Source organism: Acinetobacter sp. ANC 4636, assembly GCF_054454555.1.
In genome coordinates, this window is record NZ_JBTKVD010000010.1 from 1 (window position 1) to 112,704 (window position 112,704).

General features: G+C 40.0%; 122 protein-coding genes, 1 tRNA gene and 2 pseudogenes (1 of these 125 only partly in view). 84 read left to right on the forward strand and 41 right to left on the reverse strand.

Going from position 1 to position 112,704, the window contains the following annotated elements; genetic code table 11:
* Positions 1–253: 253 nt before the first annotated feature.
* Positions 254–475, forward strand: a complete 222-nt coding sequence (locus tag ACX1N5_RS11195) for a hypothetical protein (RefSeq protein ID WP_131380608.1) — start codon at positions 254–256, stop codon at positions 473–475.
* A gap of 227 nt (positions 476–702) precedes the next feature.
* On the opposite strand, the gene ACX1N5_RS11200 is transcribed toward ACX1N5_RS11195, so the two are convergent.
* Positions 703–1,980, reverse strand: coding sequence for a sigma-54 interaction domain-containing protein (locus ACX1N5_RS11200; protein ID WP_458802437.1), 1,278 nt, complete (start codon positions 1,978–1,980; stop codon positions 703–705).
* Between the two features lie 182 nt (positions 1,981–2,162).
* Between ACX1N5_RS11200 and ACX1N5_RS11205 the strand changes: the two genes are divergently transcribed.
* The 6 genes and pseudogenes from ACX1N5_RS11205 (at position 2,163) to ACX1N5_RS11230 (ending at position 6,242) form a co-directional block, all read left to right on the forward strand.
* Complete coding sequence (locus ACX1N5_RS11205; protein WP_116726240.1) at positions 2,163–2,864, forward strand: MBL fold metallo-hydrolase; 702 nt, start codon at positions 2,163–2,165, stop codon at positions 2,862–2,864.
* A gap of 55 nt (positions 2,865–2,919) precedes the next feature.
* Positions 2,920–4,140 (forward strand): annotated as a pseudogene (locus ACX1N5_RS11210) (NAD(P)/FAD-dependent oxidoreductase); the annotation flags it as partial.
* Positions 4,141–4,165: 25 nt separating this feature from the next.
* On the forward strand, positions 4,166–4,960 hold the full coding sequence (locus ACX1N5_RS11215; RefSeq protein ID WP_458802434.1) for a sulfite exporter TauE/SafE family protein: 795 nt from the start codon (positions 4,166–4,168) through the stop codon (positions 4,958–4,960).
* A 12-nt stretch (positions 4,961–4,972) separates the two neighbouring features.
* Positions 4,973–5,386 (forward strand): YeeE/YedE family protein, encoded by a 414-nt coding sequence (locus ACX1N5_RS11220; protein WP_458802432.1) that lies wholly within the window; start codon positions 4,973–4,975, stop codon positions 5,384–5,386.
* A gap of 1 nt (position 5,387) precedes the next feature.
* Positions 5,388–5,804, forward strand: coding sequence for a DUF6691 family protein (locus ACX1N5_RS11225; protein ID WP_458802430.1), 417 nt, complete (start codon positions 5,388–5,390; stop codon positions 5,802–5,804).
* Between the two features lie 204 nt (positions 5,805–6,008).
* The gene (locus ACX1N5_RS11230; RefSeq protein ID WP_004901165.1) at positions 6,009–6,242 is read left to right on the forward strand and encodes a hypothetical protein; all 234 of its coding nucleotides are present in this window, start codon (positions 6,009–6,011) and stop codon (positions 6,240–6,242) included.
* A 278-nt stretch (positions 6,243–6,520) separates the two neighbouring features.
* On the opposite strand, the gene ACX1N5_RS11235 is transcribed toward ACX1N5_RS11230, so the two are convergent.
* Positions 6,521–6,596: transfer RNA gene (locus ACX1N5_RS11235), tRNA-Asn, on the reverse strand.
* A gap of 230 nt (positions 6,597–6,826) precedes the next feature.
* On the opposite strand from ACX1N5_RS11235, the gene ACX1N5_RS11240 reads away from it, so the two are divergent.
* Positions 6,827–7,258, forward strand: a complete 432-nt coding sequence (locus tag ACX1N5_RS11240; RefSeq protein ID WP_458802428.1) for a hypothetical protein — start codon at positions 6,827–6,829, stop codon at positions 7,256–7,258.
* Between the two features lie 86 nt (positions 7,259–7,344).
* Here the strand turns inward: ACX1N5_RS11240 and ACX1N5_RS11245 are convergent, their stop codons facing one another.
* Entirely contained in the window at positions 7,345–8,577 is a 1,233-nt protein-coding gene (locus ACX1N5_RS11245) for a pyridoxal phosphate-dependent aminotransferase (protein WP_131389710.1), read from the reverse strand.
* Positions 8,578–8,786: 209 nt separating this feature from the next.
* On the opposite strand from ACX1N5_RS11245, the gene ACX1N5_RS11250 reads away from it, so the two are divergent.
* Positions 8,787–8,951, forward strand: coding sequence for a hypothetical protein (locus ACX1N5_RS11250; RefSeq protein WP_004752776.1), 165 nt, complete (start codon positions 8,787–8,789; stop codon positions 8,949–8,951).
* A gap of 53 nt (positions 8,952–9,004) precedes the next feature.
* Here ACX1N5_RS11250 and ACX1N5_RS11255 read toward each other — a convergent pair whose 3' ends face one another.
* The 3 genes from ACX1N5_RS11255 to ACX1N5_RS11265 all read right to left on the reverse strand — a co-directional run bounded on the left by ACX1N5_RS11255 (position 9,005) and on the right by ACX1N5_RS11265 (position 12,794).
* Complete coding sequence (locus tag ACX1N5_RS11255; protein ID WP_458802424.1) at positions 9,005–10,393, reverse strand: FAD-binding oxidoreductase; 1,389 nt, start codon at positions 10,391–10,393, stop codon at positions 9,005–9,007.
* Between the two features lie 127 nt (positions 10,394–10,520).
* Positions 10,521–11,960, reverse strand: a complete 1,440-nt coding sequence (locus ACX1N5_RS11260) for a sensor domain-containing diguanylate cyclase (protein ID WP_458802422.1) — start codon at positions 11,958–11,960, stop codon at positions 10,521–10,523.
* Positions 11,961–12,011: 51 nt separating this feature from the next.
* Positions 12,012–12,794 carry an A1S_2505 family phage non-structural protein gene (locus tag ACX1N5_RS11265; RefSeq protein ID WP_004752773.1) on the reverse strand — a complete coding sequence of 261 codons (783 nt, stop codon included), beginning with the start codon at positions 12,792–12,794 and terminating at the stop codon, positions 12,012–12,014.
* A gap of 131 nt (positions 12,795–12,925) precedes the next feature.
* On the opposite strand from ACX1N5_RS11265, the gene uvrB reads away from it, so the two are divergent.
* From uvrB to ACX1N5_RS11285, 4 genes are all read left to right on the forward strand, one after another.
* Positions 12,926–14,941 carry an excinuclease ABC subunit UvrB gene (gene uvrB / locus ACX1N5_RS11270; RefSeq protein ID WP_004752772.1) on the forward strand — a complete coding sequence of 672 codons (2,016 nt, stop codon included), beginning with the start codon at positions 12,926–12,928 and terminating at the stop codon, positions 14,939–14,941.
* A gap of 95 nt (positions 14,942–15,036) precedes the next feature.
* Positions 15,037–15,618, forward strand: a complete 582-nt coding sequence (locus tag ACX1N5_RS11275) for a lipocalin family protein (protein WP_458802418.1) — start codon at positions 15,037–15,039, stop codon at positions 15,616–15,618.
* A 166-nt stretch (positions 15,619–15,784) separates the two neighbouring features.
* Positions 15,785–16,729 (forward strand): EamA family transporter RarD, encoded by a 945-nt coding sequence (rarD, locus tag ACX1N5_RS11280; protein ID WP_458802416.1) that lies wholly within the window; start codon positions 15,785–15,787, stop codon positions 16,727–16,729.
* A gap of 183 nt (positions 16,730–16,912) precedes the next feature.
* Complete coding sequence (locus tag ACX1N5_RS11285) at positions 16,913–18,370, forward strand: glyceraldehyde-3-phosphate dehydrogenase (RefSeq protein ID WP_458802414.1); 1,458 nt, start codon at positions 16,913–16,915, stop codon at positions 18,368–18,370.
* Positions 18,371–18,428: 58 nt separating this feature from the next.
* Here the strand turns inward: ACX1N5_RS11285 and ACX1N5_RS11290 are convergent, their stop codons facing one another.
* Positions 18,429–19,286, reverse strand: a complete 858-nt coding sequence (locus ACX1N5_RS11290) for an SDR family oxidoreductase (RefSeq protein ID WP_458802412.1) — start codon at positions 19,284–19,286, stop codon at positions 18,429–18,431.
* Between the two features lie 129 nt (positions 19,287–19,415).
* On the opposite strand from ACX1N5_RS11290, the gene ACX1N5_RS11295 reads away from it, so the two are divergent.
* The 4 genes from ACX1N5_RS11295 (at position 19,416) to ACX1N5_RS11310 (ending at position 23,104) form a co-directional block, all read left to right on the forward strand.
* Complete coding sequence (locus tag ACX1N5_RS11295; protein WP_131380583.1) at positions 19,416–19,778, forward strand: winged helix-turn-helix transcriptional regulator; 363 nt, start codon at positions 19,416–19,418, stop codon at positions 19,776–19,778.
* 100 nt (positions 19,779–19,878) lie between these two features.
* Positions 19,879–21,087 carry an Obg family GTPase CgtA gene (gene cgtA / locus ACX1N5_RS11300; RefSeq protein ID WP_131380581.1) on the forward strand — a complete coding sequence of 403 codons (1,209 nt, stop codon included), beginning with the start codon at positions 19,879–19,881 and terminating at the stop codon, positions 21,085–21,087.
* A 17-nt stretch (positions 21,088–21,104) separates the two neighbouring features.
* Positions 21,105–22,238 (forward strand): glutamate 5-kinase, encoded by a 1,134-nt coding sequence (gene proB / locus ACX1N5_RS11305; protein ID WP_131380579.1) that lies wholly within the window; start codon positions 21,105–21,107, stop codon positions 22,236–22,238.
* A 656-nt stretch (positions 22,239–22,894) separates the two neighbouring features.
* Positions 22,895–23,104 carry a hypothetical protein gene (locus tag ACX1N5_RS11310; RefSeq protein ID WP_458802409.1) on the forward strand — a complete coding sequence of 70 codons (210 nt, stop codon included), beginning with the start codon at positions 22,895–22,897 and terminating at the stop codon, positions 23,102–23,104.
* A 60-nt stretch (positions 23,105–23,164) separates the two neighbouring features.
* Here ACX1N5_RS11310 and bioB read toward each other — a convergent pair whose 3' ends face one another.
* Together bioB and queG are read right to left on the reverse strand one after the other, a co-directional pair.
* Positions 23,165–24,160: a biotin synthase BioB gene (gene bioB, locus ACX1N5_RS11315; RefSeq protein WP_004752765.1), complete on the reverse strand. Its 996-nt coding sequence runs from the start codon at positions 24,158–24,160 to the stop codon at positions 23,165–23,167.
* A gap of 231 nt (positions 24,161–24,391) precedes the next feature.
* On the reverse strand, positions 24,392–25,492 hold the full coding sequence (queG, locus tag ACX1N5_RS11320) for a tRNA epoxyqueuosine(34) reductase QueG (protein ID WP_458802441.1): 1,101 nt from the start codon (positions 25,490–25,492) through the stop codon (positions 24,392–24,394).
* A gap of 19 nt (positions 25,493–25,511) precedes the next feature.
* On the opposite strand from queG, the gene ACX1N5_RS11325 reads away from it, so the two are divergent.
* Positions 25,512–26,987, forward strand: coding sequence for an NAD(P)H-hydrate dehydratase (locus ACX1N5_RS11325; protein ID WP_458802407.1), 1,476 nt, complete (start codon positions 25,512–25,514; stop codon positions 26,985–26,987).
* An 11-nt stretch (positions 26,988–26,998) separates the two neighbouring features.
* On the opposite strand, the gene ruvC is transcribed toward ACX1N5_RS11325, so the two are convergent.
* Complete coding sequence (ruvC, locus tag ACX1N5_RS11330; protein ID WP_004752762.1) at positions 26,999–27,544, reverse strand: crossover junction endodeoxyribonuclease RuvC; 546 nt, start codon at positions 27,542–27,544, stop codon at positions 26,999–27,001.
* 190 nt (positions 27,545–27,734) lie between these two features.
* On the opposite strand from ruvC, the gene ACX1N5_RS11335 reads away from it, so the two are divergent.
* Both ACX1N5_RS11335 and ACX1N5_RS11340 read left to right on the forward strand, forming a co-directional pair.
* Positions 27,735–27,911, forward strand: a complete 177-nt coding sequence (locus ACX1N5_RS11335) for a hypothetical protein (RefSeq protein ID WP_458802406.1) — start codon at positions 27,735–27,737, stop codon at positions 27,909–27,911.
* 257 nt (positions 27,912–28,168) lie between these two features.
* Positions 28,169–28,711 (forward strand): FxsA family protein, encoded by a 543-nt coding sequence (locus ACX1N5_RS11340; protein ID WP_458802404.1) that lies wholly within the window; start codon positions 28,169–28,171, stop codon positions 28,709–28,711.
* Between the two features lie 48 nt (positions 28,712–28,759).
* Here ACX1N5_RS11340 and ACX1N5_RS11345 read toward each other — a convergent pair whose 3' ends face one another.
* Positions 28,760–28,942 carry a hypothetical protein gene (locus ACX1N5_RS11345; RefSeq protein WP_458802402.1) on the reverse strand — a complete coding sequence of 61 codons (183 nt, stop codon included), beginning with the start codon at positions 28,940–28,942 and terminating at the stop codon, positions 28,760–28,762.
* Positions 28,943–29,133: 191 nt separating this feature from the next.
* Here ACX1N5_RS11345 and ACX1N5_RS11350 point away from each other — a divergent pair, with 191 nt between their 5' ends.
* Positions 29,134–29,376 carry a hypothetical protein gene (locus ACX1N5_RS11350; RefSeq protein ID WP_458802400.1) on the forward strand — a complete coding sequence of 81 codons (243 nt, stop codon included), beginning with the start codon at positions 29,134–29,136 and terminating at the stop codon, positions 29,374–29,376.
* Positions 29,377–29,441: 65 nt separating this feature from the next.
* Here ACX1N5_RS11350 and metK read toward each other — a convergent pair whose 3' ends face one another.
* On the reverse strand, positions 29,442–30,608 hold the full coding sequence (metK, locus tag ACX1N5_RS11355; protein ID WP_458802398.1) for a methionine adenosyltransferase: 1,167 nt from the start codon (positions 30,606–30,608) through the stop codon (positions 29,442–29,444).
* Between the two features lie 390 nt (positions 30,609–30,998).
* Here metK and tkt point away from each other — a divergent pair, with 390 nt between their 5' ends.
* Entirely contained in the window at positions 30,999–32,987 is a 1,989-nt protein-coding gene (gene tkt, locus ACX1N5_RS11360; protein WP_131380565.1) for a transketolase, read from the forward strand.
* A 151-nt stretch (positions 32,988–33,138) separates the two neighbouring features.
* On the forward strand, positions 33,139–34,371 hold the full coding sequence (locus ACX1N5_RS11365; RefSeq protein ID WP_458802396.1) for a chloride channel protein: 1,233 nt from the start codon (positions 33,139–33,141) through the stop codon (positions 34,369–34,371).
* A gap of 174 nt (positions 34,372–34,545) precedes the next feature.
* On the opposite strand, the gene metE is transcribed toward ACX1N5_RS11365, so the two are convergent.
* Positions 34,546–36,834, reverse strand: coding sequence for a 5-methyltetrahydropteroyltriglutamate--homocysteine S-methyltransferase (gene metE, locus ACX1N5_RS11370; protein ID WP_458802395.1), 2,289 nt, complete (start codon positions 36,832–36,834; stop codon positions 34,546–34,548).
* A gap of 127 nt (positions 36,835–36,961) precedes the next feature.
* Here metE and ACX1N5_RS11375 point away from each other — a divergent pair, with 127 nt between their 5' ends.
* The gene (locus tag ACX1N5_RS11375; RefSeq protein ID WP_004752747.1) at positions 36,962–37,882 is read left to right on the forward strand and encodes a LysR family transcriptional regulator; all 921 of its coding nucleotides are present in this window, start codon (positions 36,962–36,964) and stop codon (positions 37,880–37,882) included.
* A 61-nt stretch (positions 37,883–37,943) separates the two neighbouring features.
* Here ACX1N5_RS11375 and ACX1N5_RS11380 read toward each other — a convergent pair whose 3' ends face one another.
* Positions 37,944–38,399 carry a DUF441 domain-containing protein gene (locus ACX1N5_RS11380; RefSeq protein ID WP_045793584.1) on the reverse strand — a complete coding sequence of 152 codons (456 nt, stop codon included), beginning with the start codon at positions 38,397–38,399 and terminating at the stop codon, positions 37,944–37,946.
* A 124-nt stretch (positions 38,400–38,523) separates the two neighbouring features.
* Between ACX1N5_RS11380 and ACX1N5_RS11385 the strand changes: the two genes are divergently transcribed.
* Entirely contained in the window at positions 38,524–39,237 is a 714-nt protein-coding gene (locus ACX1N5_RS11385; protein WP_458802392.1) for a pseudouridine synthase, read from the forward strand.
* Between the two features lies 1 nt (position 39,238).
* Here ACX1N5_RS11385 and ACX1N5_RS11390 read toward each other — a convergent pair whose 3' ends face one another.
* The 3 genes from ACX1N5_RS11390 to ACX1N5_RS11400 form a co-directional block, all read right to left on the reverse strand.
* A complete protein-coding gene (locus tag ACX1N5_RS11390) occupies positions 39,239–39,682 on the reverse strand; it encodes a GNAT family N-acetyltransferase (protein ID WP_045793582.1) in 444 nt (147 codons plus the stop codon).
* A 93-nt stretch (positions 39,683–39,775) separates the two neighbouring features.
* Positions 39,776–40,075: a type II toxin-antitoxin system RelB/DinJ family antitoxin gene (locus ACX1N5_RS11395; RefSeq protein ID WP_458802390.1), complete on the reverse strand. Its 300-nt coding sequence runs from the start codon at positions 40,073–40,075 to the stop codon at positions 39,776–39,778.
* 83 nt (positions 40,076–40,158) lie between these two features.
* A complete protein-coding gene (locus ACX1N5_RS11400) occupies positions 40,159–41,061 on the reverse strand; it encodes an RluA family pseudouridine synthase (protein WP_458802389.1) in 903 nt (300 codons plus the stop codon).
* Between the two features lie 86 nt (positions 41,062–41,147).
* Between ACX1N5_RS11400 and tsaE the strand changes: the two genes are divergently transcribed.
* From tsaE to hfq, 4 genes are all read left to right on the forward strand, one after another.
* Positions 41,148–41,630, forward strand: a complete 483-nt coding sequence (tsaE, locus tag ACX1N5_RS11405; protein WP_131380551.1) for a tRNA (adenosine(37)-N6)-threonylcarbamoyltransferase complex ATPase subunit type 1 TsaE — start codon at positions 41,148–41,150, stop codon at positions 41,628–41,630.
* A complete protein-coding gene (gene mutL / locus ACX1N5_RS11410) occupies positions 41,617–43,536 on the forward strand; it encodes a DNA mismatch repair endonuclease MutL (RefSeq protein ID WP_458802386.1) in 1,920 nt (639 codons plus the stop codon). The genes tsaE and mutL overlap by 14 nt, the downstream gene beginning before the upstream one ends.
* 6 nt (positions 43,537–43,542) lie before the next feature.
* Positions 43,543–44,487 (forward strand): tRNA (adenosine(37)-N6)-dimethylallyltransferase MiaA, encoded by a 945-nt coding sequence (gene miaA / locus ACX1N5_RS11415; RefSeq protein ID WP_131380547.1) that lies wholly within the window; start codon positions 43,543–43,545, stop codon positions 44,485–44,487.
* Between the two features lie 92 nt (positions 44,488–44,579).
* Positions 44,580–45,098 carry an RNA chaperone Hfq gene (gene hfq, locus ACX1N5_RS11420; protein ID WP_458802384.1) on the forward strand — a complete coding sequence of 173 codons (519 nt, stop codon included), beginning with the start codon at positions 44,580–44,582 and terminating at the stop codon, positions 45,096–45,098.
* Between the two features lie 91 nt (positions 45,099–45,189).
* Here the strand turns inward: hfq and ACX1N5_RS11425 are convergent, their stop codons facing one another.
* The gene (locus tag ACX1N5_RS11425; protein WP_458802382.1) at positions 45,190–46,512 is read right to left on the reverse strand and encodes a peptidylprolyl isomerase; all 1,323 of its coding nucleotides are present in this window, start codon (positions 46,510–46,512) and stop codon (positions 45,190–45,192) included.
* Positions 46,509–48,929, reverse strand: coding sequence for an LPS-assembly protein LptD (locus ACX1N5_RS11430; RefSeq protein WP_458802380.1), 2,421 nt, complete (start codon positions 48,927–48,929; stop codon positions 46,509–46,511). Before ACX1N5_RS11430 ends, ACX1N5_RS11425 begins: the two co-directional genes overlap by 4 nt.
* A gap of 120 nt (positions 48,930–49,049) precedes the next feature.
* Here ACX1N5_RS11430 and ACX1N5_RS11435 point away from each other — a divergent pair, with 120 nt between their 5' ends.
* The 27 genes from ACX1N5_RS11435 to ACX1N5_RS11565 all read left to right on the forward strand — a co-directional run bounded on the left by ACX1N5_RS11435 (position 49,050) and on the right by ACX1N5_RS11565 (position 73,679).
* Positions 49,050–50,066, forward strand: coding sequence for an aminoglycoside phosphotransferase family protein (locus tag ACX1N5_RS11435; RefSeq protein ID WP_458802378.1), 1,017 nt, complete (start codon positions 49,050–49,052; stop codon positions 50,064–50,066).
* A complete protein-coding gene (murU, locus tag ACX1N5_RS11440; protein WP_458802376.1) occupies positions 50,063–50,752 on the forward strand; it encodes an N-acetylmuramate alpha-1-phosphate uridylyltransferase MurU in 690 nt (229 codons plus the stop codon). The genes ACX1N5_RS11435 and murU overlap by 4 nt, the downstream gene beginning before the upstream one ends.
* Positions 50,753–50,835: 83 nt before the next feature.
* On the forward strand, positions 50,836–51,468 hold the full coding sequence (gene rsmG, locus ACX1N5_RS11445; RefSeq protein WP_004752622.1) for a 16S rRNA (guanine(527)-N(7))-methyltransferase RsmG: 633 nt from the start codon (positions 50,836–50,838) through the stop codon (positions 51,466–51,468).
* 20 nt (positions 51,469–51,488) lie between these two features.
* Positions 51,489–52,274: a ParA family protein gene (locus tag ACX1N5_RS11450; RefSeq protein ID WP_004752619.1), complete on the forward strand. Its 786-nt coding sequence runs from the start codon at positions 51,489–51,491 to the stop codon at positions 52,272–52,274.
* The gene (locus ACX1N5_RS11455; protein ID WP_116726149.1) at positions 52,271–53,161 is read left to right on the forward strand and encodes a ParB/RepB/Spo0J family partition protein; all 891 of its coding nucleotides are present in this window, start codon (positions 52,271–52,273) and stop codon (positions 53,159–53,161) included. The genes ACX1N5_RS11450 and ACX1N5_RS11455 overlap by 4 nt, the downstream gene beginning before the upstream one ends.
* Positions 53,162–53,177: 16 nt before the next feature.
* Positions 53,178–53,822, forward strand: coding sequence for a MotA/TolQ/ExbB proton channel family protein (locus tag ACX1N5_RS11460; RefSeq protein ID WP_131381601.1), 645 nt, complete (start codon positions 53,178–53,180; stop codon positions 53,820–53,822).
* Complete coding sequence (locus tag ACX1N5_RS11465) at positions 53,819–54,247, forward strand: ExbD/TolR family protein (protein ID WP_004752614.1); 429 nt, start codon at positions 53,819–53,821, stop codon at positions 54,245–54,247. Before ACX1N5_RS11460 ends, ACX1N5_RS11465 begins: the two co-directional genes overlap by 4 nt.
* Positions 54,244–55,968 carry a lipid A export permease/ATP-binding protein MsbA gene (gene msbA, locus ACX1N5_RS11470; protein WP_458802372.1) on the forward strand — a complete coding sequence of 575 codons (1,725 nt, stop codon included), beginning with the start codon at positions 54,244–54,246 and terminating at the stop codon, positions 55,966–55,968. Before ACX1N5_RS11465 ends, msbA begins: the two co-directional genes overlap by 4 nt.
* Before the next feature lie 3 nt (positions 55,969–55,971).
* Positions 55,972–56,991 (forward strand): tetraacyldisaccharide 4'-kinase, encoded by a 1,020-nt coding sequence (lpxK, locus tag ACX1N5_RS11475; RefSeq protein ID WP_458802370.1) that lies wholly within the window; start codon positions 55,972–55,974, stop codon positions 56,989–56,991.
* 2 nt (positions 56,992–56,993) lie between these two features.
* On the forward strand, positions 56,994–57,755 hold the full coding sequence (gene kdsB / locus ACX1N5_RS11480; RefSeq protein ID WP_458802368.1) for a 3-deoxy-manno-octulosonate cytidylyltransferase: 762 nt from the start codon (positions 56,994–56,996) through the stop codon (positions 57,753–57,755).
* Complete coding sequence (locus ACX1N5_RS11485) at positions 57,752–58,765, forward strand: DNA polymerase III subunit delta' (RefSeq protein WP_458802366.1); 1,014 nt, start codon at positions 57,752–57,754, stop codon at positions 58,763–58,765. The genes kdsB and ACX1N5_RS11485 overlap by 4 nt, the downstream gene beginning before the upstream one ends.
* Positions 58,766–58,778: 13 nt before the next feature.
* Positions 58,779–59,123: a PilZ domain-containing protein gene (locus ACX1N5_RS11490; RefSeq protein WP_004901282.1), complete on the forward strand. Its 345-nt coding sequence runs from the start codon at positions 58,779–58,781 to the stop codon at positions 59,121–59,123.
* Between the two features lie 13 nt (positions 59,124–59,136).
* Positions 59,137–59,910, forward strand: a complete 774-nt coding sequence (locus tag ACX1N5_RS11495; RefSeq protein WP_131381596.1) for a TatD family hydrolase — start codon at positions 59,137–59,139, stop codon at positions 59,908–59,910.
* 24 nt (positions 59,911–59,934) lie between these two features.
* Positions 59,935–60,552 carry a TetR/AcrR family transcriptional regulator gene (locus ACX1N5_RS11500; protein WP_131381595.1) on the forward strand — a complete coding sequence of 206 codons (618 nt, stop codon included), beginning with the start codon at positions 59,935–59,937 and terminating at the stop codon, positions 60,550–60,552.
* A 104-nt stretch (positions 60,553–60,656) separates the two neighbouring features.
* Complete coding sequence (locus ACX1N5_RS11505; protein ID WP_458802364.1) at positions 60,657–61,256, forward strand: 6-pyruvoyl trahydropterin synthase family protein; 600 nt, start codon at positions 60,657–60,659, stop codon at positions 61,254–61,256.
* Between the two features lie 25 nt (positions 61,257–61,281).
* The gene (ung, locus tag ACX1N5_RS11510) at positions 61,282–61,995 is read left to right on the forward strand and encodes a uracil-DNA glycosylase (protein ID WP_004752598.1); all 714 of its coding nucleotides are present in this window, start codon (positions 61,282–61,284) and stop codon (positions 61,993–61,995) included.
* Positions 61,992–63,113: an enoyl-CoA hydratase/isomerase family protein gene (locus ACX1N5_RS11515; protein ID WP_004752596.1), complete on the forward strand. Its 1,122-nt coding sequence runs from the start codon at positions 61,992–61,994 to the stop codon at positions 63,111–63,113. The genes ung and ACX1N5_RS11515 overlap by 4 nt, the downstream gene beginning before the upstream one ends.
* Entirely contained in the window at positions 63,103–63,606 is a 504-nt protein-coding gene (tadA, locus tag ACX1N5_RS11520; protein WP_131381594.1) for a tRNA adenosine(34) deaminase TadA, read from the forward strand. Before ACX1N5_RS11515 ends, tadA begins: the two co-directional genes overlap by 11 nt.
* 178 nt (positions 63,607–63,784) lie before the next feature.
* The gene (locus ACX1N5_RS11525; protein ID WP_004752592.1) at positions 63,785–64,678 is read left to right on the forward strand and encodes an amino acid ABC transporter substrate-binding protein; all 894 of its coding nucleotides are present in this window, start codon (positions 63,785–63,787) and stop codon (positions 64,676–64,678) included.
* A 251-nt stretch (positions 64,679–64,929) separates the two neighbouring features.
* Entirely contained in the window at positions 64,930–65,622 is a 693-nt protein-coding gene (gene cmk, locus ACX1N5_RS11530) for a (d)CMP kinase (RefSeq protein WP_131381593.1), read from the forward strand.
* 95 nt (positions 65,623–65,717) lie between these two features.
* Complete coding sequence (rpsA, locus tag ACX1N5_RS11535) at positions 65,718–67,394, forward strand: 30S ribosomal protein S1 (RefSeq protein ID WP_004752588.1); 1,677 nt, start codon at positions 65,718–65,720, stop codon at positions 67,392–67,394.
* Positions 67,395–67,551: 157 nt separating this feature from the next.
* Positions 67,552–67,860 carry an integration host factor subunit beta gene (locus tag ACX1N5_RS11540; RefSeq protein WP_004752586.1) on the forward strand — a complete coding sequence of 103 codons (309 nt, stop codon included), beginning with the start codon at positions 67,552–67,554 and terminating at the stop codon, positions 67,858–67,860.
* Between the two features lie 34 nt (positions 67,861–67,894).
* A complete protein-coding gene (locus ACX1N5_RS11545; protein ID WP_004752584.1) occupies positions 67,895–68,254 on the forward strand; it encodes a lipopolysaccharide assembly protein LapA domain-containing protein in 360 nt (119 codons plus the stop codon).
* Between the two features lie 30 nt (positions 68,255–68,284).
* The gene (pyrF, locus tag ACX1N5_RS11550; protein ID WP_131381592.1) at positions 68,285–68,965 is read left to right on the forward strand and encodes an orotidine-5'-phosphate decarboxylase; all 681 of its coding nucleotides are present in this window, start codon (positions 68,285–68,287) and stop codon (positions 68,963–68,965) included.
* A 282-nt stretch (positions 68,966–69,247) separates the two neighbouring features.
* Positions 69,248–70,402 carry a cell division protein ZapE gene (gene zapE, locus ACX1N5_RS11555; RefSeq protein WP_458802359.1) on the forward strand — a complete coding sequence of 385 codons (1,155 nt, stop codon included), beginning with the start codon at positions 69,248–69,250 and terminating at the stop codon, positions 70,400–70,402.
* Between the two features lie 315 nt (positions 70,403–70,717).
* The gene (locus ACX1N5_RS11560; protein WP_458802357.1) at positions 70,718–72,889 is read left to right on the forward strand and encodes a malate synthase G; all 2,172 of its coding nucleotides are present in this window, start codon (positions 70,718–70,720) and stop codon (positions 72,887–72,889) included.
* A gap of 130 nt (positions 72,890–73,019) precedes the next feature.
* Entirely contained in the window at positions 73,020–73,679 is a 660-nt protein-coding gene (locus ACX1N5_RS11565; RefSeq protein WP_458802944.1) for an SOS response-associated peptidase family protein, read from the forward strand.
* Between the two features lie 52 nt (positions 73,680–73,731).
* Here ACX1N5_RS11565 and ACX1N5_RS11570 read toward each other — a convergent pair whose 3' ends face one another.
* From ACX1N5_RS11570 to ACX1N5_RS11580, 3 genes are all read right to left on the reverse strand, one after another.
* Positions 73,732–74,214: an RcnB family protein gene (locus tag ACX1N5_RS11570; protein ID WP_131381589.1), complete on the reverse strand. Its 483-nt coding sequence runs from the start codon at positions 74,212–74,214 to the stop codon at positions 73,732–73,734.
* Between the two features lie 319 nt (positions 74,215–74,533).
* Positions 74,534–75,451: a LysR family transcriptional regulator gene (locus tag ACX1N5_RS11575; RefSeq protein WP_004752573.1), complete on the reverse strand. Its 918-nt coding sequence runs from the start codon at positions 75,449–75,451 to the stop codon at positions 74,534–74,536.
* 63 nt (positions 75,452–75,514) lie between these two features.
* Positions 75,515–75,940 carry an HD domain-containing protein gene (locus ACX1N5_RS11580; protein WP_131381588.1) on the reverse strand — a complete coding sequence of 142 codons (426 nt, stop codon included), beginning with the start codon at positions 75,938–75,940 and terminating at the stop codon, positions 75,515–75,517.
* A gap of 119 nt (positions 75,941–76,059) precedes the next feature.
* Between ACX1N5_RS11580 and ACX1N5_RS11585 the strand changes: the two genes are divergently transcribed.
* The 8 genes from ACX1N5_RS11585 to ACX1N5_RS11620 all read left to right on the forward strand — a co-directional run bounded on the left by ACX1N5_RS11585 (position 76,060) and on the right by ACX1N5_RS11620 (position 81,342).
* Positions 76,060–76,380, forward strand: coding sequence for a hypothetical protein (locus ACX1N5_RS11585; RefSeq protein ID WP_458802941.1), 321 nt, complete (start codon positions 76,060–76,062; stop codon positions 76,378–76,380).
* Between the two features lie 2 nt (positions 76,381–76,382).
* Positions 76,383–77,012, forward strand: a complete 630-nt coding sequence (locus ACX1N5_RS11590) for a 2'-5' RNA ligase family protein (RefSeq protein ID WP_458802939.1) — start codon at positions 76,383–76,385, stop codon at positions 77,010–77,012.
* 8 nt (positions 77,013–77,020) lie between these two features.
* Complete coding sequence (cobU, locus tag ACX1N5_RS11595; RefSeq protein WP_458802937.1) at positions 77,021–77,542, forward strand: bifunctional adenosylcobinamide kinase/adenosylcobinamide-phosphate guanylyltransferase; 522 nt, start codon at positions 77,021–77,023, stop codon at positions 77,540–77,542.
* Positions 77,539–78,591, forward strand: a complete 1,053-nt coding sequence (gene cobT / locus ACX1N5_RS11600) for a nicotinate-nucleotide--dimethylbenzimidazole phosphoribosyltransferase (RefSeq protein WP_458802936.1) — start codon at positions 77,539–77,541, stop codon at positions 78,589–78,591. Before cobU ends, cobT begins: the two co-directional genes overlap by 4 nt.
* A 1-nt stretch (position 78,592) precedes the next feature.
* Positions 78,593–79,201, forward strand: coding sequence for a histidine phosphatase family protein (locus ACX1N5_RS11605; RefSeq protein ID WP_458802934.1), 609 nt, complete (start codon positions 78,593–78,595; stop codon positions 79,199–79,201).
* A complete protein-coding gene (locus tag ACX1N5_RS11610; protein WP_458802932.1) occupies positions 79,198–79,950 on the forward strand; it encodes an adenosylcobinamide-GDP ribazoletransferase in 753 nt (250 codons plus the stop codon). Before ACX1N5_RS11605 ends, ACX1N5_RS11610 begins: the two co-directional genes overlap by 4 nt.
* A gap of 131 nt (positions 79,951–80,081) precedes the next feature.
* A complete protein-coding gene (locus ACX1N5_RS11615) occupies positions 80,082–80,300 on the forward strand; it encodes a hypothetical protein (RefSeq protein WP_131381582.1) in 219 nt (72 codons plus the stop codon).
* 706 nt (positions 80,301–81,006) lie between these two features.
* On the forward strand, positions 81,007–81,342 hold the full coding sequence (locus tag ACX1N5_RS11620) for a DMT family transporter (protein ID WP_458802930.1): 336 nt from the start codon (positions 81,007–81,009) through the stop codon (positions 81,340–81,342).
* Between the two features lies 1 nt (position 81,343).
* On the opposite strand, the gene leuE is transcribed toward ACX1N5_RS11620, so the two are convergent.
* The 3 genes from leuE to aceR all read right to left on the reverse strand — a co-directional run bounded on the left by leuE (position 81,344) and on the right by aceR (position 84,021).
* A complete protein-coding gene (gene leuE, locus ACX1N5_RS11625) occupies positions 81,344–82,006 on the reverse strand; it encodes a leucine efflux protein LeuE (RefSeq protein ID WP_458802928.1) in 663 nt (220 codons plus the stop codon).
* A gap of 70 nt (positions 82,007–82,076) precedes the next feature.
* Positions 82,077–83,057, reverse strand: a complete 981-nt coding sequence (gene tal / locus ACX1N5_RS11630; RefSeq protein WP_458802926.1) for a transaldolase — start codon at positions 83,055–83,057, stop codon at positions 82,077–82,079.
* 70 nt (positions 83,058–83,127) lie between these two features.
* A complete protein-coding gene (aceR, locus tag ACX1N5_RS11635) occupies positions 83,128–84,021 on the reverse strand; it encodes an HTH-type transcriptional regulator AceR (RefSeq protein ID WP_458802924.1) in 894 nt (297 codons plus the stop codon).
* 100 nt (positions 84,022–84,121) lie between these two features.
* Between aceR and aceI the strand changes: the two genes are divergently transcribed.
* From aceI to ACX1N5_RS11660, 5 genes are all read left to right on the forward strand, one after another.
* On the forward strand, positions 84,122–84,541 hold the full coding sequence (gene aceI, locus ACX1N5_RS11640; protein WP_458802922.1) for a chlorhexidine efflux PACE transporter AceI: 420 nt from the start codon (positions 84,122–84,124) through the stop codon (positions 84,539–84,541).
* Positions 84,542–85,160: 619 nt separating this feature from the next.
* Positions 85,161–85,877 carry a FadR/GntR family transcriptional regulator gene (locus tag ACX1N5_RS11645; protein ID WP_458802920.1) on the forward strand — a complete coding sequence of 239 codons (717 nt, stop codon included), beginning with the start codon at positions 85,161–85,163 and terminating at the stop codon, positions 85,875–85,877.
* A 66-nt stretch (positions 85,878–85,943) separates the two neighbouring features.
* A complete protein-coding gene (locus ACX1N5_RS11650) occupies positions 85,944–86,672 on the forward strand; it encodes a PDC sensor domain-containing protein (RefSeq protein WP_458802918.1) in 729 nt (242 codons plus the stop codon).
* Between the two features lie 9 nt (positions 86,673–86,681).
* Positions 86,682–87,071 (forward strand): MerR family transcriptional regulator, encoded by a 390-nt coding sequence (locus ACX1N5_RS11655; RefSeq protein ID WP_131381575.1) that lies wholly within the window; start codon positions 86,682–86,684, stop codon positions 87,069–87,071.
* Between the two features lie 71 nt (positions 87,072–87,142).
* Positions 87,143–87,946, forward strand: a complete 804-nt coding sequence (locus tag ACX1N5_RS11660) for an SDR family NAD(P)-dependent oxidoreductase (protein WP_458802916.1) — start codon at positions 87,143–87,145, stop codon at positions 87,944–87,946.
* 55 nt (positions 87,947–88,001) lie between these two features.
* Here the strand turns inward: ACX1N5_RS11660 and ahpC are convergent, their stop codons facing one another.
* Positions 88,002–88,565, reverse strand: coding sequence for an alkyl hydroperoxide reductase subunit C (ahpC, locus tag ACX1N5_RS11665; protein ID WP_004752537.1), 564 nt, complete (start codon positions 88,563–88,565; stop codon positions 88,002–88,004).
* Between the two features lie 339 nt (positions 88,566–88,904).
* On the opposite strand from ahpC, the gene hrpA reads away from it, so the two are divergent.
* Together hrpA and ACX1N5_RS11675 are read left to right on the forward strand one after the other, a co-directional pair.
* Complete coding sequence (hrpA, locus tag ACX1N5_RS11670) at positions 88,905–92,756, forward strand: ATP-dependent RNA helicase HrpA (protein ID WP_458802914.1); 3,852 nt, start codon at positions 88,905–88,907, stop codon at positions 92,754–92,756.
* A gap of 25 nt (positions 92,757–92,781) precedes the next feature.
* A complete protein-coding gene (locus ACX1N5_RS11675) occupies positions 92,782–93,885 on the forward strand; it encodes a beta-ketoacyl-ACP synthase III (RefSeq protein ID WP_458802912.1) in 1,104 nt (367 codons plus the stop codon).
* 57 nt (positions 93,886–93,942) lie between these two features.
* Here the strand turns inward: ACX1N5_RS11675 and proP are convergent, their stop codons facing one another.
* The 12 genes and pseudogenes from proP to ACX1N5_RS11735 all read right to left on the reverse strand — a co-directional run bounded on the left by proP (position 93,943) and on the right by ACX1N5_RS11735 (position 103,160).
* Positions 93,943–95,421 (reverse strand): glycine betaine/L-proline transporter ProP, encoded by a 1,479-nt coding sequence (gene proP, locus ACX1N5_RS11680; RefSeq protein ID WP_458802910.1) that lies wholly within the window; start codon positions 95,419–95,421, stop codon positions 93,943–93,945.
* Positions 95,422–96,310: 889 nt separating this feature from the next.
* Positions 96,311–96,595 (reverse strand): pyocin activator PrtN family protein, encoded by a 285-nt coding sequence (locus ACX1N5_RS11685; RefSeq protein ID WP_458802908.1) that lies wholly within the window; start codon positions 96,593–96,595, stop codon positions 96,311–96,313.
* Positions 96,596–96,644: 49 nt separating this feature from the next.
* Positions 96,645–96,794 carry a hypothetical protein gene (locus tag ACX1N5_RS11690; RefSeq protein WP_458802906.1) on the reverse strand — a complete coding sequence of 50 codons (150 nt, stop codon included), beginning with the start codon at positions 96,792–96,794 and terminating at the stop codon, positions 96,645–96,647.
* 49 nt (positions 96,795–96,843) lie between these two features.
* A complete protein-coding gene (locus ACX1N5_RS11695) occupies positions 96,844–97,788 on the reverse strand; it encodes a hypothetical protein (protein ID WP_458802904.1) in 945 nt (314 codons plus the stop codon).
* 16 nt (positions 97,789–97,804) lie between these two features.
* Positions 97,805–98,530 carry a hypothetical protein gene (locus ACX1N5_RS11700; protein WP_458802901.1) on the reverse strand — a complete coding sequence of 242 codons (726 nt, stop codon included), beginning with the start codon at positions 98,528–98,530 and terminating at the stop codon, positions 97,805–97,807.
* A 12-nt stretch (positions 98,531–98,542) separates the two neighbouring features.
* Entirely contained in the window at positions 98,543–99,145 is a 603-nt protein-coding gene (locus tag ACX1N5_RS11705) for a hypothetical protein (RefSeq protein ID WP_458802900.1), read from the reverse strand.
* Positions 99,102–99,320 carry a hypothetical protein gene (locus ACX1N5_RS11710; protein WP_458802898.1) on the reverse strand — a complete coding sequence of 73 codons (219 nt, stop codon included), beginning with the start codon at positions 99,318–99,320 and terminating at the stop codon, positions 99,102–99,104. The genes ACX1N5_RS11705 and ACX1N5_RS11710 overlap by 44 nt, the downstream gene beginning before the upstream one ends.
* 192 nt (positions 99,321–99,512) lie before the next feature.
* Positions 99,513–100,364 carry an HNH endonuclease signature motif containing protein gene (locus ACX1N5_RS11715; RefSeq protein WP_458802896.1) on the reverse strand — a complete coding sequence of 284 codons (852 nt, stop codon included), beginning with the start codon at positions 100,362–100,364 and terminating at the stop codon, positions 99,513–99,515.
* Positions 100,364–101,044, reverse strand: coding sequence for an OmpA/MotB family protein (locus ACX1N5_RS11720; protein WP_458802894.1), 681 nt, complete (start codon positions 101,042–101,044; stop codon positions 100,364–100,366). The genes ACX1N5_RS11715 and ACX1N5_RS11720 overlap by 1 nt, the downstream gene beginning before the upstream one ends.
* Entirely contained in the window at positions 101,034–102,200 is a 1,167-nt protein-coding gene (locus ACX1N5_RS11725; protein ID WP_458802892.1) for a hypothetical protein, read from the reverse strand. The genes ACX1N5_RS11720 and ACX1N5_RS11725 overlap by 11 nt, the downstream gene beginning before the upstream one ends.
* Positions 102,201–102,254: 54 nt before the next feature.
* Positions 102,255–102,392: pseudogene (locus ACX1N5_RS11730) on the reverse strand (LexA family protein); the annotation flags it as partial.
* Positions 102,393–102,431: 39 nt separating this feature from the next.
* A complete protein-coding gene (locus ACX1N5_RS11735) occupies positions 102,432–103,160 on the reverse strand; it encodes a LexA family transcriptional regulator (protein WP_458802891.1) in 729 nt (242 codons plus the stop codon).
* Positions 103,161–103,269: 109 nt separating this feature from the next.
* Here ACX1N5_RS11735 and ACX1N5_RS11740 point away from each other — a divergent pair, with 109 nt between their 5' ends.
* From ACX1N5_RS11740 to ACX1N5_RS11780, 9 genes are all read left to right on the forward strand, one after another.
* Positions 103,270–103,494, forward strand: a complete 225-nt coding sequence (locus tag ACX1N5_RS11740) for a Cro/CI family transcriptional regulator (protein ID WP_458802890.1) — start codon at positions 103,270–103,272, stop codon at positions 103,492–103,494.
* A gap of 68 nt (positions 103,495–103,562) precedes the next feature.
* Positions 103,563–103,868: a hypothetical protein gene (locus ACX1N5_RS11745; RefSeq protein WP_458802888.1), complete on the forward strand. Its 306-nt coding sequence runs from the start codon at positions 103,563–103,565 to the stop codon at positions 103,866–103,868.
* A 10-nt stretch (positions 103,869–103,878) separates the two neighbouring features.
* Entirely contained in the window at positions 103,879–104,193 is a 315-nt protein-coding gene (locus tag ACX1N5_RS11750; RefSeq protein ID WP_458802886.1) for a hypothetical protein, read from the forward strand.
* The gene (locus ACX1N5_RS11755) at positions 104,186–104,476 is read left to right on the forward strand and encodes a hypothetical protein (RefSeq protein ID WP_458802884.1); all 291 of its coding nucleotides are present in this window, start codon (positions 104,186–104,188) and stop codon (positions 104,474–104,476) included. Before ACX1N5_RS11750 ends, ACX1N5_RS11755 begins: the two co-directional genes overlap by 8 nt.
* 1 nt (position 104,477) lies before the next feature.
* A complete protein-coding gene (locus ACX1N5_RS11760; RefSeq protein WP_155757290.1) occupies positions 104,478–104,639 on the forward strand; it encodes a hypothetical protein in 162 nt (53 codons plus the stop codon).
* The gene (locus ACX1N5_RS11765) at positions 104,636–105,568 is read left to right on the forward strand and encodes a helix-turn-helix domain-containing protein (protein ID WP_458802882.1); all 933 of its coding nucleotides are present in this window, start codon (positions 104,636–104,638) and stop codon (positions 105,566–105,568) included. The genes ACX1N5_RS11760 and ACX1N5_RS11765 overlap by 4 nt, the downstream gene beginning before the upstream one ends.
* 82 nt (positions 105,569–105,650) lie before the next feature.
* A complete protein-coding gene (locus tag ACX1N5_RS11770) occupies positions 105,651–105,848 on the forward strand; it encodes a hypothetical protein (protein WP_458802879.1) in 198 nt (65 codons plus the stop codon).
* Positions 105,845–106,360, forward strand: a complete 516-nt coding sequence (locus tag ACX1N5_RS11775) for a RusA family crossover junction endodeoxyribonuclease (RefSeq protein WP_458802877.1) — start codon at positions 105,845–105,847, stop codon at positions 106,358–106,360. Before ACX1N5_RS11770 ends, ACX1N5_RS11775 begins: the two co-directional genes overlap by 4 nt.
* Entirely contained in the window at positions 106,357–106,827 is a 471-nt protein-coding gene (locus ACX1N5_RS11780; RefSeq protein ID WP_458802875.1) for a hypothetical protein, read from the forward strand. The genes ACX1N5_RS11775 and ACX1N5_RS11780 overlap by 4 nt, the downstream gene beginning before the upstream one ends.
* A 202-nt stretch (positions 106,828–107,029) precedes the next feature.
* On the opposite strand, the gene ACX1N5_RS11785 is transcribed toward ACX1N5_RS11780, so the two are convergent.
* Positions 107,030–107,353: a hypothetical protein gene (locus ACX1N5_RS11785; protein WP_004752477.1), complete on the reverse strand. Its 324-nt coding sequence runs from the start codon at positions 107,351–107,353 to the stop codon at positions 107,030–107,032.
* A 298-nt stretch (positions 107,354–107,651) separates the two neighbouring features.
* Between ACX1N5_RS11785 and ACX1N5_RS11790 the strand changes: the two genes are divergently transcribed.
* A complete protein-coding gene (locus ACX1N5_RS11790; RefSeq protein ID WP_004752475.1) occupies positions 107,652–107,879 on the forward strand; it encodes a hypothetical protein in 228 nt (75 codons plus the stop codon).
* 442 nt (positions 107,880–108,321) lie between these two features.
* On the opposite strand, the gene ACX1N5_RS11795 is transcribed toward ACX1N5_RS11790, so the two are convergent.
* Positions 108,322–108,624, reverse strand: a complete 303-nt coding sequence (locus ACX1N5_RS11795) for a hypothetical protein (protein WP_458802872.1) — start codon at positions 108,622–108,624, stop codon at positions 108,322–108,324.
* A gap of 668 nt (positions 108,625–109,292) precedes the next feature.
* Between ACX1N5_RS11795 and ACX1N5_RS11800 the strand changes: the two genes are divergently transcribed.
* The 3 genes from ACX1N5_RS11800 to ACX1N5_RS11810 all read left to right on the forward strand — a co-directional run bounded on the left by ACX1N5_RS11800 (position 109,293) and on the right by ACX1N5_RS11810 (position 112,268).
* A complete protein-coding gene (locus ACX1N5_RS11800; RefSeq protein WP_458802870.1) occupies positions 109,293–110,150 on the forward strand; it encodes a C1 family peptidase in 858 nt (285 codons plus the stop codon).
* Positions 110,151–110,468: 318 nt separating this feature from the next.
* Positions 110,469–110,921, forward strand: coding sequence for an SLATT domain-containing protein (locus ACX1N5_RS11805; RefSeq protein ID WP_458802868.1), 453 nt, complete (start codon positions 110,469–110,471; stop codon positions 110,919–110,921).
* Positions 110,922–111,026: 105 nt separating this feature from the next.
* Complete coding sequence (locus ACX1N5_RS11810; protein WP_458802866.1) at positions 111,027–112,268, forward strand: hypothetical protein; 1,242 nt, start codon at positions 111,027–111,029, stop codon at positions 112,266–112,268.
* A gap of 131 nt (positions 112,269–112,399) precedes the next feature.
* Here the strand turns inward: ACX1N5_RS11810 and ACX1N5_RS11815 are convergent, their stop codons facing one another.
* Positions 112,400–112,704, reverse strand: the end of a protein-coding gene (locus ACX1N5_RS11815; RefSeq protein WP_458802864.1) for an HNH endonuclease. The gene runs 526 nt beyond the window's last position; only the last 305 of its 831 coding nucleotides appear in the window; its start codon lies beyond the right edge, outside the window; it ends in the stop codon at positions 112,400–112,402.

Below are 112,704 nucleotides of genomic sequence, written 5' to 3' on the forward strand. Positions count from 1 at the left end.
TCTTAAATAAAATAGAAAGTAAGTTTATTTTTAATAGTGTAATAAATGCGATTAAATTTTTAAAGGCAGTTGAGGAAGTTTAGAGACTTATTTAAATAAGAATAGGTTAGAAAAATTATCTAATCATATTGTCATAACTGAATAAATCATTAATTAATAGAGATTGTGAAAGTAGAGCTATTTATAACTTACTGTGCAATTATATTATTATAATCACCTATACTTTAGTGATTTAAAAAGTTGATTTAAACAAATGCCCAAACAATCCCGATTTTTCTGCATAGGTGGTTTTCTTAACGGTTCAAGTGTTAAAGACCAAGGTGACAGCTTTGTCTGTATCGAAAATAATAAACAAGTCACTTACCGAAAAATGGAAATTTTCCATCAAGATGCGTGGGATCATGATTACTACGTTTGTGAAACCACGACGGATCAACAAGCACGAAACTGGGTTTATGACATCGAACCAAATTAAAGAGCATAGAGCTTAAAAGACAGGCAATAAAAAGCCCCATGGTTAGGGGCTAGTCGTATATGAATCAAGTCATATACTGTATGAGGCTCATCTCAAACTGTGCGTATTAAAACATAAATCACGTCATATTCATACTGATTAGACTTCTTTGATTAAGCCATTTTTCATTTCTTCCTATGGGAGAAACACAAAGAGGGCATAAATCATGATGAAAGAAGCTCATTTTCTTAAATATCCCACTTCTTCCGATAACGCCATAGCGTAGTTCGGCTAATATTCAGTTCATCTGCAACCTTTTGTAAGTCCTTGTTATATTGCTCAAGCAAATGCGCCAGCAATTCTTTTGTAATACTCTTATTCGACAACGGTTCAGCGATTTGGGTGTTGCCATGTTGAACATTAGAAATTTCATATGGTAAATCATTCACATCAATATACGTTCGACCTTGTGACATCGCTAAAGCATAAAGTAGAGTGTTTTTCAGTTCGCGGATATTTCCTGGCCAGTCATATTGCAGCATGATTTGCATGGCGCGATGGGTCAGCATCGGCGCAGCTTGGTCTTGTGGCAGGCTGTTTTCCTGCAAGATTTTTTTAATGATTAAAGGAATATCTGCTTTACGTTCCCGTAGCGGTGGTACAAAAATCGGAATGACTCGTAACCGATACAGCAAATCCTGACGGAAACGCCCTAAACGTGCTTCTTCACGTAAGGCACGATGGGTTGCCGCAATAATACGCACATCACTTTTTAAAGTCTTTTCACCACCAAGCTGTGTATATTCGCCTGTTTCGAGCACACGTAGTAACTTGGCTTGTAACTCCAGTGGAATTTCTGCCACTTCATCTAAAAACAGCGTTCCGCCTGCAGCACGTTCAAACACGCCTTTGTGGTCACGAATTGCGCCTGTAAAAGCACCTTTGACATGTCCAAACAATTCACTTTCTAAAATATTGGCATTTAAACTGGCACAGTTAACTGCGATGAAAGGGCGATTATGTCGTTCGCTATAGTCATGAATGGCTTGGGCGACCAATTCTTTACCACTACCAGATTCACCACGGACTAACACTGGAAACTGTGTTGAAGCTACGCGTTGAATAATTGAAAACATCGCAAACATTTGTGGGGTTTGGCTGTTAAAGCGTTCAGCAAGCTGGAGTTCTGCTTGAGAGGGTTGTAGCTGAGTAGTGGCTTCAGGTGTGCAAATACTTGGGCAAGGCTGAAATAAATGCAAGCTATAGACCTGGCTTGCAATCTCAACAGGATGCTTAATATAAAAACTATTCAACTGATCGACATAGCTTTCCTGAGAGCTATCTTCACTTGGATGTAAGTGTAAATATTGCAATAGTGCTTGCTGATGCAAGTCATGTTCATTTGGAGTTTGCCAGATGACTTGTTTTTCATCTAAAACAAAGACGGTAGCGTGATGAAATAAGCCTTGTAACTGCTGTAAAAAAGCCTGAGCAGATGGTAATGAGTCAAAAAACAAACGATTCATAAATTTTGATGTTTCAAATAATGTTTCAAATAATGTTAATAAATTGCAGGTGTAACATCAATATTTTTGTTTTAAATATTTTTTAAAAATAAGTTATTGAAATATAATATTATTATTTTAATTTAAAAGTTGGCATCAATTTTGCTAAATTTGATATAAGCACAATGAAATGGAACATGACCATGCTTTTCAAACAATTATTCGAACCTGAAAGCTCTACTTATACTTATTTATTGGCTTGTGAGGATACCAAACAAGCAATTCTGATTGACCCTGTCGCATCAGAAATCGAGACGTATTTAGACTTGCTTGAACAGCACGGATTGAGCTTGGTATATAGCTTAGATACACATGTACATGCGGATCATGTGACTGGAGCGAAGTTGTTAAAAGAACGTGCAGGTTCTAAAGCGGTGTTACATCGTAATTCAGGCGTACCATGTGGTGATATTTTAGTCACTGATGGCTGTTTATTGCGTATCGGTTCAATTGAAGTTGAAGCACGTTATACACCAGGACATACCAACGCTTGCACCAGTTATGTTGTTGATAACATGGCTTTCACAGGTGATGCACTCTTGATTGATGGTTGTGGGCGTACTGACTTTCAGGAAGGTGATGCGGGAACGTTATACGACAGCATTCACAACCAACTGTTTAGTTTGCCTGATGATACTGTGGTTTATCCAGGGCATGATTATAAAGGCCGCACCCACTCAAGTATTGGTCATGAACGCGAATTTAATGCGCGCTTAGGTCGTAAGAAAACTCGTGAAGATTTTATTGAACTGATGAAACATTTGGATTTGCCATATCCTGCAAAAATTGATGTGGCACTCCCTGCAAATAAAGCCTGTGGAAATGTAGATGCAGACTGTAAGTAATAAGGAACAAACCATGCAACCACTTCAACAATCGAATGCTACACATGTTCTTAAACATGACGTTGTGATCGTCGGCGGTGGTTCGGCAGGGATTGCCGTGGCATCAAGTTTACTGGCACGATCACCTTATCTCAATCTGGTGATTATTGATCCTGCTGAAATGCACTACTACCAGCCAGGCTGGACCATGGTGGGTGGCGGTATTTTTAAAGTGGAATCGACAGGCCGAGCAATGTCGGATGTGATTCCAGTCGGTGCCAATTGGGTCAAGCAGGCAGTTGCAGCATTTGAACCCGAGAAAAATCAACTGATATTGCAAAATGGTCAACAGATTGAGTATCAATCCCTGATTGTTTGTCCTGGGCTGGTACTGAACTGGAATGCGATTGAAGGTTTGAGTGAAACTCTGGGTAAAAATGGGGTGACTTCCAATTACCGTCAGGATTTAGCACCGTATACGTGGCAACTGGTACAGCAGTTAAAACAGGGTAAAGCGATTTTTACTCAACCGCCAATGCCGATCAAATGTGCGGGCGCGCCGCAAAAAGCGTTGTATTTATCTTCAGACTATTGGTTAAAGAACAATGTGCTGAACAATGTTGAAGTGAATTTTTACAACGCAGGTGCAGTACTATTCGGTGTTAAAGAATATGTGCCTGCCTTGATGGAATATATGCAGCGTTATAAAGCACATTTACATTTTGAACATAAATTGGTCAAAGTAGATGGTGCGAGTAAAACTGCATGGTTTGAAGTGAAAAAAGACGGAGAAATGACTCAGGTTTCGACTCAATTTGACATGTTGCATGTTGTTCCGCCTCAGCATGCACCAGATTTTATTCGTTACAGTACATTTGCCGATGCTGCTGGCTGGTTTGAGGTTAACCCTGAAACATTGCAACATCCACGTTATGCCAATGTCTTTGGTTTGGGTGATGTGATTAGTGCCAGCAATGCTAAAACGGCTGCTGCTGCGCGAAAGCAAGCCCCGGTTGTGGCAGTTAATGTTTTAACTTACCTAAATGGACGCAGTGATTTTTGTCATTACGATGGTTATGGTTCCTGCCCGTTGACCGTTGAGCGAGGTAAAATCGTACTGGCAGAATTTGGCTATGGTGGAAAATTGTTGCCTTCATTCCCACGCTGGTTATGTGATGGGCAAAAACCGACCAAGCTGGCGTGGTTTTTAAAAGCTCGTATGCTGCCAGAAATTTACTGGAAAGGCATGCTTAAAGGGCATGAATGGCTCGTCAAACCAAAACGTCATGCAGCTTAATTTGGCGTTATGAGAGAAAATCGTCATGTGGATACTGGTTGTTGAAGGTCTTGCCATTGGTTGTCTATTGGGGCTGACAGGGGCAGGTGGTGGTATATTGGCTGTGCCTGCACTGATGGCATCTCAGGGCTGGACGGTAGCACAAGCTGCACCAGTGGGGTTGTTAGCTGTAACTTTTTCGACATTTATTGGCACGCTGCAAGGCTTGTTCAAGAAAATTGTTCGCTATCGTGCAGCATTGTGGATCGCATTTGTTGGTATTCCCGCATCGCATTTGGGAATTTGGGCGAGTCAGCATACTTCACCGATGTGGTTGAGTTTACTGTTTGCTTTGGTGATGTTTGTGGTGGCATATCGGCTATTTAGTCATCCGTATGAAGATTTTCACAATCCTCCTTGCCGAATCAACCCTTATACGGGTAAGTTGCAGTGGGATATTCCAACTGCCCTGATTTTAGGGGGGATTGGTATAATCGCAGGATTTCTGACGGGGTTGCTTGGTGTGGGTGGTGGCTTTGTGATTGTCCCAGCACTGAAGAAAACCACGAATCTGGATTTGCATAGTATTGTGGCAACTTCACTCATGATTATTTTCTTGGTGGGTGGATTAAGCATTGGCTTGCATGTATTGGATGGTTTTGTTTATCCGACAGCGGTGACGCTTGTGTTTGCTGGTGCATGTATAGTTGGACTATTGGTCGGTCGGCAAATCGTAACACGTATTTCAACGCATTATGTGCAGCGAATTTTTGCAATTACCGTCATACTAGTTGCTGTATTGATGTTGGTTAAATCACTTAAAGCTATTTTTGCCTTATAGGAGTCTTACAATATGCATGAATATGCTTTGGCATTCTTTGGCGGTCTACTGCTTGGAATAGCAACCATTAGTTACTTGTATAGTGTCGGGAAAATCGCTGGAGTCAGTGGATTGATTGCCCAGATGCTGACACCCAAAAACTGGTTTAGTACGCCCGCATTCTGGTTTTTACTCGGGCTGATTGTTATGCCGTTTGTTTATCATCAGTTTTTAGACTTGCCTGTGCAGGTTAAAGCATCGCCTTGGGTGCTGATGCTGAGTGGATTGCTGGTGGGTGTGGGAACACGTCTAGGTTCGGGCTGTACCAGTGGGCATGGGATTTGTGGGTTAAGTCGGTTGTCGACACGTTCTTTTGTTGCAGTGGGCTGCTTTATGGCATGTGCGTTTTTAACTGTATTGGTTACGCGTTATCTTTTTGGTGGCTAACATGAAAAATCTGATTGCATTTATTTGTGGTGGCGTATTTGCACTGGGGCTGATGCTCTCAGGCATGTCGAACCCTGCGGTGGTACAGGCATTCTTCGATGTGTTTGGTGCATGGAGTCCACGTCTGATGTTTGTGATGGGTGGAGCAGTGTTGATTTCATTCTATCCATTTCAGCGTGCAATGCGTCAAGAGCGCCCAAAGACCATTTTTAATGAGCCGATTGATTTGCCAACAAGTAAGATCATTGACTCACGATTAATTATAGGCTCAATCCTGTTTGGTATTGGTTGGGGCTTGTCTGGTATTTGTCCTGCACCAGGTTTAACTTTGCTTGGACTGGGGCATTGGGAAGCGCTGTATTTTATTATTCCGATGTTGCTTGGTATGTTCTTATACAAATTGAGCCAAAAAGCTTAAAAACCTCAACCACCATTTCTAAAGCAAGGACGCTTATATGAAATGGTTTTGTATTGTGCAAAAACTGCACAATATTAATGCAATAAAAATTCCTGAAAAGAATAATTAAAATATCTTAATATAAAAATGATATAAAATAATGGCTTATTATTTTGGCATATCCCTTGCATTTTAAATCATACAACCCGCAAAGGAGAACACGCCATGACTGAACAGAGTATGTTTAAAATAAAAAATATTCGCCTGACCGATCCGCGTACTTGTGAGCTGTATATGCAACATAATGATACGGCTTCAGTGAAAGGCTGGGTGATTCAGTGTAATGCTGCTTTATCGAACCAGTTTCATGAGCATTTGAATCAGTTGTGCCAATCTGAAAATCCATTTATTGCGTTATTGCAGTTGAAACAGTTCCATAAAGTCGAAGTCTTATGCTAAACCCCGATCTGACTTAAATGACAGCAAGCACTGGTCTTTGCTGTCATTTTTGTTTTTAGAATTTTCATTGCACTTCAAGTCATTCATGTATGACGATCTTTTATCCTGCAACAATACTGATCATGACATAGGCACAACCTGCACGTGCTTGACGATAGGCAATCTATTTGAGTCGTAAGTAGGGTATTTTGGCATTGCCAAAGAAGCAATTACGGAGTTTGAAGCGGAATAGCAGGCATAAAAAAGCCCGCTTTTGTGCTGCGGGCTTTTTAAAATTTTGGCTCTCCAACCTGGGCTCGAACCAGGGACCTGCGGATTAACAGTCCGTCGCTCTACCGACTGAGCTATTGGAGAATCTGCCAGCGATTATAATGTGATTTTAATAAGGGTCAAGTGAAAATCTAGCTATGGTTTTTGGATGTCGTATATTTAAACAAATAGTCAGGTCAAATCTAAAAAAATTATTTTTTTTGCATTTTTTTTGCTAAATTAAAAAACATAGGTCGTTTAAAGTATTTTCACTTTAAACAGTGTGGATTTAACCCAACTTGCCAGCACACAAATGGCTAAATCGGAGGCGCAACATGCCAGTTCTTCGTGTTCAAGATATTTTCGCAAACTTTCAGTTTTATCAAGAAAACTATCTTTCCATTTTAAAAAATCCGCAAAGTTATTATCAACCTGTTGCTGATGCCTGTATTCACTTTGCTATTTTGAGTGAGCAAAAAGTCTATCTGGGTGATTTGCTACAACTTTGGTTTGGTGACAAATGGACAGAGCATCAAGCTCAGCAATTACAAAGAAGTGAAGGTAATTACTGGCAGCCTGTACAGCAGGATTCATCAATTAATGATATTTTTGTGTTTGCAATCCAAGGTCAGGGCATTGGCAAACATGCTAAAGCATTGGCATGGTCGCAGCATGATGCACAAATCCGTGAAATTTATTTAGATCGTGTCTTGCCTTATTATTTTAATTTTATTGCGTTAGAACGCCCAAAACATAGTGTAGTTTAAATCGCCATTTTTATTTTTACACTTTTCTGTAGATCATAAAAAAACCCATCAGTGAACTGATGGGTTTTTTGTTTTAGCGTAATGAATTACGCTTTTTTCTCAGCTTCGATTGAAGCAATTGCAGCATCTACGCCGTCAATTGATTCAGCAGCTTTTTTGATACGTGCAAGTGCATCAACAAGTACTTCGTCAGCAGTCGCGTAAGAAATACGCATGTAACCGCCTAAACCAAATGCATCACCAGGAACAACTGCAACACCAGTTTCTTCAAGTAACCATGCAGAGAATTCTGTGCAAGATTTTAAGCCTTTCGCACGAATTAACGGACGGATGTTTGCATACGCATAGAACGCGCCGTCAGCAGGTAGACAAGTAATCCCTTTAATGTCATTCAAACCGTTAACAACCAAGTCATGGCGGCGTTTGAACGCTTCGATCATTGGTTTAAGGACGTCTTGAGGACCATTCAATGCAGCTTCAGCAGCAACTTGTGAAATTGAAGTTGGGTTTGAAGTTGATTGAGACTGGATTTTTTTCATCGCACCGATCAGCTTTGCAGGACCCGCTGCATAGCCAATACGCCAGCCAGTCATAGCATACGCTTTAGATACACCGTTCAATACGATTACGCGATCGTAAAGGTCTGGTGCAACAGTTGCGATGTTATAGAATTCGTCATCCCAACGGATTGGTTCATACATGTCGTCAGATGCAACAAATACTTGTGGGTGGCGACGTAATACTTCAGCCAAAGCTTCTAGCTCAGCTTTGGTATAGATCATACCTGTTGGGTTAGAAGGGCTGTTTAATACCACTAAACGAGTATTTTCAGTGATCGCAGCTTCTAATTGCTCAGGAGTAATTTTGAAACGTTGTTCTTCACCACATTTCACAATCACAGGTGTACCTTCAGCGATAATCACCATGTCTGGATAGCTTACCCAGAACGGTGCAGGAATAATCACTTCATCACCTTTGTTTAACAAAGCAAGTGCCAAGTTAAAGAATGATTGTTTACCACCACAAGAAACCAAGATCTGGTTTGCTTGGTAGTCAAGGTTATTGTCGCGTTTCAGCTTAGCAATAATTGCTTTTTTTAAGCTTGGCGTACCATCAACAGCAGTGTATTTTGTAAAGCCATTGTTAATCGCTTGAATAGCTGCATCTTTGATGTGTTGCGGGGTATCGAAATCAGGTTCACCTGCACCCAAACCAATCACATTCTTACCAGCAGCTTTAAGTTCAGCAGCTTTATTTGTTACGGCAAGCGTAGGAGACGGTTTGATAGCGTTTACACGATCTGACAGACGTACGTCCACTGCGATATTCCTTCTTTAGTGGGATTAAAAATAAAAGCATCCTATCTTAACGTAAAAAACCCAACATGTTAGATACAAATCGTTCAAAATGAGAAAAATTCATAGGAATTTTAAATTATGCAACTTACAGAGAGCTATTTGAGCATTCACACTCGTCAAGGTACTCGAAAAAGCTTAAAATAGACAAAATTTCGAGTTTTGTTTGTTGTATGAGTCAAAATAAACCGCAAGTCCAGTTGCCTTTTCCGCTGCCAACGCAGCAAGATCAGGAAGATAGCACGATACATAACCATGTTCGTCCAAAACCACAGCGTTATGCTGATCGGACTTGGGCACCACCACGTGGCACACGTCGTTCTATGGGTAAACGCTAATTTACCCTTGAAATAGCTAAAAAAGCACGTCATCTGACGTGCTTTTTTGTTTTTTATTTAAAAATTTTATTTGGATTTAAAATCTTGTTCGGGTCAAATAGTTGTTTGAGTTGTCGCATCATGTTCAGGGTATTTTCATCGACTGAATAATGTAAATAATCACGTTTAAGCAGTCCAATGCCGTGTTCTGCTGAAATACAGCCTTTAAACTCGCGTACCACACCATAGACAACGTCATCAATTCCTGTCATCACAGACTCAAGCTGATCTTCGGGTAGATATTTTAAATCCAAAATAATATGCATATTGCTGTCGCCGATATGCCCAAAGAACAGACTGACCAAATCTGGAAAGTGCTGATCCAAGCGTGCTTGGCAGACTTCTTTAAATTCGCCTAATTCACCGATTGGTAAACTGATATCGAAGCATAATGGTCGCCCCGTACTGGAGATTTCAGCAGGTACAGTTTCACGAATCAGCCAGAGTTGCTGTGCTTGTGCCTGATTTTGTGCAATCACGGCATCTAAAATTTCCCCTGTTTCAAACATTTCAGCCAGTAGATTTTCCAGGCTTTCAGCAGGGGCTTCAACATCAAATATTGCATATACAGGGTAGAGCTGAGTCATTGGATTACTGTTGTTTTGCATCCATGACAAGCTGAGCTGATAATATTCATTCCACATTACTTCAAAAGCATTTGGCGTGGTCAGGTTTTTTTGCAAACGACGTAGCAGATGCACTGCTGACAAAAAATCGGGGAAAGCACATAAACAGGTACTGAGTTCACTTGGTGGTGCCGAGAGTTTTAAGACTGCTCGAGTTACAATACCCAGTGTACCTTCAGAGCCAATAAAATTCTGTTTCAGGTCATAGCCTGCATTGTTCTTGATCATTTTATTCATCAAATTCAGTACACGTCCATCGGCAAGTACCACTTCCATGCCCAGTACATGTTCACGCATCATGCCATAACGAATCACCGATAATCCGCCAGCATTGGTGGCAATATTTCCACCAATCTGACAAGAGCCACGACCACCGACATCGACAGGGAAAAACAAGCCTGCCTGACGTGCGGCATTTTGTACTTCTTCAAGCGTTACGCCTGCCTGTACCGTCATGGTTGAAGCATATTGGTCAATTTCTTCGATTTTATGCATTTTATCCAGTGCGATCACAATTTCATCGGCATTGGCGATACCTGCACCTGCAACGCCTGTCATGCCGCCTTGAGGTACAACAGCCTGTTTGAGTTCATTACAGATTGAAAGAATTTGTGAGACTTGTTCGGTATTTTTAGGAAAGAGCACAGCATAGGGTTGAATGCGTTTGTAATTACTCCAGTCGGTATAGTGACGAATATTGATGGTATCGCCCATCGCAATTTGCTGTTCAGTCAAAAATACTCGACAACGCTCAACCACTTGTAGCTGGGTGCTCATGTTCTTTCCTTTTTTGTGATGATGGATGTAATGCTCATTAGTGTATCCCAAGCTGTAAGACACAGTCAGATTTTCCCTAGATCACCAAGAAAAAAGCCAGCTTGGAAAATAACTGGCTTGGCGGATTTTAAGCGTTTACATTTTGATTAGAGTAAAAGTTTTTCTTTCTCAAATACATGTCTTGATCTGCTCGTCTGAGCAATGCTTCTATGCTTTCGTTGGGTGCAGTAGTAGCATGTCCGATCGAAATGCTAATAGGCTGGCTAGAATAATACTGATTGTCGATATTAAACAGTTCATGAATGGTTTGTAATGTGGATAATGTTGCGACTTCATCTGCAGATGGCATTAAAATTACAAACTCATCACCACCAATACGTGAGGCAGTATAGGGCGTATTTAAAATCACCTGACCCAAGACAGCACCAACGCGCCGTAATAAACCATCTCCGACATCATGTCCTAATTCATCATTAATCTGTTTTAATCCATTCATATCTAGATAAATACAAGACACAGGGCGAGCAAAACTACGCTCTAAGCGGTTAATTTCTTCTGTATAAAATGAACGGTTATACAGTTTGGTCAGCACATCATGTTTGCCTAAATATTCCAGATAATTTTCAGCTTTTTTACGTGCAGTAATATCCGTCAGTGCAACTTGTACCAGTCCCCAGTCATGCTCATATCCTGGAAATACCGTAAATTGCAGTAGAACGTTACGAATTGTGCCATCGAGGGCATAGTTGACCGCTTCACGTTGGTGGTGAATATTGCCTTTCCATAACTCGATGAGTTGTTCACGAAACGTATTTTGCATTTCCTGCGTAAAGACTTTGTGCAAATTTTTAAACAATGTCGGTTTGTCGGGTGCTTTAAACAGTGTCAGCGTCGCTTGGTTAACATCAAGCAAAATAATGTCTTCAATACATTGCTGAATAAAATCGGGATGAACATCCAGAAACGTCCGAAAGTCTTCGATACCAAGCTGACGAATCTGGTCAATGCGGCGTTTGATGCGACTGAAATCTTCAACCCATAAAGAAGCAGGCGAGTAAGTAAACATTGACTCTGCCAAAATACGGTTTTTGGCTTCAAGACGCTGCGCATCCTGATAAGCGGTAATATCTTCGGTGGTAAAGAGCACGCGGGATAAGTCATGCTCAAAGCCTGGTAAAACCGATGCACGTAGTTGAACATCTAGACGCTTACCCGAAAAGGTATAGTTGACGCCTGTGCTGGAAAATTCGGTTTCACCATTCCAGAGCGCTGCCAGTTCATAAACATGTGTGTCGAGCATGTCTGCTTTAAAAATTAACGCCAGATTGGCACACAAATGCTCTTGGTTTTCTGCTTCAAAAACTTCAAGGGTTTTTTGATTGACTTTGAGTACTTTAATTTTTTGTGTGGACTCGACCACCCGTTGTAAGTCTTCTTGTAGAAAACTCACAATATCTTCAACGCCTTGTGCTCGCCACGCATCAAATTGCTGTTTGACCTCACTAAAATCTTCAAGCCACATGGGAATGGGCGCTAAATCAAAAATTGAAGAATCAAAATGTGGCATGGCTTAAATCAATCCCCAAATGCAGTTTAAAAGTCAGAAAATGTATAAAAATTAGTGATGGCGTTTAATTGGATGTTTAATTTCGATTTCGCCGTTCCAGACGTGAATAAAATCTTGCTCATTGAAATCGTAAAGTTCCATCAAGGCGAGGATTACACCACCATAGATATAGCTTTCATCAGATTGAGGTGGTAAATGAAAAATCTTACCGTTGATCTGCTTTAAAATATCTTCAATTTCATAGTTGCGGTTGCGTCCGTACTGGTCTTCTGGATACATTTTTTCTTCCAGTACTTTGAGCGCAATTTGTTTTTGTTCACGGCTTAACGTTGTATGTTTGAGTGCTTCAGCATAGTCATCGGCCAAAATGACTTCTTCACTAAAAATGCTATGCAGTAATTTACTGGTCAGGTTTGGAAACAAACGGCTGGCATTTTTTTCCACATATGGACGGAAAGATTCAGGAAAAATGACATTAGAGGAAATACCCTGAAACAGTGGGGCAATCTCAGACACCTGATAGCCCGCAATACCACAGCCGAGCGCGGTAATAAAATATTGGGTGGTCAGGTGATTTTGGGCATAGATTTTAAAATCTTCAATATAATGCGCAATTTGTGAAATCGGCATTTGCTGTAAATGTTCATTTAGGGTTGGAATGGCAAAGCTCTGACCTGACCAGCCACGTCCTATGCCTGTCATTGCACCAAAAAACAGTTGCGCGATACGAGCTGCGCCATCATTGTGTTGACCTGCAAGATTGCTGCCAAAAACAAAAACCGTGTCTTCAGGTAAACTTTTAATTATGCTTTCATCATGATACTGGTAAGTCATCGTCGTTGTGTTTTTTGCTATGCTCTTGTTTGTCATGTTGCAATTGATTGGCAAGGCGGTCAAGTAAAAAATACTTGAATAATCTGTGTTCAGTCCAATTTATATTTATAAATGAATAATGAGAGAAGAGTGTGAGTAGTCAGCCTTTTGATTTGGTCACCCAATATGCACCTGCGGGTGATCAGCCTCAAGCAATTGAAAAGTTGGTCACGGGGGTTCAGCAAGGGCTGAAGAATCAGCTTTTACTGGGTGTTACTGGGTCGGGAAAAACCTACACCATGGCAAATGTGATTGCCCAGTTGCAACGCCCAACCATTGTCATGGCACATAACAAAACACTGGCTGCACAGCTATATGGTGAATTTAAGGCATTTTTTCCTAACAATGCGGTTGAATATTTCGTCAGTTATTATGACTACTATCAGCCTGAAGCCTATGTTCCATCGTCAGATACCTTTATTGAAAAAGATGCAGCAATTAATGACCACATTGACCAGATGCGTCTTTCTGCAACACGTTCATTACTAGAACGTCGTGACGCGATTATTGTGGCATCGGTCTCGGCGATTTATGGTTTGGGTGACCCGAATGCCTATATGCAAATGTTACTGCATGTGGTCGAAGGCGATGTCATTCATCGCGATGAGATTATTCGCCGTCTGGTCGAAATGCAGTACAGTCGTAATGAACTGGAATTTGTACGAGGCACATACCGTATTCGTGGTGAAATTATTGATATTTTTCCTGCGGAATCGGAACAGCAAGCCATACGTATCGAACTGTTTGATGACGAAGTCGACTCGATTCGCTGGTTTGATCCACTGACAGGGAAAATGCTGCGTAAAGTACCACGTGTGACTATTTATCCCAAAAGCCACTATGTGACGCCGCAAGACCATTTGCAACGTGCGATTGGTACGATCAAAACTGAACTCAAACAGCAAATCGAATTTTTTAAAACCAATGACAAATTACTCGAAGCCCAACGCATTGAACAGCGCACTCGCTATGATCTGGAAATGATGCAACAGCTGGGGTATACCAACGGCATTGAAAACTATTCACGACATTTGTCAGGGCGACAGGCAGGCGAAGCACCACCAACCCTGTTTGATTATATTCCTGAAGATGCTTTATTGCTGATCGATGAATCCCATGTGACTGTGCCACAAATCGGCGCGATGTATAAAGGTGATCGTTCGCGTAAAGAAAACTTGGTGAATTATGGTTTTCGCTTGCCAAGTGCTCTCGACAACCGCCCGATGAAATTTGAAGAATGGGAACGGATTGTTCCTTCGACCATTTTTGTTACTGCAACACCTGCCCATTATGAGCTTGAAAAATCACAGCAAGTGGTTGAACAGGTGGTGCGTCCAACGGGGTTGATTGACCCTGAGATTGAGATCCGTCCTGTCCTGACTCAGGTCGATGATGTTTTGTCTGAAATTAACATTCGTAAGCAACTCAATGAACGGGTTTTGGTCACCACATTAACCAAACGTATGGCAGAAGACCTGACCTCTTATTTAAAAGAATACGGCATCAAGGTTGCGTATTTGCATTCGGATATTGATACGGTCGAACGGGTCAAAATTATTCATGAATTGCGTACAGGTGTGCATGATGTTTTGGTCGGGATTAACCTGTTGCGTGAAGGTCTAGATATGCCAGAAGTATCGCTGGTTGCCATTTTGGATGCAGATAAGGAAGGTTTTTTACGTTCAGAACGCTCGTTGATTCAAACCATTGGGCGTGCTGCACGACATTTAAAAGGTAAAGCCATTTTATATGCTGACCGCGTCACCGATTCGATGCAAAAAGCCATTGATGAAACCGACCGCCGTCGCAATAAGCAAATTGAATTTAACCAAATGCATGGTATTACGCCACGTAGTGCTGTACGGCAGATTATTAAGGAAATCGATACAGGTGAAATCATTGCTGATGAACCTGCTGAACAGCAATATCAACAGCTACAAAGTTTAAGTGCCGACGAGCAACACTTGATTGCTGATCCAAAATTGCTGACTAAACATTTGGCAAAACTGGAAAAAGAAATGCTTAAAGCATCCAAAGAATTGCAATTTGAGCAGGCCGCTCGTTTACGGGATGAAATTATACGGTTAAAAAGTCATTTGATCATGTGATGGGTTTTACAGAATTCTTACAGTGTGGCTGCTGGATTATAGTTATGTTTTAAAAAGTAAAAATCCTTTTTGAGGATTGATGAGGATGGCCAAAAGTGAATAAAAAACTGAAAACAAAATCATGGTTCAAAAAACTGGTAGTCGCAACCGTATTGCTGGGCATTGGTACATCAGTGATGACACATGCACAAAAGCCAATGCCGACCATTGCGCAGGTTGATTTGGCAAAATACTTGGGTGTTTGGTATGAAATTGCCAGAAAACCAATGTATTACCAAAAACAATGTGCACGTAATGTGCAGGCGGTTTATACGCTGAATGTGAATGGCAATATCAGTGTTGAAAATAGCTGTGTCAATACGGATGGGCACTTGGAGCAGGCACAGGGTGAGGCTTATGTAGTCAATGCACCGCATAACAGCAAATTGCGTGTGAGTTTTTTGCCAGAATCGCTACGTTGGCTACCTGTAGGGCGAGGGGATTACTGGATTTTGAAACTTGATGAGAATTACCATACTGTGCTTGTGGGTGAACCAAAGCGAAAATACCTCTGGATTTTGTCACGTGAACCACATTTGTCGGAGGATGTCGTACAGGAATATATCAAGTATGCACAAAGCCTTGGCTATAACACTAACGATTTGATTCGTACCCTACAAACTGAAAAAAATAATTAAAAAGCCAACAGAAAATAACCAAACCCCGATATAATTAGCTGGTGTTTTTTTGAGTAAACGGTATAAATTTTTAAAAAATCTAAGCCGTGCTCTTTCTCCCTGTTCGTTGTTCTAAAAGTATTTGGTTATTCTATGTTTTCTTGTGATATTTCACTCGGGGGTGTAGATGGTTAAAGGCATATTTTTTTCTGTTTTAGCCTCTACAGTTTTCGGGATTTTGTATTTTTACAGTCAATTCCTTAAAATTTTTGATGGTTCACAAACCTTTGGCTGGAGAATGATTGCATTATTACCATTTTTAACCCTGTTTATGTGGTTGAGTGGTGATCTTCATCTGATTCGTCAGGTGTATGAACGTGTCAAACAAAAACCGACATTTTTCTTATTACTGTTGTTGACAGCGATGCTGGCTGCTGTGCAGCTTTGGTTATTTCTCTGGGCGCCGATGCATGGGCGAGGCATGCAGGTGTCTTTGGGTTATTTTTTATTGCCTTTAGTCTTGGTTTCGGTTGGTAGTATTTTTTACAAAGAAAAGCTGTCTTGGTTTCAAAAAATTGCTGTTTTATGTGCTGTATTGGGTGTAGCACATGAATTTTGGCGTGTTGGTAGTATTCCATGGGAAACCTTGTTGGTTGCCTTGGGTTATTCAGCCTATTTCTTTTTACGTAAAGTTATTAAAACTGACCATCTGGGTGGTTTTTGGTGGGACAACATGCTTATGTTGCCTATCGCGATTTATTTTGTGCAAACATGGACTTTACCTTGGAGCACATTCCTTGAGCAGCCCCATTTAATTACTGCGATCATTGGTTTGGGAATCTTGAGTGCGATAGGTCTTGGAAGCTATATTTTGGCAAGCCGTTATTTGCCTATGGTCTTATTTGGGTTGCTCAGTTATCTTGAACCTGTGCTTTTAGCCATTTCTGCTGTCATTTTAGGAGAGAAGATCCATGCAGAAGAATGGTTTACTTATATTCCAATTTGGTGTGCTGTTGGTATTTTAGTTTTGGAAGGAATGTGGCATATTTACTTGCAACAGCGTAAACGTTATGCACTGATTACTAATATTGAAAAATTCTCTGAACGTGTTGGAAGTAATCGAGAAAAATAATTAAATTCAACTAATTAGATGAGTTTTATATTCATTTTATTTGTAAATATATAATATTTTTTTATGAATATGACGATAGTATAATCTTTTTATGATAATACTATCGTTATTTTAATTTAAACTTGCGCAGTTTTCCTTTAAAATTATCCGCGATAAACACTTCTATAATTTGAGGACGTACTTGTGAGCAAAGAAACGATTGTCGCTCTACATGCAGAACATCAGGGTCGCTGGAAGAACCGCGAAGAAATCGCAGAAAAAATGATTGTTTTAATCGGTCAATTATACCGTGAAAAAAACATCGTCACTTCTGTGTATGGTCGCGCTTTAGTTAACCGTTCAGTGATTCAGATTTTAAAAGCACATCGTCGTACTCGTATTGTAGATGTTGAACTGTCTGTTGTTAATACTTTCCCGATTTTAGAAGCATTAGCAAAAATCGACAATATTGGTTCTGCCGAAGTTGATCTTGGTAAACTCGCTGTAGAATACAAAGAAAAAGGTGGTGATGTAGACGCCTTTGTTGCAAAAGCTGTACAAGCAATTCAAAACCGTGCTACTGAAGTTGAACCTAAAGATGTTGTTCTTTATGGTTTTGGTCGCATTGGTCGTATCTTGGCACGCTTAATCATCGAACAAACTGGTATTGGTCGTGGTTTAAGCCTAAAAGCGATTGTTGTACGTAAAACTTCAGATGGCGATTTAGCAAAACGTGCATCTTTGTTGCGTCGTGATTCAATTCATGGTTCTTTTGCTGGCACAATTTCAGTTGATGAAGAAAACGAAGCAATTATTGCTAATGGTAACTTCATTAAAGTAATTTATGCATCTAACCCAGCAGAAGTTGATTACACACAATACGGTATTGAAAATGCATTGTTAATTGACAATACAGGTAAATGGCGTGATGCAGAAGGTCTTGCTCAACACTTGAAATGCGCTGGTGTTGCACGTGTTGTATTGACTGCACCAAGTAAAGGCGAGATGAAAAACGTGGTGTTTGGTGTAAACCAAGCAGACATCTTGGATGAAGACAAAATCATCTCTGCGGCAAGCTGTACAACTAATGCGATCACACCGTTGTTGAAAGTATTAGACGACAAATATAAAGTTCTTAATGGTCATGTTGAAACTGTTCACTCATTTACCAATGACCAAAACCTGATTGATAACTATCATAAAGCAGATCGCCGTGGTCGTGCTGCGACACTGAACATGGTTATTACTGAAACAGGTGCAGCTAAAGCAGTTGCTAAAGCATTGCCTGCATTGAAAGGTAAATTGACTGGTAACTCAGTACGCGTTCCAACACCAAACGTATCTTTAGCAATCTTGAACTTGACTTTAGATAAAGAAATTGATCGTGACGAAGTGAACGAATATGTTCGCCAAATTTCAATCAATTCAAACCTACAAGGTCAAATTGGTTATACCAACTCGACTGAAGTGGTTTCAAGCGACTTTATCGGTTCACGCAGCGCAGGTATTTTTGATGCGCAAGCAACAATCGTTTCTGGTAACCGTTTAACTGCTTATGTATGGTATGACAACGAAGTGGGTTATAGCTGCCAAGTGTTGCGTATCGCTGAACAAATGAGTGGTATTAGCTACCCTAAAGTTCCGAGCACAACTCAAGCTTAATTGCTGTTGTTTCTCTAGCAAAAACCCAGTCTTTTGACTGGGTTTTTTATTCGCGACTTTAAGAAGTCATTAGTTGTTTGATTTGGGATTTAATATCAGTGCTTGCATGACCGATCAATAGTTCTAAGTCTTTTGAGTCACTATACATTGCACCTTGCGCTGCTTGTATATCGGCATCGACAATCACGTTCACTAAACCTTCGGGTAAATCCGCCGCAAGTAAGGCTTCAGTATATTCTTGAGCAGTCAGATTTTGGTAGCGTACAGTTTTTCCTGAGATTTGAGTGATGATTTCTGCAAGCTTAGAAAGTGTAAAACTACCTGAACCTGCAAGTTCATAAACTTTGTGTTCATGCCCTGAACTGATGAGCACTTTGGCTGCTGCTTCAGCATAATCTTGACGTGAAGCTGAGCTAATTTTACCTTCGCCTGCTGCGCCATACAAAACACCTTGTGTAATGATCTGGGGTAAAGTTGCTAAATAATTTTCGCTATACCAGTTATTACGTAGCAGTGTGTAGGCTATACCACTCTCTTTGAGAAGAGCTTCAGTTTCCCGATGCTCTTGAGCAAGTGCAAGTGGTGAATACTCTGCATTGAATAAACTGGTATAGACGATATGTTTCACTTTAGCTTTTTGAGCGGCTTCAATTATTGCTTGATGTTGTGGTGTGCGGCGACCCACTTCATTGGCTGAAATTAAAAGTAATTTGTCGATGCCTTGAAGTGCAGGCGTTAAAGAGACAGGTTCATCATAATTAAAATAACGGACGTTGATTCTTTGTTGTGTTAAGTGAAGAGCTTTATCTTGATTGCGTACTAAAGCCACAATATTTTCTGGGGCTTGGTTGTTTAATAAAAACTGAATGACATGTTGTCCAAGTTGACCTGTTGCGCCTGTAATAGCAATTTTCATTCTGATTTCCTGACCTAAGGTTAAGTAAGTTCTGCAATATATTTTGTGATATGATCATAATTCCAAAACTTACTAAAAGTAAGTACACACCTAAAAGTAAGTTAATGATGTTGAGGTAAGAATTTTGCTATGACACAGACAAGTCAAAATCTAATGGGTTATGTTTTATCCAGTCAGTGCCCGTCACGAGAAATTTTGGAACATCTCACCAGTAAATGGGCGGTATTGGTACTGCGCTGTTTAAGTGAAGGGGTGCAGCGTTTTAGCCAGCTCAGAAAGAGAATTGATGGTGTGAGTGAAAAAATGCTGACCCAAACTCTCAAGATCTTGGAAAAAGATGGTTTTGTCAGTCGCACTGTGTATCCAGAAGTTCCGCCAAGAGTTGAGTATCAGCTAACAGAGCTTGGAGAACTTGCCGCACAGCAAATTACCCAACTGGTTGAGTGGATTGAGCAAAATCTTGAATTTATTCTTCAACATAAGAAAATTTGAGTTGTAATAACGATAAAAACCAATTGTGTCATTTTTCTATTCGAGAAATTTATTAAAATATGGCAGAATAGACGGTTTTAGAGATTTAGAGGATTGGCCAATGCGCTTTGTTGATGAAGCAGTCATTACCGTAGATGCTGGCGACGGTGGCAATGGCGTAGCCAGTTTTCGCCGTGAAAAATTTGTCCCATTTGGTGGTCCAGATGGTGGGGATGGTGGTCGTGGAGGCAGCGTGTATATTCAGGCTGATACTGACACCAGTACCTTGGTCGATTATCGATATACCCGTAAATTCCGCGCTGAACGTGGAAAAAATGGTTCTGGTGCAAACTGTGCTGGTCGTGGCGCGCCCGACGTTATTTTAAAGGTTCCTGTTGGAACAACTATTGTAGATACAGAGTCTGGTGACATTATTGGTGACCTTATTGAAAATGGTCAGCGTGTGCTTGTTGCACAAGGTGGTGATGGTGGTTTAGGGAATACCCATTTTAAATCATCAACCAACCGTTCCCCACGTAAATTTACCACAGGGATTAAAGGCGAATTCCGTGAAATTCGCCTAGAGTTGAAAGTCCTTGCGGATGTTGGCTTACTCGGTATGCCAAATGCAGGAAAATCAACTTTTATTCGTGCAGTATCTGCAGCAAAACCAAAAGTGGCTGATTATCCATTTACCACGATGGTACCAAACTTGGGTGTGGTTGATGCTGACCGTCATCGCTCATTTGTGATGGCAGATATTCCAGGGTTGATCGAAGGCGCGGCAGAAGGTGCAGGTTTGGGGATTCGCTTCCTGAAACACTTGGCACGTACGCGTATCTTGTTGCATATTGTTGATGTACAACCGATTGATGGTTCAGACCCTGCGCATAATGCCAAAGCGATTATGGCAGAGTTGAAGAAGTTCTCCCCAACTTTGGCTAAATTGCCAGTCGTTCTTGTATTGAACAAACTTGATCAGATCGATGAAGAAAACCGTGAAGAATGGTGTCAGCACATTTTGACTGAGCTGGACTGGCACGGACCTGTATTTAGAACATCAGGGTTGCTTGAAGAAGGTACCAAAGAAGTTGTGTACTATTTGATGGATCAGATTGAACAACAGCGTGAGCGTGAAGTTGAAGATCCTGAATATGCAGCAGAAATGAAAGCCTTCCGTGATCAGCTTGAAGCTGAAACACGTGAGCAAACATTGGCTGCTAAAGAAGCATATCGTGCGATGCGTAGAGCACAACGTCAAGGTGATGATGATGACTTTGATGATGACGATGAAGAAGACGACGAAGTAGAAGTGATATACGTACGATAAGTACGACTGAGGACATAATGATTGAAGTGGTGAATGGGCAACGTCAGCTAACTGGCTATAAACGTATCGTTGTGAAAATCGGCTCTTCTTTACTTACAGCAAATGGTCAAGGTTTAGACCTCGATGCAATTTCTCATTGGGCAAGTCAAATTGCCGATTTGCATCGTTCTGGGCATGAAATCATTCTGGTTTCATCTGGCGCTGTAGCAGAAGGCATGGTACGTATGAAACTTGCCGCACGACCCACAGATTTGCCAAGTCTACAAGCCTGCGCTGCCATTGGGCAGATGGGTTTGATTCAGACTTGGTCAAGTGTTCTCGAAAAACACCATATTCAGACGGCACAGGTGTTATTGACTCATGATGATTTGGCAGATCGCCGTCGCTATCTAAACTCATGTGATGCATTGCAACACTTGATCGAATGGCGCGTGATTCCAGTCATTAATGAAAATGACACGGTATCTACCGATGAAATCCGTTTTGGTGATAACGATACTTTGGCTGCCATGGTTGCCGGTCAGGTGCATGCTGATTTATTGATTATCTTGACAGATCAGCAGGGCATGTTCGATGCAGATCCTCGTTCCAATCCAAATGCTAAATTGCTCTCGAGCGTCCGTGCGTTAGACGACAGCTTGTTTGAAATGGCAGGTGGTGGTGGTTTGCTTGGGCGTGGTGGTATGGTTACCAAAGTGCGTGCAGCACGTTTAGCAGCCAAGTCAGGTTGTCCAACCTTAATTGCGAGTGGTGACAGCGATTTGGTGTTGTCGCGTCTTATGTCTGGTGAAATGCTGGGAACATTGTTTGTGACAGACAATGACCGCATGACAGCTCATCAACAATGGCTTGCTGCACATTTGCAAACCGCGGGTCGTTTAGTGATTGATGATGGCGCGGTGGAAGCGATTAAGAAAAAACATCGTAGCTTGTTGCCTGTGGGTGTTAAAGCTATTGAAGGGCATTTCGACCGCGGTGATGTGGTTGAATGCGTCGATACGAATGGGCAGCGTGTTGCTGTGGGTCGTGTGAATTTTAGTTCTCGTTCTGCAGATATTGTCAAAGGGCTAGCATCTGATAAGGTTTTTCAAGTCTTGGGTGAAGCGCGTTCTTTGGAAATGATTCATCGTAACCATATGGCAATCTATTAATTTTGCTATTTTAACAAAGCTCACTTTGGTGGGCTTTTTTTATGCAATAAATAAAAATAATAAAATTTCAGGAAGAGTGTGATTATATTGTTATCTGTAATAATTTATTAATGAAAATAATTTATGTGCATTGTATTGTGTTTTTGTGGTTAATGATTTGATTTTTTGGCATTTTTATAAAGATAAATAATATTGTGATGGTATTTATTAATACGAAGAAAACTAGGATATTTTTTTGTTACAAATATATTGAAAAGTGTTGTTTTGATGATTGGTTTTAGTTTTTATTTTTCTATTAAATTATTTTATATCAATATCTTATTTTTAATATTTGGTTTTTATTTTAGATTATTATAGGTGCTGAAATATAAAATTTAGTACGTGTTATTTTAAGTTTATTATTAAGTCGTATTGTTTTTATAAAAAACCCATGCTACTTTTATGTCTATCGATAGTTTATTGAAAATATATTTAAAATTAAGGTATTAATACAATTTAACATATATATAAAATACATTTTAAGATTATACCAGTTTTCCAACGCCATCTTTACCGATGGTGTTTTTTTATGTGTGATATTTAAAAAATGAGATTGATTTCTTGTGAGAATCATCCGATAAAATACGGTTGTAGTATCGTTGGGTAAAAGAGAAAAAATGATGAAAGATTTTCAGGCAGACACATATATTGTCGATGAAAATATTACAGACACGATGTTGTGGTTATTGCAGCATCAGGATTGTTTTGATGAATTACACTTTGATGTACAACAGCAAGAACTGACTGTGACGCATGTCGCAGGTGTTGATCAGATTCGTGTAGGAATGTATTTAACCGCAAAGTATGGAATTTTAGTGACTTCCTGAGAAGCGAAAAAAAGAGGTGATTTATACGTATAAATCACCTCTTTAAATTATTTTTGAATTTTAAGCTGATTCAGTCATTGCATCGACAGAAAGTTCAGCTGCAGTAAGTTTTGGTTTTTCCGCAACTAAACCGAGTTTACTGAACAAGACCTTGTCGCGACCTTCGCCTGCATTTGGTGTGGTCAGTAGTTTTTCACCAGAGAACAGTGAGTTTGCACCTGCCATAAATGCCATTGCTTGATCAGTGTCAGACAGTGACTCACGACCTGCTGATAGACGAATATAACTTTTTGGCATGATAATACGTGCAACCGCAATGGTACGAATCCATTCAGTCACTTCAAGTTTTTCAACTTCTTCAAGTGGTGTGCCTTCAATTGGAACAAGCATGTTGATTGGCACAGATTCAGGATGAATTGGCAGGGTTGCTAATTCATGCAGCAAACCAATACGGTCTTGTTTTTGTTCGCCTAGACCAACGATACCGCCACTACATACTTTTAAACCTGCGTTGCGTACGTGGTCTAACGTGTTGAGACGGTCATCAAAGGTGCGTGTACTGATGATATTGCTATAGTATTCGCGAGACGTGTCTAGGTTGTGGTTATAGTAGTCTAAACCTGCATCTCGTAAGCGTTCAGCTTGTGACTGGTTGAGCATACCTAAAGTCATACATGTTTCCATGCCAAGCGCTTTCACTTCTTTAACCATTTCTAACACATAAGGCATGTCACGTTCATGCGGGTTACGCCATGCTGCACCCATACAAAAACGTGAAGAACCTGATTCTTTAGCTTCTTTAGCTTCAGCAATCACTTTATCAACAGCAATACGTTTTTCGGCTTCTAATTTAGAATCATAATGTGCAGACTGAGAGCAGTATTTACAGTCTTCAGGGCATTTCCCTGTTTTAATTGAAAGTAAAGTGCTGACTTGAATAGTATTGGCAGAAAAATTCTCGCGGTGAACACGCTGAGCTTCAAACACCAAGTCTAGAAAAGGTTGTTCATATAGCTTTTGGATTTCTTCACGAGTCCAATCGTTTCTCACGTGCATAATCGCCCTGTTGTGCATCAAGTTAATAACATGATATTAACTCGTTCATATAAAAACAACAGGGCAAAACTTTCCAAAATTTGTTAAAAAATTTGATTGTTTATCTTTTGTGAATTTAAAGCCATTGATTGCAAGATCATTGCAAAAACCTCGAATTTACCTGTTGGATTTTTTATTTTGATGAAAAATGATCCAATCTGGAATGAAGAAGTTTATTCATCTTATATTTTGTTATTTAAAAAAATGCGTTGAAGTGGCTTTTTTAAGTTGTTGCTGAATTGCCCAGTCGATATGTACATTGACAATGTCATCATGCAGGTTTTTACCTTGTTCTAAGGCTTGAATAATTTCAGAATCATAAGGCGCATTACCTAAACCAATCGCCACATTACGTTTAAAACTTTGGAATCCTGTCCGCCGAATAGGGCTACCTTCTGTACATTGTAAAAATGTAGCTTCATCCCATGTCCAAAGGTCAAGTAAGGATGCCTGATCAAGTCCATGCCGCGGATGAAAGTCCTCAATTGGAGTAATTTTGGCAAAACTATTCCACGGGCAAATAAGTTGGCAGTCATCACAACCAAAAATACGGTTACCAATGCCTTCACGAAATTCTTCAGGAATAATCCCTTTATACTCAATGGTTAAATAAGCGATACAACGACGTGCATCAAGCATATAAGGTTCAACAATAGCTTGCGTTGGGCAAATGTCGATGCAAGCTGAACATGAACCGCAATGAGCAGTTGTCGGTGGATCAGCAGGTAAGTCGAGTGATGTAAATAATTCACCCAACACAAAAAAAGACCCTGATTTTTTTTGAATCAGCAGCGTATGTTTGCCTGTCCAGCCCATACCTGCACTTTCATGAATAGCCTTTTCAAAAATCGGGGCGGAGTCAGCAAAAGGTCGGGCTTCAAAGTCACCGACACGCTCACGGATTTTTTGTGTCAAAGTCTTGAGTCGCCCACGCATGACTTTATGATAATCACGCCCACGTGCATAACGGGCAATAATGGCACTGTTGGGGGCAAAAGGCACATAACGAGGTTTCGGGGTTTCAACCAAATAATTCATGCGTACACAAATAATGCTTTGCGTACCAGGTACCAATAAGATCGGGTCGGCGCGTTTATCTAAATTGTCGTTTAAATAGTGCATATCCCCATGATAGCCACGCTCCAGATACTCTAAAAACCGCGGCATTTCTTTGTCTTGGCGAGTAGGTTTGGCAATCACACAATCAGCAAAGCCAAGTGCTAAAGCTTCAGCTTTAATCCATGCTTTTAATTCTTGTGGATCAAATTGTTGAAGTGGTATGGTGGATGACATAACAACAAGGGGAATAAACATGCAGCAGCAAGTGTACCATAGCCGTGAAATTCAAGCATGGGAGCAACGCTGGTTTGCTCAGAATAATAGCGCATTGGGCTTGATGAAACAGGTTGCATGGCAGAGCCATTTACATTTACTGGGTTATTTTGCACAGCAGTCTAAGATGATAAAACGTATCGCAGTCTGGTGTGGTACAGGCAATAATGCAGGAGATGGTTATTTTATTGCCGCTTACTTGGCAGAGCAGGGATATCAGGTTGATATTTATGCTGCTGAACGTGGTGACTCTCCAGCATTGCAACAGGCATTTTTATATGCACAAGATAAAGTTGAAAACTTATATACACATTTTAATGTAGCAGATCATTACGATGCTCATATCGATGCTTTGTTTGGTATAGGACTAAATCGTGAACTAAATCAGGACTGGCAGCAGATTATTCAGCGGTTTAATCAATGTTCTGAGTTAAAAATTAGTATCGACATCCCCAGTGGTTTACATGCCAATACAGGTCAGCCTTTACCTTGTGCCATTAAAGCCGATCTGACCTTGACTGCTTTAGGTTATAAAATTGGATTGTTTACAGGGCAGGGCAAAGAATTTTCAGGGCAGGTACAATTACTCTCCCTGATTCCACCCGATTCACAGTTAAATGCTTTAGCGCAGTTATCACCAACAACCATTAATTTACCTTTGCGACAGGCTTTTGGGCATAAAGGCACTTATGGGCATGCTTTAGTGATTGGTGGGCATGCTGATATGGGCGGCGCAGTCATTATGGCGGCCGAAGCTGCTTTTGCGGTGGGCGCAGGTAAGGTGAGTGTGATTTGTCATCGGCGACATCATTCAGCCATACTGGCACGTGCTCCAAATGTAATGGTACGAGATATTGAAGCTTTTACTGCTGAGAAAATTAATGAAACTTTACAAGCTGTTGATGCCGTTTGTTTGGGGATGGGGCTTGGGCGAGATGATTGGTCAAGGCAGATATTTCAGGCATGGTTTAAGCCTTTGCTACAACATATGCATTTAGAAGTGGTTTTGGATGCAGATGCTTTATGGTTCTTGGCCGAACAGCCTATGCAACTGTCTGAACAGATGTATCTAACGCCGCATTCGGGTGAGGCTGCGCGTCTGTTGGGTTGTCGTAGTGCAGAGGTAGAGCAGGATCGAGTGGCTGCAATCCAAGCATTAGCTGCCAAATTCTCAGGGCAATGGTTACTCAAAGGTTCGGGAAGTTTAGTGTTGGAAAAACAGCAACTCTGGGTGTGTACTGTGGGTAACTCTGGTATGGGAACAGGTGGAATGGGGGATACACTAGCAGGCATGATCGTCGGGCTAAAAGCGCAGTTGCATGAGCAAGTTGCTTTGCATCAAGTGGTGACTTTGCATGCACAGGCAGGAGATGTACTTGCGAAACAGGGCATGCGAGGCATTCAAGCCTGTCACATGCCACGGGCTGTGTATCAGGTTGTTAATGTTGCTCAGTAACTATAAACGATTTAGCGGCGACGAGAACTATAGCGGCTACGCCCACGAGCCATGCCCCCTAAAGCATTCAATACTGCAAGTTTACTCATACTACCTGAAGCGTGAGCATGGCAAATTGCTGCGGCAAGTGCATCGGCAGCATCAGCTTGAGGTTTGATTTCGAGTTTTAAAAGTCTCATCACCATCATTTGCACTTGTTCTTTGTCCGCAGCACCATAACCAACCACAGATTGTTTGATTTGGCGGGCAGTATATTCGGCAACTTGCAAATCAAGGTTGACGAGAGCGGCAATGGCTGCACCACGCGCTTGTCCAAGTTTGAGTGCTGAATCAGGATTTTGTGCCATAAAAACTTGTTCAACAGCAGCTTCAGTTGGGCCATGAAATTTTACAATACGTTCAACCCCTGCAAAAATTCTTTTTAGGCGTTCGGGCATCTCTTGAGTTTCTGTGCGAATCGTCCCTGCATCGACAAATTTTAGCTGGCTACCCTGATGCTCAATAATCCCATAACCAGTCAGGCGAGAACCAGGATCGATACCAATAATTAATGACATTCTATTCACTGTGTTATACAAACATTTTTTATTATAGGGTTTCATGATTATTTATGCAGTTGAATCTGCTGAAAACCGTAGCGATTTGTAGTTCTGTGATATTTAAGATTTAGATAAGTAACAAAATAATACTGATTATTGTGAGTAAATGTTACATCATATAAAAATGAAATATCAAAAGGTTGGGTAAATGAAACAAATACTTTTAGGTTTAGGTGTGATATTCACTTTGTCGTTATCTGCCTGCGCTGTATATACCCCAGCGGGAAGTGTTGTGGTTGATCCTGGTCATGCTTCCCATGGCGGTTATGATGATGGAGATAGAGGTTTCTGTCCTCCAGGACAAGCGAAAAAAGGCCGTTGCTAGGTTAGAAGATAAGCTTTTACTGGAATTCCCCCAAATGGGTGGATGAGTATCAGAATAAGAATAGAGAGTAATTCATAAATTTTGATTGGATTGCTCTTTATTTTTGTTTGTGCAAATTTAGAAAGACCGTATTTTTGTAAAAATAAATAATTATAAATCACTAGGGCTTTAAAAATAAAAGAATGCCCATATTGTTAAAGGATAGCTTGAAAAAAGCAGTATATCTGATTTATTTTGAAAGGATTAACTTAAATTTCATGAACTTAATACTAGCTGTGCTGATTGGTGCAATACTTGAAATTGCGGTATGGATTGGTGTGGCACATTTCATTAGTGGATGGTATGTGTTTTTCTGGTTCATCATTGCATTTGTTATTGGTTTTAAGTTGTTGCGCTCAAGTGCAGCTACCATTATGCCACAGTTACAACAATTACAAATGACAGGGCAGCTTGCGACAGACCCTGTTGTGACACGTAAAATCGCTGTTGCTGTTGCAGGCATCTTGTTGATGATTCCTGGATTAATCACTGATGTGATCGCTGTTTTGGTGTTATTACCTCCTGTACAAAAACTGTTGGTCAATGCACTAATGTCAGCAATGGCAAAACGCCAACAAGCCATGATGAATAAGATGATGGGAGGCGAACAGAACGCTCAAAACCCTTTTGCAGATTTAATGCGTCAAATGCAGAATATGCAAGGCGGTAGCTCACATGATTCCAGTGTTATTGATGGTGAAGCGCGCGAAGTGAGCCCAGATCGCCAAAAAATTGAAATGAAAGATATAAAGAAAAGCTAAATTATCTATATTTATTTTCTAAAAACCGAATCTTGAGGATTCGGTTTTTTATTGTTCAGATTTTGTCTCTGATTTAGTCGTTTCAGTCTTGCTTGATGTAGCAGCAGGCGCTTGATCAGTTACTGTATAGCGATGTGGCTGTAGGGTTGTTTGTTGATTTTCCGAATTTTGATATTTACGCTGGCGATTGGCACGTTCACGAAAACCACCTTTAACAATAAGTTTTTCCATAAGCTAGAGATGTTTGGATTGCGATAAAGACGTTATTTTAAACTGAGAATACATCGAACTCTATAGATAATATTTTTGAATAATTTGCTCGAATAAATTCATAAAAATATCTTGAAGCAATTTTATTCTGTGACTATGATCAAAAAATAGCTTGAACATAATCGCTTCATCTAAATTAAAGGGGGGAGGTAATGTATCAATATCGCTGTGCCTGTTGTAATCAGGTTGTTCGCGCAACGGATAACACCTGTCCAAATTGTGGCTCTCACAATATTCGCAGCCCTTTTGGTTTCTGGTTCTTTTGTTGTGTTGCTGGAGTAGTGATTGCGTTGGGAATCACACTAGGCAAACTTTATTTCAATAATCATCCAGTTGAGCCTGAGTCAAAGACGATTACAGACTTGTTAAATTCAGACAAAAAAACAATAAATTAAAGCAGGCATAAAAATAGCCCGCCGAGAGCGAGCTATTTTAGGTTTAACTGTATTTACATTTACGCTTACAGACCAGCAGCTTGGCGAAGTGCTTCAGCCTTGTCAGTTTTTTCCCATGTAAATGCAGTGTCAGAGCCTTGGCGACCAAAGTGACCATAGGCTGCTGTTTGCTTGTACATTGGCTGGATCAAGTTCAACATGCGAGTAATACCGTATGGGCGTAAGTCGAAGTACTCACGAACCAAAGCAATGATCAATTCATCATCTACTTTTGCAGTGTTAAATGTGTTGATCGAAATCGAAGTTGGTTCTGCAACACCAATCGCATAACTCACTTGAATTTCACATTTGTCAGCTAAGCCTGCCGCAACAATATTTTTTGCAACATAACGACCTGCATAAGCCGCAGAACGGTCAACTTTAGATGGGTCTTTACCAGAGAAAGCACCGCCACCATGACGCGCCATACCGCCGTAGGTATCGACAATAATCTTACGACCTGTCAAACCACAGTCACCCACTGGTCCACCAATCACAAACATACCCGTTGGGTTGATGTGGAATTTGGTGCCTGCATGGAACATTTCAGCAGGAATGATTTTTTTCACGATTTCTTCAATCACAGCTTCTTTTAAGTTTGCTTGTGAAATCTCAGGATCGTGTTGTGTTGACAGTACAACTGCATCTAGGCGAACAGGTTTGCCATTTTCATAAGCAAAAGTCACTTGGCTTTTTGCATCTGGACGCAACCAAGGTAATGTACCAGAGCGGCGTAACTCAGCCTGACGTTCCATGAGGCGGTGTGCATAAGAAATCGGCGCTGGCATTAACACATCAGTTTCACGACTTGCGTAACCGAACATTAAGCCTTGGTCACCCGCACCTTGATCTTCAGGTTTTTGGCGGTCAACACCTTGTGCAATTTCAGGAGACTGCTTACCAATCATGTTAATAACAGCACATGTTGAGCCATCAAAACCAAGATCTGAATGATGGTAGCCGATACCATTGACTGTTTTACGCACAATCGCTTCAACATCGACATTGGCAGTGGTTGTAATTTCACCTGCAAGTACAACCGCACCCGTTTTTACTAATGTTTCACAAGCCACCCGTGCATATGGGTCTTCTCTTAAAATTGCATCCAAAATAGCATCACTGATTTGATCGGCCATTTTATCTGGATGACCTTCGCTTACAGATTCCGAAGTAAAAACAGCGTACTCGCGCATGAAAGTCCTATCACAGTAAATTTAAAGACGCAATATGTTACCTCGACTAGCACGATACGACTAGAGAAACCTGAATAAATTGAATAAATTTCTTGCAAAAGAGGTTTCTTTTTACTGATATTCAGCATTCGCAAAACTGATAAGTTATTTGAAATATTTAAGAAATTGTGATTTTAGAATAAAAACAGATTGTTATAGTTGCTAAGTGAATAAGCTGGATTTTTTGCAGATTGTATGTAATCTGAGTGAATTGCTAAAGAATTTCAAGGGATTTGTTGAATTCATCAGCAATAGGCTTTACCCACCTCCATTTTTTTAAGACAATAGTCGGGTCTTGAATATTTAATTCACTTATTTCTCTTTAAACATTCAATTTTTGGATTCTGACCTATGACAACCCCTTTAAACGAACGTCGTATTGCAAATGCAATTCGTGTACTTGCGATGGATGCAGTGCAACAAGCTAATTCAGGGCATCCTGGTGCGCCAATGGGGATGGCAGATATCGCCGATGTGGTTTGGCGTGAATTTTTACAACATAACCCGACCAACCCACAATGGGCAAACCGTGACCGCTTTGTATTATCTAATGGTCATGGTTCTATGTTGCATTATGCTTTGCTTCACTTAACAGGCTATGACCTTTCAATTGAAGATTTGAAACAATTTCGTCAGTTACATTCTAAAACTCCAGGTCATCCAGAATATGGTTATGCACCAGGTATTGAAACGACTACAGGTCCTTTAGGTCAAGGGATTGCGAATGCAGTTGGTTTTGCCTTGGCTGAAAAAACCTTGGCTGCTCAATTCAACAAAGAAAACCTAACTGTTGTTGATCACTTCACTTACTGTTTCTTGGGTGATGGCTGCTTAATGGAAGGTATTTCACACGAAGTATGTTCTTTGGCAGGTACATTGCAACTTGGTAAATTGATTGCATATTACGATGACAACGGCATTTCAATTGATGGTGAAGTTGAAGGCTGGTTCAGTGATGATACTGAACAACGTTTCAAAGCGTATGGCTGGCAAGTTCTACGTGTGGATGGTCACGATGCTGCTGCAATCCGTCAAGCAACAGTTGAAGCGAAAGCTGAAACCAACAAACCAACGCTAATTATCTGTAAAACCATTATTGGTTTAGGTTCACCAAATAAACAAGGTAAAGAAGATTGCCACGGTGCTCCGCTCGGTAATGATGAAATTGCATTAACTCGTCAAGCTTTAGGCTGGACAGAAGCTGCGTTTGAAATTCCTGCTGATATTTATGCAGCATGGAATGCCAAAGAGAAGGGTGCTCAAGCAGAAGAGGCTTGGAATACTGTATTTGCAGCATACCAAGCAAAATACCCAACTGAAGCAGCAGAATTACTTCGCCGTATTGAGGGTGATTTGCCTGCTGAATTTGTAGCTCAAGCGGATGCGTTCATTGCTCAAACCAATGAAAAAGCAGAAACTATTGCAACACGTAAAGCAAGCCAAAATACTTTACAAGCCTTTGGCCCATTACTTCCTGAGCTTCTAGGTGGTTCTGCGGACTTGGCAGGTTCTAACCTGACACTTTGGAAAGGTTGCCAAGGCGTGCAAGACAACGCTGCGGGTAACTACGTGCATTATGGTGTACGCGAGTTCGGTATGACTGCAATTGCCAACGGTGTTGCGTTGCATGGCGGTTTCATTCCTTACGTAGCAACATTCCTGATGTTTATGGAATATGCGCGTAATGCGGTACGTATGTCTGCACTTATGAAACAACGTGTGATCCATGTGTATACGCATGACTCTATTGGTCTTGGTGAAGATGGTCCAACACACCAGCCAATCGAACAAATTGCATCTTTACGTGGTACACCAAACTTAAATACATGGCGTCCTGCAGATACGATTGAAACTGCGATTGCTTGGAAATCTGCTTTGGTTCGTAAAGATGGCCCAACAGCATTGATCCTTTCTCGTCAAAACTTGCCATTCCAAAGCCGTACTGCTGCGCAAATTGCAAATGCTGCGAAAGGTGGCTATGTGCTTGCTGAAGAAAAAGGCGAGTTAAAAGCCATCATCATTGCGACTGGTTCAGAAGTTGCTTTGGCAATGGAAGCTTATGCTCAACTTGAAGGTGTACGTGTGGTGTCTATGCCATGTGCTGAAGAGTTCATGAAACAAGACGCGGCATACCGTGAAGCTGTACTTCCTGCTGCTGTGCGTGCGCGTGTTGCAGTTGAAGCTGCACATGTCGACTACTGGTGGAAGTTTGTTGGTTTAGACGGCAAAGTGATTGGTATGACGACTTATGGTGAGTCTGCACCAGCGAAAGATTTGTTTAAATTCTTCGGAATTACAAGTGATGCTGTTGTTGCTGCTGTAAATGAATTGACTGCATAATTTATCGTATATCTGAAAAAAGCCCTGAATCATTCAGGGCTTTTTTTGTTTGGTTAAAAACGCCAACTCAAATCAAAATAACTCATGCTAAAATAGCTGCCCCATACTCAACTCGTCTTGGTAAATCGCTGCTTTGCGGCATGTGACCACAATGAAAATTTTCCCTTCTTCTGAATATAAGCAAATTATTCGATATTCACTGTATTGGTTGGTTGCATCGACAGTAATCGGGTTAATTTCGGGTTTGGCATCTACGCTCATTTTTACCTGTTTTGATTTGGCAACCCAAGTTCGGACAGCGTATCCCTGGTTGATTTTTTTCTTACCTTTTGTCGGTTTGGGAATTGGTTTTTTATTTTATCGTTATGGCACACCCATTGAACGGGGTACGCATTTACTGATTGATGAAATTCATGAGCCTCGCTCTTTTATTCCCAAGCGTATGAGTCCACTGATTTTCTTTACTGCGATTTTAACCCAGTTTTTTGGCGGTTCAGCAGGGCGGGAAGCACCTGCGGTTCAGCTTTCAGGGGCATTGACTGATCATATTGCCCAGTTGCTTAAAGTATCCAAAGATAACCGCAAGATTTTTCTGATTTCCAGTATTGGTTCTGGTTTTTCAGCTATTTTTGGTTTGCCATTGGCAGGTGCGATTTATGGTCTGGAGATTACGGCATTAGGCAGTTTGCGTTATTCTGCTGTATTTCCTTGTTTTGTCTCTTCTATTGTTGCGGCAAGTGTACCTGAGTTTTTTCACATCTTGCACCCGCATCGTTTTTATAAAATTGCCAGCTTTCCTGAGCTCAATTTATCTGTCATTTTAAGCTTAATTGTTGCCGGTTTAATCTTTGGTTTGGTGACGCGTTTCTTTATCGTAGCGATTCATACCGTCGGTGATTTGTTTGCCAAGTATGTCACTTTTATGCCATTTCGCCCGATGCTTGGCGGTATCATTATTATGTTGCTGACTTTGTTTGTAGGTCATCAGCATTATAATGGTTTGGGTATCCCAACGATTATTGCGTCATTTCAAATGCCATTGCCGATGACTGATTTTATTAACAAAACAGTCTTTACTGCGATTACCTTAGGTTCAGGCTTTAAAGGTGGAGAAATTACGCCATTATTTTTTGTGGGAACAACATTAGGTAATGGCTTGAGTCAGTTTTTGCCTTTACCACTGTCTTTGTTGGCAGGCTTGGGCTTGGTGAGTTTGTTCTCTGGTGCGAGTAAAGCGCCGTTGACCTCAATTGTCTTGGCGATAGAGTTGTTTGGAACTTCTGTGTCTGTTTATGCGGTCATTACTTGTTTGTTAGCTTATTTGTTTTCAGGGAATTGTGGTTTGTATCGTATTCACAAACCTGATTATTCTGAATATAAATAATTGGATTTCATATAATATTTTAAGCACATTAAAAATCAAAAGAAGAACAAAAAAGGTGTGTTGTATTGATCAGTTATTTTGATGTTTTATGATTGAGAGAAAATCAGTGGACTCTCAAACACTAAAAAAGTGCCTAAGCGAACTTAGACACTTGATCTTATTGTTTTTTTATTATTATGCAGCAAGTTCTTCACGAACTTGTTTTGCCATGTCTACAAGCTGTTTCAATGCAGCACGAGTTTCTTCCCAGTTACGGGTTTTCAGACCACAGTCTGGGTTCACCCATAGACGTTCGGCAGGAATGGTTTGTAATGCACTATCAATGACTGTACGCATGTTGTCAGCGCTTGGTGTACGAGGGCTGTGAATGTCGTATACACCTGGTCCAATCGCGTTTGGATAACCTTGCTGATGGAACACTTCAAGTAACTGCAAGCCAGAGCGTGAAGTTTCGATGGTAATGACGTCGGCATCCATTGCCGTGATTTGGGGTAAGCAGTCTTTGAAGTCTGAATAACACATGTGAGTGTGGATCTGTGTACTCACATTGGCGCTACTTGAACAGTGTTTAAATGATTTCACTGCCCAATCCCAGTATTCAGCTTGGTCTGCTTTACGAAGTGGTAAACCTTCGCGGAATGCAGCTTCGTCGATCTGGATAATCTCAATCCCTGCATTTTGCAGGTCTGCGACTTCCAGACGAATCGCTTCGGCCAACTGTAAGCAGACTTCACGACGTGTACGGTGTACTGGTGGGAAAGACCAGTTCAAAATCGTGACAGGACCAGTCAGCATGCCTTTGACGATTTTGTTCGTCAATGAATTGGCGTATTTGATCCATTTTACAGTCATTGCATTTGGACGAGTGATATCACCCACGATAATAGGCGGACGTACACAGCGGCTACCATACGATTGAACCCAACCAAACTTAGACAACCAGAAACCATCTAATAAACCTGCAAAGTATTCAACCATGTCGGTACGCTCAGCTTCACCGTGGACAAGAACGTCAAGATCAAGTTGTTCTTGTTGGTCAATCGCATAGGCGATTTCTTTTTTCATGGCTGCTTCATAGTCGGTATTGGACAAATTGCCCTTGTTCCACGCGGCACGTGCTGCACGGATTTCAGATGTTTGTGGGAATGAACCAATGGTTGTGGTTGGAATTAACGGTAAGTTGAATTTCTCTTGCTGAACTTTGAAGCGTACTGCAAACGGTTCTGGACGAGATTGACCGACTAACTCAAACGCTGATAGAGCTGTTTTGTTAAGTTTTTCATTGGCATAAATGTTGCCAGTCGCTAAAGTTACCAGCTCATCGAGTTTTTGACGGGCAAATGCCAATTTACCATCAATTGCAGCAGGCACTTGTTCAGAGTTTAAATCGACAGGAACATGTAATAATGAACAACCCGTTGATAACCATAGACGATCACCAAGCGCTTTTTTCGCTGTTTCAACCACTTCATTCAGTGCAGGTAAGTCACTTGCCCAGACGCTACGACCATTGATCACACCTAAAGACAGGATTTTGTGAGTTGGCAGTTGATCAATTACTTTCTTCCAGAAAAATTCGCCTACTTTTTCACGGGTAATGTCGATATGTAAACCAGCTACGGGAAGATTGACTGCTAAATTCAGGTTAGTACCTAAAGTTTCAAAGTAAGTGGTGACAATCAATTTTAAACCGTCACGACGTTGTAACAGGTGATAAACCCGTTCAAATGCGGCTTGCCATTCAGATGCCAAGTCCAGAACTAAAATCGGCTCATCGATTTGAACGTATTCTACGCCACGCGCTTTTAATTCATCAAAAAGTTGCGCATAAACAGGAATTAAAGCATCCACAAATTGTAAAGTTGCTTTATCTGCGGCAATGTCTTTGTGTTCTGCACCACAACCACATGCATGCGTTGCTTCTGATTTTTGCTGATCATCTACAATACGAGATAAATACAGGAAGGTGAGTAGGCCTGGAACAACCACTTTTAATGGTGTGTTGAATGCCTTGGCACGCTCGATTTGAGCAAACAAGTCAGAAAAGTTGGCATTAAATGTTTGGTTGGCTGTAAATTCAGGCACCAAGTAATGATAGTTGGTGTCAAACCACTTGGTCATTTCCAGTGCTGCAACGTCTGTACAAGCATGTGCACGGCCACGTGCCAAATAGAACTGTTGATCGACTGTGTTGAGTTTTGCTGCTTCATCAAAACGTGGTGGGATTACACCTAAACGTACGGCATGGGTTAAAATACTGTCATAAAATACAAAGTCGCCCACAGTCAATAAAGATAAGCCTGCATCGACTTGCGCTTGCCAGTTGCTTGCTTCAATTGCTTGCGCTTTGCTTAAAAATTCAGCTTGGGTACTTTCGCCTTTCCAATACGCTTCTTCGGAAAATTTAAGTTCGCGTTTTGCACCAATGCGCGGATAGCCTAAAATATGAGTTTGAATGGTCATGAAAGATTACCTAAAATTATATATTAATAAAATTCATTTGATGAAATAATAGTGGAATAGAATTCATGTTGAGGCAAACTAATTAATTTCATGTTATAGTGAATTAAATTCAATTTAAGATTGCTGCATGTTAGAAATTCGACATTTAAAAACTTTAATTGCTTTAAGAGAGCATGGTTCACTGGTCTCTGCTGCCAATGATTTGTGCCTGACACCTTCTGCGATTTCGCATCAGTTGAAAGAGTTAGATTTGTGGTATGGCGTCGAAGTAGTCAATCGCCGTAGCCGTCCTGTACAATTTTCCAATGTCGGACAGCGTTTATTAAAACTTGCTGATGACATCTTGCCGCAAATTCAGATCACCCAAAGTGACATTACCCGTATTGTGCATGGACAAACGGGGCGGATTATTTTTTCATCGGAGTGCCATAGTTGTTTTGACTGGCTCATGCCACTGCTCAATCAATATCGCCAGCAATATCCTGATGTTGACTTGGACTTTGCTTCAGCGTTTGAATCAAACCCGCATGAGTTGCTACAAAGCGGCGAGTTCGATTTGCTAATTACCGCAGATCCAATTGCGCTTAAAGGCATTGAATATTTCCCAATTTTTGAATACGAATCCCGTCTGGTCTTGTCAAATACCCATCCTTTGGTACGAGCAGATCGCATTACCGTACAAGAACTGGCAGAAGAAACCCTGATTACTTATCCAGTCGATAAACACCGCTTAGACATCATGTCGCACCTGTTTATTCCTGCCAACATTCAGCCCAAAAACATTCGCACTACCGACCTCACCCAAATGCTGATTCAATTGGTGGCAAGTGGGCGTGGAATTGCTGCATTGCCAGATTGGGTGGTGAATGAATACGAACAGAAAGGCTGGGTGACCAGTCGCCGTTTAGACTGCGTTTCTCCTCAAGGTTTACGCCGTACTTTATATGCGGGTTTTCGTACAGAAGAGAAAGAGAAAAATTATTTTGAAGGCTTTTTAAAACAGTTAGATAAATTTTCTCAAAAAAGAACGAGTTATTATTCTTCTTAAATGATCTATTTCGATGGATTCAGTTTATGCTCTCTTTTGAGAGCATAAGATTTACATGATTTTACGAGTGGTTAATCAGTAGAGATAACATCCCCGCTGCAATCAATGGGCCTACAGGAACACCACGCAGTAAAGCTACCCCAGCCACAGTTCCGATGAGTAAGCCTGCAACAACATCGGGTTGATTACTCATGAGTTTAACTCCCCGACCACCGAGCCAAGCGACCAATAAGCCAATCACAATGGCTAAAATAGACTTATAACTCATAAATGATTTTAAAATCATTTCTCCTGGAATCTTGCCACTGGCGATCGGTGTCAGTACACCAATGGTTAAAATGGTGATTCCTAGACTGAGTGCATGGGTTTGTAAAAATGGAAAATATTGATCAAGCGGGGAGATGCGAACCACGATCAGTACGGCACTGGCGATGGTCACTGAGGAGTTGTGACTAAGAATACCGCAAGCAAGAAGCACAATTAACGCAATTAAGTTTAAATCCAAAGATGAAGTCATGTGCAATTCTCAGTTGGTTCAATAGCCGAGCATTCTAACGGAAACAGTCGGAATTTTCATAAATCGAGATTATTTCCTAAAAACTGCGTAAAATACCACAATTAAAAAATATCGAGATCGTCTAGTGCTGTTGGAAAAAATTTTGCAATCTCAAGGCTTTGGTTCACGTAAAAAATGCCAGAACCTGATTCAGCGAGGTCTGGTTAAAGTCAATGGCGAGCTTTGTGATCAACTCAAAATCCAATTTGATCCGCAAAACTTAGAGTTGCAAGTTGGAGAGCAAGTATGCTGTTATCGTGAACAGGTCTATATTGCGTTAAATAAACCACAAGGTTATGAATGTTCACATCAAGCGCAATATCATTTTAGTGTTTTCGAGCTGTTTCCAGAGTATTTGCGCGAACGTGGTATTCAGACTGTCGGGCGACTGGATCAGGACACGACGGGTTTAATTTTGCTGACTGATGATGGTAAATTTTTACAGGCATTGACTCATCCTAAAAAACATGTCGATAAAGAATATTGGCTGACCACAGCTGATCCGATTACTCCAGAGCAAATACAGGCTTTAGAACAAGGCGTTGAACTGCGCAATGAAAAAGGAATTTTTCAAGCCACACAGCTCCAACAAACATCCGAGTATGAATTGCACATGACCATCCATCAGGGAGTTTATCATCAGGTCAAGCGTATGTTGGCTGCAGTTGGCAATAAAGTCATCGAATTGCATCGCCATCGGGTAGGGCAATTTGCATTACCAGAAGAACTTAAACATGGGGAATGGATTTATCTCACGCCTGAACAGGTTGAGTTAGCAACAGTACGTACCAAAAATTAGATTACTTTAAAAAACAGTGAAAGGTCTGAAATTCCTGATCTTTCACAAAACCCATTTTTTCGTAGAGCTTGTGGGAGATGATATTGGTTTTCTGGGTTTCAAGTGTAATGCGCAGTGCATTCTCATAGCGGGCAAAGTGAATCGCAGTATCAATCAGTTGTTGTGCAGAACCCTGACGTCGATAGGTGGGGGTGACATAAACATCATCTAAAATGTAGTAGGTTGAACAGGTAACAGAAGAAAAACCTAAATAGAGCAAAATAAACCCAGTAAAAACATTATCTTTAATATGAATAAAAATAACACTTTCTTTATTATCAAAGCGTTGTTTTAGAAAATTGAGTGATTCTTCAATATGAGAAGATGCTCCATAAAATTGTCTATATTCATCAAATAGCACCGCGAGTTGTGGTAGATCTTCAGCAGTTGCACGTCTTACAATCATGGCATACTCCATTGCTGTTTTTGATTTATTATTTGTGAGAATAGCAAAAAAAAACTCAGAGAATGATGCGTATTGTAGAAAAATGTAATGCCATTAACTCTGCGAATTTTCTTTTAAGATCGCATCGAGTTCATCAAAAATATCTTGATGATCAGCCTCTGACTCAACAACTGATGGTGATGCAGAAAGTTGGTATTTTTTTAGTTTGAGGAGTTGATCCAAATCAATATTTTGATTTTCTATAGAAAAAGGAATAGATCTGGTCAGAACCACCTGTTTGAAAAATAAACGAACAGCCTGTGCAGGCGTAATCCCCAATTGCTTAAATACTGCAAAAGCCTGTTTTTTTTCTTGTGAGTCTAAGCGTACTTGATAGACTTCTGTTTTTCTCATGGCTAAAACCAGAACAAAAATAAGTATTGATCCATTTTAATCAAATCATAACGAAATTCAATGCATATGTTATGGTTGTGTCATTACAAAAATAAGTTATTTTGTGATGTGAATCTCATTTCTTGCTTGGTAATTGGGTCATAAAAGTAAAGTGCTTTAGCAAGAAGTTGAAGTGGCTGAGAAAAATCATCGTCTGCTTTATGAGCAACAACAGGATAAAACGGGTCGTTGCGAATTGGAATTTGCAACGCATTTAAGTGTACCCGCAACTGATGTTGCTTTCCTGTTTTTGGGTGAAGGATATATTTTGCCCAGTTTTGATTGTGTTCTAAAATTTCAATATCGGTTTCACTATTGACTGCGCCTTCAACAATTTGCATGGTGTAAAAAGGTTGGCCCTTTTCCATACGATACCGAGTTGTGATGGGGAACTTGAGTTCAGCACGGTAAGGTGCAATTGCGTGATATATTTTTTCGATTTGCCGCATTGCAAACAGTTGTTGATATACACCGCGTGTTTCAGGTCGCTTGGAAAATAATACAATTCCTGCTGTTTCACGATCTAGTCGATGAATTGGAGTCAATTCAGCATTGCCAGTTTGCTGCTTTAGACGTACTAAAAGGGTTTGTTGTACATACTGCCCTGTAGGTGTCATGGTCAGAAAATGCGGTTTATCAACCACCAGTAAGTCATCATTTTCAAAAATAATCTGGTGTTCAAATGGAACAACGATTTCATTTTCTAAAAAACGATAATAATAAATATGTTGATTACTTTGGTAAGTTGTCTGTCGAGTGAGTTTTTCACCTGATAAATCAAAAACTAAACCATCATCAAAGCGTTGTTGCCATTCTGTTGTTTGAATATGCGGAAAATGTGTACAGAGAAAAGCAAAAATTGTGTCATGTTCAGTTTGTGGAATTAAAAATACTTTACTGGCAGTAACACCATGCATCATCGGTGGAGTGAAATCAGATTTATTCATGGCACAGCAACTGACATAACAGGTGGTAGGTTTTCATAGGGGGCAATGCTATCATATGCACAGCATTATTGACTATTTTCAGTGTTATGAGTAATACCTTGCAACTTTCTTTAACCTCTGAACAGGATACACAACGACTTGCACAAGCGGTCGCTGCCCATTTTTCACAAGGCGTGATTTATCTAATGGGTGATTTGGGTGCAGGCAAGACGACACTGACGCGTTATTTATTACAAAAACTTGGACATAAAGGTGCAGTAAAAAGCCCGACTTATACACTTGTCGAGCCTTATCAGATTGCTGAGCGTGCGATATTTCACTTTGACTTGTATCGTCTTAACGATCCGTATGAATTGGAGTTGATGGGGATTCGTGACTATCTGGAAACACCAAAAGCGTTATTTATTTTTGAGTGGCCAAGTAAAGGCGGTGATGAAATTCCAGATGCCGATCTGAGTATTGAAATTTTAAAAAATGAAGAAGATGAATTGCAGCGCAGCGTAATTTTAACTGCCCAAGACCCACAAGTGTTGTTACAGATTCAGGATGCTTTCAATGTCGTTGGATGATGCCATGCGGCGGATTCATACCCTTACCCCTGCGCTTGCTAACCAGATTGCCGCAGGAGAGGTCATTGAACGCCCTGCATCTGTGGTTAAAGAACTGCTGGAAAATGCAATTGATGCGCAGGCAACAGAATTAATCATTCGTGTGGCGCAGGGCGGCAGTACGCTGATAGAAATCATGGATAATGGTTCAGGGATTCACCCTGAAGATTTGCCACTTGCAGTGATGCGCCATGCCACCAGTAAAATTCAGACGGCTGATGATTTGCACGCGATTGTGAGTTTGGGGTTTCGTGGTGAAGCATTGGCATCGATTGCTGCGGTGTCGCGTTTAAGTTTGACCAGTAGCCAAGATCAGTCAGGCATTGGTTATCAGGTTGAGGTGAATGGCACCGCGTTTGATGCCCAGGAAATAAAACCTGTTGCCAGTAACCAAGGCACACAGATTCGTGTGCAGGATTTATTTTTTAATGTTCCTGCACGCCGTAAATTTCTAAAAAAGCCGAGTACCGAATTTGGGCATATTGAAGAAGTTGTACGCCGTTTAGCACTCACGCATTTTGATATTCGTTTTGTACTGGAACACAATGACCAGATTCGTTTGAACTTACCGATTGCTGATAGCGGTGAGCTGCGTTTCCAACGTGTGCAACAACTTTTAGGTCGCTCTTTTACTGAAAATGCCTACTGGATTGACGCTGAAAGTATTTCGATGCGCTTGAGCGGCTGGTTAGGGCATCCATCAGATGCGCGATCGCAGGCAGACTTGCAGTATGTTTATGTGAATGGTCGGATTGTTAAAGATAAAACCATTTCCCATGCATTGCGTATGGCATACGATGGGATTTTGCATGGGCATCAACATGCAGCATATTTACTATTTTTAGAAGTTGAACCTGAAAATGTTGATGTGAATGTACATCCAACCAAACACGAAATTCGTTTTTTAAATCAACGTGAAGTGCATGAATTTGTACGACATTATGCTAAAGATACTTTGGCACAGTTTCAAACGGCAAGTGCAGATTTAGCACAAGCGATGAGCTCGACTACAGAATTGGCTCAGCCGAAAATTCAGGAACAGTTTGTCCTGCATCAATATGCTGAGTATGCTGCTAAACAGCCACAAATTGAAATACCTCAGCCATCGACTGAGTTGATGACCGAGTTTGATCAAGCGAAAGTTGAACCTGTGCAGTATCAACGCTCAACCATGTTGAATTATCAGCCAAGTTTACAGGTCAATAATGCGTTAAAGACCTATTTAACGCCACTGCGCCAAGCTGAAGAAGTTGCGGCTTCATCATCAGGCCTTCAGGATGAATATCCTTTAGGTATTGCGATTGCTCAGCTACATGGTATTTACATTTTGGCGCAAAATACCCAAGGCTTGATTATTGTCGATATGCATGCCGCACATGAACGAATTTTGTTGCAACAGATGAAACAAGCGTGGGATAAACCTGAGTTTTGGACATCACAGCAGCTTTTAATTCCTAAAATCATTTCCATTAGCCGTATGCAAGCCATGCGAATTGATGAGCTTAAGCCACAGTTGCAGCGTTTGGGTTTGGAATTAGATCAGTATGGAGATGAGCAGGCGATTGTGCGTGGTGTACCTGCCATTTTGCAGAAAGCTGATTTTATACAATTAATTCCAGAACTGCTCAATGATTTAGATCCCAATGATGAAGTGCAGGGTTTGCTGCAAAAGCGAGATCAATTATTGGCAGGTATGGCATGTCATGGTGCCGTACGCGCCCATCGGCAACTCAGCCTGTCAGAAATGAATGCGCTGCTGCGCCAGATGGAACAAACCGAATTTGCCAGCCAGTGTAATCATGGTCGCCCGACATGGCGTGCATTTCCACTGGCACAACTAGATAAATTATTTGCTCGAGGAGAATAGAGTTACATGCCAAATACATTGCCCGTCATCAATTTAATGGGCCCAACTGCAAGTGGTAAAACCGCTTTGGCATGTGAGCTCTATGAGCAAGGGAATTTTGAGCTTATTTCTGTCGATTCTGCTTTGGTTTATCAGGATATGGATATTGGCACAGCCAAGCCAAGCAAAGCAGAGCAGGAAAAATACCCGCACCATCTAATTGATATTATTACTCCACTACAAGTGTATTCGGCAGCAGAGTTTGTAGAGGATGCTACTCGCCTGATTGATCAAATTCATGCTAAAGGTAAGATTCCGATTTTGGTTGGTGGTACGATGTTGTACTTCAAGGCTTTGCTTGAAGGTTTATCTGACCAACTTCCAAGTGCAGATCAGCAGATTCGAGACCAAATCATGGCTCAAGCAGAACAATTAGGCTGGGAAGACGTCTATGAAGAATTATGCCGAGTTGACCCCGTAGCAGGAATGAAGTTTAAGGTAAGTGATAAACAGCGCATTATTCGTGCTCTAGAAGTTTTTCGCTTAACAGGTATTCCAATTACTCAGTTGCAAGCACAGCAGCCTAAAAATGTAGCATACCGTTACATATTTCATAATTATGCTTTGCTACCAGATCGGTTAGAATTACATCAGAGAATTGAGCAAAGACTCAATGATATGTGGGAAATTGGATTTTTAAATGAGGTTGAATCATTGATTGGTAAATACGATTTAAACCCAGATATTCCCTCGATGCGTTGTGTTGGATACAGACAAGCACTCAATTTCTTGATAAATAGTGACAAAAGTCACAATAATCAGCATATAATGCGTGAGCAGGCTTTATTTGCTACAAGACAATTGGCTAAGCGTCAATATACTTGGTTACGTTCATTAAGAGAAAATCACAAATTCACCACTTTTTTAACGTTAAAGCAGGCTCAAGAAGACTTGCGTATCTGTTACAGATAAAGCAAAATTTGCGAACTATCTTTTTTATAAATTTAAAAAATTAAAGATAGTTTTTGCGCTGATTACATTTTTATTTTTTTTGGAGTAACGACATGTCTAAAGGTCAAACTTTACAAGATCCCTTTTTGAATTCGCTTCGCAAAGAGCGTATTCCAGTTTCTATCTTTTTAGTAAACGGAATTAAATTACAAGGTCATATCGAATCTTTTGACCAATATGTGGTTTTATTAAAAAACACAGTAAGCCAAATGGTTTATAAACACGCAATTTCAACAGTAGTTCCAGCACGTAACCCTCGTCCAGCAGGCGCGCCTGTAAGCGGTGGTCAAGGTGGCTTTGGCGGTGGTCAACAAGGTAGTGGCTTCGGCGGTCAAGGCGGTTTCGGTGGCGGTCAAGGCGGCGGCTTTGGTGGTCAAGGCGGTTTCGGCGGTCAAGGCGGTTTCGGCGGTCAAGCTGGTGGCTTTGGTGCTCAAGGCGGTTTTGGTGGTCAAGGCGGTTTTGGTAGCCAAGGTGGCTTCGGTGGTCAAGGTGGCTTCGGCGGTCAGGCTTCTGGTTTTGACAACGATACCAAATTTGATGACACACCAGACGAAGATGCAAATAATCGTTAATTTATAACGGTTCATAAAAAAACCAGCTTTAGGCTGGTTTTTTTATTTTCTGCATGTAATAAAAAACCGACATAATGTCGGTTTTTTAAGGTTAATTATTTAATTTTTTATTCAAACTCGGGTCTTTAATGTCAACATAGGCATTTGCACGAATTTCACGCAACCAACCATCTAATTCTGTATTAAATTGTTGTTCGCCTAGATATTGGCGTGCTAAACGCTCTTGATATTCTTTAGTCATATCTTGTTGGCGAGTATCTAGTACTTGCAAAATATGCCAACCATACTGAGTTTGGAATGGTTCACTCAATTGACCTATAGGAGTGGATTTCATTTTTTCTTCAAAATCTGGCACCATCATGCCCAAATTAACCCAGCCTAAATCACCACCGTTAGCAGCAGAACCAGGGTCATTTGAATACACAGAAGCAAGTGTTTTGAAATCTTCACCTGCTTTTAAGCGCTTATAAATGCTATCAATTTTTTGTTTTGCTTGATCAAGACTGATCACTTCAGAAGTTTGAATCAAAATATGACGTACATGATATTGTGTTACGATGGCTTTTTGATCACTTGCTTTACGATCTAATAATTTTAAGATGTGAACACCATCTTGAGCAGGAATAAGTTCACTGGTTTGCCCAATTTGTAGATTGGTGACACGTGCAGCAAGCTCAGCTGGAATATCTGACAAGTTGCGATAACCCATATCAGCACCCACAACCTTAATTTCAGCTGTAGAGTCTTTTTTACTAATTGCCTGAAGATCATTGTTTTGGCTGAGGTCTTGTTTAACCTGATCAGCAGCAGCACGCAAATTCAATATATCATTTTGATTATTTGTTGCTGAAACGCGAACATGTAAAATATGCGCTTGACTACCAATTGCAGCCTGACCTTGAGGTGTTTTTAAGAAATTATTGACATCCTGATCACTGATTTTAATGCGTGACATCACTTGTTGCTGACGTAACTGGTTAATTGCAAGCTCTTGACCTATACGGGCACGTACCATTTCATAAGTACCTGGTGCTTGGGCATCAAGTTGTTTTTGAAAAGCATCTAGGCTATGAATACCGTTTTGTTCAGCATATTTAAGAACAGCTGCGTTGAGTGTAGTTTCATTTGGTTTGACACCATAACGCTTTACTAGCTCTAATTGTGCTTGACGTAGAATGATTTGCTCTAAAGCTTGTTGCTGTAAAACTTGTTGGGGTGGGAGTGCTTGTTTTTGTGTCTGTAATTGACGAGCAAGTTCGGCTGTCATTTGATCTAAGTCACTACGTAAAATCGCACTATTATCAACAATAGCTACAACTTCGTCGCTTGTCGCTGCAAACGCTGGAACTGAGCTAGAGATCAGAAGAGCGAGCGCTGTTGCTTTAAAAAGACGGGTCAGTTGTTGTTTCTTCATTGAGATTGTGTCCAAGATTGATTAGATTTGTTAAAGCCGACAACACGTTGCTCAAGTAAAGATGCCAGTTTGTTGTTGAAGGCTCCGAGTCCTTTTAATGTAAATTCTGCCATAATTGCATTTTTACGTTTTACACCAGGTTGGGTGACATCATCAAGATCGTTGTAATATGAACGACCATAGACTGAAACTGCCCAACAGCACGATTCGTAATTGACACCTAATAAAAATTCACGAGCTAGACTGTGATCAATGTCATACTGAACGTGCCCTATGATACGCCAGTTATCTTTGACTGGTTGTATGAGAGATGCAACAACTTGATTATATGTAAGTTGAGCATTATTGACTTCTTTACGTTTATAATAGCCTAAGTTGTAAATCGTGCCTTGTGCAGATGTATAGTAAGTTTGGAATTTCGCTTGGGCAATTGAACTATCATCCCAAGCCACAGTAGAAGCAATTGTAAAATGATTTGTAATTTGACTGGATAATGAGAGAACAGGGTCTGATTGTCTGCTAGTCTGAACAGTATCTCCATCCTTTAAAGTAACTTTACGGTCTGAAAAATAAAAACTTTTACCTACAGCAGCTTTTAAGCGTTCTAAGCCTTGTTGATCAAATAAACTATAGCTTAGGCCTAAAGACATAAAATTATTGTCGTCTAGGCGATCATTACCATAAAAACGGTATGGACTAAACAGTTGGTCATAGCTTACCGATGCTGTCGTTGTATCGAAGTTAGGATAACCAGTTTGATTTTTATATGGTGCATAAGCATAGAACAAACGTGGTGTTAAAGTTTGTAGAAATTTACCTTCTTTCTCAAAATTTAAACCTGTATCCAAAGTAAATTGTGGAACAACCACAGTTTTAGTTTCAGAACTGCTTCCATTCGGATTATAAAAATAATTCAGACTGCGTACTGATGCTTCAGGAATCACAAATGCCCAAGGTGTACGATAATTGTAGCGAACAGCGCCTGAGTTATATAGACGTGTCCCACTTTCTGCTAATCCATTACCACCACTAAGGTCTTTTTGAAAATAAGCACTGTCATTATGGTACTCAAATTGCCAGCCTTGAGGGTTTTGTGTGGTGTAGTTCAATAAGAACTGTGGCAGACGGGCATATGGTCTATTTGCATCAGACAGGGTTTTATCGAGAGTCTGGTAAGTTTCGACTTTAAGGCTTGCATCTAAACCAGGAACTGCATTGGCAAAGTTAAGCTGAGCTACGCGTCGTTGGTTCAAGTCAGTAGAAATGTTCGGATCATTTTTTATATCATAGATATAGTCAATGTCTGATAAATAGTTGTACTCGAAGTTAGTCGAGAAATATTGGTTAATGGTCCAGTCATGAGTGATTCGTAGAGACTTACGGTCTTTATCACCATAGTCTGGGTCGTTTGGCAGATAGCCACCAGTAATTGAGCCTTCACCAAAATTCGCTGTTTTATAGTTGAATTCGCCTTCAAGCATCGCGCCATGTGTTCCCAAATAGCGTGGTGTTAGCGTCATGTCATAGTTAGGTGCAAGATTCAAATAAACAGGTAAAGAAATCAGGAAGCCTTCACCACTTGACCAGCCAAAGCTTGGTGTTAATAACCCTGTTGTTCTTCTGTCATCGATTGGGAAGTTGTAATAAGGTAAATACATCACAGGAACATTTTTAACATACAATGTGGTGTCGTGCGTTGAACCACGTCCTGTTTCCTGATTCAGTTCAATTTTCTTGGCTTTAATATGCCAGTCAGGTGTTTTGCCTGGCGCGCATGCTGTATAGCTGGCGTTTTCTAAAATGAGTGTAGAGGCTGATTTACGTTCGATATTTTGTGCATGACCGTGTGCATGTGTTTGTTCGGCAATAAAATAGCTGTCATTTAAATTGCCTGTTTGTTCTTTTAAGTTGTAATCGACTTTACTGCTTTGTGAGATCAAACCACTTTGTGCAAGCTGAACATTACCTTGTGCATGTGCAATAGTTTGGTCTTTATCAATGGTGATGTGTTCAGCACGTACTTGGCGACCTTCTTGGTCTAGAATGACATTTCCTTTGAGTTCAGAGTCGCCATTCGGATTATAAAAGCCATAATCAGCAGTTACATAGGTCGTGGTATTGTTTGGATCTGGTGCTTTGGTGGTCGATTGAACAGGAGTTACCCAAATACCTTGACAGTAAGGGGAAAATTTCGGATCAGGGACACGCTGTTGAGCTTCAGGGCTGTCTTTGCTGACATAATATTGTTCAAAAAAGTTTTGTCCTGGGTAGCTTTCATTTAACTGTTGCTTGAGCTGTTGATTGTCCACTGAAGATACGGCATCCGAAGATGCAGCATAGCTTGATTGTATTGAGCTGCCACACAAAAGTGTCAAAATTGCAGTCGCTAGGGGATTAAATCTAAACTGTTGCTTCATGTGTCTCTTTAACCAAGTATGCTTTTTTGCAATTAATTATTGTCGCATCATAGAGAAAAAGTCTATAAGTGGCTACACTTAGGACTTCAAAAATTCAGCCTGTATTAGATTATTTTGCAAATGAATACTCAACGTGAACAATTGATACAAACATGGTTAATCACTGTCCTTCGTTCGGATCGATTTGAAATCAGTTATTTAACAGGTGATGCAAGCTTCCGTCGTTATGCACGCGTTACCTTAGATCATAAATCATTTATGTTGATGGATGCACCACCTGAAAAAGAAGATTGTGTTCCTTTTGTACGTATTGATGAATTTTTAGATCAGCATCAGGTTCGTGTTCCACATATTGTTGCAAAAGATTTAGATGCTGGCTTTTTATTGCTTGAAGATTTTGGTGACGTATTGCTGTCGAATTTGTTGAATGCAGACACGGTAGATCAATATTATCTGCAAAGTTTTAAACAACTGATTCAGTTGCAAGTGATTGATGGTACGCAAGACTTGCCAGTGTATTCTCATCATAAGTTGATGACAGAAATGCGCTTGTTAACCGACTGGATGTTTCCTGCACTAGAGATTCAACTAAGTGAAGCAGAGCAGACTTTAGTTGAAAATACGTTTGATCTTCTGGCGAATTCGGCTTTGGCTCAGCCACAAGTGATTGTGCATCGTGACTTTCATAGCCGTAATTTGATGCAGTTAGATGGTGAAACTGATTTGGGTGTGATTGATTTTCAGGATGCCGTAATTGGTGCGGATACTTATGACCTGATTTCGATTACTCGAGATGCTTATGTGCAATGGCAGCCTGAGCGTGTATATCAATGGTTTGAGCAATTTTATGCTTTGTTGCCTGAAGCTGCGAAGCAGAACCGTAGTTTTGAACAATTTAAACGCGATGCAGATTTTATGGCGTTACAACGTCACATTAAAATTTTAGGGATCTTTGTGCGCTTGTTTGAACGTGATGGCAAGTCTGGCTATTTAAAAGATTTGCCGCGTGTGATGTGGTATGTACTGACTGAAGGTCAGGCTTACCCTGAGTTGGCAGACTTTATTTCGTTTATGCAACAACGCATTATGCCGCGCTTTACTAGAAAATATGGTCAATATCAGGAAGTTGCTGCATGAAAGCCATGATTTTAGCAGCGGGTCTGGGCAATCGTATGCGTCCATTGACCTTGCATACTCCGAAACCTTTGCTTGAAGTTGCCGATAAACCTTTGATTGTCTGGCATATTGAAAAATTACAAAAAATTGGTGTAACCGACATCGTGATCAATACTGCGTGGCTTGCCGAGAAGCTTATTGCAGCTTTAGGTACAGGCGATCAGTTTGGTGTCAAGATTCACTGGTCAAATGAAGGTGAGGGCTTGGAAACGGCGGGTGGAATTATTCACGCTTTACCGCTACTGGGGGATCAGCCATTTATTTTAGTGAATGGCGATGTCTGGACAAACTATGATTTTGCGCCCTTATTGCACGTTGAATTAGGTCAAAATCTGGCGCATTTGATGCTGGTAGATAATCCTGTACAACATCCGCAAGGAGATTTTGTTCTGTATGCACAAAAAGCGTATACTTTTGAGCAAAATCAGCAGGGTGAAGCTCTGACTTATAGTGGTATTGCTGTGATTTCACCTGAAATGTTTGCAGGTCTGGCAGAAGGGAAGCGCCCTTTAGCCCCTTTATTAAAAGAGGCGATGTTACAAGGGCGAATTTCGGCACAAAAACTGCCAGCGGCATGGGTTGATGTCGGTACACCTGAGCGTTTATCTGATCTAGATCGACAAATCCGTCAGAGGCAATATGCTTAAATGGGTATTCACTAAGCATTCTGCTCTATGCTTGAGCAGATAAATCAGTATACTTCACCTAATTTTAACGGACGAGTTTGGCTATGCATCTTTTTTTTCAGGAATTAAAACAAGGCAGTAAGGCATTAGGGCTTGACCTAAATGAAAATGCTTTGAATCTATTATTGAAATATCAAGATGCGCTAGTGCTTTGGAATAAGGCTTATAACCTGACTGCAATTCGTGATCCGAAAGAAATGCTGGTGAAACATTTGTTAGATAGCTTGAGCATTTTACCTTCTTTGCCAGCAGGGCGTTTGCTGGACATAGGCACAGGTGGTGGTATGCCAGGGATGATTATTGCGTTATGTCAGCCTGAACGTGAGTGTGTTTTGCTCGATTCAAATGGCAAAAAAATCCGCTTCTTAAAACAGTTTATTGCAGATTTGAAATTGCCTAATGTCATCGCAGTGCAAACTCGTGTGGAAGATGAAGACAGTATTCGTGAGCTTGGACAGTTTGATGTCATTACCAGTCGAGCTTTTGCATCACTGACCGATTTTATTGCCGCATCTAAGCCATATATGCATACAGGTAGTTATATTTGTGCGATGAAAGGTTTAATTCCAAATGAGGAAATAGCTGAGTTTTCCAAGGAATTTAACCATCAAGTGATTGAATTAAAAGTGCCGCGTTTAGATGAGCAACGTCATTTAATCATTTTGCAGAAAAATTAAGGATTGGGGTTTTATTGAACATGGCTCAAATTATTGCAATTGCAAACCAAAAAGGTGGGGTCGGTAAAACAACAACCGCAGTAAATTTGGCAGCTTCTCTCGCTGTATTGAAAAAGCGTGTTTTGCTGGTGGATATGGATCCACAAGGAAATGCCACCATGGGTTCGGGTGTGCAAAAAAATGATTTGTTGTATACCGTGACTGATGTTTTGCTGGGCGAAGTACCTATTGAGACAGCAATTAGTAAAACAGAAGTGGGTTATAAATTGCTGGGTGCAAACCGTGATCTTTCAGGGGTTGAACTTGCGATTGCAGAACAGAAGAAACGTGAGTTTATTTTGCGTGATGCGCTGCAACAAGTTGAACAGTCTTTTGACTTTATTATTGTTGACTGTGCACCGAGTTTAAGCCTGATTACTGTTAACGCTTTGGCGGCTGTACAGGGTGTGTTGATTCCAATGCAGTGTGAATATTATGCTTTGGAAGGCTTGGCTGATTTGACTCAGACTATTGATCGTATTCAGCAGGTATTAAACCCACAACTACAGGTTATTGGTGTATTGCGTACCATGTATGATCCGCGTAATGCGTTAACTCGGGATGTTTCTGCTGAGCTTGAACAGTATTTTGGTTCAAAACTCTATGAAACCGTTATTCCGCGTAACATACGCTTAGCTGAAGCACCAGCACATGGACTTCCCGTAATATTCTTTGAAAAAAGCTCCAAGGGCGCAGTTGCTTATTTGAAAATGGCAACCGAATTAGTTAAAAAAACTAAAGTAGTAAAAAAAGGACAATCAGCATGAGCGTAAGAAAACGCGGATTAGCAAAAGGGCGCGGTTTAGATGCTTTGCTCGGTTCGATTCAAAAAGAAAAACTGAAAATTGAACAACAAGCGCATGATCATGGGCAATTTAAAAATATTGATGTCAATTTATTAAAACGTGGTGAATACCAGCCACGTCGTTTTATGAATGAAGAGGCATTACAAGAGCTTGCAGCTTCAATCGAAAAACATGGCGTGATGCAGCCTATTGTGATTCGTCCAGTAGATGATGAACGCTATCCGTATGAAATTATTGCAGGTGAGCGTCGTTGGCGTGCGGCACAATTAGCAGGTTTAACTGAAATTCCTGCCATTGTCCGTGAAATGAATGATCAGGTTGCGATTGCTTTGGCGTTGATTGAAAACATTCAACGTCAGGACTTGAACCCGATTGATCAAGCAATGGCACTCCAGCGGTTTCATGAAGAATTCGGTTTAAGCCATCAGGAAATTGCCGATACTGTGGGGAAAGCACGCACGACGATCAGTAATTTATTGCGTTTACTGACATTGGCTGAACCTGTGAAAGAATTGATGCAAACGGGTATTTTAGACATGGGGCATGCCCGTGCGATTTTAACATTGAAGGCAAAAGATCAAGAACGCATTGCTGATATTGTTATTGAAAAAAGCTTATCGGTACGTCAAACCGAACAATTGGTGCGTGAATTTAATACACCAAAAAATGAAAAAGTGAAGCCGGTGCCATCTCCTGATCTTGAGCAATTGACTCAGAAATTATCTGAGCGGTTTAATGCAAATGTACAAATTGATCATAATCAGCAAGGTAAAGGTAAGCTGGTGATTCATTATCATTCACTAGATGAGCTAGATGGTATTTTGAACATCTGTCTGACAACTAACTAAGATTTTTGGGGTAGATATGTGGGAACTCTTTAAGGCGGGTGGTTGGCTTATGTTGCCACTTTTACTATGCTCTGTTTTTACAGTTGCCATTAGTATTGAGCGTTTTATTCGTTTACGCCACGCTTCTGTGATTCCAAAAGACCTAACAGTGACTGCACAAACTGAAGTTCAGCAAATTGCTCAATTGTTGCAGCAAAACTCTAAGCTGACTGAGTCTGCATTGGGACAGGTACTGTTTGCGGGTTTGAGTGCCAAGCATGAAACGGATCAGTTTGCACGTGCGCAGATGGAAGCAGCAGCTTCTCAGGAAATTCATTATTTAGAAAAAAATATTAATTTCCTTGGGACAATGAGTGCAGTTTCTCCTTTACTTGGGTTGCTTGGTACAGTGATTGGGATTATTGAATCATTCTTGGTGATCGATGTCGGCTCAAATGTCAGTCCAACCTTAATGATTCCCGGGATTTCCAAAGCCCTGATTGCGACTGCCATGGGGATGGTTGTGGCAATTCCTGCCTTGATCGCTTATCGTTATTTTCAGCGTCTGGTACAAGAATATGTTGCTGAGCTAGAACAACAAGCAACTTTGTTTCATGCAAAATTATTTTATCAACGTCAACAGCCAGCGTATGACCAAGATAGAGCAAAGGATGTTGCATGAAATTCAGAAGAGCTTCGCGCGTTGAAGAAATCCACATCAACTTAACACCGATGATTGACTGTTTGTTGTTCATCTTGGTGTTTTTGTTATTGTCGACAACATTTTATCAGCAAAGCCGTATTAATTTAACTTTACCTGATGCGCAGGGGGTTCCACCCAAACAATACGATCACAAAATTGAAGTCATGGTAGACTCTGGCGGACATTATTCGGTAAATGGGCAGGCACTTGCCAGCCACGATACTGCTGATTTGTCTACTGCAGTGAAACAGGCTGCTGATGGACGACACGATTTAATGTTTGTGATCGCAGCCGATGCCAAAGCAACACATCAGGATGTTGTTCGTGTAATGGATGTTGCGGGACAACTGGGTTTCGTCAATATCAATATTAGTACCAAAGCACCTACTCGAGGTTATGAGTGAATCAAGACATTAAAGTTTATTTTCGTCTGCTGGCTTATCTAAAACCCTATGGGGGATATGCCTTACTGGTTTTAATCGGTTTTGCTTTGAGTGCAAGCACGGAAGTTTCAATTGCTAAGCTCCTTGAATTTGTAATCAATGCAATTCAGACGCAAAATACACATCAGACCTCAATTTTTCCATTTTTAGTGGTTTTGCTGATTTTTGTACGAGGTATCGGTTCTGTTCTGGGAGATTACTATTCGGCAGTGATTTCTAGACACCTGATTTTTCGTATTCGTCAGCAAGTTTTCGGCAAGTTATTGCGCTTGTCTCCAAACTACTATTTGAAGAATTCAAGTGGACATATTACGTCTAAAATTCTGTATAACATTGAGCAGGTGACTGCCGCTTCATCTGAATCTGTACAAATTTTACTTAAAGAAGGTCTGACAACAATAGGACTTCTGGGTTATCTGTTTTATCAAAACTGGAGGCTTTCTCTGGTTATTTTGGTGTTTGCACCAATTATTGGTTTTGTGGTGCGTAAGGCAGCAAAACGTATGCGCAAACTTTCGACTCAAGTGCAAAATACCATGGGGGATGTCAACCATGTGGTGCAAGAGTCGATTTTGGGACAGACTGTAGTAAAAGGGTTTTGTGCGCAAGAATTAGAAGAACAGCGTTTATATGATCGCTCAAGTGATAACTTGAAACGTGGTTTAAAACTTCATATTGTCAATGTGTTAAATACACCGATTGTGCAATTGATCATGTCGATTGCGATGGCAATTATTATGTGGATTGCACTGCGTCCCGAAATTTTGGGTGATACATCATCTGCGCAGTTTGTAGCATTTATTACCGCGGCAGGTATGCTCAGTAAACCAATTAAAAACTTAACCACAGTCAATGAAAAATTGCAGCGTGGTTTAGCCGCAGCATATTCGGTATTTGATTTGCTGGATATGCAAGAAGAGGAAAATACAGGAACCCAGAAACCGCAGCTTAAAGGCAATCTCCGCTTTGAGCAGGTTAATTTGGTTTATCCTGATGGTTCGCATGCAATCCATGATTTTAACCTACAAATTAAGGCAGGCCAGACGGTTGCATTGGTGGGGCGTTCGGGTGCAGGTAAAACCTCACTGGTGAATCTATTAGTCCGTTTTCAGCAGATCCAATCGGGTAACATCCTGTTGGATGATTTGAAAATTGAAGATATTGAATTAGATTGTTTGCGTAGCCAGATTGCGATGGTGAATCAGCAAGTGGTACTGTTTGATCGTAGTGTTCGTGACAATATTGCCTATGGTCAGTTGCAAAATGCCAGTGATGAGCAAGTAATTGCAGCTGCTAAAGCAGCTTATGCACATGATTTTATCATGCAATTACCACAAGGCTATGATACGGTCTTGGGCGCACAAGGTTTAACTTTGTCAGGTGGTCAGCGTCAGCGTATTGCGATTGCCCGCGCCATTTTGAAAAATGCACCTATTCTAGTTCTTGATGAAGCGACCAGTGCGCTGGATAACGAGTCAGAATATTTTATTCAAAAAGCTTTTGAACAAGCCATGCAGCAACGTACCACAATTGTGATTGCCCATCGGTTATCGACGATTGAAAATGCAGATATTATTGTGGTGATGGATCAAGGTCGTATTCTGGAACAAGGTACACATACAGAACTTCTTGCGAAGCATGGTGCATATTTTCAGTTGCATCAGCGTAACTTCGAGGATTAATTGATGGGTTTAGCACAGCGCATTCAGGAAGCTTGGAATAAGCAATCTCAATGGTTGGTGCTATTACGTCCATTATCCTGTTTATATGGCTTTGGTTTTCAGTTGAATAAACAATTGTATCACTCTGGCTTAAAAAAAGTTTATCAAGCTCCTGTACCTGTTATGGTGATTGGAAATATTACAGTGGGTGGAAGTGGAAAAACGCCGCTACTCATTCAACTGGTTAAATATTTACAGCAGCACCATGTACGAGTTGGGGTAATCAGTCGAGGTTATGGTGGTGCTGGGCCTTTCCCGGCATTGGTTCTGCCAGATTCTCCAGCCGATGTTGTGGGGGATGAGCCATGCCTGATCGTACAAAACACACATGTGCCAATGGCGGTGGGCTCAAATCGCCAGCAAGCAATAGAATTACTGTTAAAACATCATCAACTTGATTTAATTATTAGTGATGATGGTCTACAACACTGGGCTTTGGCACGTCAGTTAGAATGGATTGTTTTAGACAATAATCGCGGATTGGGTAATCAAAAACTGTTACCAGAAGGTTTTTTACGTGAGCCAGTATCGCGTTTACAACAGGGTACAGTGATTGAACATTCAGCTCAGCCAACTTCTAAAATGCATATGCATTTACAAGTTGGACGGCCTTATTTACTGAATACAAATTCAGATGATTTAACTGCACTTGATTTAAAGCAAAAATTTCATGTCGTTGTTGGTATCGGTTATCCAAAGCGTTTTTATGACAGTTTAGACAGTATTGGGGTGATTAATATTCAAGCACATGAATTTGCTGATCATTATGTGTATGAACTCAGTGATTTACAGTTTGAAGATGCTGCACCCATCATCACGACTGAAAAAGATGCAGTGAAAATAAAGAAATTGTTACAGCAACACGCGGCACAGTTACAGCGAGAAATTTGGGTATTACCTGTAGAGGCAGTGCTGTCTACTGCATGTTATACCACGCTAGAACATCAATTACAGCAACTTAATATTCATATTGCAAGAGTTTGATTATGAAGCATATTGTTATTCCTGCTCGTTACGCCAGTTCGCGTTTGCCAGGTAAGCCACTATTAGAAATTCATGGTCGCCCAATGATTTTACGTGTCGTAGATCAGGCAAAAAAAGTACAAGGTTTTGATGACCTGTGTGTCGCGACCGATGATGAACGGATTGTAGAAGTTTGTCGTGCTGAAGGTGTTGATGTTGTCATTACATCTGCAGATCACCCATCAGGCACTGATCGCTTAAGTGAAGTCGCAAAAATTAAAGGTTGGGATGCTCAAGACATTATTGTCAATGTGCAGGGTGATGAACCTTTGCTTCCTGCACAACTGGTACAGCAGGTTGCACAATTATTGGTTGATCAGCCACAGTGCTCAATGTCGACGCTGTGTGAGCCAATTCATACATTAGATGAATTTCGCCGTGACAGTATTGTTAAGGTGGTTATGTCTAAATATCACGAAGCGCTGTATTTTAGTCGTGCAACGATTCCTTATGATCGTGATGCCGTTAAACATCAGTCAGAGCATTTACATAATGTGGCTTACCGCCATTTGGGCTTATATGCCTATCGCGTTGCATTATTACAAGAATATGTTACATGGGAAATGGGTCAGCTTGAGCGTTTAGAAAGCCTTGAGCAATTGCGTGTATTGGAAAATGGCCGACGTATTGCGATTGCAGTTGCACAAGCTAACCTACCACCAGGTGTAGATACTCAGGAAGACTTAGACCGTTTAAATGCTTTGGATGTTTCTGTATTTCAATGATTCAGGATATTGATACCCGACCAGAGTCTGCCAATAGCATGATTTATCCGTGGCAGCAACCAGTCTGGAAAATGCTGACCCAACGCTTTCCAGATATTGGGCATGGTTTATTGTTCTATGGTAAGCAGGGCTGTGGTAAGGATGCTTTTGTAGAGCATTTTGTGGCTTGGTTATTGTGTTTAAATAAACAGACCCACGGGGCTTGTGGGCAGTGTGGTAGTTGTCAGTGGTTGAAGTCAGATACTCATCCAAATTATGTATCGATTAGCACAGACGAAGATAATAAAAAAGCCAATGCCCAAATCAAGATTGAAAAAATTCGAGAGCTACTCCCTTTTGTGCAACAAACGGTAGATGGTTGGCGGGTGATCGTTATTCAACCTGCAGAAGCATTGAATATTGCATCTGCGAATGCCTTGCTTAAAACACTCGAAGAGCCTGGTGAGCGAGTTGTGATCATTCTGGTAGCTGAGCATTTTTTGAAATTACCAGCAACGATCCGTAGTCGATTACAACGTTACCCGCTAGACCGTATTGAACTCGATCAAGCAACAGATTACTTGCAGCAACAATTGACAAGCTTAAATGTTCAGCAGATTCAACTGTATCTGAATTTGGCCAATGGTATGCCTTTACAGGCGATCAATCTGTTGGAACAAGCATGGATAAGTCGACGTCAGGAATTTATGCAAGACTGGTTGAATTTGGTACAACAAAAGAGTTCGCCAATCCGCTATGCAACAAAATGGGCAAAGGAACTCAATTTTGCTGAGTTACAACATTTACTTGAATATTTGTTGTCCGATCTAATTTGTGTCAAACTGAAACAATCTGTAAAAAATATAGATTTAGATTTTACGCAATTGTGTGATTTTTATTCTCTAGAAGCATTGTTTGACATTTATGCAGAGCTACAACAGAGTAAAATAATGATTCAACAGAATGTGCAAACTAATCTGGTGATAGATCAAATGTTTGTACTTTTGATGAATGCTAACCGCAATCAATAGAAGAGGAAGAATAATGCTACAACCTCGTATGGGCGGAATTATCCAAGCCAATATTACTGATCGTGCTACGTTACAAGCGAGCTATATGCCATTTGTAAATGGTGGTGGTTTATTTATTTCTTCGCAGCAACCTGTGCGACTTGGGCAGGAAGTTTTTGTTTTGGCAACTTTGCCAGACCAAAGTCAGAAAATTCCTCTAACAGGTAAAGTTATTTGGATTAACTACAAACAGTCAGTTGCCAAACCTCAGGGATTTGCGATTCAACTTACAAATGATAAAGGTGCTTACTACAAGGCTGAAGCAGAAAAGCTGCTTGCAGGAAGTTTGTCACTCAATCACCTTAGTTATACGATTTAAAACTGGAGTTCTAGTGTTTACCGATACTCACTGCCATCTCACTATGCTGGATTTAAGTCCATACGCAGGTGATCTGGATCAAGCTTTACAGGCAGCGCGCGATGCTGGTGTCACAAAATTCATGGGAATATCGGTAGCACTAGAAGATTATGTGGCTTTATCTGAGATTGCACACCGACATGCTGATGTTGGCTATAGTGTAGGCGTTCATCCTTGTGAAGATATTGATGTGATGCAAAGCGCCACTGTAGAGCGTCTGGTTGAATTGGCACAAGATCCTAATGTGTGGGCGCTCGGCGAAACAGGCTTGGATTATTACCATAGTACAGAGTATGTTGCAGAGCAAAAAGCCTGCTTTGCTCGACATATCGAGGCATCAAAACAGGTAAGAAAACCTGTTGTTGTGCATACACGCTCTGCGAAACAGGACACAATAGATATGATTCGTGCTGAGCAATCAACACATGGTATTTTGCACTGCTTTACTGAAGATATGGAAACAGCTAAAGCAGTGCTTGATTGTGGTTATTACATTTCGTTCTCAGGGATTGTTTCATTTAAAAATGCGCAAGAGTTGCGGGATGTTGCCAAGCATGTTCCTTTAGATCGTTTATTGATTGAAACAGATAGCCCTTATTTGGCTCCTGTCCCTTATCGTGGAAAAACCAATGAACCTAAATATGTACCGTTTGTTGCTCAAGCGCTTGCGCAGGTTTATGGTTTGACTGTAGAAGAAATTGGCCAAATTACTAGCCAGAATTTTGAAAACCTTCTTAACTTAAAATAATGTAATTATTGGAAAATGTAGTAAATGAAGACGGATCGTCAAGCACAGTTTCGAGCAAGGGAACAATTAATATTTCAAGTTGCTGAACAATTATTATTAGAAAATGGCGAAGCAGGGATGACGCTAGATGCTCTGGCTGCGGAGTTGGATCTGGCAAAAGGTACACTTTATAAGCACTTTCAAAGTAAAGATGAACTTTACATGTTGCTGATTATTCGCAATGAACAGATGTTGCTGGAAATGTTGCAAGATGCCAATAAGAATTTTGCTGAGCATCTGGCATTTTTTATGTTGCATCATTTACATTATTCCGAGCGTACTGTTTTATTTCATAGTGTGGAAGAAAAATTATCTATGACTGGGACGCGTATACAGCAATTGTTTAGCCAGTTATATCAGATTCGTCGCCAGCGTTTGCGGATTATTATTGAGATTACTGAAGATTATTTGCAATCTATTCAAAGTCAAATGAGTGTGCGTGATTATCTGGCTGGCATTTGGTCGTTGACCCATGGCGCAGCGATGTTGCTCAATTCTAGTTTTTATCAGCGCTATTTGGGTTCGCGTGACAGTTTGCGTGTTGCCTATATTGAGCAAGCATTGGCACTACCAAAAATGCATATGTCACATGCTCAAGACTGATTTGTGAGTAAAATGCAACTTGACATGAAAATTATTCCGCAAAAATCGACTTTTGTTCTATAATCGAATGTCCTACTCAAGATTCATAGTTATTCATTAGCCTCATGTTAATTCGTAAGTTATTTAAGTTTGAGAATGCTCATATTGTAAGAAACTGTACCTCAGATCGTTGCAAACGCTCAATTCATGGTCATAGTTACAAAGTCGAGCTGTTGCTTAAAGCATCGAAGCTGGATCATGGGCAAATGGTCTATGACTTTGGCTTGCTTAAAGGCGTGATCAAAGAATTATTCGATAGTTTCGATCATGCGATCTGTTTCTGGAATCAGGACAGTGCTGAATATATTCAGGCGTGTCAAACTTTTAGTGCCCGCTGGATCAGCTTGCCCGTTTCGCCTTCTGCAGAACAGTTCTCTCGGATTTTTTTCTATTTAGCTCAACAGGTTCTAAAATCAACCCAAACCCAAAATGGGGAAGGTGATGTTGAAGTGTATTCAGTGATTGTGCATGAAACTGACACAGGATATGCACAGAGTTTCTTGGAAGACATTGAAAATACACAAATGGGTGTGTTGGCTCTTGAAGAAATTGAATTTTCTGAGCAGGTTCAGGCAGAATGGTCAGATCTCGAAATGTATCGTAAATTAAAGCAGGGAGAAGCTTTTCTGAATCCTAAAGTTGAATTACAGGTGCAAATTTCTTGAAACTAAATGGGATATTGGTTTTTACATGTCATTAACGGAACAACAGCAGCAAAAGTTAGATAAAGTACAATTGGAAGCTTCGTGGAAATATGCACTGCAAGATTTTCTGCTCAGCGCAAAAATGGATGATTTACGTCAGTTTTTGATGATACAGAAGCAGGCTGATAAAACGATTTATCCACCAAACCCACTTATTTTTAATGCACTGAATACGACACCTTTAGATCAGGTTAAAGTGGTTATCTTAGGGCAAGACCCTTACCATGGCCCTAATCAGGCACATGGTCTGAGCTTTTCTGTACAAAAAGGGGTTGCATTACCGCCATCTTTACGTAATATTTTCCATGAGCTTCACGCTGACCTTGGTATAAAAATACCCCATCATGGTGATTTAAGCCAATGGGCAAAACAAGGGGTGCTATTGCTGAACAGTGTATTGACTGTAGAAGCAGGGCAACCAACATCGCATCAGCGTCAAGGATGGGAAGAATTTACTGACCATGTGATAGATGTGTTAAATGAGCAACGTGAACATGTTGTTTTCATTCTTTGGGGTGCATACGCACAGCGTAAGGGACAACGAATTAATCGAGAAAAACACTTGGTACTTACAGCCGCTCATCCATCACCACTCGCGGCAAATCGTGGTGGTTTTTTTGGCTGCAAAGTGTTTTCTAAGACCAATAATTATCTGAAACTAAATGGCATTGAGCCAATAAACTGGCAGCTGGACGCATGACACAACCTTCTAATACTCAGCAGTATCATCCAGACCTTATTGTTGAACAAGCAGAAAATGGCTGGCGTATTGTACGTTTAAACCGACCAAAATCTCTACATGCTTTGGATTTATCCATAGTTAAAGCATTAAAAGATGTCTTTGAAGATTTTCATCAGGATGATACGGTTAAAGCAATTTGGCTGGATTCCACCACACCTAAAGCATTTTGTGCGGGTGGCGATGTTCGCAAGTTACGCCAGTTAGTACTTGAAAACGATGCAGATACAGCAACAGAGTTTTTCAAACAAGAATATGCCTTGGATTTGTTATTACATAACTATGCCAAACCAATCGTAGTATGGGGTGAAGGGTATGTGATGGGCGGTGGACTTGGTCTGTTTATGGCTGCGCCATTCCGTTTGGTTACGCCATATTCCCGTTTGGCTATGCCTGAAATTAATATCGGTTTATATCCAGATGTGGGCGGTACCCGTTTCTTGGCAGACCGAGGAGCGGTTGGACTGTTTACTGGTTTAACAGGCTCAATCATGACCTCAGCTGGTGCTTACGCGATTGGCTGGGCAACTCATATTTGTGATGCACAGCGCGATGTTGTTTTGAAAAAAGTGATCGATATTGATTGGGCGCATTATCCTGCTGGGGATTTCCGCGCAATTGATGACACACTCAACAGTTTGCATCGACCAGTTGGTGCAGGGCCTTTGCAAAACTCTCTTGATGTGCTGCATAGTGTTTGCCGTGGTGTTCATTTTGAATATGATTATGAAGCAATTATTGGTTTGAGTGATGCGCGAAGTGACTGGTTGCGCCAAGCCAGTGAAAACTTACAAAAAGGTTCGCCTGTAACTGCTGCACTGACTTGGTTATTATGGCAGTGGGGGCGTAACGTACATTCATGGAACGAAGTGTTTGATCTTGAAGTACAGATTTCAAACTGGAAGATTCGCCATCCAGATTTCATTGAGGGTGTACGTGCCCGTCTGGTTGATAAAGACTTGTCTCCAGAGTGGCAAAAGTATGAAGAACTCAGCCTTAAAGGGATTTTGGGAGCATGTCCTCCAATCACAACGATTGAAAGTTGGAATGCGATTTTAAAACAATACCATGTCATTTAATGTATTGACTCAGCACCATTTTTCTTCTGATGATGAAAAATGGATGCGGTTGGCACTAGAGCAGGCAAGCTTTGCAGAAATGCAGGGTGAAATCCCTGTCGGTGCTGTGATTGTCAGTCAAAATCAAGTCATTGGCGTAGGTTATAATGCGCCAATTACTTTGCAAGACCCTACAGCACATGCCGAAATCGTTGCATTACGTGATGCTTGTGCCCGTATTCAAAATTACCGCCTTCCTGACGATGCTGTGCTTTATGTAACTTTAGAGCCCTGTACGATGTGTGTTGGTGCATTGATTCATGCCCGTATTCATAAAGTTATTTTTGCAACGTATGAACCTAAAGCAGGTTCTTTGTTGAGTGCGCGTCAACTATTAAAAAATAATGGCTACTATAACCATGTTTTTGAGTATCAAGATGGTTGTTTACAGCAAGAAGCAAGTGCACTATTAAGTACTTTTTTTAAAAAGCGTAGAGCTGAAAAAAAACAATAAAATGTATTATTTAGATTTAAAATATTTTTTATGTTCTAATTTTGATCATGTAATTTATTGTTTTACTGATAATTTATATAAAATGACCTATATTTGTGCGTTCATAAATTATATTGAGATGTGAATATCAATAATATTGGGAAAACAATAAATATTGATATGATCATAAAGGGAAAGTATGAAATCAGGTCTTAGAAAAATTTGTGCATCTAGCATGGTTTGTGCATTATCTATGTCAGCAACATCTGCTTTTGCAGTGGATACATTGGCCAAAATTCAAAAAACAGGTACGTTGGTTATTGGGCACCGTGTATCCTCGCAGCCTATTTCTTATGTGGTCAATGGACACCCAGTAGGTTATGCAATTGATATTTGTAATGATGTTGCATCAGAAATTAAAAAAGAATTACACATGCCAAATTTACATGTGGTGTATAAAGCAGTTTCTCCAACTGAACGTATCCCAATGCTAAGATCTGGGCAAATTGACATGGAATGTGGAACATCAACCCATTCAGTGATTCGCGATCGTGAAGTTAAATTTTCAACGAACTATTATATGGCTGAAATTCGCATGGCTGTGAAAAGCACTTCACATGTAAGAGAGTTTGATGATTTAGATAATAAGACTGTAGTAACAACTGCAGGTGTGATTGCTGACAAATACCTAAATAGAACCGTTCGCGGTCACGATTTAACGATTCATAAAATTTATGGTCGTGATCATGGAGAGTCATTTGCATTGCTTGCAGCAGGCAAAGCAGATGCTTTTGTTGGTGCTGATTCAACGCTTGCGGGTTTAATTGCAACTTCAGGGCATCCACGCGACTATAAAATTGTAGGTACGGCATTATCAGTTGACCCATATGCGATCATGTTGCCAAATCATGATGTGAAAATGAAAGCTATAGCAGATAAGGTGATTGTGGGGCTGTGGCGTTCAGGAAAAATGGATCAGCTCTATAAAAAATGGTTTTTATCTCCAATCCCACCTCGCAATATCGCTTTAAATATGGAATTAAATAAAGCGAATAAAGTTTTAAGAATGCGCCCAACAGACGCAGGGAATTAAAATATTCAATTCAAAGGTCTAGCCAGAAATGTTCTGGCTAGACCTTGATTAGCGGATAATAGGTGTTTTTAGGTATTATTTTCTGTGAATAATAAACTCAAAATAGCTGCAAATCATGATCAAAGAAGCCTAATAATAAAATGTATGACGTTTCTTTTTAAAATAAGAAAAGATGATTGAATTTATTGCATGCAAAATGCAGACTAGCTAGCTTACTAAACCTAAATATTAAATTTATATTTGGATGATTTATGAATATTCATGTAATTACGATTGATGGGCCAAGTGGTTCTGGTAAAGGAACTTTGGCAACCAAAATCGCGCAACACTATCATTATCACCTGTTGGATTCTGGGGCGCTATATCGGTTGCTTGGCTTGTCATTGGAAAAAAGAAAATTACTTGAAGTTTTGCAAGATAATTTAACCGAGTGTGTTGAGATTGCTCGTAATCTACAGATTGAATTTGTAGCAACAGAGCAAGGTATTCGGGTTTTGTTAGATCATGAAGACGTATCACAGGTTATTCGTACCGAAGAGGTGGGTGCATTTGCATCTCGAGTTGCCGTAATTCCTGAATTACGTGATGCGTTGTTACAACGCCAGAGAGATTTTGCTCAGTTGCCTGGTTTAATCGCAGATGGTCGTGATATGGGAACAGTTGTATTCCCTGAAGCGCAGGCAAAAATTTATCTAACAGCATCAGCAGAGTCAAGAGCCGAGCGTCGCGTAAAACAGTTGCAGAGCATGGGTGAGGATGCTAAAATAGATGACATTTTAGCTAATATACAAGCACGCGATAAACGAGATATGGAGCGCAAAGTTGCTCCACTTAGGCCAGCTGTAGATGCTTTGGTGATTGATAGCTCATTGTTAACAATCGATGAAGTCTTTGCACAAATGGTTAATTATATCGATGTGCAGTTAGCAAAAGCATTTTATTAGCTTGACACATCACTTGATCAGATTTATGGATGATATGTCAGCGTAACTAAACCAGCCTTGACTGATCCAAGACTGTTGAATTTATCAGGTATAACATGACCGAATCTTTTGCAGCCCTCTTTGAAGAAAGCGAATTAAATCTAAACGTTGAAAAGGGTGCAGTCATCCAAGGTGTTGTAGTAAGCATCGATGACGACTGGGTAACTGTTGACACTGGCCTTAAATCTGAAGGCGTTGTTGACCGTGCAGAATTCTTAAATGACCAACGTGAACTTGAAGTTCAAGTTGGTGATACTGTTGATGTTGTTGTTGAAGCGCTTGACAACGGCATGGGTCAAACAGTTTTGTCACGTGAAAAAGCAAAACGTGCTGAAACTTGGACTAAACTTGAAAAAATCTTTGAAGATGGCGAAATCGTTACTGGTGTTATCTCTGGTAAAGTTAAAGGCGGTTTCACTGTTGACATCGGTCCAGTTCGTGCGTTCTTGCCAGGTTCTTTGGTAGACACTCGTCCTATCCGTGATACAACTCACCTTGAAGGTAAAGAGTTAGAGTTCAAAGTTATCAAACTTGATGCTAAACGTAACAACGTTGTTGTATCTCGTCGTGCTGTTATGGAAGCTGAATCTTCAGCTGACCGTGAAGCTCTTCTTGCTCAGCTTGAAGAAGGTCAAACAGTTACAGGTACAATTAAGAACCTTACTGATTACGGCGCATTCGTTGATCTTGGCGGTATTGATGGTCTTCTTCATATCACAGATATGGCTTGGAAACGCATCAAACACCCTTCAGAAGTGGTTGAAGTGGGTCAAGAAGTTACTGTTAAAGTACTTAAATTTGACCGCGAGCGTAACCGTGTTTCACTAGGTCTTAAACAACTTGGTGAAGATCCATGGTTAGCGATCATGAGCCGTTATCCTAAAGGTTCTATCGTTAAAGCGCGCGTAACTAACCTTACTGATTACGGTTGTTTTGCTGAAATCGCTGAAGGTGTTGAAGGTTTAGTACACGTTTCTGAAATGGATCACACTAACAAAAACATCCACCCATCTAAAGTTGTTCAGATCGGTGATGAAGTTGATGTAATGGTTCTTGAAGTAGACGAAGAACGTCGTCGTATTTCTCTTGGTATCAAACAAACTCGTGCTAACCCATGGGAAGAGTTTGCTAAGAACCATGACAAAGGTGAAAAAGTTTCAGGTACGATCAAGTCAATCACTGACTTCGGTATCTTTATCGGTTTACCTGGCGGTATCGATGGTCTAGTTCACTTGTCTGACATTTCTTGGAATGAACAAGGCGAAGAAGCAATCCGTCGTTACAAAAAAGGTGATACTGTTGAAGCGGTTATCCTATCTGTAGATGCTGAAGGCAACCGTATCAGCCTTGGTATCAAACAATTGAATAGCGATCCATTCAACGATTTCTTGGCTACTAACGAACGCGGTGCACTTGTTAAAGGTACTGTAACTGCAGTTGATGCTCGTGGTGCTACTATTAAGTTAGCTGACGAAGTTGAAGCAACTCTTAAAGCATCTGAAATCAACCGTGATCGCGTTGAAGATGCGACTAAGTTCTTAGAAGTTGGTCAAGAAGTTGAAGCGAAAATCATCAATGTTGATCGTAAATCTCGCTCTATCAACTTGTCTATTAAAGCAAAAGATGAAGCTGAAGAGAAAGAAGCAGTTGCTAACTTACGTCAAGTAACTGCTACTGGTCAAGACAATGGTCCTAAGACTATTGGTGATTTGATTAAAGCTCAAATGAAGTAATAACGTAAAAAGGTTGAAAATTAGTGTAACTAATTGATACTTTTTATTTAATTACTGTAAACGGTAGCGTAGTATTGGTATACTGCGCTACCGTTTTGTATTTAAACGGGTTATTATCAATTGACTGATAAATCGATATAAACCAATGAGGTCATAGATGACTACAGAAGCACTTAATAAATCTGATTTAATACAACGTATTTCTTTGAAAAATCCACATTTGGCTGAGCCTCTTGTTGAGGAAGCTGTCAAGATTATGATTGATCAAATGATTGAGGCGTTGTCATCGGACAATCGTATTGAAATCCGCGGCTTTGGAAGCTTTGCGCTACATCACCGTGAACCACGTGTAGGACGTAACCCTAAAACAGGTAAATCTGTTGAGGTTGCAGCAAAGGCGGTTCCTCATTTTAAACCGGGTAAAGCATTGCGTGATGCTGTCAATGAAGCTGGAAGTGAAAAATAACTAAAACAGCACGCTGATGTAGGAGGTAGGCCTTATGCGCTTTATCCTTATTCTTGTATTGATTATATTGTTTGGCTATTCATTGGCTTTGGTTTTACAAAATGGTACTGAGTTAAGTGTAGATTTATTATTTACTCAAGTTCCTGCTATGCGTTCAGGCTTAATGTTATTGTTAACGTTGGCTTTAGGTGTGGTGCTGGGGTTATTGCTAGGCGTACAGGTTTTTCGTGTGTTTCAAAGTCGTTGGGAAATTCAGCGCTTACGTAAGGATATTGATCATTTACGTAAAGAGCAGATTCAAAGCGCGCAACTGGCTGCTACAGAAGCAATTACTCACAGTAGGCAAGAAAAAACTGTTTTGGATATTAGCCCAGAAGATAAAAGCCCATTATAATGGGCTTTATTTTTGGTTGGAATTAATCTCTTGAGTATTATTGTTGCCTTAGATGCGAAAAGCCAAGCCCAAGCGTTAACTATTGCTGAACAGCTTGACCCTGAACTTTGCCGAGTGAAAGTAGGTAAGGAACTATTTACTCATGAAGGTCCTCAGATTGTAAAGGCTTTACATCATCTTGGATTTGAAGTCTTTTTGGATTTGAAATTTCATGACATTCCAAATACAACTGCGCAGGCAGTGTGTGCCGCTGCAGATTTGGGCGTCTGGATGGTGAATGTCCATGCTTCTGGTGGTCGCAAAATGATGGAAACCTGTGTTGAGCGACTAAAAGCTGGAAATTATAAAACCCAATTGATTGCGGTTACCGTATTAACGTCTATGGGGCGTGAAGATTTACGTGATATTGGTCTGGATGTTGAGCCAGTTGATCAGGTTCGCCGTTTAGCAAAATTGACCTATGATTGTGGCTTGGATGGTGTTGTGTGTTCTGCGCAGGAAGCCAAAATTTTGCGTCAGGATTTGGGTGGCGAATTTGCTCTCGTGACTCCAGGCATTCGCCCTGCAGGTTCAAATGCAGATGATCAAAAACGTATTGTGACGCCTGCGCAGGCAATGCAGGATGGTTCTACACATCTAGTAATTGGTCGACCAATTACTCAAGCACAACACCCTCAGCAAGTGTTGCGAGATATTTTGGCAACAATATAATTTACTTTAAATACTCATTTAATGTTAAAAAAGGCGTGCAATTTTGCCGCCTTTTGCAATTTCAAGGTAAAAAAACTTGAAATCAGGCTTTGCTTTATAAAATAATACGGTGGAATTGTGCTGCAAATCATATGGATGAATATATAATTTATTCAGATTTTTATGGTGCAAGGGAATGAATGTTTAAAATGATTGTATTTATGATTAAGCTTATTGCCTAAGACATAAAAATCACAGCCAAATTCGCATAACGTTGTTTATTGACACGAAATATTGAAGCATATGTTTAATTCTAAATCTGAAAATCTGACTCATGCCGCGGCATTATCGCCTGCGGAACGTTATGCGAAAGCATTGTCTTCAGGGCAGTTTATGCCAGATGATGCGCAAGCTCAGGCAGTGCATGAGCTAGAACGAGTCTGGCAAGAGTTGCTAAATCGTTATAAGGCCTCAAAAAAAGCGTTCCGTCGCTTTCGCCGCCAAATCACACCACAAGGTGTGTACATGTGGGGTGGAGTGGGGCGCGGAAAAACTTGGTTGATGGATCAGTTTTTTGATTCAATTCCATTTCGACGTAAAACCCGAATGCATTTTCACCATTTTATGCAATATGTGCATAAGGAATTAAACAAGCTCTCAGGGCAGCGTAATCCTTTGGATTTGGTTGCTGATCAGATTTATAAAGATGCGGTCATTATTTGTTTTGATGAGTTTTTTGTATCGAATGTGACCGATGCCATGATTTTAAGTGATTTGTTCCAAAAGTTGTTCCAACGAGGGATTACTTTAGTTGCAACGTCAAATATTGCACCAGATGGCTTATACAAAAATGGTATTCACCGAGATCGTTTCCTTCCAACCATTGAAATGGTCAAGGAAAACTGTGCTGTTTTAAACGTTGATGCGGGTGTGGATTATCGCTTACGGGTATTGAAGCAGGCAGAGTTGTTTAAGCATCCACTTACACCTCAAGCAGACCGATGGATTGATGAGCGCTTCCATGCACTGACTCAATCACAACATATTGTCAAAAGCAATATTGAGATTAACCATCGCCAGATTGAAACACTTGGTCACAGTCAGGATGTATTGTGGTGCGAATTTAAAGAGTTGTGTTTAAAACCACGCAGCCCTGCTGATTTTATTGAAATTGCGAATATTTACAATACGGTACTGGTCAGCCATATTCCACATTTAACTGATCAGCTCAGTGATGCAACACGACGTTTTATTTATTTGGTCGATGAGTTTTATGACCGTGGAGTCAAGTTATTGTTGACTTCACAAGACAGTATTATTGAAATTTACTCAGGTGAAAAGCTGGCATTTGAAATTGAGCGGACACGCTCACGGTTGCTTGAAATGCAGTCGGATGATTATTTGAATTCTGAGCATCATCATATAGAGCAAACATCTGATAAAAAAGAAGAAATATAAAAATAAAAGCGCCGAAAAGGCGCTTTTATTTTCTTACATCTGCGTAAAATAAAAGCATAGACGCTATTGGTTGAAATTTGTTAGAGTCAATCTGGCTGCAATGATGACAAGTGGCACTTTAGTCTAATTACAGGTCCTTTAAAAATAATTTACATCCTTTTTTTCTGTATTTTATTTTTATATATCAATGATATGATGAAATAGTGTTGGTTTTAAAATATTCACTATTTTGCAGCTTAATAAAGCTATTCAGCCCAGTATAAATGTTTATACTGAATACTTCGGTAATAAAAAGTAGCACAATCAGGAAAGACAATGACTGCACGTATTCAAAAAGGCAAACTTGCAATTGCTAAGGAATTGTACGATTTTATTGAAAATGAAGCTCTACCTGGTTCAGGTTTAGACAGCGACAGCGACAGCTACTGGAAAGGATTTGAACAAGTTGTTGTTGATCTTAGCCCAAAGAACAAAGCGCTTTTAGCCAAGCGTGATGAGCTTCAAGCTAAAATTGATGAATGGCATCGCAATAACACATTTAAACTAGAAGCTTACAAGGCTTTTCTGACTGAAATTGGCTACTTATTACCCGAAGTAGAAGATTTCCAAATTACAACTGAAAATGTAGATGAAGAAATTGCACTACTTGCAGGACCGCAATTGGTTGTTCCTGTGCGTAATGCACGTTATAGCCTAAACGCTGCCAATGCGCGTTGGGGTTCATTGTATGATGCACTTTATGGTTTCGATGTTATTCCTGAAACTGATGGTGCAGAAAAAACCAAAGCTTATAACCCAGTTCGTGGCGAAAAAGTCGTAGCATTTGCTAAAAATTTCTTAAATGAAATTTTCCCTTTAGCTCAAGGTTCTCATGCAGATGTAGTGTCGTATACAGTTGAAAATAACCAATTGGTTGTTACGCTAAAAGACGGCACAAAAACTACACTTGCAAAAACAGCACTGTTTGTTGGTTACAATGGTGATCCTGCTCAGCCGACAGAAATTGTACTGAAAGAAAATGGTTTGCATGCAATTGTGCAAATTGATGCCAATAGCCCAATTGGTAAAACAGATAGCGCTCATGTGAAAGATATTGTGCTTGAAGCTGCTGTAACAACCATTCAGGATTTGGAAGATTCAGTTGCGGCTGTTGATGCTGAAGAAAAAGTGGAAGGCTATCGTAACTGGCTTGGTCTGATGAAAGGAACTTTGGAAGATTCTTTTGAAAAATCAGGCAAAACAGTTAAGCGTGCTTTGAATCAAGATCGTAGCTATCACAATTTAGTGGGTGGTACGACTACCGTTCATGGTCGCTCACTGATGTTGTTGCGTAATGTTGGTCATCTTATGACAAACCCTGCAATCTTGGTCGATGGTGAAGAAATTTACGAAGGCATCATGGATGCTTTGGTGACACCATTGTTGTCTAAGGTTGATATTTTGGGACAAAATACAGTTAAGAACTCTCGCAAAGGTTCAATGTATATTGTTAAACCAAAAATGCATGGTCCTGAAGAAGTTGCATTCGCAGTTGAATTGTTCGAACGTGCAGAACAATTGATTGGTCTGCCAGCGAAGAGTTTGAAAGTTGGTATTATGGATGAAGAGCGTCGTACATCTGTAAACTTGAAAAACTGTATTGCAGCAGCAAAAGATCGTACCATTTTTATTAATACAGGCTTCATGGACCGTACGGGTGATGAAATCCATACCTTTATGGAAGCAGGCCCAATGGTGCGTAAGGTTGAAGTGAAAAACCAAAAATGGTTTGCAGCTTATGAAAACCGTAACGTGATGATTGGCCTACAATGTGGCCTACGTGGTAAAGCACAGATCGGTAAAGGCATGTGGCCAAAACCAGATTTGTTGCTTGATATGTACAAAACCAAAATTGAACATCCTCAAGCAGGTGCTTCATGTGCATGGGTTCCATCTCCATCTGGTGCTGTGATTCATGCGATCCATTATCATCAATGCAATGTATCTGAGCGTCAGCAAGAATTATTGTCTGAATCAGCATTGCCTTTAGATGATTTGTTGACACCACCTTTAGCTGCTGAAACTAACTGGTCTGCTGAAGAAATTACCAAAGAACTTGAAAATAACTGTCAAGGGATCTTGGGTTACGTGGTGCGTTGGGTTGACCTTGGTGTAGGTTGTTCTAAAGTTCCAGATATTAATGATGTTGGTCTGATGGAAGACCGAGCGACATTACGTATTTCTTCGCAGCACGTTGCGAACTGGTTGCGTCACGGTATCGTAACTCAAGCACAAGTTGAAGAAGTTTTGCACCGCATGGCAAAAGTGGTCGATGAGCAAAATGCTAATGACCCAGAATATACAGCCATGTCAACAGACTTTGACAACAATATTGCGTTCAAAGCTGCTTCTGATTTGATTTTTAAAGGTGCAGAGCAACCAGCAGGTTATACAGAACCTCTATTGCATGCAGCACGTTTAAAATTGAAAGGTTATACAGGTGATTAATCACCTGAACTAAAAAAAGCCTCTTCGGAGGCTTTTTTTATGTCTGTAAAATAGCTTTTAGATTGTCTGAATTAGAAAAAATATGATTTTTGATTGATAATAAGTCGAGACAGTCAAATTTGATTCGAATATGTGCGCGAATTTCAAGCCTCTAACACTCGCTCAACTTCAGCAATTACAGCTACCTGCGATTGATTTTGAATATGTTGATGAAGTTTACCCTATGGGAAACTGTCCTTTACTATTTCAGGCAGAGCGAGAGTTAGAATGGCGCAACGTCATGTTTGGTTTAGTGCCAAAATGGGCGACAGATGTAACGGTTGCCAAGCATACTTATAATGCTCGGCAGGAAACGCTGCTGCAAAAACCTAGTTTTCAGGCATCAATCTTGAGATGCAAATTTGGAGTGATTCCTGTTACGGAGTTTTATGAAAGTAAATATATTGATGATAAACCGCAGCGTTGGAGTGTTAAACGTAAAGATGGGCAGGCTTTCTTTATTGCAGCTTTATATGAAATCGTGAAGATTGGAGAACAAATTATTCGTTCTGCAACTATGCTGACGATGGATGCTTTAGATCACCCGATGATGAAAGATTTTCATGAGCCTGGAAATGTAAAACGTTCAGTGATCGTTGTTCCACATCATTATTTAAAGGCATGGTTAAATTGGAAAAGTCCAAATATTACCAATTTTGTTGAAGGTTTTCCTGTAGATGAATTTGAATGTTTACATGTACCCAAACAAAAACTAATTAAACGAACACCTCAGCTCAATATGTTTGAATAAAAAAGCACCTATATTTATAGGTGCTCTAGGGGTGGCAACTTGCAGAGAGGAATTAATGCCCGCCAAGCAAGATTTGTGCAATTATGCCTGTTGCGATGGCAATAAGAACGTAGTCGCCATTAATGCGAACCCAGCGATGCCCGCGTGGAGGTGCTGGTAAATCATGTGAACGCCAGTCACGAACTTGATATTCGTTACCTCGGTATTGAGGGGGAACGCGTCCACCTCTACGCCATTCTTGACCTGGTCGTGGCATATCATGGCGATACGCTTGATGGTTTTGCTGGTAGCGAGGAGTCCAGTGGTGATCATCGCGACGATCGTTTGACTGATGTTGTTGATAACCACCATCATGGCGATTTTGATCTTGGTGCATGTTTTGATACATGTTCTGATCTTGATGCATGTCACGACGATCATTTTGTTGGTTTTGTTGAGGACCGCCACGGTAGTTATCATTTGGGTCTGCAAATGCTGCACCTGCGGATAATGCGGTAGTCATTGCTAAGGTGATTGCCATTAATTTGGTTTTCACGAGATTTCTCCAGTTGACTGAGCTTGGCGCATATTATTTTGTTTGTGTATTTATCATTAATAAAAAAAACAATATGTTATCAAGCTAAGTAAATTGAATCTGACATATTAAAATTCATCTTTATTTGTACAGATAAAAACTATACGAATAAATATATTGTCAGATCTTTAAACATAGAAATTGGGGAGAATATGTTCTGACCAATTTCTTACCTGTTACTAACTTATCAATATATTACGGGTAAATAATGGAGATACGACAGCTTATCTATTAAAGCTCAATAGATAAGCTGTAATCTTATGCTAATTTGCGAGTTATTTTAAAAAACATCAATACCATCTTTGTATGTTAGATGTTCTACCAAGTAGTCAATAAAAACTCGAACTGCAGGTAACATGCCACGTCGAGAAGGATAAACAGCATGTAAAATACCATGTGGTGCTTTCCATTCGGGTAGGACACGAACGAGTTCACCTGTTTTAACATAGTCAGCCGCAATCGAGTCAGGCAATAATGCAATACCACAATTTTGTCGAGCCAGCTGACACAGCATCATCAAGTCCGAACCCATCACAATTGGGTTAATTTTAATTTTAATTGGTTGATTCTGTTGATTATGTAATACCATAAACTGATCGGCATGTTCATCTACCATGCTCAGTACTTTATGTTCGCTTAATTGTTCTGGGCTTTTCAAATCACCATACTGATTCAGATAAGCCTGACTCGCAAAAAGATGTTGCTCATGTCGGTCAAATTTACGCACAATCAATCCAGGATCATCATCAATTTTTGCACGAACGCGTAAGGCGACATCAACCCCTTCATTAATCACATCGACACGACGATTGCTGACGAGCAGTTGCAAACGAATTTCTGGGTAACGCTTCAGGAAGTCGGGGAGAATTTTGGTAAATTCATTTTGAGCGACTGAAACAGGTACGCTGACCTTGACAATACCGCGTGGTTCAACACTCAAATGGTCGATCAGATCATGTGCGGCTTGCGCGGCATTCATCATGACTTGAGCGTGGCGGTAAATATTCATACCAATGTCAGTCACCGCAAAATGACGTGAACTGCGCTGAATCAGGCGAACACCCAAACGTTCCTCTAAATTATATACACGGCGACTTAATTTAGATTTGGGAATGTCTGTAGCACGTTCAGCTGCACTGAACCCGCCATGTTCAACCACCAAAGCAAAACAGTAGAAATCGTCTAAATCGCTGAGCATAAAAAGCCGACCTGAGAGATAAAGTATTTAGAAAATATACGTTCTTATAAACAGATACAAGTTTTAAATGTCATGCAGCAAGATTTCCTGAACCTGCTGATACTCTTTTAAGCGTAAAAAGTCCCGTTCGGTTGGGTGGGTAATTCGGCTCAGATCCATATTGTCTGCAACATCGGCAAGTTTGACTTCTCGTGCAATTGGGTTTTTGACAGCACGCCATGCAGCTTCTATACGATTTTCGCCTTCTTTTTTTGTGAGTGCACAAACGGCATCAATGACATCTTGACTAAAACCCAAGGAAATGAGGTCGACAATTGTTGCATCAGTATCTTCGATGACATCATGCAGTACAGCGACGATTTGCTGTATTTCATTCTTCATTTTTAACATTAAACGCAGTGGATGAAGAATATAAGGTTGACCTGCCTTATCGACCTGTCCTGCATGTTTGCGTGTTGCAAACGTAATGGCTTTTTCTAGAGTTGCCATGTTGAGTTCCTTGAAAGATGTTCCACTCTTTTTGCCAAAATTATAACCAATTTTGAAGTATACAATGCTATTTGGCATAAAATATTTTAAACTATACTATCTGAAAAAAATGATATTTTATGAATTACCAGCTTATTGAAATTCAGGGTGAGCAGACAAACCTTGCTTGTCCGTATTGTCAGCATGTTGTGCTGAATTGGGAAGAAGAACAGTATGTGCAGCCTTGCGAGCATACGGCATTTGTTGCAATGGATTTGGGGTTTGAATATATTGCAGATCAGTTTGAGCATTGCTTGCCGCATTCGGTAGATGATATTCATACACAAGAAATGAATGTATTTGAAGAAATCACCCATGCTCAGGTTGAGCAGTTGCTTATTTATAAAATGGAATTGGGAGTAGCAGATTTATATCGCTATGTTGGAATTATGCTGTTTTAGCCATGTTTTTACAGCCCAACAGCCATACATTTGCAAGTTTGGACGCAGATTATTCAGATTGGCATAAAGGAAGAGATCAATTTTCTCTCTGGTATTTAGAGATAGACGATGCTGCCTGTAGCGAGTATTTGAAGCAAATACAACAGCAATTTCAATCTTATCTGTATATGCCTAACCGTCGACGCTGGCATATTACATTGTTTGTATGCGGGTTTTGGCAATCGCCATTTCATTTACAGCATTTACCTGATCATTTTCATGAACGCCAGCTCAAGCAACAGATTGAATTGTTACAACAATTACAGGCAAATACTTTTGAGCTCAAACTGGGGCGGGTACGCAGCTTCCAAAGTGCTTTATTTGTAGATGTGATTGATGAACAAAATATTTTATTGCAACTACGCCGCTGTTTTTGGCCTGTTGCAAAAGAAATTGATGCAATCATTTACTGTCCGCACGTAACGATAGGCTTGTATCGGGATGAATTTGCTGCCAATCCAATTCTAGAGCAGATAGAGCAAATACCAGTTCAACCATGGACAGTTAAATTTCGATATTTGACTTTTGGTTCATATCAGGCACGCCAATTACAAGGTGAATTGTCTGCACATTATCGTTTTCATTTAGGTTAATTTTATTTATGTTGCATTTAGTATTGGGTGGGGCGCGTTCAGGAAAAAGTCATTATGCTGAACAGCTTGCACTGGCAACACAAAAACCACGAGTGTATATTGCTACGGCTCAGGCAGTTGATCACGAAATGCAGGAGCGTATCCATCAGCATCAGCAGCAACGTGATCAAAATTGGCAGTTGGTTGAAGAGCCGATATATTTGGCAGAGCGTTTGCAGGAATTGGATGCTGAACATCAGGTCATTTTAATTGATTGTTTAACTGTTTGGATGAGTAATCTTCTCTGCGCACAAGATCCTGATTTACAGTCACGTGAATGCCTGAAATTATTAGAATTATTACCAAATTTAAAATCTGAAATCATTCTAGTCAGCAATGAAACGGGACTCGGGGTTGTGCCGTTGGGGGAAATTACACGTCGTTTTGTCGATGAGTCTGGACGCTTACATCAAGCTTTGGGGCAGATTTGTCAACATGCGGTATTTTGCGTTGCTGGATTTCCGATACAATTGAAAGGAGTAGAAAAATGAGTTGGTGGTTACAGCCGTGTCGTAATATTGATGGCGTATTTCAAGAAAAAGCATTGGAAAGACAGGCTCAACTGACAAAACCTGCTGGGGCATTGGGGGATCTGGAAGAGTTAGCAGTCACCTTGGCAAGTTTGCAGCGTACCGAGCAACCCAATATTGATCATGTCTGGATTAGCTTGTTTGCAGGTGATCATGGCGTGATGGAAGAAAATATTTCTGCTTATCCGCAAGCCGTGACCCGACAAATGCTTCAGAACTTTATATCGGGTGGCGCTTCGATTAGTGTAATTGCCAGACAGCATCAGGCGCATTTACAGGTGATTGACTGTGGGACTGTCGGTGATGCTTACGATTATTCAGGCGTGCAGCAGCATCCAATTGCAGCAGGAACGCAGAATTTTGTAAAAACGGTTGCCATGAGTGAAACCCAGTGCATCGCTGCGATGACAATTGGTAAAAATAGTGTCGATCAGGCGGTAGAACAACATAGTAATTTGTTTATCGCAGGTGAAATGGGAATCGGGAATACCTGTTCAGCATCAGCACTGGCCTGTTTGTTATTAAATGAACCTGCTGAAGTACTTACAGGTGTAGGGACAGGTATTGATCATGCAAAATTGCAACATAAAAAACAGGTGATTCAACAGGCTATTGAGTTGCATCAGCCCGATGTGCAGGCAGATCCAATTAAAATTTTAGCCGCAGTCGGTGGTTTTGAAATTGCTGCAATGGTTGGGGCATATTTGCGCTGCGCACAAGTTGGTATTCCAATGCTGGTCGATGGTTTTATTAGCTCTGTGGCTGCTTTAATTGCAGTACAGATTCAACCTAAAGTCCGTACATGGATGCTGTTTGGGCATCAATCTGCGGAGTATGGGCATCGCCGTATTTTAAAAGAGTTACATGCACAGCCGATTTTGCAATTGAACTTGCGTTTGGGTGAGGGAAGTGGCGCAGGCGTTGCACTGAGTATCCTTAAAATGGCATGTGTGCTGCATAATGAAATGGCAACCTTTCAACAAGCTGCGGTAACAGGTGAAAAGCAATAAAATGCTGCAATTGGATGTATTACGGCATGGGCAAACAACACAGGGACATACCTTGCGTGGGCATCTGGATGATGCCCTAACTGCCGAAGGCCGCCAACAAATGCAGGATACGATAGCCTTATATTTACAACGGCATCCTGTTTGGGATGCAATAGTGGCATCACCCTTACAGCGCTGCCTGAGTTTTGCTCAGGATGTGCAGCAGCAGTTTGATTTGCCTCTCGTCACGATGCCACAATTTAAAGAGTTGTATTTTGGGGATTGGGAAGGCCTGACTTTACAACATATCCATGAAACTCAGCCAGAACAGTTAGGGCAGTTTTGGCAAGATCCTTGTCAGCATGCACCCCCACAAGGGGAAAATTTACTGGATTTTCAGAACAGGTTACAGCAAGGCTGCCAAATGCTGCTTAATCAGGCACAGCAGCAACAGTGGCAAAAGGTATTGCTAGTTTGCCATGGTGGTGTGATTAAGTGGCTAAAATGTATGGCTCAACAACAGCCACTCACTCAACTGCTGACTATGCCTGCTGAACTTGCCAGTATTCAAGCGATATATCTCAAGCAGAATGAACACTTGCAATTGTGTATTCAAGAGCAAATCCTATGATGCCATTTTGGATAGCATTACAGTTTCTAACCATTTTTCCCATACAGCTTAAACAGTTACCTAGCCCGCGACAAAATGCTTACTCGCTCGCTTTTTATCCTGTGATTGGTTTGTTCCTTGGTGGACTCATCTTTGCAATAGCGTGGGGGCTTAATTCTATTCATTTACCTGCTTTACTTTCTGCCAGTCTGATTTTAACGGTTTGGGTAGTTATAACAGGTGGATTACATCTGGATGGTTTGGCAGATACGGCTGATGCTTGGGTTGGTGGCTATGGTGACCGTGAACGTACTTTAAAGATCATGAAAGATCCACAGTGTGGTCCAATTGGGGTGTTGAGTCTGATTTTGAGTTTATTGCTCAAATTTTCCAGTATTTATGTCATTTTACAAACTCAACACCTGTATGGACTGGTGATCATTCCTGTTCTTGGGCGCTTAACAGCCTTATTTTTATTTCTGACTTGTGACTATGTACGAGCACATGGGCTGGGTTCATCCTTTTTGCAGGACTTACCTCGCAAGCTTTTATGGATGATATTGCTTATTTGCCTATTCGCATGTAGCAGCTTGGGATGGGTAGGGCTTGTGGTTACAGCCATATTTTGTAGCTGTTTGGGGTATTTGCGTCATGTATTTGTACGTCGTTTAGGCGGAATCACAGGTGATACCGTGGGGGCCAGTATTGAAATTTCTGAATGTGTGAGCTTACTTAGCTTTGCAATCCTGCTATCAATGCGACTTTTTTGAGACAGAATAACTCACTTATATTTTTACAAACTGATCACAATGCGAAGAATTTTAACAATTACAAAAAATTCTCATTTGAAGATTTATGTTATAAAAAAATCACCAATTAGATCAGGATGAGGAATCGAGTTATGCGAACGATTCATATTCAAGTGAAAGATCAATTTGATGTGTATCATATGGCAAAAGCTGTATTGAAAGAATTGGCAGATGGAGAGGACTCTGAGCAGTATTCTTTAGAGCAAAAAGTTGATTTTATTGAGATTTATGGAGAACGGATTTTACCAACAATCGAATTGCTTTTTCAAAGTGAAGCTAATTGTAAAATCTATAAAGTTATTGAAAATTAAGTAGTTGAACGTGAATGGTTTAGGTAGGTAGATGCTATTTATCTGAGCCTTTCATTATTTTTCTCCCTATAATTTTTTCATTTTGTATGAACAGCATGATCAAATTTGTGCATTGCATCACAGTGTTTTTAAGTCGTAAGCAAGACGATTAAAATTAAATTTATCTACTTGTTAAAGAAAAAGTATTGGTAATACAAGTATATGATTGAATTCAATGTTGTATAAGAAAAGTTAATTAATGAAATTTTGAGTATTTAAAGATTGTAAAATTATATTTTTTTGTTATTGAATTGTTTCTTAAAATATTGTATAAAAAATATTCAACTTACCTGAGAGAGGTGGGGTATGACAACTTTAGAATTATTATTAACGTCATCATCTGTATTAATGCTGATCACCATCGTGTATGCCTTCGGACAGATGTTTAATTGGGCTATTTCATAAAATGAGTAAAGCACCTTCGGGTGCTTTGTTATTTGGAATGATGGTCACCTGTTCTTTTCAGGTTACGTAGTTTAATCAGAAAACATGAATTTCTTGCTCTGATCGTGATATAGAGTCAAATATCAAAAATGCTAGCATAGAAGTATTTTCACAAAATACTCTTTCAGAATGGTTTTGCTGTGATACTAAATTAAGTCATTGTTTATAGTTGTCATGGTATCTTTAAAGTGAGTTGTATTTTTTAGGGGTTTTCACGAGCTCAATGTTTTATGCCTATATCATTTTAGCTTTTGCAATTATTGCCGAAGTTTTGGGAACAACTTTTCTGGTTAAATCAGAAGGTTTTAGCAAATTATTGCCATCACTCTTGGTGTTTGTTTTTTATACTGCATCATTTTATGCACTTTCTCAGGTCACCAAAACGCTTAATATTGGTGTGGTTTATGCTATCTGGAGTGGAGTTGGTATTGTATTTACAGCAATGATTGGCTATTACGTATTTAAGCAAGCTCTAGATACACCTGCATTTATTGGTATCGGATTTATTATTGCAGGTGTGTTGATTATGAACTTATTTTCAAAAACAGTTGGGCATTAAGTTAAATAGTTGAAAAAGCGAGTTTTGCACCAAAAGTTAAAAATAAAATACCAACCGCGCATGTTGCCAGACTTGCTAGGCGCTGCTGCTGAGAAAAGTAACGCGCCAACTTTCTGCCGCCAAAAATCAGGCTAGTTAAATAACTGAAACTAATGAACTGTAAAATCACGGCAAGAATCAGAAAGCTGAGCATTGGTGCAGAGCTCTTTGGGTCAACGAATTGCACAAAGAACGACAAGAAAAACAAGATGGCTTTCGGGTTTAGCAAACTAATAGTGAGTGCAGTACGAAATGGGCGTAATGCAGTCATTGGAGGTTCATTAGCTCTGGCTGGGTCAACTTCAATTTTGGGCTGTTTGGCATTTTTCCAAATGCCAATACTGTGCAAAAACAGTTTTATGCCTAAATATCCCAAATAACCTGCACCCAATACTTTTAGAACCGTAAAGATGATTGGGTAAGCATGGATTAAAGATACAGCCCCTAGCACTGTTGCTAAAATCAGTATGCTATCTCCTGTTAAAATGCCAAGAGCAGCTTGATAGCCTCGTTTGATCCCATAACGAGAAGCTGTCGTTAACAGATATAAGGAATTTGGACCAGGAAGTAAAACAATTAAAATCGTACCAATAATAAATCTTGGTAAATCAATAATCCCAAACACGATAACCGACCATAAATAAAACCGAAACTGTTTAAATCAGTTTCGGTTGCTATAAGAAAGAGAATATATTTTAGTTCTTTAATTCGGCAGTTATACCAAAAGATTGTCTTAATAAAGCACTGAGTTGTTCACGAGCTTTAATAAATCCATCAATACCTGCCTGTAATAACTGAAATGCCATCAGGTCATGTTCAAGCTGATGTTTAAATTCTACTTCAGTCAGCTCCGCTTCAGCAGGAATAATGTTTTGTGTTGGAACTAACTGAGCAGTGACCTGACGTTGATCTTCATTCAGTTGAGCCAGTAAATTTGGCGCAACTGTTAATAGGTCACAACCTGCCAAAGCTAGAACTTGCTCAATACTGCGGAAACTTGCACCCATCACCTCAGTTTGAACACCATGGGCTTTATAATCGTTAAAAATAGCCTTAACCGATAGCACACCTGGATCTTGTTCGATTGGATAATGGTCAACATTTTCTGCTTTTTTATACCAGTCCAAAATACGCCCAACAAACGGTGAGATAAGGGTGACTTTCGCATCTGCACAGGCTTTGGCTTGATGAGAACCAAACAATAGCGTCAGGTTACAGTGAATACCTTCAGCTTCCAATACTTTTGCTGCCTGAATTCCTTCCCATGTCGAAGCAATTTTAATCAGGATACGGTTTTGATCGATCCCATAGCTTTTATACAAGGTCAGTAATTCTTTGGCTTTGGCAATGGTTGCTTCGGTATCGTAAGACAAGCTTGCATCAACTTCCGTTGAAACTCGCCCTTCGATGAGTTTTAGAATTTCTACACCAAATTTGACAGTTAAAATATCAATCGTACGTTCAATCAACTCATCAGCACATAAGCCTTCTTGTTTGGCTTGGGTATAAGCGGCTTCGATCAGTTCACGGCTGCTTTCTTGGGCTGCGGCCGCCGTAATTAAGGATGGGTTGGTGGTTGCATCAAGTGGGCGGAATTGTTCAATCGCACTTAAGTCGCTGCTGTCAGCAACAATGGTTGTCAATTTTTTTAATTGGGATAAAGAAGAAGTTGTCATTGTTTAAACTGTTCGATCATGTTTTGAATCTATCTAGTTATAGCATAGCTTTTTGCAAAAAAGATGTGTTTTATTGCACTTTTTTAAGACGCTGTTGTCGAACAAAATCAATTAAAAATTGACTGGCTTGCCCAAGTTGCGCTTCTTTATTCCAGACAAGGTCAATGTAATATTCAAGTTGTGGGGTAATTTCCAAAATATCCAGAATCTTCAACTGGGTATATAAATGCGGATTTTGCTCCAACATGGTCAATGGCAATAACCCCCAGCCCAGATTTTTTAAAATCAAAGAAAGCGCAAGCTGATGGTTGTCGGTGCGCCAGTATTGAGTCGAAAACAATAGCTCAGGTTTTAGATGCTGGTCGCGCCCTGTGACAATCACTTGACGGTAACGCTGTAGTGTTTCTAGTGAAATTTGATTTTGCTTTGCCAAGCTGTGTGACAAGCTGACAACGGGCACAATGGTTTCTCGTTTCAGCTCGATAAACGATTCACGATAATCAAGGTATTCTCGCTCAAACATCAGGGCAAACTGGACTTGTCCTTGCATCAGCATGCGTAAAGCATCTTCTTGTGGTGCTGAAAAAATATCAAGTTGTAGCGTGGGAAACTGTTGTTCAAGCAGGGCAATATAATCTGTCCATTCCATATGAATCAGTTCAGATACCACCACAATACTTAACGTCGATTCCAGACCATCACTGAGAGCATTTGCATGCTGTATCCATTGCTGAATCTCCGTCAGCAAATATAGGGTTTTCTCGTAAAGTACCTGAGCTTGTGCGGTCGGTTTTGGTTCACGCCCAATCCGTTCAAACAGCTGCAAGTTGAGATCAACTTCCAGATTGGCAATCGACATGCTGACCGCAGAGGGGACTTTACCAAGCTGGCGGGCAGCGGCAGAAAAAGAGCCTGTTTCCATCACAGTTTTAAAGATATTGAGTTGTTCTTGGTTAATGTTCATTTATATTCATCTATCAATTATTTTGAAAGAATCTAATTCGATTAATCAGAATAATAAAAATAAAATGCAGTGATTCCAAGCAAAACAGCTGAAAAATTTTATGTTGATGTCAAAGAAAAGATGGATTCATGCGTTAAGTTATGAAGGTATTTTATTATTGATCATGACTTCGATATTAAGTTATATGTTTGAAATGCCTGTGGAACTTATGGGAAGTTTAGGGTTGGCAATGGCAATTATTTCAGTGTTCTGGAATATGCTCTATAACAATCTGTTTGAAAAATTGGAAGGTTATTTAAAATTGCAACGCGGTATCTGGGTACGTATTCTGCATGCGATTGGTTTTGAAGGTGGGCTATTATTTATGAGCGTACCGTTGATTGCCTATAGTTTAAATTTAGATTTTTTGAATGCACTGCTGCTCGATATAAGTATTACTTTATGCATTTTAGTGTATACCTTTATATTTCAATGGTGTTTTGATGTGATTGAAAGAAAATACAGTTTGGGTCAAACATAATTATCTCAGGTAGAGAATTAAAAAAAAGTAATTGATCAAAAAAGAAAAATTATAAATTTATGGTGAAATTCCATTATTTACAAAAGCACTAAGATTATTTTGATTAAAAAGCTAGAAAAATTTTATATTGGATAGCATTTTGTATAATAAATTATATTTCATATTTAAGATTTAATTAATTATATTAAACAATAACTTATATTTAATATGAATTAAAAAATACAATATAAGAAAAACAATAATTTTTTAAATCTATCTAGAGTCTTTGTGATATGGCACGATATTTTGAATATCTGTATGAGATTAATGCAATTGGTCCATTTAAACCATTCAAATTATCGTTGATTTTTCAAGAAACGACATTAATTTATAAACGATTTGTTATAATCAGCGCATCCATAAAACATTGAAAGATGATCAATTTGGCAATTCAATGCTGGAATGCAAACCAGTTAAATTATTTACGCCAACCATCTGCATCAGAAATGGAATTTCTAAAATATAGATAAGCACTGCATATTCTGCTTAGAAACAATAGGGATGAGGGGTTTTATGGAAAGCTTTATCTTTTTTAGCCTACCGTATCAAGCATGATGCTTGATTTAGACGAGAACTAGCGATGACAGCACATACCGTTATATATGCACCAATCGGTCAAGCCACACGTTCTGAACAGGTCGTGGAACGATTAGGCAATGCCATTATTGCAGGGTTGCTTGAAGCAAATGAACAACTTCCAAACGAAGCTGATTTATCGCGTCTTATGGGCGTGTCACCTGTAACTGTACGTGAAGCGCTGAATACGCTACGTGTCAAAGGATTAATTGATACACGTCGTGGGCGAAATGGTGGAAGTTTTGTTTGTGAGCTTTCTGCCAACCAAGTGTTACAGCAACAACCTTTACGCCAAGTCAGTAACGAATATCTCGGTGATCTATGCGAGTTTCATAGTGCAATCTTATCGCATAGTGCCAAGCTTGCGACTCAGCGCACAACCCCTCAGCAATTGTCCAAACTGCATGAACTGATTTTAACTTTTCAAGATGCACAGTCTGCTGATGTGCGTGCCCAAACCGACATGCGATGTTTATTGATGATTGTGGCTTATGCACAATCTTCGCGTTTAGCCAATCAGGAGCTTGCTATTCAGGCAGAATGGCTGCCACTGGTTGCAACATTGTACAAAAACGATAAAATTCATATGCAAACTGTTGCTGAATACCTAAAACTATTTGCTTGTTTGCAACAGCAGGATGCTGATGCCGCCGCTCAACAGGCACAAAATTTGCTTGATACGTTAACAGATCAAATGCTTGAATATAAGTTAACACTTTAAAATCAAAGTAAGTTTCTGACACTGTTCGAGCACAAAGAAAAAGTGGTAAAAAAAGGAAATAAAAACATGAGCGATATACAGATTGAACAGATTCAGGACTTACTGAACCAAGTCGTTGTCGAAATTACTCAAGCTGCCAAAGGACTGGTCGAACAAGCTCACCACTTACTTTCAGCAGATTCTCTCTTGCCAGAAGGCGTGAAGCTGACGCCCTCAGATCGGTACAAACTTCAACAGCACATTCAAACTGCATTGCAACAGAGCCAATACAGTCATGGTATGGGATTTGCAGGTTATTCTGCGGAAACTCCAGAAGAACAAGGTTACTGGACACTCGAATGGTGGTATAAAAAAGATCAAAAAATTCAGCAGGCAGAGTTAGAAAGCTATCAGGATTTACAACAGCGCTTGGATTTTCGCTTATTTGACTGGTTTAACTATCCTGCAAAAAATAAACAACCGTATGTTGATGGGCCTTATGTTGATTATATTTGTAATCATGCCTATACCATCACATTTTCACATCCTGTCATGATTGCACAGCAATTTGTTGGGGTTATTGTGATTGATCTATTGGTTTCAACGCTAGATCAGCTTATTTTACCTCGATTGCGTAGATTGGATCAGACTGCTGTCGTCACTAATGATGATGCTCGAATTATTTTATCCAATACGGCAAAATACCGCACAGGCGCATTATTTCGTGAACAGGCGAAAGCGACTCAAAACGCTGTGCCACAAAATCATCCATTTCAGTTGATGTTAATGCAGAATTATTATTCATCCCGCAGTTAGATAAAATTTATGTATATTGGACAGCTTGCAGCATGTTGTAACACAACACCCAAAGCCATTCGTCATTATGAACAGTTAGGTTTGCTGCCTGAACCAAAGCGCTTGGGTAAATATCGCGTATACTCTGATCTGGATATACGCTTGGTCAATATGATTCGCCAAGCACAAACTGTTGGTTTTAGCTTGGCTGAGATTCAAGAGCTGGCTCATATCAAAGCGCAGCAACAGCGCTTTCCCTTAGATATTGCCAAACAGCTTATGACTGAAAAATGGCAAAAATTAGAACAACAGAAACAGCATTTGATACAGTTACAACAAGATTTGTTAGATCTTGATCAAACCTTGACCCGATTATATGCCGATGAAGAGCAGCAAATATGTGCTGATGACCTTGCCTAAAATAAACACTTGACTCTGTCCCTAAGGGACGAGTTTATAGTCATGACTCAATGATAAAAGGTAAATGTAATATGAGTCATGTCTTAGAAAAATTTCAAAATAAAACAGCTTTAATTACAGGTGCATCTTCTGGGATTGGACAAGGCTTTGCTGAATATTTGGCAAAACAGGGTATTCACCTGATTATTGTGGCGCGCAGCACTGAAAAATTGCAGCATTTGGCTGAACAACTACAGCAGCGTTATTCGATTCAAGTCGATTGTATTTCACTGGATTTGGCAAAACTGGATGCCGCATCACAACTATTTGAAAAAATTACTCAACAAGGTTTGAGTGTTGATATTTTGATCAATAATGCGGGTTTTGGTAAATGGACAAAATTTCTAGAGCAATCACTACAAAGCTACCAAGAAATGATCTTGCTGAACATGTTGACTGTGACCCAATTAACCCAATTGTTTTTGCCAAAAATGTTACAAGAAAAACAAGGAATTATCTTAAATGTTGCATCGACGGCTGCATTTCAGCCTTTACCATATATCGCCGTTTATGGTGCAACTAAAAGTTATGTCTTAAATTTTACTGAAGCGTTGGCAGGGGAGTACCGCAATTCTGGTGTGCAATTGTTAGCACTTTGCCCAGGAAATACCACGACCAATTTTGCAGAGGTCGCACAGGCAAATACAGAAGGTATGCAGGCAATGACAGTAGAGGAGGTTATTCAGTCTGCGATGCGTGGATTGGAGAAAAAGCAAACCTTTGTCATTACAGGGAAACTCAATTATTTAACGGCACAGCTTGCGCGAGTGCTGTCACGCCAGTCAATGGTCAATTTGGTGGCAAATATGTTCGAAAAACGCATTGCTTCCGCCTAAATAAAAAGAACCCCTCAAATGAGGGGCTCTTTTTAGAGATGATCTAATCGAAAGATTAGATTTTACCTACTAGATCAATAGATGGAGCAAGTGTTGCGTCACCTTCTTTCCATTTTGCTGGGCAAACTTCACCTGGGTGATTGTGTACGTATTGAGCAGCTTTTACTTTACGAAGAAGTTCTTGAGCGTCACGACCGATACCACCAGCGTTGATTTCAACGATTTGGATTTTACCTTCAGGATCGATAACGAAAGTACCACGGTCAGCAAGACCAGCTTCTTCAATTAATACTTCGAAGTTTTTAGCAAGTGCCCAAGTTGGGTCGCCAACCATTGGATATTCAATTTTTTTGATTTCAGCAGAAGAATCATGCCAAGCTTTGTGTGTGAAATGAGTATCTGTAGAAACTGAATAGATTTCCACGCCTAATTTTTTGAATTCAGCGTAGTTGTCTGCAAGATCGCCTAACTCAGTTGGGCATACGAAAGTGAAGTCTGCTGGATAAAAGAAGAATACAGACCATTTGCCTTTAAGAGTGGCTTCAGTAATGTCGATGAATTGACCGTTATGATATGCAGTTGCTTTAAATGGTTTAACTTCAGTATTAATTAAGCTCATCATTATCTCCGTAAGATGGATGGAAGTAGTAATCTGTTTACGAAATTTAGAATAAGAAAAAAAACATCATTGGTAAAATAGTATTTTTTAATGCAAAGAATCGGAAAAATGAATTATTGATTTTTGCAATACCTTTCACTTCTTACAATCAAGATTGTTATGTGCATCTATTGCAAGGTGATGACAGTCACAATCCTATTTCGCATCACTTTGACTCAATATGGCGATTCAGGGGTTTGAATTCAAGAGTTTGATTCAAAAAAACTTGAAAATGTAATTCTTTCTATCACGATCAGAGTCGAGTAAACTAGGCACTTTTATGTATGAGGATAGCATTCGGTGCAAAGTGATTTAAATATAGATCAATTGGTTATGGTGCGTGACCGACATCGTTTAAATCGACTAGGCAAAACGAAGGATGCAGATCAAAAGCAATACCAAGAATTATTTGAGAAATCGAATGCACAGGTAAAAGCGCGGTTTCAACGCTTACCCAAAATTAAACTCAACCAAGATTTACCTGTTACCCAGTATGCTGAGCGCCTGATTGCTGCCATTCAAAAGCATCAGATCATTATTGTTGCGGGTGAAACAGGCTCAGGTAAAACAACACAGTTACCACAAATTGCCATGCTTGCAGGACGTGGCTTAACAGGCATGATCGGGCATACCCAGCCTCGTCGTTTGGCAGCGCGCAGTGTGTCGCAGCGGATTGCCGAAGAAGTGGGTGAAAAACTCGGTGAGTCGATTGGTTTTAAAATCCGTTTTAATGAACAAGGCTCAAATGATTCAATCGTTCGTTTAATGACGGACGGGATTTTGCTGGCGGAACTGGCACATGACCGTTTTTTAACGAAATACGATACGATTATTATTGATGAAGCGCACGAACGCTCTTTAAATATTGACTTCATCATGGGCTATTTGAAGCAGTTATTGCCAAAACGCCCAGATTTAAAAGTCATTATTACCTCTGCGACATTAGACGTAAATCGCTTTAGTGAATATTTCCGTCAAGCCCCAATTTTTGAAGTCGAAGGGCGCAGTTTCCCTGTAGAAGTGCGCTATCGCCCAATTTCTGAGATGAATATTGGTGGGAGTGATGACGATGAGTTCGATGACTTTGAAGAAAACTTACCACGTGCTGTGGTGCAGGCCGTTGAAGAATGTTTTGCTGATGCTGCTGCAAAGGGGCATCCAGAACATGCTGATATTCTAATTTTTTCCAGTACAGAACAAGAAATTCGTGAGCTGCAAGAAACTTTGCAAAAATATGGCCCACGTCATACTGAAATTTTACCTTTATATGCGCGTTTGGCGCTTTCTGAACAGCAGAAGATTTTCAATCCAGGTGGGTCAGGTCGACGCATTATTATTGCCACCAACGTCGCCGAAACTGCGCTGACTGTTCCAAATATTCGCTACGTGATTGATAGTGGTTTTGCGCGTATTTCGCGCTATAGCTATCGTTCACGGGTACAGCGTTTGCCGATTGAAGCAGTGTCACAAGCAGCTGCCAATCAGCGTAAAGGTCGTTGTGGTCGTATTGCGGCAGGCGTCTGTATTCGTTTGTATAGCGAAGAAGATTTTTTAAGCCGCCCAGAATTTACCGAACCTGAAATAAAGCGAACCAACTTGGCATCGGTGATTTTACAGATGCAAAGTTTGGGGTTGGGCAATCTCGAAGAATTTGATTTTATTGAGCCACCTGATCATCGTCTGGTGAATGATGGTCGAAAGCTTCTGGTTGAACTCGGCGCGATGAGCGAACGTAAAAATGAGCTGACCAAAGTCGGGCAAATGATGGCGAAAATGCCGATTGACCCGCGTTTAGCTCGTATGATCATTGCAGGTTCGCATTTTGGGGTACTCAAGGAAATTCTGGTGGTGGTCAGCGCATTGGCTGTACAGGATCCACGTGAACGTCCTGCCGACAAACAAACTCAGGCAGATCAGAAGCACGCTTTATTTAAAGAAGCAGATTCAGATTTTCTGTTTTATTTGAAACTTTGGGATACGCTACAAAGCAATCGTGAAGTGATGACGGAAAACAAACGTCGCTCGTTTGCCCGTCAGCATTTTTTAAGTTGGCTGCGCCTACGTGAATGGCGACAGACCCATAAGCAGTTGGTCGAACTGGCTGAAGGTCTAAAACTGTCGTGGAATGACAAGCCTGCCAGTTATGAAAACCTGCACCGAGCCTTGCTCACGGGGTTACTGTCGTTTATTGCCAATAAAACCGATGAACGTAATGTCTATATGGCGGTGCGTCAGCAAAAAGCGCGTATTTTCCCTGCCAGTAGTTTGCATAAAGCAGGTGCTTCATGGGTGATGGCATTTGAAATGGTCGAAACCTCGCAGGTGTATTTGCGTACCTTGGCGAAGATTGACCCTGAATGGATTTTGCTGGCAGCACGTGACTTACTCAAATACCATTACTTTGAGCCACATTGGTCGAAGAAGTCGGGGATTGTGAATGCGTATGCCCAGATTTCACTGTTTGGTCTGATTATTGAGCCGAAACGCCTGATTAATTTTGAAAAGGTTGATCACGCCGCGTCGCATGAAATTTTCCTGCGTGATGCTTTAACGACAGGTCACTTGGGCATCATGCCGCCATTCTTGAAGCACAATTTACTCAAACTTGAGGAAGTTGAACGCGTTGAAGATAAATTGCGTCGCCGTGATCTGGTGGTGGATGAAGAAACCATCTATCAATTTTATGCAGCGCGTGTACCTGAAGAAATTGCCAGTCGCCGTGCTTTTGAAGACTGGCGTGCGACCATTGAGCCGAAACAGCCACGTTATTTGTTTGTAGAAGATGATGCACTTTGGCAAAGTGACCGTCCAACCACGCAGCAATTTCCTGATTATCTGCACAATGGCGAGCTGCGTTTAGCCACCAGTTACCGTTTTGACCCAAGTCATGATCAAGATGGGGCAACGGTCAAAATTCCAGTTCAGGCATTGCCGCAGGTTGATGAAAATATCTGGTCTTGGGGAATTCCAGGCTGGCATTTGGATTTGATCGAGGCCTTGCTCAAAGCCTTACCAAAAGATAAGCGCCGTAATATTGTGCCGATTCCAGATACTGCTAAAAAATTATTGAAAGCTGTAGATGCGGTGCATTTACGTGAGCATATTTTTAAATATCTAGCATTTGCGTTGCGTGGCGAACAAATTACGGAGAAAGATTTCTCGTTTGAGCGCATTGACCCGTATCTTATGCCATTTATTGTGGTGGTAGATGAAAAAGGACGTGTGATTGAAAAAGGGCGTGATTTGCCTGAACTCAAAGCACGTTGCCGTACGGAAACCCATCGACCAGTGAAACAGTCTGAGGGTGAGTTTCAAACTTTCCCTGAACAGTTCGTGTTTGAAGCGGCTCAGAAAGTCACGGGCGTGGTCGTCAAGCAATTTCAGGCACTTGTCCCGACCAAAGCCTTTGCTGAGCTAGATGCCAAAGACGAATCGGGTGTAGTGATTCAGACCTTCAATGATCAAGCCGAAGCCATGCATCAGCATAAGCAAGGGGTAATCCGTTTGGTACATTTGCAACTGGGCGATGCAATTCGACAGTTGAAAAAACAGATTTCCAAGCCGCTTGCTTTGGCTTATTCGCCACTCGGTGATAAAGCCAAACTGGAACAAATGTTGGTTTATGCCACTTTGGACGAAGCGATCAATGAGCTGCCTGTCGATGCCAAAGCTTTTGCAGAATTGGTCACGCAAGTCAAAAAGCAGTTTTTGACGCATGGTCAGCATATTTTAAGCCTGTTAAATGACATTCTGATTCCATGGCAAACCATTCGCCGTCAACTACTTACGCTTGATCAAGGAATCTTTGGCAAGAATATGGACGATATTGAAGACCAGTTAGACTTGATGCGTCTGGATAATTTCGTCTATACACAACCTTTGAGTTTGTGGCAAGAGTTCCCGCGTTATTTGAAAGCACTTATAATGCGACTGGAGCGTCTACCAAATAACTTGCAAAGAGATAATGCTGCCATTGATCAGGTCGACCCTTGGATGGAAAAATTATTCAAGCATAAAAATGACCCGAGACTACGTGAATTGTACACCATGGTTGAAGAGCTGCGAATTTCACTATTTTCACAGCCTATGAAAACCAAGATGCCAATTTCCGAAAATCGCTTGCAAAAGCACTGGCAACAGTTGGGTCTTTGATTTTTGAATCATTGAGGAATTTGACATGAGCGTTCGTATTACAGGGACAGGGTTATTTCATCCAGCCGAAGCGATCAGTAATCAGGAATTGGTCGCGAGCTTGAATGCTTATGTTGCGCGTTACAATGAGCAGTATGCCGAGAAAATTGCCGCAGGTGAGCTTGATGAGCTACATGGCTCAAGTGCCGAGTTTATTGAAAAAGCATCAGGTATCAAAAGCCGCTATGTGGTCGAAAAATCGGGAATTTTAGATATCGACCGCATGTATCCGCGCTTGGCTGAACGCAGTAATGATGAATTGTCATTACAAGCGGAGTGGGGCGTTATCGCAGCCAAACAGGCTATGCAACAGGCAAGTGTAACGGCAGACGATATCGATGTGGTAATTTTGGCATGTTCCAACATGCAGCGGGCTTATCCTGCGGTGTCGATTGAAATTCAGTCCGCTTTAGGCATTCAAGGCTACGCCTATGATATGAATGTGGCGTGTTCATCAGCGACTTTTGGCTTGAAACAGGCACACGATGCCATTCAGGCAGGTGCGCGCCGTGTCTTGATGGTCAATGTTGAAATTACCTCGGCACATCTCAACTTCAAATCGCGCGATTGTCATTTTATCTTTGGTGATGTGGCAACTGCGACAATTATTGAAGCAAGTGCTGATAAGGCGGGTTTTGAACTGGTAGATATAAATTTGCAAACTCAGTTCTCTAACAATATTCGCAATAACTTTGGCTTTTTAAACCGTTGTGAAGATGCCTTTGGCGATGGTTTGCTGTTTAAGCAAGATGGTCGTAAGGTGTTTAAAGAAGTGTGTCCATTGGTTGCTCAAATGATCAACCAGCAACTTGAGAAAAATCAGTTAAATGCTGATCAAATTAAGCGTTTCTGGTTGCATCAAGCCAATGCCAACATGAATGAACTGATTTTGAAATATGTGGCAGGCAAACAAGCAGAAGCTGCCCGCGCACCGATTATTTTAGATGAATTTGCCAATACTTCTTCAGCAGGTGTGATTATTGCGATGCATAAAACTGCACATGAAGTTGCAGTGGGTGAGTATGCAATCTTGAGTTCATTTGGTGCAGGTTATTCGGTGGGTACAGTCTTGCTGAAAAAAGTCGCTTAAATTGCAGTCTTTCAAATAAAAAAAGCCCAGAGATTGGGCTTTTTTATGGGATCAGGTTTAGTTAATTTTGGGATGCTGATCGGCTAGGTTTTGACGTTTACGTTGTAAATGTTCAATTTTCTGATCCAGAATATCAATTTTCTGTTCAATATGATCATGAAATTGTTCTAGTAATTCCTGAGCCTCAGCTTCACAGGTTGCCAATGGCGCAGCGCCCGTCAGTGGTTTGTTGGCAGTTTCTTTTAAATAAAATGCTGTGGCTAAGCCGAATACACCGCAGAGCATCAGATAGTAGGCAGGCATCATCAGGTTTTGAGTTATTTCGACCAAAGCTGCGGTTAAGGTGGGTGTTAAACCTGCAATCACCACCGAAATGTTAAAGGCGCTGGCAAGTGCACTATAACGAATCGCAGTCGGAAATAAGGCAGGCAATGTCGATGCCATCACTCCGATTAGCATATTCAATGAAAGAGCAAGAATCAGTAATCCTAAGAAAACTAAGGCAATAACATGGCTGTTTAGCAATAAAAATGCAGGATAAGATAGGAAAATCAGCATAAAACTCCCCATGAAAATAAATGGGCGACGCCCCCAGCGATCACTCAGCCAGCCAATTACAGGTTGTACAAACAACATGCCTATCATCACGGCAATAATAATCAGGACACCATGACTTTCTGAATAGCCTAAGTTATGCGTTAAGTAACTTGGCACATAGGTCAGTAACATGTAGTAGCTAACATTGGTACAAATCACTAAGCCCATGCAGATAAACAAACTGCGCGAATGCTGTTTAAAAATCTGTTGAATACTGAGTTTTTGAGGTTTTTCCTGTGATTCGCTATGCTGTTGAAATGTTGGTGTTTCATCTAAAGCATGGCGTAAATATAAACCAATCATCCCCAGTGGTAAGGCTAAGAAAAATGGCAAACGCCAGCCCCATTCTAAAAATTGGTCTTCGCCCACAAAGAAAGTAATCAGGGAAACCAGACCTGCGCCGAGCACAAACCCTGCAATCGAACCAAAATCCAGCCAACTGCCCATAAACCCACGTTTGCGGTCAGGTGAATATTCGGCAACAAAAATACTGGCACCTGCGTATTCGCCACCCACTGAGAAACCTTGTGCAATTTTGACAATAAACAACAAGATTGGTGCCCAAAGTCCAATACTGGCATAACTTGGAATCAGCCCAATACCAAAGGTACTCAGCGACATAATAATAATAGTGATGGCAAGAATTTTCTGCCGACCATATTTGTCGCCTAAAACACCAAAAAACAAACCGCCTAAAGGACGAAAAATAAACGGGATCGAGAACGTTGCCAGTGCCGAAATCATTTGTATGCTTGGTGAAGCATGTGGGAAAAACACTTTACCCAGTGCAAACGCGACAAAGCCATAGACGCCAAAATCAAACCATTCAATTGCATTACCAATTGCAGCAGCGGTAATGGCTTTTTTAGTTTTTTGCTGATCAATGATATTGATATCATCAATTTGTAAGGGCTGAGGTTTTTTTCTTAATTTGCGCATAATATTCCTTGTGAAATCAGAGAGCAAAAGCTGACCAGCTTTTGAAAAAACGGTCGGTGATTGACAAGAAATTGTTTCAACATGACAAGAGAAAATAAGTGCTTTAGAAAAAGCGAAATGAACTCATACTTATTTTTTCTTATAATGCTTAATTTAAAATGAAACAAATTCAAACATTTATTTATAATAATTGAATAAAAGATAAAAAATGTTTAAGTTCTGCTGACAAATAATGGCTAAAAAGCTGGCTTTTTGTAATCAAATGAAATTTTATTTATTTTTATGTGAGTAGCTTGAGGGAGAGGATATATCCATTTTTATATGATCCCACAGCGACAAAAATCTTTTAGACAGCATTTTTGTCCCTGAAAATTTATCGTTCATGCATTTCTCGATCAATTCACCTAAAGTTTTTCCCACTTATTCAGCTTCTAGATTTAAAATAGCGGAGTTGATCAGAATCTCAGTTTTAATACGATTAACCCATTTTTAAATCGATCGCTTCTTGTCAGAGAGCTTTGTTTTAATTAGTAGAGGTAAATCCTTACGGTTTTCGTATTTGTGTTTTGTATCGTTTACCATCAGCTGTTGAACATTCTCAATTACACCCACTATTTATGTCATATAAAAATGACGTCAAGAGCCGAATTTTGATGTAAAGAATGACTGGGAATATTAAAGAAGGTTTGAAATTTTTTGAAATGTGGAAAATAGAAAATTGAGCAAAAACAATGTGATTTCAGAATTGTTTGATCACTCAAAGCGCAACCAGATTTGGGTTGCGCCGATGGCAGGTGGGAACGACTAAATTATAAAATATAATTAAAACAGTAGTATAGGTGTTTTTGTGTGGTGCAAGGTGCAAATATGGTGCAATTGGCTATGAACTTTAAAAATTCATAGCCTCCCAATCTTTTCTTGATTCCTTCTGTAAAGAATCCAGCCACAAAGCAACATCAGATAAGTTTACAAAATATTCAGATTTATTACCATCTACCTTAAATGCTGGGAAAGGTAGTCTACATTTTGCTGCTCGTTGCTTTGCTACAGCAATATCTAAATGTGGCATGTAATCACCCACAATATCTCTTAAGGCAACTACAGGCTTCTTGTACCGCAAAATTAGCATCATTGATGTATCTAGGTTTTCATTTTGATTTGAAGAAGCTCTCATGCTTTTTCCTCCGCATGATCTGTATCGAGTTGATGAATTGCAGCCATACTTATCTTCTAGTTCTCCACAGTGCTTCTTTAAACTTTGCATCGACAAGTAGTTGGTCAATTTCAGATTCAAGAACTTTGTCAAAAACGTGTGTCATATGTTTGCCAAAAATGGTTAGTGTTTTAGTAGTTGTTGAGTATTTCCAGCCCATAATTTTCTCCGAATCATGGGATACAGGAATTCCTGTATCCCTCATATTTTTAGTTTTCTAGTTCAGCGCGGCGTTTACGGATACATCCCATAAGCTTTGGCTGAATGTCAGGATGGCGCGCAGATACATCAATCTCTAAAGCATCCAATGTTGTTAGATCAGGCGCATTTTCAATTTGGACCATAAGAGAGGGCGGAGTGGGTGGTATCTCTTTGTTTTGTGCATCAAGCTCGATAAGGCGTTTATTGATTGCATCAAGTAGAGGTTTACGTTGATCTTCAGTCCAGTCGGTTGTGTACTTGACCAATGCATTCGCTTCAGCAACAGTTTTAGCACTGGCGGCGCGATCAATCAGATCATTAAGCTTTTGCTCATATGTAAAATGATTCTCTGCAGCTTTCACAGATTCCTGAAATGATGTCTTTTTTGCTGCATCATTTGATACTGAATTTTGGTCATTAGCCTTAGGCTCATCAATATTTTGAGTATAAATAGGCTCGTTTGCAGGAATGCCAACGCTCTGATCTTCTTTTTTCTTGCGTGTTCTACGCTGCTTAGGTTCATCATGTGCAACAGTTAGAATATTAATCTCACCACATTCACGGCCCATCAATTTAGAAAAGGCTTCCAATTGCAAACGTGCATTTTCAGTATCAGCCTGAGCAAAACCTCGCTCAATTGCAGCATTCAAAGCTTGAATAGTTGGGTTGTATTTGTACCAGTACATGCCAGTCATAGGCTCTATGACATAAACATCTTGATCAGCAACAACATCAGCAAGCGTTAGTGGTTTGGTAAAACTAATTCCAGCCACTTCAATTTTTTTAATTTCAATGGTGAACTCAAATCCAACCTTTGCCCAAATATCTGCAGCAAACTCAGCAACAGGGCGAAAGTCAGTCAATAGAGTACTTTCAGTTGAACGAACAAGAATGTTTTTACCCGCGAGCATAGCTTGGAATGCTTCTTGTACAGCGACTAATTTAGTATTCATTTTTTTATCCATTTATTCAGTGATGTAGCGACTGAGATTGTTTTTGAGAGTTTTTTGAAATTTGTTCCCAACCTTCTAGATCTCGTTTTGCTTTACAGGCATTTATAATGTTTTGCTCATAAGCTGTTCCTTTAAGTGTGTTGTAAACAGCTTTCAAGATGTTTGGATCAGTCGCACGTTGGATGGCATTTAGGCCATCTTGATATAGTTGGTCTATGCTACGTTTGGGCTTTTGCTGTTGGGCTGCATTTTGATTTTGCTGTTGGTGATTATCGGAATGATGGTAATCGTTGGCATACTCGATATATTTTGAGTCATCCCAAAGGCCACCAAAGATGTCACCAGCAAAACCTAGGTAACTCATAGCTTTAACAACAGCATCGGTTACAGATTTTTTAGGCGCATCTTCATCATATTTTTTTGAGCCATTGGAAGTTTTGTACATGGCTTTGGTTCCGCCCATGTGCTCAGTCACACACTTTTTCCCATCCTTGATATACCAGAATGAAACCAATGCCCAATGCATGATTGTGAACTCATCAAATCTCTCAAAACCTTGGCTTTTGACTTCAATCCCCCAGTTTTGACCACAAGGGCCAAACTCTTGAGTAGCACGTTGCACCAACCAGTAAGGTTGAGGGGATGAACCTTGATAGTCCTTACCTGTGATTTTCTTAACTTTCTTAGGATCGGTTACGCAAACACTATTCCACAAGTCCATGTTTTTATTTGAATCTGTCATGACTATTTCCCCTTATCGAACCGAAAGACCACGTTGTTGGCGTTTAAACTTCTTATAATCAGGCGACTGAAATAAGCCAGTTTTCTCAAGCACTTTGTTGTATTCAGCTCTTTGTTCTGCTGAGCGCGCTTTCGAGATATAACCAATCAACTTTTCAGATAGGCTGACAGGGGATAGGCTTCCGTTAGATTCCTTGAAAAACTCAAAGTCTTTAAGCGCCGTGTTTGCATTTGCACCTACAACACGCTTCAGAACATAAATGCTAGGCTTGTCAGTACCAACGCGATAACGCTCGTTGTTTTCACCATCTAGACCTAAGTATTCACAGAAGAATGTCTTAGCACGCAGCTTACGGTCGCGGTTGTCCATATCCTCAAAACTTGAAGATGAGAAACGGAACTTTAGAAAGCCTGTGTAGAAGTCGCATACGCAGACATTTGAATGGCTATCGAGAATTGACCAGTCATTTGTGTCAACTTCAGCAAATTCGATTTTGATGTGCTTAGCCAGTGCTTCAAAGATTTGCTCAGGGCTAAGGCGTTGAGGGATATACGCTTGAGCATTCATATACTTAACCCCCAAACAGTCCATAAACAACACCAGTAATAACCGCATAGCAGATCGTTCCACCAACCGCAAAGAGTGTAAATTCACGAGCATTCGCTAGGATAACTTTAGTGCGGCTAAGGCGTTGCTCTTGAGCTGTAGGCTCACGATATAGCACTTGGGTTGTTTGACTTTTGTTAGAGTCAAATTTTGGGGTTTGACTGTGTGATGCACGTTGAGACATAATGACCTCGCAATTTGTTTGTAAAGCCCTCCCGATTCCAGTCTGTGAGGGCTTTTTATTGGGTACGAGGTAAATATTAGGTAAACCTAATTAATAAGTCAATAGGTATTCCTAATAAAATTAGATAAACCTAATTTTTATGTTTTAATAGACAAAAACCTCACATTTGTGAGGCTTTCAAAGTAAGGGCGATTACCGATCAAGTAATCCTAAAAATGAATTATAGCGAGGTGATCCTATCATACGCTCATGGCCTGGTTGTAATGCGTGGCATCCAATACAAAGAACTTGCAGGTTATTCTGAGCGTTATTGAATTTTTGACGATCGATATGGTGTACGTCTAAAAACTGATGATGATTAGGATGAGATAAATCAATTTGACACAATGAGCACTGCCAGCTTGCTTGTATTCGAATTTGCTTACTGATAGACGACCAATTAGTCGGATACTTATTACTTTGAGCCTGATAAAAGGGAATAGCTCTCTCTACAAACAAAGAAACGATATATGTCCTGAAAAATTCCTCAACATTAAATTCTTCAACTGCTTTTGCCTTATCTGCAGGTGAGTTCACGTTATGGGAACCAAAGCCCTTATAATTCACGCGAAGCAAACAGTTTTGGCACACTTTAAGCTCTCTGACCTGTCTACCTTTTTTAATACCTATGGATGATCCAACGTAATCAACATCAAACAATCCATCTGTACGATGAGTTTCAACGTAACGGCTAAAGCCCTTTTTTCTGCGTTGATCGATTAGTGTATTGCAGTTAGCAAAATGGAATTTTGGCTCATAATCACTAAAGCTGAAAATATGCATTAAAACTAAATCTCTTCGACCATCAGGGTATTCTTTATATAGAAGATTTGATTTAGAAATTTTAACATCTGATTTTGATAACTCTTTAATTACAATGTCTTGAGGAAGAACTAATGATGGCGTATTCCCATATTTAGCAAAATGGCCATCAGGTATTTTCAATTCCCGTCTTAACTTTATAATTTTTTGATCAAAATTAAAGTTAGGTAGCTCAATACTCATTACTGTGCCACCTTAAGCATCTCATTTAATCGATTATCAGCATTAGTTTTAATACGAATCTCGACACGTTGGGATGCTATTGAATTTTCACTACCATCTTTATTAAGAATAGGATGTGATGAGGATAATCCATTTGCTGTTACATGCTTTTTTAGCCAATCTTTGTGATGAATGCTGGGCATGGTAAGTACATGTTGCAGTACAGTCTGAGTTCGAGCTTGAGATAATTGCATGTTTGCAAAATATGCATTTTCTGGAGGAAAGCCTTGCCCCCATTTACTTGATGTATGACCTTCAATGCGTATTTCTTCAATACTGTTTTTGAATTTATCAGAGTAAATAATATTAATATATCTTGGAAAAAAATCATTTAAAATCGAAGCGAATTTTGGCTTTAATACAGACTCACCTGTGTCAAATAATACATCTGGAGAGTTAAAACGCACTACAAGTGCTTGTGGATCACATTCAGCATGCCATTCACCTAAATTTTTAGCAAATTCATTACATAATGTTTTTCCTAAATTATTTTTAACATCTTGATAATCACTAGCAACGTGATTAATTCGAGACATATAGAGAATGGCGATGAGCATGAATATCATCATCAAGCCAGTCATTAAGTCAGCTAAGGGTATCCAATGACTTTCATCTGATTCTACTTTTTTTTTAAAGAACATTTGATGACCTATTGTTTCCGTTAACAGTTCTATAGGTATTAATCAAAGATTCATTTAACAGTTTATGATCTTTAATCATTTGTTCCATGAGTGTTGCTGCATTCTTTCCAAGAGATTCAATTGATATACTGATGGCTTTCTCAATACCAGCAGTTAAAATTTCCGTTTGACTTGCTGTTTTAGAAATTGAACTATCAATAGTTTCATTAAATTTTTGTGATGAATTAGAAATCTGTTCACTAATATTGATAATTTTATGCTCAATTTCAGGTATTTCTTTTGATGTCACTGTGACCAAACTATTGAGGTCAGTGAGTAGAGATTTTAGTGCATACAATTGCTCTTGAAATAAGCTCAATTGTTCATTCAATGCTTCTGATGTGGTATGGAAAATCTCAGCATGTTCAACCAAAGAAACGTATCGATTCGTTGCGATCTCCATAGACTCAGTGCTTTTTTGAATCTGAACTTCATACTGTTTTTGCCAGTTAATTAAATGGTTCACAGCTTCTGCAAGGTCTTTGAAGTTATCTGCAATATGATCTGTAATCGTGACTTGAAAGTCTTGAAGAACCTCCCTCAAGGCATTAATCAATTCTGCTGTAGCACCTTCTCTAATTTGATCAAGTGCATTCTCTTGCACTTCAATTAATCTATCAAATTGTTTTTTATTTTCATCCTTAAATAGAGCGACTTGCTCAGCAATATTTGTGCTGATATCCTTACCAAGTGATTTAGTGAAATTCTCAAGTGCTCTTATGAGATCACTGTTATCTTTGCCTTTAACACTATTATTAATATTTTGTAATTCTTTCAGCATATCATTAGGTGTTACTTCTAATTCCTTAGGTGCATTCTGCATATAATTAAAGTGCTTTAATTTAATTATTACAGCACCACCAACACCAACTACAGATGCCCAGAAAGCAGTTCTTAAACTAGCCAGTAATGATGGTATGCTTGCTTCAATATTCTTTGAATCAAAATTCCATAGCCCTAATGCTATTCCAAAGAAAGTAAAAAATATACCAAGTGTTGTTAATATAGTAGGAGAATAAACTGCATTATCTGGTGTAAATTTAAGTAAGTAATAAACCCAAAAACCAAAAATAATAAAAACCGCTATAGCAGTAAATATAATATGAAAATCAAACATGATAAACCTATATAAAGATAATGTTACTTATTAACTAATATTGATGTTAATAATTTTTTCTAACTCTTTTGCCGTTACACAAAGAGCATTTGCTAATTCAAGTATTGATCCAGTTGATTTGGGGTTGTCAGTTTCTAAGTCCGAAATTAAGGATTGCTTCATATTTGATTTCTGACTCATTCTTTTCCCAATCTAATAATTATATAAACCCTACCTTTGTGGGGTTAGTGTTTATGGTTTTACTAATGCAATTTCTAAGCGACCAACAAAGTTAATTGAGTTTAATTCTTCATTTGTAATGAACTCATCTGGATACCTTGTTTTGTCAGGGTTATCACTTGCTAATCTCACAGTTTTTCCACCTGAATAACTTACAAAAATTCTTTTCATTCTTAACTCATTATTATGAGTAAAGATATAAACATTGCCATTTTTAAGGTTATCTGGGTCTTTATCTGATATATCAACAAATAAAGGGCTATCAGGTGCAACGGTAGGCCACATACTGTATTCAGCAGAATAAATGATTCTTAGATTTTCAGGCTTGGTTTGAACACCCATAATTTTTAAGATATATGGATCTATATCTAGGTATTCACTTACATCTTCCAAAAAGTGTTCGATGCCAGAACCACAAGAAGCTTTAATATCTTTATAAACAGGGATTCTTACATTTGTAGACTTACGCTCCCCACTTCTAAATTCAATGGGAGCGATTTTTATATCGCTATCTACTCTTTCAGGCGATCCATTGCCAGTCGCTAACCAAGTCGTATTAACATTAAGGAATTTAGCAGCACGTACTAAGTTTTCACCTTCCATAGTTTTTGATTTTCCTGAAAGCCAATCACTAACAGAAGGTGGTTTTACTCCAACTGCACGTGCAAGTTCTACACCTTTAATTTTTTTAGGTGGTAGTACTTCCATTGAGTATCTAAGACGTTCGGCAAGAGTGTTCATACGGCAATCCTTACAATGTTAGGAAATCCTAACATAAATTAAATTAGGTATTCCTATTGATTAAATATAAGGAATACCTAATAATATTATTGTTGATTAGGAGAACATTATGAATGACAAGCAATTCATTAAGGCTCTCGGTGGACCATGTTCTGTGGCTCGAATGCTAGGAATTAAACCTCCATCCGTTTGTGGTTGGGAAAAAATCCCAGAGGATAAAAAAATTCGACTAGCAGTTATTGCTGAGGATATGGGTATTACTACTCGTAAAGAGCTTTTCCCTGATACGTATCATGAAATTTGGATAGAACTGCGTAACACAGCAGTTGTATAGAGAAAAAATTATGGGTCTTGATAAGAAGTCCACACAAGCAAAAAAATGAAGTGGCATGAGGATTTTGTATGTCAGAAAAGCTAAACGAAAGTATCACCTTTAAAGTCACATACGAAGAAAAGCGAGAGCTTGAAGCTATAGCGAAAGCTGAAAAAACCGATGTTTCTAAATTAAGTCGTGCTTGCATGAAAGCAAAAATCCAAGAGGTTAAGGAATACCTCAATTCTCTTAGAGAGTTGGATCGTCTTACCACAGATACAGTGGATATGCCTTTTTTTGAATTAACGTCCGTACCACTACAAAAACCACAGGCACAAAAAAAGCCCAGTTGTTACGACCAACTGAGCTTCTCTTGCCATTCAGCTATTAACTGAACGAACACTTATGACGAATTTAACACAACAACTTAGCACAGGCAATTCCAGTGCTCTTAACAGCTTTTGCGAGTCAGTCTTGGAAAAACCAACGATCCAATGCAACTGGTGCAACCAGTTATTTAAAGAGCAGCAACTCGCTCAAAACCTATTTGACGAAGAAGCAGGAGAGTACTTCGATGGTTGCCCACACTGTAAAACCGATCAGCGCCTTACAGATCTGCCGCCATCACCGAACCTGATCGATCAATTTATTGCATCAGGTGAATTTGATCAGGCACTGCTAGAGGCAATCACAAACTTGGTTGAGGGAAAGAATGCATGACGAACGCCCAGCAAAGCCAAATTTAGATCGAATCAACCGAATCCGACAATGGCACACAGCAGCAATGTGTGTCTTTGACGAAATGTTTAAAACGGCACAAGACAACTTGGCCAAACGCAATTACACCATCAGTAATGCGGCTGTGCGCCGTGAAGATTTTAGAAAAGCCCTTGAATGGGAGTTTTGCCTTCACTGGAGTATCACAAAAGAGATTGAAAGAAGTCTTGCTGATTCAGGTGTGATTGAAAGATTTGGCGGTTATGCCAAAAGAAAGGGGAAATAACGTGAAATTACAGCAGCTAGAACATCCGTGCTCAGGTAAATGCACTGAATTCAAAACTGAACCATGTGGCACATGCCTTGTTCAGCATGAAGAACCTCAACAGCTAGATGATGTGGAAAAGCATCACCAACGAGCACTTGAAGCCCAAGGGGAGATTTCATGAGTCTTGATGCAACCATATGGGCTTGGCGTACCCGACAAAAGCAAACCAAGGGTGGATGCCTTAAACCACTCAAAAAACTTGTACTACTTTCACTTGCTGATCGAGCAGGTGAAGATCACTGCGCTTATCCAAGTGTAGGACGTTTGGTAGAAGATACAGAGATGGATCGTAAAACTGTCTTAAAGATCATTGATGAACTGGTTGAAGACGGTTTTATTGTTGATACAGGTGAACGAAAAGGTCGAACCAAGCAGATCAAAGTCTATCGTTTGGTCGGTGTAAAAGGACGTGAAAGTGTACCAACAACGGTACTCTTTGACGTGTCTGAAGATGAAATAAACAGTACCAATCTTGGAACAGTTCCAACAGTGGAACAGTTCCATCAATTCGCCGAAAGAGTCCCAACAATTCCGTTAAAGAGTCCCAACAATGGGACACGGAATCTATCAAAGAATCTACCAATAGAATCTAAAAATAAAAAAACATGGCTTTGCTTAAAAAAACTTGAAGAAGAACTTGGTTTGATCGCCGATGCAGAAACCATCGAGCAGATCAAAACTGCCAACTGGTTCAAGCGAGAGCAAAATGCATTTGAGGCTTACAACGCAGACAAGGATCTATGTGGTGAGCTCATGCATTACCACTTCGCAGACTGGCTGTTGAACGCACGATTGAAATACCAAACCCGAGAACAGCAACCTGCAGCACAAAATCAAACAGCAAAACCGAAAAAGCTTTCTGAAAAACAAATCAACCTGTTTGCCCAAAAGCTAGCACACCATCCCGAAGTATCAAGCAAGTTTGCAGAAGCAGGGGAAAGCTATGAGCAGCTTACAGCACGTATTTCTGTGAAGCTGACCAATCCTGAACAACGTAAAAAACTTGTGCCGTATCTCAAGCAAGTTGGGTTTGAAGGGAATTTCGAATGAGTGGCCAAAACCTAGTCCGACTTGCATGTGCTGCATTTTTCTTAATCTGGTTCGGAGCAACAATTCAAAAGGAGGGCTTACTATGGTGATCGAGGTAGGTGACATCGTTTTGTATGATGCTACGGTGACAAAGGGCGACTGGCAACCTAAGGGTAATTTAGTAGTTCAGCGTATTTGGAAAGGGAAGTACTGCAACGTGATAAGCGCCGTGGATAGCCTAGGTAAGGAGTTTATTGGATCTGAGGATATTTTTAAGTTATTGAAGAAGGGGGATCAATGACTTACATCGTCACAAAAGCTGAATTTAAGCGCTTGATGCAAAAGAGGAACAAGCAAGATCAAACTGAGAAAAAGAAGGTTGATCCAAACCCTATACCTAAAGTTCCTGCGGATCAGGTGCAAGGTACTGTGTTTAAACCCTCAAGTGATGATGTGCTTATTGAGTTTGAGATATTAATGACACCTCCAACTGTAAACCACTATTGGGTAGAAGCTGGCTATCGTGGCCGTAAATATTTAAGTCATCGGGCACATCACTTTCGCGCCGTGATTCAGCGTTTTGTGCAGCCAATCAATTATTCAGGAGAAGTACAGGTTTTTATGGAGTATCACGTACCCGACAAAGTAAAACGTGATGCCGATAATGTCGTTAAGCCAATTTTTGATGCTTTGATGAAAGCACAATTGATCTGTGATGATTCGCAGATATCAAACTTTGTCATGATGAAACAGCCTGTTTTTAAAGGCGGAAAATTAAAAATTAAAGTTGTTAAGGGTCAGGTGAGCGTATGAGTACCAAAAGCAATGCAGAGTTACTTCTTGAAGCTATTGAGGATTTACATAATCAAGAACAGATTGTGACACGTGAAACTCTTTCACAGCTTACAGGGCTTAAACTTTCAATTATTGATGATCGCCTAAGTTACTTGGTTGATTCAGGGTACATTATTCGTGTACAGCGCGGTGTGTTTATTCCAGCACCTAAGCATCGCCCATCACGGCTTATGTCAAAAACAGTACTTCCTGACGGTACGGTGAAGATTGATATTGGGGATAATGATGTACTGACTCTTACACCACGTGAAGCACGTGCGCTTGGCAATCTTATGGTTGCTGAAGCTATGCAGTATTCCAATATTGAGATGGGGCATCACATGGCCATACTACAGAGTGAAGTGACGAGTCAGGTGCGTAAACTTAACAGACAGGTCAGCGATTTGCTTGATGTAGGTAAGCAAGGTGAATTGTTGAGCGAGTGATTGTGACCAATCATGAAATGGCAAGAAAAATTGCATGGCAGTTTGATTTTAAAAATAAGTTAAGTGAACTGACTATTGATCGAAATTGTAGAACTGTTGCCTTTGCAAATGGTCAGTAGTTTGATGTGAAACTAAACTAGTTTAATTGTAAAGATTAATTAAGAGAAGCCACCGAAAGGTGGCTATTTTTTTAATTAGTTTTTTAATTCAAGCATTCATTATAAACTTCGTTCATAAATTTAACTTTAATCCGAGTTTGTTGATCTTTATCACTGTACATCGGGTATTCGTATGCACGTTCAGCCATCTCAATAGCTGCATTTTCAATGTCATAAGATAATTTGTCATGTTCGGTATTGATAGATTTAATATCGCTAATCACATTAGAAAGAAATTTTCCATCTTGTCTATCCGATATATATTTCAATCCCATTTTAGCCATACTTTCACAAAATACAGTTCTATCTGCTAAGGCTGGAGTGGAAAATAGAATACATAATATAAGTGTTATAAATTTAGTTTTCATAAATATCCCCTAAAACCTCAAACTACCCAACAACCATAAAAATATCAATACCCCTCTAATGCATGACCGCCATCCCATAAATAAATGATTATTAAGCCCAAATGAGGTTTAGTGTTAGTGATCATGTCAGAAAAGAAAGTAATTGATTTGAAAAATCGAGCTTGATTATGAAGTCTTTGCTTGTATCTGACAGCTGGTTTTCAGGGCTGGCGTTGTTTGAGTGTTTCCATATTTTAATTTTTTACGTGGTATAGTGGGGTGAAATTCTCAGAATATTAATAATTTAAAAGAGGAAGCTATGCGCTTATTTATCCTTGTTTTTTGCTTCGCTTTATTAGGATGTGCTAAAGATAATAACAGCAAGCCTATTTATGGTAAGGAATCTGGGTTACCTGCAAATTGTAGAGCTTACGTACAAGTAAGTATAAATGATTGGCGGAATAAAAAATATTCTACTGAAGACATAATGAATGGTCTTGAGCGTAATTGTGGTGAGAATGGATCTCTATGGGACTATAAACCATAAAAAAGCGCCTTATGGCGCTTTTATTTATTTTGATGCATATTTAGTTCCATCCTTACCTGTATAAGGGTTTACATTGCCTTTTGTATCGAAGTTATCTAATTGAGTTGAGTTATTATGTGACTTTTCATATGACGCAACGTAAGTCCCATTCTTTTTAGTGTACCCTGAAACTCTTGTATGAGATGGGTTGGTGTAACCTGATCCCGTCATTCTTGACGACGAGTAATGGGATGAGCCACCACCTTTTGCAAAACAAGTAATTGAAAGAATTGATAGTGCGAAACATGTAAATACTTTTTTCATTATAAATCCCCATAGAAACAAGGGTTTTATAACACGTTTAATTACCAAATAGAATAATGAAGCTTTGTGTTATCTGTTTGATGCTAATGAATTTGCTACTTATATGAGAAAAGCCCTTTATAGAGAAAGGGCTTGAAGTTTAGAAGCCGTGGTAGCTTTCTTTGTAATAAATATATTGGAACTGTTTAAATGCAATATATGCGCAAATTAGAGTAGGCGTCATATAAGCAGCAAAAAGACCAATTTGGAACCCGATAAAATGTTCTTCTAAGTATTGACCTACATCTGGATAGAGGAAAATAGCTCCTTTTATGATAATTGGAGAAAGTTTAAGAAAAACAGATGATAATAAGACACCAATCAAAACAATGCCTAACGCCTGCACCTTTCCGCTTAAGAAGCAGTTAGAAACCCAATCAAAAAATCTGATTATTAAATCCATAGAAGACCCTCTTTATTTTAGGAGTTTATAATTTTGCTTATTACTTATCCAAAATAAAGGTGGTTTTGCATTAGCGCGACATTATTTAACGCACTGATGCAGTTAATTAAACTGCAACCAGCATGATTGAGACGGAGTAAGTAAGGTGTCATGTCAGGTGCGAAAGTTATCATGGAAGGTTGAGGATTTGTTGGGGAGTGGGAAACAGGGGAAGTTGTTGTAATGACTAACATTTCTATCTTTAAAATTTAAAACACTTACTATTTTAGTTTTATTTTATTAAGTTGCTGTTTTGTTTAAAAATATTATTTTCATAATAGACTGATTTTATAAAAAATATATTGCTTTTAGATGGAATTGATTAAATAATAACCAACATACTTGGTTCATATAGTGATTATGCTAAGTATTAGGTGATTCACAAAAGATAGCATTTAGATCAACAATATTGAATAAAGAACTAGCTTTTCTAATTAAAATATCTATCAAGGAAGAATATGAAATAACAAAAGCTGGGAGCATGAATCTGAATAGATTAATCATCGACTTTATATGATTTTTTTTTCAGATAGTTGAGAGTTAATTTCGCTGATCTAAAAATAGCTTGGCTATATACGAGAGAATGATCGATTGTTATACCAAGCTTTCCATATATTAGGAGAAGCATAATGCACACAATAAATGGACATGGACTTGGTTGGCACCGTGATCTTCCAGATTTTAGGGATCATACGGAAACTACAGAGGATGTTGCTAAAATTTTAGAGAAGTCAAAACCTCTCAAGATTGCAAAGAAATCATTACCAACTTCTATTGACCTTAGACAATTCTGTTCACCAATTGAAGATCAAGAGCAGCTAAGTTCATGTACTGCAAACGCAGCTGTTGGTATGCTTGAGTATTTTGAGCGTAGAACATTTGGGAAGTACATTGATGGATCAAGGCTATTTCTCTATAAAGTTACACGTCAGCTTCTAGGCTTCACTGGAGATAATGGTGCATACCTACGAGATACAATGAAAGCTATGGTTCTTTTTGGTATACCACCAGAACGATACTGGCCTTATGATTCAGAGCGGTTTAATGATGATCCAACACCATTCTGTTTTTCCTATGCTCAGAATTACCAAGCTATTGAGTATTTCCGACTGGATCTTCCTGGAATGCAAACACAGACTGTTCTTACTAATATTAAAACCAAGTTGGCAGCTGGTTTCCCTTCTATGTTTGGCTTCTCAGTATATAGTTCTATGCCATCATCAGGTGATGGACAAGGAGTGATTCCATACCCTTCTCAAGGCGATACTTTGGAGGGTGGACATGCTGTCCTTGCTGTTGGCTATGATGATAGTAAAAAGATTGGAAATACTAAAGGTGCCTTTCTTATTAGAAATTCATGGGGTACTCAATGGGGCGATAGTGGCTATGGCTGGCTTCCATACGCATATGTTGAGAATGGCCTCGCTAATGATTTCTGGAGCATGGTAAAGGCTGAGTACATAGATACTGATTTATTTAATGCCTAGACTAATAATCTAAATCACTATACATAGGTTTAATCCGGGTGAAAGTGTGCTTGATATGTATGAACAAGGACAGGTTTCTCAGTACTCACTGGCCTAAAATGGCTAGCATGCTTAAGAGTAGTGTAGTCCATAAGGATAAAGATTTAACGGAGAAGTATTCAATAAATGAAGCATAAACTTTAGCAGTCATAATATTTTTTTCTTGCTGTAAGTCAGGCGTAGGTTAGGTGCGTCGTGAACTTAATGAACTGGCTTATAGCAGGATATGTATATGATGAGTTAAAGCAAGATCTAGGTTTTTAACATAGGGAACCAGACATGATTAAATATAAAACACAAAGTCAGTACTTACACCAACAAATTCATGATCGGCTTACACAGCTTGATTCGTCCATTAAATATTATCGGTCACGGCATTATAGATACCAATATGTTGGAGTCATTTTATCAGTGTTGATCACCCTTGTTTTGGGTTCTAAGTCGACTATTTGGCAACCTGATCAGGCGAGTAATATATTACTGGTGCTTGGAACTATAGCCACTGTAGTAGCGACCCTGGGCACTTTTTTTTCACCTCAGCAATCATGGCATTTGACAGCCGAGATTTATGGACGACTTCGTGCACTAGAGGCAACTTTAGAGTTTAATGAGCGATCTCCTGACTTTGATAAGAATGAAAGTATAATTCTTGAAAAGGTTTTTAACGAATATCAAAAGATTCTCACTGATTACAATAAGAAATGGCAGGATCTTCGTCACAAATCGAAATGAGTGCATTGTTGCTTAATCAAGAGATCATTTGATGATGGGTATCTATTTGATTTTGCAATAAAAAATAAAGCAAGTGCTTAAACTTATAATAAAAAGGGAATAATTATGAACAGTGAAGACACTACTGGAAGTCAAATAGATCAAAAACTCGTTGATAGTCGAAAAGCTTTGCAATGGCTGACTAAGGCCATGTTAATTTGCCTGATAAGCGTGATAGCGTATGCCATAGCCACTCAAACAAATAGTATCGGTTTCGCTGCTATAGCAAGTATAGGAATCTTGCTTAGTGGTGCATCTGCTTTTATTGGTGGAGTATTGGGTTTTCTATTTGGAATTCCGCGAACACTTGAACAAGAGGAAGAAAAATCCAACACAAAACTGAATTCCATAAGCACAGAGGCGGGAACTTCTACTCCTCATATAGGTTATCGTGTTAACACAAACTTAGAAGAAATTTCTGATTGGCTTACAAAGATTATTGTGGGAGTGAGTCTTACACAAATTTCTGCTATTCATAGTAATTTCATGTCACTTATTACATTTATAGATTCAGGACTAGGTTCTCAAACTCATGGAAAGGTATTTGCAGCAGCTCTTTTATTATATTCGGCTGTTCTTGGATTTCTGTTTGGTTATCTTTGGACGAGACTATTTTTGGCTGGTGCATTAAGAAAGGCAGATCAAGATGCTATCGGCAATTTAGCGACTAAGGTAGAAACTACAGAGCGTAAACTGAATGCCTTCCAGAAACAGTCTGAACAAGATGCTAATGCGTTAAATCTTGCGTATCGTCAACTGAATCCAAGTTCGGATTTACCACAAATTACCCAAGGAGAGCTTGATTCTGCAATTGCTGTAGCTTCACAGCACATCAAGATTCAAATATTAAATAAAGCATGGCAGGTGCGTAGCGAGAATTGGCAAGACGTTAAAAATAAGCCCAAGATGGAACTTACGATTCCACTGTTCAGGGCTTTAATTCATAATGACTTGGCAAATCGCTATCATATAAACCACGGACAACTAGGTTTTGCATTGAAAGATAAGATAGTGCCGGAATGGGAAGAAGCAGAACGTGAACTTACACTAGCAATAAAGATACGTGGCCCTTGGAGGGAACAGGGCTGGCTATTTTATGAATTCAATCGAGCAATTTGTAGGATTCAAAATGATCCAATGATTGTTCAAAATCTTCCAACCGATACGGATAGAAAAAATCAAATTCTTGAAGATTTACGTGCAGCGATCCACTCTAAAGATATAGAACAGATATTAAAATCTGATCCTACAATTAATAAATGGATGTCCTTAAACAAAATCGATTGGGATAGTCTAAATAATGACTAACAGGCATTTGTGTGTGAATACTTTTTAACCTTTATTTCTAGAAAAAAGGTTAAAAAGTATATTGTATATATTAGAGTGAATTTGACAGCTACCATTCAGATCAACAACCAGTCAGGTTATTTCTATACAGATTAAATATTTAGTAAAAGAAAGTTTCTCTCCTGCAAATGCTTCCTATCAACAATAGAATTTACAATATGCATCTTCTTATGGCAGTTAGGGCAAAGTGCCACAGTGTTTTCAGCTTTATCAGCACCACCATGAGCCAACCATTCAATATGGTGTGTTTCTAAGTATGGCTCACCAAACCGATCTTTAAATGGGGCAGGCTGGTCACATAACTGACAAATGCCATTTGCTAAGCGCTTTGCTAATTGAACAATAGCATCGGAACGAATGTAGTACTTTGTGCTGGTATTACGATAGCCAACTTCAG

Bases quoted from the DNA above. Each gene is read 5' to 3' on its own strand.
- ACX1N5_RS11195 (WP_131380608.1), top strand. From the start codon at position 254: ATGCCCAAACAATCCCGATTTTTCTGCATAGGTGGTTTTCTTAACGGT.
- ACX1N5_RS11200 (WP_458802437.1), bottom strand. From the start codon at position 1,980: ATGAATCGTTTGTTTTTTGACTCATTACCATCTGCTCAGGCTTTTTTA.
- ACX1N5_RS11205 (WP_116726240.1), top strand. From the start codon at position 2,163: ATGCTTTTCAAACAATTATTCGAACCTGAAAGCTCTACTTATACTTAT.
- ACX1N5_RS11215 (WP_458802434.1), top strand. From the start codon at position 4,166: ATGTGGATACTGGTTGTTGAAGGTCTTGCCATTGGTTGTCTATTGGGG.
- ACX1N5_RS11220 (WP_458802432.1), top strand. From the start codon at position 4,973: ATGCATGAATATGCTTTGGCATTCTTTGGCGGTCTACTGCTTGGAATA.
- ACX1N5_RS11225 (WP_458802430.1), top strand. From the start codon at position 5,388: ATGAAAAATCTGATTGCATTTATTTGTGGTGGCGTATTTGCACTGGGG.
- ACX1N5_RS11230 (WP_004901165.1), top strand. From the start codon at position 6,009: ATGACTGAACAGAGTATGTTTAAAATAAAAAATATTCGCCTGACCGAT.
- ACX1N5_RS11240 (WP_458802428.1), top strand. From the start codon at position 6,827: ATGCCAGTTCTTCGTGTTCAAGATATTTTCGCAAACTTTCAGTTTTAT.
- ACX1N5_RS11250 (WP_004752776.1), top strand. From the start codon at position 8,787: ATGAGTCAAAATAAACCGCAAGTCCAGTTGCCTTTTCCGCTGCCAACG.
- ACX1N5_RS11255 (WP_458802424.1), bottom strand. From the start codon at position 10,393: ATGAGCACCCAGCTACAAGTGGTTGAGCGTTGTCGAGTATTTTTGACT.
- ACX1N5_RS11260 (WP_458802422.1), bottom strand. From the start codon at position 11,960: ATGCCACATTTTGATTCTTCAATTTTTGATTTAGCGCCCATTCCCATG.
- ACX1N5_RS11265 (WP_004752773.1), bottom strand. From the start codon at position 12,794: ATGACTTACCAGTATCATGATGAAAGCATAATTAAAAGTTTACCTGAA.
- rarD (WP_458802416.1), top strand. From the start codon at position 15,785: ATGGTTAAAGGCATATTTTTTTCTGTTTTAGCCTCTACAGTTTTCGGG.
- ACX1N5_RS11290 (WP_458802412.1), bottom strand. From the start codon at position 19,286: ATGAAAATTGCTATTACAGGCGCAACAGGTCAACTTGGACAACATGTC.
- ACX1N5_RS11295 (WP_131380583.1), top strand. From the start codon at position 19,416: ATGACACAGACAAGTCAAAATCTAATGGGTTATGTTTTATCCAGTCAG.
- cgtA (WP_131380581.1), top strand. From the start codon at position 19,879: ATGCGCTTTGTTGATGAAGCAGTCATTACCGTAGATGCTGGCGACGGT.
- proB (WP_131380579.1), top strand. From the start codon at position 21,105: ATGATTGAAGTGGTGAATGGGCAACGTCAGCTAACTGGCTATAAACGT.
- ACX1N5_RS11310 (WP_458802409.1), top strand. From the start codon at position 22,895: ATGATGAAAGATTTTCAGGCAGACACATATATTGTCGATGAAAATATT.
- bioB (WP_004752765.1), bottom strand. From the start codon at position 24,160: ATGCACGTGAGAAACGATTGGACTCGTGAAGAAATCCAAAAGCTATAT.
- queG (WP_458802441.1), bottom strand. From the start codon at position 25,492: ATGTCATCCACCATACCACTTCAACAATTTGATCCACAAGAATTAAAA.
- ACX1N5_RS11325 (WP_458802407.1), top strand. From the start codon at position 25,512: ATGCAGCAGCAAGTGTACCATAGCCGTGAAATTCAAGCATGGGAGCAA.
- ruvC (WP_004752762.1), bottom strand. From the start codon at position 27,544: ATGTCATTAATTATTGGTATCGATCCTGGTTCTCGCCTGACTGGTTAT.
- ACX1N5_RS11335 (WP_458802406.1), top strand. From the start codon at position 27,735: ATGAAACAAATACTTTTAGGTTTAGGTGTGATATTCACTTTGTCGTTA.
- ACX1N5_RS11340 (WP_458802404.1), top strand. From the start codon at position 28,169: ATGAACTTAATACTAGCTGTGCTGATTGGTGCAATACTTGAAATTGCG.
- ACX1N5_RS11345 (WP_458802402.1), bottom strand. From the start codon at position 28,942: ATGGAAAAACTTATTGTTAAAGGTGGTTTTCGTGAACGTGCCAATCGC.
- ACX1N5_RS11350 (WP_458802400.1), top strand. From the start codon at position 29,134: ATGTATCAATATCGCTGTGCCTGTTGTAATCAGGTTGTTCGCGCAACG.
- metK (WP_458802398.1), bottom strand. From the start codon at position 30,608: ATGCGCGAGTACGCTGTTTTTACTTCGGAATCTGTAAGCGAAGGTCAT.
- tkt (WP_131380565.1), top strand. From the start codon at position 30,999: ATGACAACCCCTTTAAACGAACGTCGTATTGCAAATGCAATTCGTGTA.
- ACX1N5_RS11365 (WP_458802396.1), top strand. From the start codon at position 33,139: ATGAAAATTTTCCCTTCTTCTGAATATAAGCAAATTATTCGATATTCA.
- metE (WP_458802395.1), bottom strand. From the start codon at position 36,834: ATGACCATTCAAACTCATATTTTAGGCTATCCGCGCATTGGTGCAAAA.
- ACX1N5_RS11375 (WP_004752747.1), top strand. From the start codon at position 36,962: ATGTTAGAAATTCGACATTTAAAAACTTTAATTGCTTTAAGAGAGCAT.
- ACX1N5_RS11380 (WP_045793584.1), bottom strand. From the start codon at position 38,399: ATGACTTCATCTTTGGATTTAAACTTAATTGCGTTAATTGTGCTTCTT.
- ACX1N5_RS11390 (WP_045793582.1), bottom strand. From the start codon at position 39,682: ATGATTGTAAGACGTGCAACTGCTGAAGATCTACCACAACTCGCGGTG.
- ACX1N5_RS11395 (WP_458802390.1), bottom strand. From the start codon at position 40,075: ATGAGAAAAACAGAAGTCTATCAAGTACGCTTAGACTCACAAGAAAAA.
- ACX1N5_RS11400 (WP_458802389.1), bottom strand. From the start codon at position 41,061: ATGAATAAATCTGATTTCACTCCACCGATGATGCATGGTGTTACTGCC.
- tsaE (WP_131380551.1), top strand. From the start codon at position 41,148: ATGAGTAATACCTTGCAACTTTCTTTAACCTCTGAACAGGATACACAA.
- mutL (WP_458802386.1), top strand. From the start codon at position 41,617: ATGTCGTTGGATGATGCCATGCGGCGGATTCATACCCTTACCCCTGCG.
- miaA (WP_131380547.1), top strand. From the start codon at position 43,543: ATGCCAAATACATTGCCCGTCATCAATTTAATGGGCCCAACTGCAAGT.
- hfq (WP_458802384.1), top strand. From the start codon at position 44,580: ATGTCTAAAGGTCAAACTTTACAAGATCCCTTTTTGAATTCGCTTCGC.
- ACX1N5_RS11425 (WP_458802382.1), bottom strand. From the start codon at position 46,512: ATGAAGAAACAACAACTGACCCGTCTTTTTAAAGCAACAGCGCTCGCT.
- ACX1N5_RS11430 (WP_458802380.1), bottom strand. From the start codon at position 48,929: ATGAAGCAACAGTTTAGATTTAATCCCCTAGCGACTGCAATTTTGACA.
- ACX1N5_RS11435 (WP_458802378.1), top strand. From the start codon at position 49,050: ATGAATACTCAACGTGAACAATTGATACAAACATGGTTAATCACTGTC.
- murU (WP_458802376.1), top strand. From the start codon at position 50,063: ATGAAAGCCATGATTTTAGCAGCGGGTCTGGGCAATCGTATGCGTCCA.
- rsmG (WP_004752622.1), top strand. From the start codon at position 50,836: ATGCATCTTTTTTTTCAGGAATTAAAACAAGGCAGTAAGGCATTAGGG.
- ACX1N5_RS11450 (WP_004752619.1), top strand. From the start codon at position 51,489: ATGGCTCAAATTATTGCAATTGCAAACCAAAAAGGTGGGGTCGGTAAA.
- ACX1N5_RS11455 (WP_116726149.1), top strand. From the start codon at position 52,271: ATGAGCGTAAGAAAACGCGGATTAGCAAAAGGGCGCGGTTTAGATGCT.
- ACX1N5_RS11460 (WP_131381601.1), top strand. From the start codon at position 53,178: ATGTGGGAACTCTTTAAGGCGGGTGGTTGGCTTATGTTGCCACTTTTA.
- ACX1N5_RS11465 (WP_004752614.1), top strand. From the start codon at position 53,819: ATGAAATTCAGAAGAGCTTCGCGCGTTGAAGAAATCCACATCAACTTA.
- lpxK (WP_458802370.1), top strand. From the start codon at position 55,972: ATGGGTTTAGCACAGCGCATTCAGGAAGCTTGGAATAAGCAATCTCAA.
- kdsB (WP_458802368.1), top strand. From the start codon at position 56,994: ATGAAGCATATTGTTATTCCTGCTCGTTACGCCAGTTCGCGTTTGCCA.
- ACX1N5_RS11485 (WP_458802366.1), top strand. From the start codon at position 57,752: ATGATTCAGGATATTGATACCCGACCAGAGTCTGCCAATAGCATGATT.
- ACX1N5_RS11490 (WP_004901282.1), top strand. From the start codon at position 58,779: ATGCTACAACCTCGTATGGGCGGAATTATCCAAGCCAATATTACTGAT.
- ACX1N5_RS11500 (WP_131381595.1), top strand. From the start codon at position 59,935: ATGAAGACGGATCGTCAAGCACAGTTTCGAGCAAGGGAACAATTAATA.
- ACX1N5_RS11505 (WP_458802364.1), top strand. From the start codon at position 60,657: ATGTTAATTCGTAAGTTATTTAAGTTTGAGAATGCTCATATTGTAAGA.
- ung (WP_004752598.1), top strand. From the start codon at position 61,282: ATGTCATTAACGGAACAACAGCAGCAAAAGTTAGATAAAGTACAATTG.
- ACX1N5_RS11515 (WP_004752596.1), top strand. From the start codon at position 61,992: ATGACACAACCTTCTAATACTCAGCAGTATCATCCAGACCTTATTGTT.
- tadA (WP_131381594.1), top strand. From the start codon at position 63,103: ATGTCATTTAATGTATTGACTCAGCACCATTTTTCTTCTGATGATGAA.
- ACX1N5_RS11525 (WP_004752592.1), top strand. From the start codon at position 63,785: ATGAAATCAGGTCTTAGAAAAATTTGTGCATCTAGCATGGTTTGTGCA.
- cmk (WP_131381593.1), top strand. From the start codon at position 64,930: ATGAATATTCATGTAATTACGATTGATGGGCCAAGTGGTTCTGGTAAA.
- rpsA (WP_004752588.1), top strand. From the start codon at position 65,718: ATGACCGAATCTTTTGCAGCCCTCTTTGAAGAAAGCGAATTAAATCTA.
- ACX1N5_RS11540 (WP_004752586.1), top strand. From the start codon at position 67,552: ATGACTACAGAAGCACTTAATAAATCTGATTTAATACAACGTATTTCT.
- ACX1N5_RS11545 (WP_004752584.1), top strand. From the start codon at position 67,895: ATGCGCTTTATCCTTATTCTTGTATTGATTATATTGTTTGGCTATTCA.
- zapE (WP_458802359.1), top strand. From the start codon at position 69,248: ATGTTTAATTCTAAATCTGAAAATCTGACTCATGCCGCGGCATTATCG.
- ACX1N5_RS11560 (WP_458802357.1), top strand. From the start codon at position 70,718: ATGACTGCACGTATTCAAAAAGGCAAACTTGCAATTGCTAAGGAATTG.
- ACX1N5_RS11565 (WP_458802944.1), top strand. From the start codon at position 73,020: ATGTGCGCGAATTTCAAGCCTCTAACACTCGCTCAACTTCAGCAATTA.
- ACX1N5_RS11575 (WP_004752573.1), bottom strand. From the start codon at position 75,451: ATGCTCAGCGATTTAGACGATTTCTACTGTTTTGCTTTGGTGGTTGAA.
- ACX1N5_RS11580 (WP_131381588.1), bottom strand. From the start codon at position 75,940: ATGGCAACTCTAGAAAAAGCCATTACGTTTGCAACACGCAAACATGCA.
- ACX1N5_RS11585 (WP_458802941.1), top strand. From the start codon at position 76,060: ATGAATTACCAGCTTATTGAAATTCAGGGTGAGCAGACAAACCTTGCT.
- ACX1N5_RS11590 (WP_458802939.1), top strand. From the start codon at position 76,383: ATGTTTTTACAGCCCAACAGCCATACATTTGCAAGTTTGGACGCAGAT.
- cobU (WP_458802937.1), top strand. From the start codon at position 77,021: ATGTTGCATTTAGTATTGGGTGGGGCGCGTTCAGGAAAAAGTCATTAT.
- cobT (WP_458802936.1), top strand. From the start codon at position 77,539: ATGAGTTGGTGGTTACAGCCGTGTCGTAATATTGATGGCGTATTTCAA.
- ACX1N5_RS11605 (WP_458802934.1), top strand. From the start codon at position 78,593: ATGCTGCAATTGGATGTATTACGGCATGGGCAAACAACACAGGGACAT.
- ACX1N5_RS11610 (WP_458802932.1), top strand. From the start codon at position 79,198: ATGATGCCATTTTGGATAGCATTACAGTTTCTAACCATTTTTCCCATA.
- ACX1N5_RS11615 (WP_131381582.1), top strand. From the start codon at position 80,082: ATGCGAACGATTCATATTCAAGTGAAAGATCAATTTGATGTGTATCAT.
- ACX1N5_RS11620 (WP_458802930.1), top strand. From the start codon at position 81,007: ATGTTTTATGCCTATATCATTTTAGCTTTTGCAATTATTGCCGAAGTT.
- tal (WP_458802926.1), bottom strand. From the start codon at position 83,057: ATGACAACTTCTTCTTTATCCCAATTAAAAAAATTGACAACCATTGTT.
- aceR (WP_458802924.1), bottom strand. From the start codon at position 84,021: ATGAACATTAACCAAGAACAACTCAATATCTTTAAAACTGTGATGGAA.
- aceI (WP_458802922.1), top strand. From the start codon at position 84,122: ATGTTGATGTCAAAGAAAAGATGGATTCATGCGTTAAGTTATGAAGGT.
- ACX1N5_RS11645 (WP_458802920.1), top strand. From the start codon at position 85,161: ATGACAGCACATACCGTTATATATGCACCAATCGGTCAAGCCACACGT.
- ACX1N5_RS11650 (WP_458802918.1), top strand. From the start codon at position 85,944: ATGAGCGATATACAGATTGAACAGATTCAGGACTTACTGAACCAAGTC.
- ACX1N5_RS11655 (WP_131381575.1), top strand. From the start codon at position 86,682: ATGTATATTGGACAGCTTGCAGCATGTTGTAACACAACACCCAAAGCC.
- ACX1N5_RS11660 (WP_458802916.1), top strand. From the start codon at position 87,143: ATGAGTCATGTCTTAGAAAAATTTCAAAATAAAACAGCTTTAATTACA.
- ahpC (WP_004752537.1), bottom strand. From the start codon at position 88,565: ATGAGCTTAATTAATACTGAAGTTAAACCATTTAAAGCAACTGCATAT.
- ACX1N5_RS11675 (WP_458802912.1), top strand. From the start codon at position 92,782: ATGAGCGTTCGTATTACAGGGACAGGGTTATTTCATCCAGCCGAAGCG.
- proP (WP_458802910.1), bottom strand. From the start codon at position 95,421: ATGCGCAAATTAAGAAAAAAACCTCAGCCCTTACAAATTGATGATATC.
- ACX1N5_RS11685 (WP_458802908.1), bottom strand. From the start codon at position 96,595: ATGAGAGCTTCTTCAAATCAAAATGAAAACCTAGATACATCAATGATG.
- ACX1N5_RS11690 (WP_458802906.1), bottom strand. From the start codon at position 96,794: ATGGGCTGGAAATACTCAACAACTACTAAAACACTAACCATTTTTGGC.
- ACX1N5_RS11695 (WP_458802904.1), bottom strand. From the start codon at position 97,788: ATGAATACTAAATTAGTCGCTGTACAAGAAGCATTCCAAGCTATGCTC.
- ACX1N5_RS11700 (WP_458802901.1), bottom strand. From the start codon at position 98,530: ATGACAGATTCAAATAAAAACATGGACTTGTGGAATAGTGTTTGCGTA.
- ACX1N5_RS11705 (WP_458802900.1), bottom strand. From the start codon at position 99,145: ATGCGGTTATTACTGGTGTTGTTTATGGACTGTTTGGGGGTTAAGTAT.
- ACX1N5_RS11710 (WP_458802898.1), bottom strand. From the start codon at position 99,320: ATGTCTCAACGTGCATCACACAGTCAAACCCCAAAATTTGACTCTAAC.
- ACX1N5_RS11715 (WP_458802896.1), bottom strand. From the start codon at position 100,364: ATGAGTATTGAGCTACCTAACTTTAATTTTGATCAAAAAATTATAAAG.
- ACX1N5_RS11720 (WP_458802894.1), bottom strand. From the start codon at position 101,044: ATGTTCTTTAAAAAAAAAGTAGAATCAGATGAAAGTCATTGGATACCC.
- ACX1N5_RS11725 (WP_458802892.1), bottom strand. From the start codon at position 102,200: ATGTTTGATTTTCATATTATATTTACTGCTATAGCGGTTTTTATTATT.
- ACX1N5_RS11735 (WP_458802891.1), bottom strand. From the start codon at position 103,160: ATGAACACTCTTGCCGAACGTCTTAGATACTCAATGGAAGTACTACCA.
- ACX1N5_RS11740 (WP_458802890.1), top strand. From the start codon at position 103,270: ATGAATGACAAGCAATTCATTAAGGCTCTCGGTGGACCATGTTCTGTG.
- ACX1N5_RS11745 (WP_458802888.1), top strand. From the start codon at position 103,563: ATGTCAGAAAAGCTAAACGAAAGTATCACCTTTAAAGTCACATACGAA.
- ACX1N5_RS11750 (WP_458802886.1), top strand. From the start codon at position 103,879: ATGACGAATTTAACACAACAACTTAGCACAGGCAATTCCAGTGCTCTT.
- ACX1N5_RS11755 (WP_458802884.1), top strand. From the start codon at position 104,186: ATGCATGACGAACGCCCAGCAAAGCCAAATTTAGATCGAATCAACCGA.
- ACX1N5_RS11765 (WP_458802882.1), top strand. From the start codon at position 104,636: ATGAGTCTTGATGCAACCATATGGGCTTGGCGTACCCGACAAAAGCAA.
- ACX1N5_RS11770 (WP_458802879.1), top strand. From the start codon at position 105,651: ATGGTGATCGAGGTAGGTGACATCGTTTTGTATGATGCTACGGTGACA.
- ACX1N5_RS11775 (WP_458802877.1), top strand. From the start codon at position 105,845: ATGACTTACATCGTCACAAAAGCTGAATTTAAGCGCTTGATGCAAAAG.
- ACX1N5_RS11780 (WP_458802875.1), top strand. From the start codon at position 106,357: ATGAGTACCAAAAGCAATGCAGAGTTACTTCTTGAAGCTATTGAGGAT.
- ACX1N5_RS11785 (WP_004752477.1), bottom strand. From the start codon at position 107,353: ATGAAAACTAAATTTATAACACTTATATTATGTATTCTATTTTCCACT.
- ACX1N5_RS11790 (WP_004752475.1), top strand. From the start codon at position 107,652: ATGCGCTTATTTATCCTTGTTTTTTGCTTCGCTTTATTAGGATGTGCT.
- ACX1N5_RS11795 (WP_458802872.1), bottom strand. From the start codon at position 108,624: ATGGATTTAATAATCAGATTTTTTGATTGGGTTTCTAACTGCTTCTTA.
- ACX1N5_RS11800 (WP_458802870.1), top strand. From the start codon at position 109,293: ATGCACACAATAAATGGACATGGACTTGGTTGGCACCGTGATCTTCCA.
- ACX1N5_RS11805 (WP_458802868.1), top strand. From the start codon at position 110,469: ATGATTAAATATAAAACACAAAGTCAGTACTTACACCAACAAATTCAT.
- ACX1N5_RS11810 (WP_458802866.1), top strand. From the start codon at position 111,027: ATGAACAGTGAAGACACTACTGGAAGTCAAATAGATCAAAAACTCGTT.